This window comes from Lampropedia aestuarii (assembly GCF_004803635.1).
In the GTDB taxonomy this organism is placed as follows: domain Bacteria; phylum Pseudomonadota; class Gammaproteobacteria; order Burkholderiales; family Burkholderiaceae_C; genus Lampropedia; species Lampropedia aestuarii.
Genome location: NZ_SSWX01000005.1, coordinates 57672 through 173014, shown reverse-complemented (window position 1 = coordinate 173014; position 115343 = coordinate 57672). Strand labels below are relative to the sequence as shown.

Annotated in this window: 99 protein-coding genes, 4 tRNA genes, 1 other RNA gene, 1 pseudogene and 1 riboswitch (2 of these 106 cut by a window edge); of the genes and pseudogenes, 49 read left to right on the top strand and 56 right to left on the bottom strand. The window is 58.2% G+C overall.

What is annotated here, in order from left to right:
* Nucleotides 1-880, top strand: the 3' portion of a protein-coding gene (locus tag E8K88_RS05630; RefSeq protein ID WP_136405673.1) for a thiamine pyrophosphate-dependent enzyme. Its footprint begins 836 nt before the window's first position; the window shows 880 of its 1716 coding nt (coding positions 837-1716); its start codon lies off the left edge, out of view; the stop codon is at nucleotides 878-880.
* Between the two features lie 60 nt (nucleotides 881-940).
* Here E8K88_RS05630 and E8K88_RS05625 read toward each other — a convergent pair whose 3' ends face one another.
* The 3 genes from E8K88_RS05625 to E8K88_RS05615 form a co-directional block, all read right to left on the bottom strand.
* Nucleotides 941-1846: a LysR family transcriptional regulator gene (locus E8K88_RS05625; protein WP_136405672.1), complete on the bottom strand. Its 906-nt coding sequence runs from the start codon at nucleotides 1844-1846 to the stop codon at nucleotides 941-943.
* A gap of 69 nt (nucleotides 1847-1915) precedes the next feature.
* Nucleotides 1916-3643: a vWA domain-containing protein gene (locus E8K88_RS05620; RefSeq protein WP_136405671.1), complete on the bottom strand. Its 1728-nt coding sequence runs from the start codon at nucleotides 3641-3643 to the stop codon at nucleotides 1916-1918.
* Between the two features lie 159 nt (nucleotides 3644-3802).
* A complete protein-coding gene (locus E8K88_RS05615) occupies nucleotides 3803-4780 on the bottom strand; it encodes a LysR family transcriptional regulator (protein ID WP_136405670.1) in 978 nt (325 codons plus the stop codon).
* A gap of 320 nt (nucleotides 4781-5100) precedes the next feature.
* Between E8K88_RS05615 and E8K88_RS05610 the strand changes: the two genes are divergently transcribed.
* Nucleotides 5101-7302: a malate synthase G gene (locus E8K88_RS05610; protein ID WP_136405669.1), complete on the top strand. Its 2202-nt coding sequence runs from the start codon at nucleotides 5101-5103 to the stop codon at nucleotides 7300-7302.
* Nucleotides 7303-7434: 132 nt separating this feature from the next.
* Here the strand turns inward: E8K88_RS05610 and rnpB are convergent.
* An RNA gene (rnpB, locus tag E8K88_RS05605) (RNase P RNA component class A) lies at nucleotides 7435-7774 on the bottom strand.
* Between the two features lie 201 nt (nucleotides 7775-7975).
* Here rnpB and E8K88_RS05600 point away from each other — a divergent pair.
* From E8K88_RS05600 to E8K88_RS05585, 4 genes are all read left to right on the top strand, one after another.
* Nucleotides 7976-8494 (top strand): Dps family protein, encoded by a 519-nt coding sequence (locus tag E8K88_RS05600; RefSeq protein WP_136405668.1) that lies wholly within the window; start codon nucleotides 7976-7978, stop codon nucleotides 8492-8494.
* Between the two features lie 34 nt (nucleotides 8495-8528).
* On the top strand, nucleotides 8529-9449 hold the full coding sequence (cysK, locus tag E8K88_RS05595; protein WP_136405667.1) for a cysteine synthase A: 921 nt from the start codon (nucleotides 8529-8531) through the stop codon (nucleotides 9447-9449).
* A gap of 222 nt (nucleotides 9450-9671) precedes the next feature.
* A complete protein-coding gene (locus E8K88_RS05590) occupies nucleotides 9672-11012 on the top strand; it encodes a hypothetical protein (protein ID WP_136405666.1) in 1341 nt (446 codons plus the stop codon).
* Between the two features lie 156 nt (nucleotides 11013-11168).
* Nucleotides 11169-13364: a TonB-dependent receptor domain-containing protein gene (locus E8K88_RS05585; RefSeq protein ID WP_240754343.1), complete on the top strand. Its 2196-nt coding sequence runs from the start codon at nucleotides 11169-11171 to the stop codon at nucleotides 13362-13364.
* Nucleotides 13365-13430: 66 nt separating this feature from the next.
* Here E8K88_RS05585 and metW read toward each other — a convergent pair whose 3' ends face one another.
* The gene (metW, locus tag E8K88_RS05580; protein ID WP_136405665.1) at nucleotides 13431-14024 is read right to left on the bottom strand and encodes a methionine biosynthesis protein MetW; all 594 of its coding nucleotides are present in this window, start codon (nucleotides 14022-14024) and stop codon (nucleotides 13431-13433) included.
* Between the two features lie 5 nt (nucleotides 14025-14029).
* Entirely contained in the window at nucleotides 14030-15151 is a 1122-nt protein-coding gene (gene metX / locus E8K88_RS05575; protein ID WP_136405664.1) for a homoserine O-succinyltransferase MetX, read from the bottom strand.
* A gap of 508 nt (nucleotides 15152-15659) precedes the next feature.
* Between metX and E8K88_RS05570 the strand changes: the two genes are divergently transcribed.
* Entirely contained in the window at nucleotides 15660-16031 is a 372-nt protein-coding gene (locus tag E8K88_RS05570; protein ID WP_136405663.1) for an RNA recognition motif domain-containing protein, read from the top strand.
* 188 nt (nucleotides 16032-16219) lie between these two features.
* Here the strand turns inward: E8K88_RS05570 and E8K88_RS05565 are convergent, their stop codons facing one another.
* Entirely contained in the window at nucleotides 16220-17353 is a 1134-nt protein-coding gene (locus tag E8K88_RS05565; protein WP_136405662.1) for a class I SAM-dependent methyltransferase, read from the bottom strand.
* A gap of 75 nt (nucleotides 17354-17428) precedes the next feature.
* Between E8K88_RS05565 and E8K88_RS05560 the strand changes: the two genes are divergently transcribed.
* The gene (locus E8K88_RS05560) at nucleotides 17429-18256 is read left to right on the top strand and encodes an SDR family oxidoreductase (RefSeq protein WP_240754342.1); all 828 of its coding nucleotides are present in this window, start codon (nucleotides 17429-17431) and stop codon (nucleotides 18254-18256) included.
* A 29-nt stretch (nucleotides 18257-18285) separates the two neighbouring features.
* Complete coding sequence (locus tag E8K88_RS05555; protein WP_136405660.1) at nucleotides 18286-18660, top strand: dihydroneopterin aldolase; 375 nt, start codon at nucleotides 18286-18288, stop codon at nucleotides 18658-18660.
* 71 nt (nucleotides 18661-18731) lie between these two features.
* Here the strand turns inward: E8K88_RS05555 and ubiM are convergent, their stop codons facing one another.
* From ubiM to argJ, 5 genes and pseudogenes are all read right to left on the bottom strand, one after another.
* Nucleotides 18732-19910 carry a 5-demethoxyubiquinol-8 5-hydroxylase UbiM gene (ubiM, locus tag E8K88_RS05550; RefSeq protein WP_136405659.1) on the bottom strand — a complete coding sequence of 393 codons (1179 nt, stop codon included), beginning with the start codon at nucleotides 19908-19910 and terminating at the stop codon, nucleotides 18732-18734.
* Nucleotides 19911-20071: 161 nt separating this feature from the next.
* Nucleotides 20072-20662, bottom strand: coding sequence for a retropepsin-like aspartic protease family protein (locus tag E8K88_RS05545; protein ID WP_136405658.1), 591 nt, complete (start codon nucleotides 20660-20662; stop codon nucleotides 20072-20074).
* Between the two features lie 103 nt (nucleotides 20663-20765).
* A complete protein-coding gene (locus E8K88_RS05540; protein WP_136405657.1) occupies nucleotides 20766-21206 on the bottom strand; it encodes an NUDIX domain-containing protein in 441 nt (146 codons plus the stop codon).
* A gap of 341 nt (nucleotides 21207-21547) precedes the next feature.
* Nucleotides 21548-22417: pseudogene (locus E8K88_RS05535) on the bottom strand (ATP-binding protein); the annotation flags it as partial.
* Between the two features lie 59 nt (nucleotides 22418-22476).
* The gene (gene argJ, locus E8K88_RS05530; RefSeq protein ID WP_136405656.1) at nucleotides 22477-23739 is read right to left on the bottom strand and encodes a bifunctional glutamate N-acetyltransferase/amino-acid acetyltransferase ArgJ; all 1263 of its coding nucleotides are present in this window, start codon (nucleotides 23737-23739) and stop codon (nucleotides 22477-22479) included.
* Between the two features lie 351 nt (nucleotides 23740-24090).
* On the opposite strand from argJ, the gene E8K88_RS05525 reads away from it, so the two are divergent.
* The 6 genes from E8K88_RS05525 to E8K88_RS05500 all read left to right on the top strand — a co-directional run bounded on the left by E8K88_RS05525 (nucleotide 24091) and on the right by E8K88_RS05500 (nucleotide 28368).
* The gene (locus E8K88_RS05525; protein ID WP_136405655.1) at nucleotides 24091-24750 is read left to right on the top strand and encodes an FHA domain-containing protein; all 660 of its coding nucleotides are present in this window, start codon (nucleotides 24091-24093) and stop codon (nucleotides 24748-24750) included.
* 261 nt (nucleotides 24751-25011) lie between these two features.
* A complete protein-coding gene (locus E8K88_RS18160) occupies nucleotides 25012-25194 on the top strand; it encodes a type IV pilin protein (protein WP_136405654.1) in 183 nt (60 codons plus the stop codon).
* 32 nt (nucleotides 25195-25226) lie between these two features.
* Nucleotides 25227-25676: a hypothetical protein gene (locus tag E8K88_RS05515; protein WP_136405653.1), complete on the top strand. Its 450-nt coding sequence runs from the start codon at nucleotides 25227-25229 to the stop codon at nucleotides 25674-25676.
* A gap of 166 nt (nucleotides 25677-25842) precedes the next feature.
* Nucleotides 25843-26589, top strand: coding sequence for a hypothetical protein (locus tag E8K88_RS05510; RefSeq protein WP_205880029.1), 747 nt, complete (start codon nucleotides 25843-25845; stop codon nucleotides 26587-26589).
* A gap of 21 nt (nucleotides 26590-26610) precedes the next feature.
* Entirely contained in the window at nucleotides 26611-27441 is an 831-nt protein-coding gene (locus E8K88_RS05505; RefSeq protein ID WP_136405652.1) for a hypothetical protein, read from the top strand.
* Between the two features lie 21 nt (nucleotides 27442-27462).
* Entirely contained in the window at nucleotides 27463-28368 is a 906-nt protein-coding gene (locus tag E8K88_RS05500) for an ABC transporter ATP-binding protein (RefSeq protein ID WP_136405651.1), read from the top strand.
* Between the two features lie 92 nt (nucleotides 28369-28460).
* On the opposite strand, the gene E8K88_RS05495 is transcribed toward E8K88_RS05500, so the two are convergent.
* On the bottom strand, nucleotides 28461-29060 hold the full coding sequence (locus E8K88_RS05495) for a hypothetical protein (RefSeq protein WP_136405650.1): 600 nt from the start codon (nucleotides 29058-29060) through the stop codon (nucleotides 28461-28463).
* 342 nt (nucleotides 29061-29402) lie between these two features.
* Between E8K88_RS05495 and E8K88_RS05490 the strand changes: the two genes are divergently transcribed.
* Genes E8K88_RS05490 through E8K88_RS05475 form a run of 4 tightly spaced genes read left to right on the top strand, consistent with a single transcriptional unit; the run spans nucleotide 29403 to nucleotide 33979 of the window.
* The gene (locus tag E8K88_RS05490) at nucleotides 29403-31163 is read left to right on the top strand and encodes a phosphoethanolamine transferase (protein ID WP_168797252.1); all 1761 of its coding nucleotides are present in this window, start codon (nucleotides 29403-29405) and stop codon (nucleotides 31161-31163) included.
* Nucleotides 31160-31864 carry a phosphatase PAP2 family protein gene (locus E8K88_RS05485; RefSeq protein ID WP_136405648.1) on the top strand — a complete coding sequence of 235 codons (705 nt, stop codon included), beginning with the start codon at nucleotides 31160-31162 and terminating at the stop codon, nucleotides 31862-31864. The genes E8K88_RS05490 and E8K88_RS05485 overlap by 4 nt, the downstream gene beginning before the upstream one ends.
* A gap of 20 nt (nucleotides 31865-31884) precedes the next feature.
* Nucleotides 31885-32577, top strand: coding sequence for a response regulator (locus E8K88_RS05480; RefSeq protein ID WP_136405647.1), 693 nt, complete (start codon nucleotides 31885-31887; stop codon nucleotides 32575-32577).
* The gene (locus E8K88_RS05475) at nucleotides 32567-33979 is read left to right on the top strand and encodes an ATP-binding protein (protein WP_136405646.1); all 1413 of its coding nucleotides are present in this window, start codon (nucleotides 32567-32569) and stop codon (nucleotides 33977-33979) included. The genes E8K88_RS05480 and E8K88_RS05475 overlap by 11 nt, the downstream gene beginning before the upstream one ends.
* A 250-nt stretch (nucleotides 33980-34229) precedes the next feature.
* Here the strand turns inward: E8K88_RS05475 and tkt are convergent, their stop codons facing one another.
* Nucleotides 34230-36266 (bottom strand): transketolase, encoded by a 2037-nt coding sequence (gene tkt / locus E8K88_RS05470; RefSeq protein WP_136405645.1) that lies wholly within the window; start codon nucleotides 36264-36266, stop codon nucleotides 34230-34232.
* Nucleotides 36267-36685: 419 nt separating this feature from the next.
* Between tkt and E8K88_RS05465 the strand changes: the two genes are divergently transcribed.
* Nucleotides 36686-37120 (top strand): CopD family protein, encoded by a 435-nt coding sequence (locus tag E8K88_RS05465; RefSeq protein ID WP_136405644.1) that lies wholly within the window; start codon nucleotides 36686-36688, stop codon nucleotides 37118-37120.
* Between the two features lie 199 nt (nucleotides 37121-37319).
* Here the strand turns inward: E8K88_RS05465 and E8K88_RS05460 are convergent, their stop codons facing one another.
* The 5 genes from E8K88_RS05460 to E8K88_RS05440 all read right to left on the bottom strand — a co-directional run bounded on the left by E8K88_RS05460 (nucleotide 37320) and on the right by E8K88_RS05440 (nucleotide 40279).
* A complete protein-coding gene (locus E8K88_RS05460; protein ID WP_136405643.1) occupies nucleotides 37320-38369 on the bottom strand; it encodes an NUDIX hydrolase in 1050 nt (349 codons plus the stop codon).
* 121 nt (nucleotides 38370-38490) lie between these two features.
* Nucleotides 38491-38811 carry a quaternary ammonium compound efflux SMR transporter SugE gene (gene sugE, locus E8K88_RS05455; RefSeq protein ID WP_136405642.1) on the bottom strand — a complete coding sequence of 107 codons (321 nt, stop codon included), beginning with the start codon at nucleotides 38809-38811 and terminating at the stop codon, nucleotides 38491-38493.
* A 250-nt stretch (nucleotides 38812-39061) separates the two neighbouring features.
* Nucleotides 39062-39235, bottom strand: coding sequence for a hypothetical protein (locus E8K88_RS18570; protein ID WP_205880028.1), 174 nt, complete (start codon nucleotides 39233-39235; stop codon nucleotides 39062-39064).
* A gap of 41 nt (nucleotides 39236-39276) precedes the next feature.
* Nucleotides 39277-39540, bottom strand: a complete 264-nt coding sequence (gene grxC / locus E8K88_RS05445) for a glutaredoxin 3 (protein WP_136405641.1) — start codon at nucleotides 39538-39540, stop codon at nucleotides 39277-39279.
* Between the two features lie 322 nt (nucleotides 39541-39862).
* Nucleotides 39863-40279, bottom strand: coding sequence for a rhodanese-like domain-containing protein (locus E8K88_RS05440; protein WP_136405640.1), 417 nt, complete (start codon nucleotides 40277-40279; stop codon nucleotides 39863-39865).
* Between the two features lie 468 nt (nucleotides 40280-40747).
* Between E8K88_RS05440 and gpmA the strand changes: the two genes are divergently transcribed.
* Nucleotides 40748-41440, top strand: coding sequence for a 2,3-diphosphoglycerate-dependent phosphoglycerate mutase (gene gpmA, locus E8K88_RS05435; protein ID WP_136405639.1), 693 nt, complete (start codon nucleotides 40748-40750; stop codon nucleotides 41438-41440).
* An 82-nt stretch (nucleotides 41441-41522) separates the two neighbouring features.
* Entirely contained in the window at nucleotides 41523-43022 is a 1500-nt protein-coding gene (locus tag E8K88_RS05430; protein WP_136405638.1) for a S41 family peptidase, read from the top strand.
* A gap of 301 nt (nucleotides 43023-43323) precedes the next feature.
* On the opposite strand, the gene E8K88_RS05425 is transcribed toward E8K88_RS05430, so the two are convergent.
* On the bottom strand, nucleotides 43324-44316 hold the full coding sequence (locus tag E8K88_RS05425; protein ID WP_136405637.1) for a M48 family metalloprotease: 993 nt from the start codon (nucleotides 44314-44316) through the stop codon (nucleotides 43324-43326).
* Between the two features lie 18 nt (nucleotides 44317-44334).
* The gene (locus E8K88_RS05420; protein WP_136405706.1) at nucleotides 44335-44928 is read right to left on the bottom strand and encodes a LemA family protein; all 594 of its coding nucleotides are present in this window, start codon (nucleotides 44926-44928) and stop codon (nucleotides 44335-44337) included.
* Nucleotides 44929-45187: 259 nt separating this feature from the next.
* Here E8K88_RS05420 and E8K88_RS05415 point away from each other — a divergent pair.
* Nucleotides 45188-45262 (top strand) — tRNA-Val (locus tag E8K88_RS05415).
* A 257-nt stretch (nucleotides 45263-45519) separates the two neighbouring features.
* Nucleotides 45520-45945 (top strand): hypothetical protein, encoded by a 426-nt coding sequence (locus E8K88_RS05410; protein WP_136405636.1) that lies wholly within the window; start codon nucleotides 45520-45522, stop codon nucleotides 45943-45945.
* Between the two features lie 273 nt (nucleotides 45946-46218).
* Here the strand turns inward: E8K88_RS05410 and E8K88_RS05405 are convergent, their stop codons facing one another.
* Nucleotides 46219-47172 carry a ribonuclease Z gene (locus E8K88_RS05405; protein WP_136405635.1) on the bottom strand — a complete coding sequence of 318 codons (954 nt, stop codon included), beginning with the start codon at nucleotides 47170-47172 and terminating at the stop codon, nucleotides 46219-46221.
* Nucleotides 47173-47283: 111 nt separating this feature from the next.
* Between E8K88_RS05405 and E8K88_RS05400 the strand changes: the two genes are divergently transcribed.
* On the top strand, nucleotides 47284-47910 hold the full coding sequence (locus tag E8K88_RS05400; protein WP_136405634.1) for a LysE family translocator: 627 nt from the start codon (nucleotides 47284-47286) through the stop codon (nucleotides 47908-47910).
* A gap of 100 nt (nucleotides 47911-48010) precedes the next feature.
* Here the strand turns inward: E8K88_RS05400 and E8K88_RS05395 are convergent, their stop codons facing one another.
* From E8K88_RS05395 to E8K88_RS05385, 3 genes are all read right to left on the bottom strand, one after another.
* Entirely contained in the window at nucleotides 48011-49354 is a 1344-nt protein-coding gene (locus E8K88_RS05395; RefSeq protein WP_136405633.1) for an MFS transporter, read from the bottom strand.
* Between the two features lie 261 nt (nucleotides 49355-49615).
* The gene (locus E8K88_RS05390; RefSeq protein WP_136405632.1) at nucleotides 49616-50368 is read right to left on the bottom strand and encodes an SDR family NAD(P)-dependent oxidoreductase; all 753 of its coding nucleotides are present in this window, start codon (nucleotides 50366-50368) and stop codon (nucleotides 49616-49618) included.
* Nucleotides 50369-50379: 11 nt separating this feature from the next.
* Nucleotides 50380-51225, bottom strand: a complete 846-nt coding sequence (locus E8K88_RS05385) for an ureidoglycolate lyase (RefSeq protein WP_136405631.1) — start codon at nucleotides 51223-51225, stop codon at nucleotides 50380-50382.
* A gap of 90 nt (nucleotides 51226-51315) precedes the next feature.
* On the opposite strand from E8K88_RS05385, the gene E8K88_RS05380 reads away from it, so the two are divergent.
* From E8K88_RS05380 to E8K88_RS05360, 5 genes are all read left to right on the top strand, one after another.
* On the top strand, nucleotides 51316-52296 hold the full coding sequence (locus E8K88_RS05380) for a LysR substrate-binding domain-containing protein (protein ID WP_136405630.1): 981 nt from the start codon (nucleotides 51316-51318) through the stop codon (nucleotides 52294-52296).
* Between the two features lie 62 nt (nucleotides 52297-52358).
* Complete coding sequence (locus tag E8K88_RS05375; protein WP_136405629.1) at nucleotides 52359-53000, top strand: Vat family streptogramin A O-acetyltransferase; 642 nt, start codon at nucleotides 52359-52361, stop codon at nucleotides 52998-53000.
* A gap of 314 nt (nucleotides 53001-53314) precedes the next feature.
* Nucleotides 53315-53899 carry a shikimate kinase gene (locus E8K88_RS05370; protein ID WP_338092867.1) on the top strand — a complete coding sequence of 195 codons (585 nt, stop codon included), beginning with the start codon at nucleotides 53315-53317 and terminating at the stop codon, nucleotides 53897-53899.
* Complete coding sequence (locus E8K88_RS05365) at nucleotides 53896-54282, top strand: DUF1090 domain-containing protein (protein WP_136405628.1); 387 nt, start codon at nucleotides 53896-53898, stop codon at nucleotides 54280-54282. Before E8K88_RS05370 ends, E8K88_RS05365 begins: the two co-directional genes overlap by 4 nt.
* A gap of 126 nt (nucleotides 54283-54408) precedes the next feature.
* Nucleotides 54409-55197 (top strand): class I SAM-dependent methyltransferase, encoded by a 789-nt coding sequence (locus E8K88_RS05360; RefSeq protein ID WP_136405627.1) that lies wholly within the window; start codon nucleotides 54409-54411, stop codon nucleotides 55195-55197.
* A 138-nt stretch (nucleotides 55198-55335) separates the two neighbouring features.
* On the opposite strand, the gene aspS is transcribed toward E8K88_RS05360, so the two are convergent.
* Nucleotides 55336-57135 carry an aspartate--tRNA ligase gene (gene aspS, locus E8K88_RS05355; protein ID WP_136405626.1) on the bottom strand — a complete coding sequence of 600 codons (1800 nt, stop codon included), beginning with the start codon at nucleotides 57133-57135 and terminating at the stop codon, nucleotides 55336-55338.
* A 79-nt stretch (nucleotides 57136-57214) separates the two neighbouring features.
* The gene (locus tag E8K88_RS05350; RefSeq protein WP_136405625.1) at nucleotides 57215-57565 is read right to left on the bottom strand and encodes an FmdB family zinc ribbon protein; all 351 of its coding nucleotides are present in this window, start codon (nucleotides 57563-57565) and stop codon (nucleotides 57215-57217) included.
* Nucleotides 57566-58030: 465 nt separating this feature from the next.
* On the opposite strand from E8K88_RS05350, the gene pncB reads away from it, so the two are divergent.
* The 3 genes from pncB to E8K88_RS05335 are packed head-to-tail and all read left to right on the top strand — an operon-like array spanning nucleotide 58031 to nucleotide 60869.
* A complete protein-coding gene (pncB, locus tag E8K88_RS05345) occupies nucleotides 58031-59251 on the top strand; it encodes a nicotinate phosphoribosyltransferase (RefSeq protein WP_136405624.1) in 1221 nt (406 codons plus the stop codon).
* The gene (locus E8K88_RS05340) at nucleotides 59248-59742 is read left to right on the top strand and encodes a GNAT family N-acetyltransferase (protein ID WP_136405623.1); all 495 of its coding nucleotides are present in this window, start codon (nucleotides 59248-59250) and stop codon (nucleotides 59740-59742) included. The genes pncB and E8K88_RS05340 overlap by 4 nt, the downstream gene beginning before the upstream one ends.
* A gap of 35 nt (nucleotides 59743-59777) precedes the next feature.
* The gene (locus E8K88_RS05335; protein WP_136405622.1) at nucleotides 59778-60869 is read left to right on the top strand and encodes a bifunctional nicotinamide-nucleotide adenylyltransferase/Nudix hydroxylase; all 1092 of its coding nucleotides are present in this window, start codon (nucleotides 59778-59780) and stop codon (nucleotides 60867-60869) included.
* Between the two features lie 52 nt (nucleotides 60870-60921).
* On the opposite strand, the gene E8K88_RS05330 is transcribed toward E8K88_RS05335, so the two are convergent.
* From E8K88_RS05330 to gatC, 7 genes are all read right to left on the bottom strand, one after another.
* Entirely contained in the window at nucleotides 60922-62421 is a 1500-nt protein-coding gene (locus E8K88_RS05330) for a DASS family sodium-coupled anion symporter (protein WP_136405621.1), read from the bottom strand.
* 183 nt (nucleotides 62422-62604) lie between these two features.
* The gene (locus E8K88_RS05325; RefSeq protein WP_136405620.1) at nucleotides 62605-63420 is read right to left on the bottom strand and encodes a MetQ/NlpA family ABC transporter substrate-binding protein; all 816 of its coding nucleotides are present in this window, start codon (nucleotides 63418-63420) and stop codon (nucleotides 62605-62607) included.
* A 146-nt stretch (nucleotides 63421-63566) separates the two neighbouring features.
* Nucleotides 63567-64229 (bottom strand): methionine ABC transporter permease, encoded by a 663-nt coding sequence (locus E8K88_RS05320; protein ID WP_136405619.1) that lies wholly within the window; start codon nucleotides 64227-64229, stop codon nucleotides 63567-63569.
* A gap of 105 nt (nucleotides 64230-64334) precedes the next feature.
* Nucleotides 64335-65162, bottom strand: a complete 828-nt coding sequence (locus E8K88_RS05315; RefSeq protein ID WP_136405618.1) for a methionine ABC transporter ATP-binding protein — start codon at nucleotides 65160-65162, stop codon at nucleotides 64335-64337.
* Between the two features lie 223 nt (nucleotides 65163-65385).
* The gene (gene gatB, locus E8K88_RS05310; protein ID WP_136405617.1) at nucleotides 65386-66879 is read right to left on the bottom strand and encodes an Asp-tRNA(Asn)/Glu-tRNA(Gln) amidotransferase subunit GatB; all 1494 of its coding nucleotides are present in this window, start codon (nucleotides 66877-66879) and stop codon (nucleotides 65386-65388) included.
* A 23-nt stretch (nucleotides 66880-66902) separates the two neighbouring features.
* The gene (gene gatA, locus E8K88_RS05305) at nucleotides 66903-68396 is read right to left on the bottom strand and encodes an Asp-tRNA(Asn)/Glu-tRNA(Gln) amidotransferase subunit GatA (protein WP_136405616.1); all 1494 of its coding nucleotides are present in this window, start codon (nucleotides 68394-68396) and stop codon (nucleotides 66903-66905) included.
* A gap of 134 nt (nucleotides 68397-68530) precedes the next feature.
* Nucleotides 68531-68830 (bottom strand): Asp-tRNA(Asn)/Glu-tRNA(Gln) amidotransferase subunit GatC, encoded by a 300-nt coding sequence (gene gatC / locus E8K88_RS05300; protein ID WP_136405615.1) that lies wholly within the window; start codon nucleotides 68828-68830, stop codon nucleotides 68531-68533.
* Nucleotides 68831-69093: 263 nt separating this feature from the next.
* Between gatC and E8K88_RS05295 the strand changes: the two genes are divergently transcribed.
* From E8K88_RS05295 to mrdA, 4 genes are all read left to right on the top strand, one after another.
* On the top strand, nucleotides 69094-70140 hold the full coding sequence (locus E8K88_RS05295) for a rod shape-determining protein (RefSeq protein ID WP_136405614.1): 1047 nt from the start codon (nucleotides 69094-69096) through the stop codon (nucleotides 70138-70140).
* Nucleotides 70141-70256: 116 nt separating this feature from the next.
* Complete coding sequence (gene mreC / locus E8K88_RS05290; protein WP_136405613.1) at nucleotides 70257-71213, top strand: rod shape-determining protein MreC; 957 nt, start codon at nucleotides 70257-70259, stop codon at nucleotides 71211-71213.
* Between the two features lie 8 nt (nucleotides 71214-71221).
* Nucleotides 71222-71746: a rod shape-determining protein MreD gene (gene mreD / locus E8K88_RS05285; protein ID WP_136405612.1), complete on the top strand. Its 525-nt coding sequence runs from the start codon at nucleotides 71222-71224 to the stop codon at nucleotides 71744-71746.
* Nucleotides 71733-73769, top strand: coding sequence for a penicillin-binding protein 2 (gene mrdA / locus E8K88_RS05280; RefSeq protein ID WP_136405611.1), 2037 nt, complete (start codon nucleotides 71733-71735; stop codon nucleotides 73767-73769). Before mreD ends, mrdA begins: the two co-directional genes overlap by 14 nt.
* Here the strand turns inward: mrdA and can are convergent.
* Both can and E8K88_RS05270 read right to left on the bottom strand, forming a co-directional pair.
* The gene (gene can / locus E8K88_RS05275; RefSeq protein WP_136405610.1) at nucleotides 73760-74413 is read right to left on the bottom strand and encodes a carbonate dehydratase; all 654 of its coding nucleotides are present in this window, start codon (nucleotides 74411-74413) and stop codon (nucleotides 73760-73762) included. The genes mrdA and can overlap by 10 nt on opposite strands.
* Nucleotides 74414-74586: 173 nt before the next feature.
* The gene (locus E8K88_RS05270; RefSeq protein WP_136405609.1) at nucleotides 74587-75768 is read right to left on the bottom strand and encodes an isovaleryl-CoA dehydrogenase; all 1182 of its coding nucleotides are present in this window, start codon (nucleotides 75766-75768) and stop codon (nucleotides 74587-74589) included.
* 649 nt (nucleotides 75769-76417) lie between these two features.
* On the opposite strand from E8K88_RS05270, the gene hpf reads away from it, so the two are divergent.
* Nucleotides 76418-76753, top strand: a complete 336-nt coding sequence (gene hpf, locus E8K88_RS05265) for a ribosome hibernation-promoting factor, HPF/YfiA family (protein WP_136405608.1) — start codon at nucleotides 76418-76420, stop codon at nucleotides 76751-76753.
* Between the two features lie 212 nt (nucleotides 76754-76965).
* Nucleotides 76966-77445: a PTS sugar transporter subunit IIA gene (locus E8K88_RS05260; RefSeq protein WP_136405607.1), complete on the top strand. Its 480-nt coding sequence runs from the start codon at nucleotides 76966-76968 to the stop codon at nucleotides 77443-77445.
* 362 nt (nucleotides 77446-77807) lie between these two features.
* On the opposite strand, the gene moeB is transcribed toward E8K88_RS05260, so the two are convergent.
* The 3 genes from moeB to thiS all read right to left on the bottom strand — a co-directional run bounded on the left by moeB (nucleotide 77808) and on the right by thiS (nucleotide 80203).
* Complete coding sequence (gene moeB, locus E8K88_RS05255) at nucleotides 77808-78980, bottom strand: molybdopterin-synthase adenylyltransferase MoeB (RefSeq protein ID WP_205880027.1); 1173 nt, start codon at nucleotides 78978-78980, stop codon at nucleotides 77808-77810.
* A gap of 65 nt (nucleotides 78981-79045) precedes the next feature.
* A complete protein-coding gene (gene thiG / locus E8K88_RS05250; RefSeq protein WP_136405605.1) occupies nucleotides 79046-79849 on the bottom strand; it encodes a thiazole synthase in 804 nt (267 codons plus the stop codon).
* 120 nt (nucleotides 79850-79969) lie between these two features.
* Nucleotides 79970-80203 (bottom strand): sulfur carrier protein ThiS, encoded by a 234-nt coding sequence (thiS, locus tag E8K88_RS05245; protein WP_240754341.1) that lies wholly within the window; start codon nucleotides 80201-80203, stop codon nucleotides 79970-79972.
* Between the two features lie 221 nt (nucleotides 80204-80424).
* A riboswitch (TPP riboswitch) is annotated at nucleotides 80425-80551 on the bottom strand.
* A gap of 96 nt (nucleotides 80552-80647) precedes the next feature.
* Between thiS and thiE the strand changes: the two genes are divergently transcribed.
* Both thiE and E8K88_RS05235 read left to right on the top strand, forming a co-directional pair.
* On the top strand, nucleotides 80648-81331 hold the full coding sequence (gene thiE / locus E8K88_RS05240; protein WP_240754340.1) for a thiamine phosphate synthase: 684 nt from the start codon (nucleotides 80648-80650) through the stop codon (nucleotides 81329-81331).
* Nucleotides 81332-81859: 528 nt separating this feature from the next.
* A complete protein-coding gene (locus tag E8K88_RS05235; protein WP_136405603.1) occupies nucleotides 81860-84283 on the top strand; it encodes a penicillin acylase family protein in 2424 nt (807 codons plus the stop codon).
* A 58-nt stretch (nucleotides 84284-84341) separates the two neighbouring features.
* On the opposite strand, the gene E8K88_RS05230 is transcribed toward E8K88_RS05235, so the two are convergent.
* The 4 genes from E8K88_RS05230 to E8K88_RS05215 form a co-directional block, all read right to left on the bottom strand.
* Entirely contained in the window at nucleotides 84342-85094 is a 753-nt protein-coding gene (locus tag E8K88_RS05230; protein ID WP_136405703.1) for an amino acid ABC transporter ATP-binding protein, read from the bottom strand.
* A gap of 28 nt (nucleotides 85095-85122) precedes the next feature.
* Nucleotides 85123-85767, bottom strand: a complete 645-nt coding sequence (locus E8K88_RS05225) for an amino acid ABC transporter permease (protein ID WP_136405602.1) — start codon at nucleotides 85765-85767, stop codon at nucleotides 85123-85125.
* Between the two features lie 134 nt (nucleotides 85768-85901).
* Nucleotides 85902-86687, bottom strand: coding sequence for an amino acid ABC transporter substrate-binding protein (locus E8K88_RS05220; protein ID WP_136405601.1), 786 nt, complete (start codon nucleotides 86685-86687; stop codon nucleotides 85902-85904).
* Nucleotides 86688-86971: 284 nt separating this feature from the next.
* Nucleotides 86972-87424: a DUF441 domain-containing protein gene (locus E8K88_RS05215; protein WP_136405702.1), complete on the bottom strand. Its 453-nt coding sequence runs from the start codon at nucleotides 87422-87424 to the stop codon at nucleotides 86972-86974.
* 281 nt (nucleotides 87425-87705) lie between these two features.
* On the opposite strand from E8K88_RS05215, the gene E8K88_RS05210 reads away from it, so the two are divergent.
* Nucleotides 87706-91254, top strand: a complete 3549-nt coding sequence (locus E8K88_RS05210; protein ID WP_136405600.1) for a PAS domain-containing hybrid sensor histidine kinase/response regulator — start codon at nucleotides 87706-87708, stop codon at nucleotides 91252-91254.
* 31 nt (nucleotides 91255-91285) lie between these two features.
* On the opposite strand, the gene E8K88_RS05205 is transcribed toward E8K88_RS05210, so the two are convergent.
* The 9 genes from E8K88_RS05205 to rnr all read right to left on the bottom strand — a co-directional run bounded on the left by E8K88_RS05205 (nucleotide 91286) and on the right by rnr (nucleotide 106372).
* Complete coding sequence (locus tag E8K88_RS05205; RefSeq protein WP_136405599.1) at nucleotides 91286-91924, bottom strand: response regulator transcription factor; 639 nt, start codon at nucleotides 91922-91924, stop codon at nucleotides 91286-91288.
* A 709-nt stretch (nucleotides 91925-92633) separates the two neighbouring features.
* Nucleotides 92634-94580, bottom strand: coding sequence for an acetate--CoA ligase (gene acs / locus E8K88_RS05200; RefSeq protein WP_136405598.1), 1947 nt, complete (start codon nucleotides 94578-94580; stop codon nucleotides 92634-92636).
* Between the two features lie 134 nt (nucleotides 94581-94714).
* Nucleotides 94715-96397, bottom strand: coding sequence for a cation acetate symporter (locus E8K88_RS05195; RefSeq protein ID WP_136405597.1), 1683 nt, complete (start codon nucleotides 96395-96397; stop codon nucleotides 94715-94717).
* The gene (locus tag E8K88_RS05190; RefSeq protein WP_136405596.1) at nucleotides 96394-96717 is read right to left on the bottom strand and encodes a DUF485 domain-containing protein; all 324 of its coding nucleotides are present in this window, start codon (nucleotides 96715-96717) and stop codon (nucleotides 96394-96396) included. The genes E8K88_RS05195 and E8K88_RS05190 overlap by 4 nt, the downstream gene beginning before the upstream one ends.
* Before the next feature lie 382 nt (nucleotides 96718-97099).
* Entirely contained in the window at nucleotides 97100-98263 is a 1164-nt protein-coding gene (locus E8K88_RS05185) for a Wadjet anti-phage system protein JetD domain-containing protein (RefSeq protein ID WP_136405595.1), read from the bottom strand.
* On the bottom strand, nucleotides 98260-101640 hold the full coding sequence (locus E8K88_RS05180; RefSeq protein WP_136405594.1) for an ATP-binding protein: 3381 nt from the start codon (nucleotides 101638-101640) through the stop codon (nucleotides 98260-98262). The genes E8K88_RS05185 and E8K88_RS05180 overlap by 4 nt, the downstream gene beginning before the upstream one ends.
* 4 nt (nucleotides 101641-101644) lie before the next feature.
* Nucleotides 101645-102424 (bottom strand): DUF4194 domain-containing protein, encoded by a 780-nt coding sequence (locus tag E8K88_RS05175; protein WP_205880025.1) that lies wholly within the window; start codon nucleotides 102422-102424, stop codon nucleotides 101645-101647.
* Nucleotides 102424-103923: a DUF3375 family protein gene (locus E8K88_RS05170; RefSeq protein WP_136405593.1), complete on the bottom strand. Its 1500-nt coding sequence runs from the start codon at nucleotides 103921-103923 to the stop codon at nucleotides 102424-102426. Before E8K88_RS05170 ends, E8K88_RS05175 begins: the two co-directional genes overlap by 1 nt.
* A gap of 151 nt (nucleotides 103924-104074) precedes the next feature.
* The gene (rnr, locus tag E8K88_RS05165; protein WP_136405700.1) at nucleotides 104075-106372 is read right to left on the bottom strand and encodes a ribonuclease R; all 2298 of its coding nucleotides are present in this window, start codon (nucleotides 106370-106372) and stop codon (nucleotides 104075-104077) included.
* A 62-nt stretch (nucleotides 106373-106434) separates the two neighbouring features.
* Between rnr and E8K88_RS05160 the strand changes: the two genes are divergently transcribed.
* The 7 genes from E8K88_RS05160 to galE all read left to right on the top strand — a co-directional run bounded on the left by E8K88_RS05160 (nucleotide 106435) and on the right by galE (nucleotide 111437).
* A tRNA-Leu gene (locus tag E8K88_RS05160) sits at nucleotides 106435-106521 on the top strand.
* 143 nt (nucleotides 106522-106664) lie between these two features.
* Nucleotides 106665-106751, top strand: a tRNA-Leu gene (locus tag E8K88_RS05155).
* Nucleotides 106752-106894: 143 nt separating this feature from the next.
* Nucleotides 106895-106981 (top strand) — tRNA-Leu (locus E8K88_RS05150).
* A 185-nt stretch (nucleotides 106982-107166) separates the two neighbouring features.
* The gene (locus tag E8K88_RS05145) at nucleotides 107167-107838 is read left to right on the top strand and encodes a LysE family translocator (RefSeq protein ID WP_136405592.1); all 672 of its coding nucleotides are present in this window, start codon (nucleotides 107167-107169) and stop codon (nucleotides 107836-107838) included.
* Nucleotides 107839-108199: 361 nt separating this feature from the next.
* The gene (locus tag E8K88_RS05140; protein WP_136405591.1) at nucleotides 108200-108928 is read left to right on the top strand and encodes a response regulator; all 729 of its coding nucleotides are present in this window, start codon (nucleotides 108200-108202) and stop codon (nucleotides 108926-108928) included.
* A 41-nt stretch (nucleotides 108929-108969) separates the two neighbouring features.
* The gene (locus E8K88_RS05135; RefSeq protein WP_136405590.1) at nucleotides 108970-110235 is read left to right on the top strand and encodes a HAMP domain-containing sensor histidine kinase; all 1266 of its coding nucleotides are present in this window, start codon (nucleotides 108970-108972) and stop codon (nucleotides 110233-110235) included.
* A gap of 161 nt (nucleotides 110236-110396) precedes the next feature.
* Nucleotides 110397-111437, top strand: coding sequence for a UDP-glucose 4-epimerase GalE (galE, locus tag E8K88_RS05130; protein WP_136405589.1), 1041 nt, complete (start codon nucleotides 110397-110399; stop codon nucleotides 111435-111437).
* A gap of 67 nt (nucleotides 111438-111504) precedes the next feature.
* Here the strand turns inward: galE and E8K88_RS05125 are convergent, their stop codons facing one another.
* From E8K88_RS05125 to E8K88_RS05110, 4 genes are all read right to left on the bottom strand, one after another.
* Complete coding sequence (locus tag E8K88_RS05125; RefSeq protein ID WP_136405588.1) at nucleotides 111505-112515, bottom strand: glycosyltransferase family 32 protein; 1011 nt, start codon at nucleotides 112513-112515, stop codon at nucleotides 111505-111507.
* Nucleotides 112512-113516, bottom strand: coding sequence for a glycosyltransferase family 32 protein (locus E8K88_RS05120; protein ID WP_136405587.1), 1005 nt, complete (start codon nucleotides 113514-113516; stop codon nucleotides 112512-112514). The genes E8K88_RS05125 and E8K88_RS05120 overlap by 4 nt, the downstream gene beginning before the upstream one ends.
* Entirely contained in the window at nucleotides 113509-114603 is a 1095-nt protein-coding gene (locus E8K88_RS05115) for a glycosyltransferase family 2 protein (RefSeq protein WP_136405699.1), read from the bottom strand. Before E8K88_RS05115 ends, E8K88_RS05120 begins: the two co-directional genes overlap by 8 nt.
* Before the next feature lie 73 nt (nucleotides 114604-114676).
* Nucleotides 114677-115343, bottom strand: partial view of a glycosyltransferase family 4 protein gene (locus E8K88_RS05110; RefSeq protein WP_136405586.1) — the 3' portion only. The gene runs 512 nt beyond the window's last position; the window shows 667 of its 1179 coding nt (coding positions 513-1179); its start codon lies off the right edge, out of view; its stop codon occupies nucleotides 114677-114679.

Genomic DNA, 115343 nt, shown 5'->3' with positions numbered 1-115343 from the left:
CCTGGGTGCACGGCTGACCGACACCGCCACAGCCGACTACCAAATCATCCATGCACCACAGCCGCAGCAAACGCTGGTGCATTGCCATGTCGATGCCAGCGAATTAGGGCGCGTGTTCCAAGCCGATATCGCCGTAGCCGCCACACCGGCGGCATTGCTCAGCGCGCTGACTGCGGCAGCACCCAGTGCAGGCACGGTGCAAGCGGCTGCACAGCGTTGGCGCGACTGGCTGCAGCACGGACGCAAGCACTTCATCGAATGGAGCAGCCGCCCCACCGACACGAACCCCAGCACGGCAAGCGCAGCGCCACAAGGCGTGGACTTGCGCGAAGCGATACTGCATTTGAACGAGGCACTTGCCGCCGATGCCATCGTCACCAATGGCGCCGGCAACTACGCCGCATGGCTGCACCGTTTCTACCGCTATCGCCAAGCCAAAACCGAACTGGCACCGATTTGCGGCGCAATGGGTTATGGCTTGCCTGCCGCGATTGCCGCCTCGCTGCGCTACCCAGAGCGCAGCGTAGTCTGTGCCGCAGGTGACGGCTGCTTCATGATGTACCCGCAAGAGCTGGCCACTGCAGCAGAGTTTGGTGCCAAGCTGATTGTGCTGCTGGTCAACAACGGCATGTATGGCACGATCCGCATGCACCAGGCCAAACGCTATCCGGGCCGCGTCAGCGCCACACGTTTGCAAGGGCCGGACTACTGCGCGCTGGCACGCTCCTTTGGTGCTTATGCCGAACTGGTCACACAGACGCAGGATTTTGCCGCCGCCTTTGCCAGAGCCCAGCAACACCAGGGCCTGGCGGTGCTGGAGCTGCGCACCGACCCGCAGCAAATCACACCCGAGCTGCGCTTGAGCGCGCAGGATTTGTAAAAACGTGTTTACGATCTTTTTACAGGCCGCATTGGAGCCCAACGGGCAAGGCTGCGCGGACTAGACCTCGGTGAATTGCTGGGCCTGCTGCTGCAGCCAATTCCTGAAGGTCTGCAAGGGTGGAAAATGCGCGCGCCGCTCTGGCCAGACCAGGTAATACGCGCCCACGCTTTGCAGTGCCGGTAAATTGGGCACAGCGCAAACCAGCTCCCCCTGTTGCAGCTCGCGCTCAATCAAAAAGCGCGGCAGCAAGGCCACCCCAATCCCAGCGACCGCAGCCTGCGCCAGCGTCGCAAATTGGTCGAAATGCACGCCCAAAGGTACCTGGACGGCATGGCCCTCGTCGGTAAACCAGCGCTGCCAGGCATCGGCCCGTGAGCTCAAATGCAATAGCGGCACATGCGCCAGATCGCTCACTTGCGCCATCCGATGCGCAGCAAAAAACTGCGGGCTGCAAGCGGGCACGATGGTCTCGGGCATGAGGAATGCCGATTGCGCACCAGACCAGTCGGCCTGGCCAAAATGGATGGCCGCATCCTGCCGGTCCAGCTGAAAGTCAAACTTGGCCAAGCGGGTGCTCAGATTCAGCGTGATGCCTGGGTGCTTCTGAAAAAAATCAGGCAGGCGCGGCGCCAACCAACGCGTACCAAAGGTCGGCAAAATCGCCAAATTCAGCACCCCGCCCTGCGGGTTGGTCTTGCAGGCCAGCGTCGCACTGCCCAGCCGCGTCAAGGCCTCGCGCACTTCCTGCGCGTAGGCCTGGCCCACGCCGCTGAGCTTGACGCCTTGGCGCTCCCGAATGAACAGCTCGGTGCCAACAAACTCTTCAAGAGCACGCACTTGGCGGCTGACAGCACTTTGCGTCAGGTGCAGCTCGGCCGCAGCAGCGGTAAAACTCAACAGCCGTGCCACGGCCTCAAAAGCGACCAGCAAGGGGGTGGGAGGAACATCTCTGCGCGTAAACATAGCTGCGCATTGTCGGTGAACTGGGCCGTGTCGCAAAGACTCGGCAGGATTTATCCCCTCCATGCGAGCTCACTGCTGTGCAGAGCCAGCACTCAACGGTGTCTGCAAGGCTTGCGCCAGCTCCACCAACTGCACAAAGCTGCGGCGGTAGCCCTGCGCATCGCTGCCCAGTGCAGACCTGGCCAGTTCGGCGGTATCGGCATAGCGCCATTCACCCAGATAGCTGGTGCCACGCAATTGCTGGCCAAATGCCGCGACCGCTGCGGCAAAGCGCCAATCGCTGCTCGCTTGCGCGCTGGTCTGTGCTGTGGTTTTGGCCGCAATGACCTCGGTCAACTCCACCGCACTGGTGTGGCCGGGGCGCTTGTAGCGGATGCGCAGCTCGCCCAACTCGCCCTCATGCTGGCGCTGCACATCCGCCGCTACAGCTGCCTGGGGCTGGTTTGCGGCGTAACGCCGCCCAGGCAAACTGCCTGGCTGGCCGACCAGCGTGATTTCATACAGTGCAGTCACGCTTTTGCCTGCGCCGATTTCAACGGCATCGACCTGGTCATTGCGAAAATCTGCTTCATTGAGCAGGCGGTTTTCATAGCCAATCAAGCGCCACTCGGCCACAGTGTCGGGGTTGAACTCCAGCTGCAGCTTCACATCGGCAGCCACGGTATTGAAGGTCGCGGACAACTCCTCGACCAAAACCTTGCGGCCTTCTTGCAGCGAATCGATGTAGCTGTAATTGCCGTTGCCGACTTGGGCCACTTGCTTCATCAGCGCTTCGTTGTAATTGCCCTGGCCAAAGCCCAAAGTCGTCAAGGAAATGCCCGAAGCGCGTTGGCGCTCGACCATTTTTTTGATCTGCTCGGTGCTGGTCACGCCGACATTGAAGTCACCATCGGTGGCCAACAACACGCGGTTGATACCGCCTGGAATATAGCCTGCGCGCGCTTGCTGGTAAGCCAGCTCCAAGGCCGAGGCGCCAGCAGTGGCGCCGCCTGCCGTCAAGCGGCTAATGGCCGCCAGGATCTTGTGCTTGTCGCTGCCGCTGGTGGGCTCCAATTCAACCGCTGTGCGCCCGGCATACACCACCAGAGACACCTTGTCTTGCGGGCGCAGTTGCTCCACCAGCAGCTTCAAGGTGGCCTGCACCAGCGGCAATTTGTCACGCGCCTCCATCGAACCCGACACATCGACCAAGAACACCAGGTTCGCTGGCGGCATGTCGATGCTGTTGCGCTCAACGGCCTTGACGCCCACTCGCAGCAACAACTTGTCCGCATTCCAAGGCGCGGGCGCAACCTCGGTGCTCAAGGCAAACGGATGTTCAGCCTGGGCCTGGCCGTAGTCATAGGAGAAATAATTGATCAGCTCCTCAACCCGCACCGCATCGGTAGGCGGCAGCTGGCCTTGCTGGATGAAACGCCGCACATTGCTGTACGCGCCAGTGTCCACATCCAGACTCAGCGTGGACACGGGCTCTTGCGTGCTGCGCTTGATGGGGTTGCCTGAGAACTGCGCGTACTGCTCGCGCATCTGTTGCTGGGGCGCAATGGCCACATCCGCAAAGCCATACAAAGTCACGCTGTTGCCAGTTTGGCTAAAGCGCGCCATAGGCTCAGAAGCGGGTGAGCGCATGGTCGGCGCAGGCTTGGTCAACGGCGCCGGCGCTGGCGCCACCGCAGGCGCGCTGCTTGAATTGCTTGGCTGTTGGCTGACGGTCTCGCCATGGCGCTGGCCACAGGCGGCAACAGACAGTGCCAGACACACGGCCGCGCCCCAGCACACGATGTTTTTTGCTTGCATGTTTTCTCCTTGAACCTCAGTGAGATCGGTGATGACATGCAGTGATACGCTGGTGTGCAAAAAAACGGGTTAAAACGGATTAATACAACGTTGGCGATTTCTTCACAAAGGCGCAAAGCCCCAAAGTACCTACACCGCCACGAAGGCACTTGGCCAGGTTCAAGTCTCGCGCTGCCAAAAGCCCGGCACCTCGTATTGCTCGCGCAAAAAATCAATCCACAAACGCACCCGCAGCGGCATGTGTTTACGCTCTGGCACGACGGCGTAGATGCCGTTTGGCGCGGCCGCAAAGTCCTCCAGGATCTGCACCAGCCGGCCGCTGGCAATATCGGCCTCAACCTCCCAGGTACTGCGCCAGGCAATGCCATAACCGGCCAGGCACCAGTCGTGCAAGACCTGGCCATCGGTGCAATCCAAACTGCCACGCGGCTTGACATGCATGTTTTGGCGGTGCAGATGCACATTGGACGGTGATGCGTCTCTACCAGCCAGTGCCTCGGCCTCCAACTCGGATTGCTGCACAGAAAACGCCCAGCCCTTGCTTTGCGAGGCTTCGCTAGAAAGCCCTAAGCAGTTGTGCTGCGCCAAATCGGCTGGTTTGAGCGGCACACCAAAACGCGCTATATACGCTGGCGAAGCCACGCAGAGGCGGCGGTTATCGGCCAGGCGGATGCTGACCAGACTCGAATCAGGCAAATCACCAACCCGCACCGCGCAGTCATAGCCCTCACCGGCCAAATCCACCAGGCGGTCACTGAGATTGAGTGAAATGCGCACCTCGGGGTGGCGATCACGAAACAAGGGCACCAAAGGCGCAACATGCCGGCGACCAAAACCGGCTGGAGCCGTCAGCCGCAAATGCCCACTGGCCTTGACGCTGCCAGCAGAGACGCTGGCCTCGGCATCGGACCAGTCGGCCAACAAGCGCTGGCAGCTCTCTAAAAAAGCCGCGCCTTCGTGGGTCAGCGAGACGCGCCGTGTGGTGCGCACCAATAGCTTCACGCCTAGCAGCGACTCCAGGGCATCCAGGCGGCGGCTGACAATGGCGGGCACCACATCTTCTATTTTTGCCGCTGCGGTCAAGCTGCCTTGCGCAGCCACACGCACAAAGGTTTCAATGGCTTTGAATTTGTCCATAGCTCCAGGAATTGCACTAAAGGGCCACAACCCATAGCAGATGGCCTCACAATAAGAGGGCTGTCTGGGTGGTTTATTTTTTACTAAAACGCAATAGTAATTGTATTTTTGTATTATTTACCATCTTTAAAATATTTAATATAGTCTAGACATGGCTACTTCCCTCTGGATGCTGGTCAAGCGCAATCGAGCCGCTTGTGCCATCGAAAAGAGCAACAGCCACTTACAGAAAAAACCTGACCTATCGGTTTGGTTTGATTCATTGTTTAGACTCAAGCGCCACATGGCGCGGGCCCACTTCCTTTGCATCGGAGCGTTTTATGAGCACACAGCGGACCAAAGTCCACAACCTGCAGGTTGCCACTTCACTCAAATCGTTCGTAGACGAACAAGTTCTGCCTGGTACAGGTGTTGCCAGCGACGCGTTCTGGAGCGGCTTTGATGCCTTGGTGAGCGAGTACGCCCCCAAAAATGCCGCCTTGCTGGCCGAGCGCGACCGCCTGCAAACGGAGCTCGATACCTGGCACAAAGCCCACCCTGGCCCAGTCACTGACCTGGCCGCTTACCGCAGCTTCTTGGAAGGCATTGGCTACATCGTGCCAAGCCCGGCTGACGCACAAGCCACAACCACCAACGTCGATGACGAATTGGCCGTGCTGGCTGGCCCACAGCTGGTCGTGCCGATTCTGAATGCCCGTTACGCACTGAACGCCGCCAACGCACGCTGGGGCTCGCTGTACGACGCGCTGTATGGCACCGATGCCATTGCTAGCGACGACGGCGCAGAAGCCGGCAAAGGCTACAACCCAGTGCGTGGCGCCAAGGTCATTGCGTTTGCACGCCAATTCCTGGACGACTCCGCCCCACTGGCCAATGGCTCGTACAAGGACGCCACTGGCTTGGCCATCGAAGGCGGCAAACTCGTCGTGAGCCTGGGCAATGGCCTGAGCACCGGCCTCAAGGACGCCGCCCAATTCGTCGGCTACCGCGGAGATGCGGCCAATCCAAGCTCAGTTTTGCTGAGCAACAACGGCCTGCACATCGACATCCAGATCGACCGCAGCACTGCGATTGGCAAGGACGATGCCGCAGGCATCAGCGACGTGGTGCTGGAGGCGGCTTTGTCGACCATTTTGGACTTGGAAGACTCGGTCGCCGCAGTCGATGCCGAAGACAAGATTGCTGGCTACGCGAACTGGCTGGGCATTCTCAAAGGCACGCTGAGCGAAGAAGTCGCCAAAGGCGGCAAAACCTTCACGCGTACACTCAACGCCGACCGCATCTACACCGGTGCCAATGGCCAAGAAGTCAAGTTGCATGGCCGCTCTTTGATGTTCCTGCGCAATGTCGGCCACTTGATGACCAACCCTGCTATTTTGTGGGGCGCTGAAGGCAAAGAGATTCCTGAAGGCATCATGGATGCGGTGATCACCACGGCGATTGCGATTCACGACCTCAAAGGCCTGGGTGCCAACGGCATCCGCAACTCGCGCAAAGGCTCGGTCTACATCGTCAAGCCCAAAATGCACGGCCCGAGCGAAGTCGCCTTTGCCAATGCCTTGTTCGGCGCGGTCGAGAACCTGCTGGGCCTGCCAGCGAACACCGTCAAACTCGGCATCATGGACGAAGAGCGCCGCACCTCGGTCAACCTCAAAGCCGCGATTGCCCAAGCGCCTGCACGCGTGGCCTTCATCAACACCGGCTTCCTGGACCGCACTGGCGATGAAATCCACTCCATCATGCAAGCCGGCCCGGTGTTCCGCAAAGGCGATATGAAATCCAGCGCCTGGATTGCCGCTTACGAGAAAAACAACGTGTTGGTTGGCCTGTCCTGCGGCCTGCGTGGTCGCGCTCAAATCGGCAAAGGCATGTGGGCCATGCCTGATTTGATGGCTGAGATGCTCAAGCAAAAAATTGGCCACCCGAAAGCCGGTGCCAATACTGCCTGGGTGCCTTCGCCAACGGCAGCCACCCTGCACGCACTGCACTACCACCAAGTCAACGTAGGCGAAGTGCAGCAAGAGCTGGCTAAAACCAACTACGAAAGCGTGCGCGACAGCCTGCTGGCCGATTTGCTGACCATCCCTGTGGTGCAAGAAGCCAAATGGAGCGACGCCGAGAAACAGCAAGAGCTGGACAACAACATCCAAGGCATCCTGGGCTATGTGGTGCGCTGGATTGACCAAGGCGTGGGCTGCTCCAAAGTGCCAGACATCAACAACGTCGGCCTGATGGAAGACCGCGCAACGCTACGTATCTCCAGCCAGCACATCGCCAACTGGCTGGTGCATGGCGTGGTGACCGAGCAGCAAGTGCGCGAAACCTTTGAGCGCATGGCCGCAGTGGTCGACCAGCAAAACGCTGGCGACGCGCTGTACCAGAAAATGGCGGGCAACTTCGAGACCTCGTTTGCCTACCGCGCCGCCACTGACCTGGTGTTCAAAGGCGTTGAGCAGCCAAGCGGCTACACCGAGCCTTTGCTGCACGCCTGGCGCCTGAAGTTCAAAGCGGCACAAGCTTAAAACGACTTGCCAGCACACATGCGGTCCAATGGCCGCAGGTGTGCAAAGGTCAGAGCAACAAAAAAAGCGCACGTTCTCGCGAATGTGCGCTTTTTTGCATGGCCCAAGAAAAAACCAAGCCATTAAATAAAAGTGTGAAGTGCGCCGATACGCCGGATTTTGTGCATGGCTGCAAGCAACCATGTGACCGCCATTAATCTGGGCTGAGGGTCGCCCACTCAGCTCGGTGCTACCTACCCGCATGCTCGCCGGAACCAGTTCATCGCATGCCTATTTGGTATTGCTGCGCGTAGAGATTGCCCGTTTCACCCCGGCTGGTCTATCTTTCGACACTCCCGCCAGACTCGTCTCTGTTGCTCTAATCCTCACCTCACGGTGGGCAGGTGTTACCTGCTACGCTGTCCTATGCAGTCCGGACGTTCCTCCAGTGCGGTGTTTCCACGCTTGCACCAGCGACGGCCTAGCCCACTTCACAGTGCGCGATTGTAATCCAGCGCCACGCAACCGAACTTCATCCGCTGAGAAAACCTGCACCCAGGCTTGGAGCCTGGCTCCATTGTCATGCCCTATCAGCCCGATAAAAACACTCAACTAGCCATTTGGCCACTACCGCTACACAATAGACCCATCGCAACTTGGAATGCAGCAATGCATTGCTGAACAGGAGAACCAGATGGCCAAAACCACCAAAAATACAACTGCTCACAGCCACTCCGTTGCCATCAATATTGGCATCAAAGACAGCGACCGGGCTGCCATTGCGCAAGGCTTGTCACGCCTGCTGGCTGACACGACTACACTGTATTTAACCACCCACAACTTCCACTGGAACGTCACAGGTCCCATGTTTAATACATTGCACACGATGTTTGAAGGCCAGTACACCGAGTTGTGGAATGCGATTGACCCGATTGCCGAGCGCATCCGCTCACTAGGGCATTTTGCGCCTGGCTCCTATGCCGAGTTTGCCGCCCTGACTTCGCTGGACGATGCCCCTCAGCAGCCACCAGCGGCGCTGGAAATGGTGCGCATCTTGGTCGAAGGCCATGAGGCCGTGGCCCGCACCGCGCGCGAGTTGTTTCCGCTGGCCGACAAAGCCAGTGATGAGCCCACCGCCGACCTGCTGACCCAACGCTTGGCCGTGCACGAGCAGACCGCTTGGATGCTCAGGTCTCTGCTAGTAGAGCAATAATGGCATTTTCAACCGTTCATTGAGGAGCGCATAGATGCCAGTTCAACATGTCTTGGAAACCATCGGCAAAACCCCGCACATTCGCATCAACCGTTTGTTCGGCCCTGAGGCAACGGTGTGGGTGAAGTCCGAGCGCAGCAACCCCGGTGGCTCGATCAAGGACCGCATTGCCCTGGCGATGGTCGAAGATGCCGAGAAAAGCGGCGCGCTCAAGCCCGGCGGCACCATCATTGAGCCCACGTCCGGCAACACCGGCGTGGGTCTGGCCATGGTGGCAGCGGTCAAAGGCTACAAGCTCATTTTGGTGATGCCGGAAAGCATGTCGATTGAGCGCCGCCGCCTGTTCCTGGCCTACGGCGCCAGCTTCGATCTGACCCCCAAGGAAAAGGGCATGAAAGGCGCGATTGCGCGTGCCGAAGAACTCAAGGCCCAAACCCCAGGCGCCTGGATTGCCCAGCAGTTTGAGAACCCGGCCAATATCGATGTGCATGTGCGCACCACAGCCGAAGAAATTGCCGCCGACTTTCCAGACGGTCTGGATGCGATCGTCACCGGCGTAGGCACGGGTGGACATTTGACAGGCGTGGCTCGCACGCTCAAAGCCCGCTGGCCGAACTTGAAAGTGTTTGCCGTCGAGCCTGCTGCTTCACCAGTAATTTCAGGTGGCCAACCATCGCCCCACCCCATCCAAGGCATTGGCGCAGGTTTTGTGCCTAAGAACCTGGACACCAGCGTGCTGGACGGCGTGATCCAGGTCGAAGCCGAAGCCGCTAAAGACTTTGCCCGCCGCAGCGCGACGCAAGAAGGCCTGCTGGTTGGTATTTCTTCTGGCGCGACCTTGGCCGCGATTGCCCAAAAGTTGCCAGAACTGCCGCAAGGCGCGCGTGTGCTGGGCTTTAACTACGACACGGGCGAGCGCTACCTGTCGGTCGACGGTTTCCTGCCTACTGCGTGATCTTGCATGATCTGATTTGATCCAAGCGTGCGAAGCAGCGTGACTCACACCACCTGATCCCGCACCGCCCTCAAACCGCTGCCAGCACTGCGCTGCTGACAGCGGTTTTTTTGCGTCTTTCGCCCCTCTAATGAAAATGAATTATTATTTATTCAATTGATACTGATTTATCACTATAATTTTTGACATTCATACCAATGCATTTGAAAAAGGGGAAATCGCATGGACATGGTGTCAACACTGAACTGGCGCAATGGCGCGCTGGCCTTGGCTTGTGCAGCCGCTTTAACCGCTTGTGGCGGTGGTAGCAACAATGTGGTGGAAATCACGCCCGAGCCCACACAACCAGGTGATGGCGAAGATCCGCATGACCACGACCCAGTTGCCGCGGCCGGCCGCTTGATTGCACTGGAAGCCAACAGCGCCCAAATACACGCGATTGATCTTGAGCACGGCAGCGTCCTGCAGACCTTCACCAGCGACCATGCGTCTTCGGCGCTGTACGCCAGCCCAGGCCAGCGTTATGCCGTGCTACTGCAAAGAAACCAGAACCAGGCGCAGTTCATCGACGGCGGGGTTTGGCAAGAAGACCATGGCGACCACCTGCATGACTACACACAGGCACCGGCGCTTCTCAATCTGCGCCTCACAGGCGTGCGGCCAACCCATTACGAAACCCATGGCGCGCACGCAGCGCTGTTCTTTGATGGCGATGCGAGCAGCGGCGACAAAGCCTCGATTGCGCTGTTCAGTGATGCCAGCATTGCTGCTGGGCAGGCGGGCCTGGTCGAAGCTTCGCACACCTTGGGCTCTGCAATGCACGGCACGGCCGAGCCGCGTGGCGACTGGTTGTTAACCACCTGGAAGCCAGTCGATTCCACCTCCACCACACCTACGCATGTCGAGCTGCACCACCGCCATGGCGACCATTTCCATATGGAAAAACGCTTTGAGCAAGAGTGTCCTGGCCTGCACGGCAGCTATTCCAACGTGCGCTACAGCGTATTTGGCTGCACAGATGGTGTGTTGGTGGTTGAGCAAAATGGCGACAACTTCACTGCACGCAAAGTCGCCAACCCGGCGTCCATGCCAGCCGGCGTGCGCATTGGCACGATCACGGGCAATCCCCATTACGACAAGTTCGTCGGCATTGCCAGCCCAGGCTGGTTGTATGAAATCGACCCGGAGGCCGGCACCATCACTACGATCAACTGGGCCGAGGGGCGCACCCGCCGCGCCCACGCTATTGATGCAGAAGGCGACAACCTGCTGGTCCTGGACGACTTGGGCAGCCTGCATATTCTGGATATGCACAGCTGGGGCAAACGTGCCGAAATCACTTCTGCTATAGCCCACATGCCCAGTGCAGCACCGTTCCCAAGCATTGCGGTAAGCCAAGCCGCTGAGACCGCCTGGCTCAGCGACCCCAATGGCCAGCGCCTGACCAGCATCGATTTGCATGCAGCCAAGCTAGGCGAGCACATTGCGCTGAACTTCAGTCCGACCTCGATTGTGTGGCTGGGTATTAGCGAGCCCAGCGCTGACCACGCACACGACCACTAAGCCCTCTGCACTACAAAACCGTAATGGATCTCAGCAGTAGCAATAGCCTGCCGCAAAGCCCACGGCGGATTGTGAATTGCTTTAATGCGCCCGTACCCGACCGCACGCAGCCCACACTGCGCAGCTTTGTACGGTGCGCCTTTTCTTGATTGCCTCATGAAACCCACCGCCCCCTCGCAGCGCCGCGCCCGCGCGCGCTTGATCTCCGCTAGCCGCTTGCGCCCACATGCGCTGGCGCTTGCCTGCATCGGTTTGAGCTGTGTCTGCTCAATGGCCTTGCATGCACAAACACCGCCCGCAGCAAACCAGTCAGTCCAACAAACAGCCAGTAGCAGCGCTACGGATGCGCCACTGCCCGAAGTGCGCATCAGCGCCAGCGCCCTGGATTTGCCGCTCGATGAGTCGGCCACACCCGTCGAAGTGCTGGATGGCCAGGCGCTGCAATTGCGCAGCGCCGCGACCTTGGGCGAAACGCTAGAAGGCTTACCGGGCGTGCGCAACAACAACTACGGTGCAGGCGCGGGCCGGCCGGTGATTCGCGGCGCCGATGCCGCACGTGTGCGCATTCTGTCCGATGGCAGCGAGGTTCAGGATGCCTCGACCTCCAGCCCAGACCACGCGGTTGCTTTTGAGCCGTTGCTGGCCAGCGAAATCGAAGTGCTGCGTGGCCCATCGAGCCTGCTGTACGGCGGCGGCATCACTGGCGGCGTCGTGAACGTGCGTGACAACCGCATTCCTACCGAAGTGCCCGAAAAAGGCTATGAAGGCCGTATTGAGCTGCGCAAATCCAGCAATGCGCGCGAAGGCATTGGCCTGTTCTCAGTCACCGGTGGCCAAGGCCCGTTTGCGCTGCATGTCGAAGGGCTTAAACGCTCGGCCGGAGAGTACGAAGCCGGTAAAAACTGGAGTGAGAAATACGTCAACGGCTCCAACAACAACACGTGGTACGGCAGTGTTGGTGGCTCGTTCATCCATGAGCGCGGCTATCTCGGCCTGGCATACAGCAGCTTGCGCAGCCGCTACGGCCTGCCCGGCCACAGCCATGAATACGAAGACTGCCATTTGCACGGCGACGCCTTGCATTGCGCCAGCCATGGCGGCGGTGAAGATGCGCCCGAGGGCTGCCACTGGCACGGCACGGAGCTGCATTGCACGGATGAGGGTGAGCACGACGACGACATCGCGCTGGTCAGCATGACCAGCCACCGCTGGGACCTGCGCGGCGAATTGCATGACCCGCTACCGGGCTTCACACGCGCCAAACTGCGGGCCTCGCACACCGACTATGCGCACGATGAAATCGAACATGGCGCAATTGGCACCAGCTTTAAGAACAAGGCCCACGATGCACGCTTGGAGCTTGAGCACCAACGCATCGAGCTGGGCCTGGGCGAGCTGCGCGGTTTGGTGGGTGTACAACACAGCCGCCGCGACTTCAGCGCACAAGGCTCGGAAGCCTATGTGGAGCCCACGCTGACAACCAGCCGCGCGGTATTTGCGCTGCAAGAGTACCGCCAGGGCGACTGGCGTTTTGAACTCAGCGAGCGCTACGAATGGCAAACCGCCCATCTCGATGGCAGCACACGGCGCGGCAGCGTCAAGCACGATATGGGCTCGCTCTCCGGCGGTGTGAGCTGGAATTTCCAACCCGGCTATGTGCTGGCGGCCAGTGTCTCGCGCTCCAAGCGTGCGCCAACAGCAGAAGAGCTGTTTGCTGGCGGCATCCATTTGGCCTCGAACACCTGGGAGCGCGGCAATGCCAATCTGAGCGCGGAGCAGTCGAGCAACCTCGACATCAGCCTGCGCAAAACCAGTGGGGCCACGCGCTACACACTCTCGGCGTTTTACAACCGCATTGATGACTACATTTATGCGAGCACCACCGACCGCTATGAGAACTTCCGCCTGATCGACTACAAGCAACGCGATGCCACATTCAAAGGTCTGGAAGCCAGCGCCAGCCACCAGCTGAGCACGCAGTGGCGCGTTGGTGTGTTTGGCGACATGGTGCACGCCAGCTTCAAAGGCGGCGATGCCGTGCCACGGATTCCAGCGCGCCGCTTGGGTGTCAATGCCCGCTGGGAATACGGCCCCTGGTATGCAGGCGGTGAACTCTACCGCAATGCTGCGCAAAACCGCATTGCCGCGTATGAAACACGCACCGCTGGCTACAACATGCTGAACCTGCACATGGGCTGGAGCGGCAAGCTGGGCCAGACGCAAAGCTATGAGCTGTTTGCCAAGCTCGACAACGTGTTCGACAAACTGGCCTTTAACAACACGTCCTTCGTCAAAGACGCATCACCGCTGCGCGGACGCAATCTGGTCGTGGGCATGAAGGTCAATTTCTAAGCGCCTGTTCACTGCCAGCCCGACGACATTGGGCTGGCGCGCATGGCAAGCGCCATGCGCAGCAGCTTATAGCGGCGCCTTGCGCTCCAAGTGGAACACGGCGGTATTGGCGCGTAAATTGGGCAGCAAGCGCACTGGCTTTTGCCCCAGCAAGCCGAATGAGTCACGAATACGCAAATCATTTTTCAGCGCCAAAGCCTCAAAATCCTTGAATGTGCCAACCCGGATGTTGGGCGTGTCATACCACTGGTAAGGCATGCGGCGCGTGACCGGCATGCGACCGCGCATCACCGACAGGCGATTGCCCCAATGCGCAAAATTGGGAAAGGCAATGATGCCACTGCGGCCCACACGCAGGGTTTCCCTGAGCATGGTTTCGGCATTGCGCAAATGCTGGAAGGTGTCTATTTGCAGCACGACATCAAAGCTGTGATCACCAAAAATGGACAAGCCCCGGTCCAGGTTCATCTGCAGCACATTCACGCCGCGTTTGGCACAGGCAAGCAGCTTGGCATCGTCAAGCTCCACGCCGTAGCCACTACAGCCGCGCTCTTTTTGCAGATACTCCAACAAAGCACCGTCACCGCAGCCCAAATCAAGTACACGCGCGCCTGTAGGCACCAGCTGTGCGATCGCCTTCATGGTGTGGTTGTCGCTCATGTTTGTCATTCCTTGGCAATGCGGTCAAAGTACGCGGCCACCAGTTGGTGGTAGCGTGGGTCATCCAACAAAAATGCATCATGCCCGTGTGGCGCGTTGATCCTGGCATAGGTCACATCGCGCTGGTTGTCCAGCAAGGCATGCACAATCTCTTGGCTGCGCCCCGGCGAGAAACGCCAGTCGGTCGTAAAGCTGATGATCAAAAATTTGGCCACGGCTTTTGCCAGCGCCTGGTTGAGCTGGCCGCCGTATTCCCGCGCAGGATCAAAATAGTCCAGTGCACGGGTAATCAGCAAATAGGTATTGGCATCAAAGTAGTCGCTGAACTTGTCGGCCTGGTAGCGCAGATAGCTCTCGATCTGGAATTCAATGTCTTGCGTGCTATAGCGCAAGTCCAGTCCATCCCTGAGCTGGCGGCCAAACTTCTGGTTCATCACATCGTCAGACAGGTAAGTGATGTGCCCAATCATGCGGGCAATGCGCAAGCCCCGTTTGGGAACCACGCCCTGCTCGTAAAAATGGCCGCCATGGAAGTCCGGGTCAGTGACAATCGCCCGCCTGGCCACTTCGTTGAACGCGATGTTCTCGGCATTCAGGTTAGGCGCACTGGCAATGACCACTGCATGGCGCATGCGCTCGGGAAATTGCAGCGTCCATGACAGCGCCTGCATGCCGCCCAGGCTGCCGCCCATCACCGCCGCCAGCTGCTCAATCCCCAAAGCATCGAGCAAACGCGCCTGCGCAGCTACCCAGTCCTCTACCGTCACCACGGGAAAATCTGCGCCCCAGGCCTTGCCGGTTTCTGGGCTCTCGTGCATCGGGCCGGTAGAGCCAAAGCAGGAACCCAGATTATTCACGCCAATCACAAAAAAGCGGTTGGTATCTACAGGCTTGCCGGGACCAATCATGTTGTCCCACCAACCTTGGCTTTTGTCTTGGCCCTCATAGACACCTGCGACGTGGTGTGAGGCATTCAGCGCATGGCAGACCAGTACCGCATTGCTGCGATCGGCATTGAGCTGGCCGTAAGTTTCGTAAGCCAATGTGTAATTGGCAATGTGCCCGCCGCCTTTAAGCGGCAAGGCCTCGGCAAATGGCATGAACTGCGGGTGGGCAATAAGTGGCATGGCAACAAAAACGAAAAAAACCGACTGCGCTGTCAAAGAGCGAGCCGGTTCGTGTGTTTTTTGTCCACGTAATTCAAGCGCGTCTTTAGCAGCATTTATAAAGCGCCCGCAAGCGATTGCAAATCGGCGCATTGGGGCCAAATATACCACCAAGCCTGCAAGAAAGCACGCACCAGGGCTGATTTAAGCATCAACCATAAGCCCATCCAGTGGCCATGACCTGGTGTTTGGGTGATGATTAATAAGGCAAAAACGTCACCGCACTGTCTTTTTCATGAAATTTCACGAAAAACGAGTGTTTTTGCTAACACTCGCGCTCAAAATATCATAGGAATTGGCAATTTTGTCAGTGATAATGGCATCGGGTGCGGTTGTGGTATAGAGCTACAAACGTTGATCCCGACTCACAGTACGCGGTGTTTGATGGTTTCGTGCGCAGTTCAGGGAATTTGCTCATTCGGCTCCGGGGCCCCATCGCTTGGGAAAATTGTTTTGAAGGAGTCCTGTTATGGGCAATAAGTTATACGTTGGCAATCTGCCATATTCTGTTCGTGACAACGATCTGGAGCAACATTTCAGCCAATTCGGTTTGGTTACCAGCGCAAAGGTCATGATGGAACGCGATACTGGTCGCTCCAAAGGCTTTGGCTTTGTCGAAATGGGCTCCGATGCAGAAGCTCAAGCTGCGATCAACGGCGTGAACGGCCAGCCTCTGGGCGGCCGCAATGTCGTGGTCAACGAAGCACGTCCGCTGGAGCCACGTCCTCCACGCACTGGCGGCTTCGGCGGCGGTCGTCGTGAAGGCGGCGGCGGCGGCGGTTTCCGCAGCCCATACGGCAATGGCCCACGCGGTGGTGGCCAAGGCCATGACGGCTATTAATTCATCTTTGGCGCTTTGATGGCGGCGGTTCAATCTTTCTGATTGACCATTACCAATCTCAGTGGCGAAGTCAAAAAGCTGGTTTTTATAGCCAGCTTTTTTTATGGCCTGTGCGATGCTTATTTATAAAGCAAAGGCATTAATCCATCCATTGATTCATAAACACCGCCTTTAATTACAGAGAAATTTTACAAGGTGTGCGTTCTGTCACCATTGATAAATCCTAATGGTTCCCAAAATGGTCCTGCGCCCAGCATGATGACCTTGAACAACTCACCCATTTCATGCTCGTGCAGCAGCTTGGCGCCCATGATGCGCTGAGCCAATGGAGCCTGCTCCAACAGCGCCGCAATGCCGCAATTGGCTAAAAACCGCGCTTGCGAGGTATAACCGAGCACCTCCAGCCCCGCTTGCTGCGCGGTTACAGCGACGGCTGTGAAGTTCACGTGCGCTGTGATGTCTTTGAGTCCCACTTGCTGCAGTGGCAAGTCGTCCATCTGGTGCTGAAAATGGCACACCAGAGTGCCCATATGGCGCTGCGGATGGTAGAACTCGTGCTCACTGAAACCATAGTCGATCCAAATCGCTGCGCCCTTTTTGAGCCGCTCTGAGGTGGTGCGCACAAAGGCATCGGCCCAAGGGTGAATCTCGGTGACATAGTCTTGCTCGCAATGCACCTCAATGGGCGCCGCATGCACAGTGGGCCGGTCCGCCCAAACAAAGTTCTGCGACGCATCCAGTGCCACGCCACGTTCAAACCACTGGCCTTGCTTTTGCACAATCAGTTTGACTGGCATCGCATCCAACACCTCGTTGCCCAGCAACACCCCTTCCAGCGCCTCTGGCAACTCGGCCAACCACTGCACCTGGTCGCCAAACTCAGCCAAGGTCTGCGCTTGCCGTTCACGCAAAGCCAAAGACACATCGACAATGTAATAGTGCCGCACCCGCGGCCCTAAAGTTTGCAGAATGTCGCGGGCCAAAGTGCCGTTGCCAGCGCCAAACTCATACACGCAATCGGTGCCGGTGTGCTCAAGCACCTCTAAGATCTGCGCGGCAATGCTGCGACCAAACAGCGCAGACATTTCCGGTGCCGTGGCAAAATCGCTGCCTTCGGTGCTTTGCTTGTCCCCGTTGGGGCCAGCTTCTGCGAGCTCACGCGCAGGCATCAGGCCGATTTTGCGGCGGTCATTGCTGTAGTAACCCAAGCCGGGCTCGTAGAGGGCCATCTGCATAAACGCATCAAAAGCCAGCCAACCTTGCTGGGCTTGGAGCTGCGCGGCAATGGCGGCATGCAAAGGGCGCGTTACACTTTCAGTCATATTGTCCATTTGTTGATCCATCGCGCCATTGTCGCGCTAATGCTGTTTTCATGTAGTGAGAGCCACGCCGTTTCTATGACGAATTCATCCCACCTTGGCCCTGGCGAGCGACCTGTGGCCTTAGTCACAGGCGCGGGTTTGCGCCTGGGCTCTGCGATTGCCCAGCACCTGGCGCAGCACGGCTGGGACATTGCCGTGCATTATCGCCACTCCAGCGATGCGGCTGACGCTACCGTGCAAGCCTGCCTGCAACTGGGCGCGCGCAGTGCCCGCTTCGCAGCTGACTTGTCCATTGAAGCACAAGCCCGTGCGCTGGTGGGCCAGGTCAGCGGGCATTTTGGCCGTATTGATGCGGTCATCAACAGCGCCTCACGCTTTGAATTTGATGATGTCAGCAGCTTCAGCTACACACAATTGGACCAGCACATCCACAGCAATGTGGCTGCCCCCATTCTGCTCGCGCAAGCACTGCATGCAGACCTCGTTGCACGCCAGCAGAATGCGCGGCAGGCTGGTGCTGTGGCAGCCTCAGAGCAGCAAGGGGTGGTGGTCAATTTGCTCGATCAAAAGTTGTGGAACCAAAACCCCGACTTTTTAAGCTACACCCTGTCCAAAGCCGCTCTGGAAGCAGCGGGCACGATGTTGGCGATGGCCTTGGCGCCACACGTGCGCGTGGTGGGCGTAGCCCCAGGTCTGACCTTGACCAGCGAATTTTTAGACCAGGCCCAGTTCGAGCGCCTGCACCAACTCAGCCCACTGGGCCGCTCCTCCACGGCGTTGGATGTGGCCTCGGCCGTGCTGTTTGCCTTGAGCAACCGCGCCATCACCGGCACCACCTTGCTGGTCGATGGCGGACAGCACCTGATGCGATTTGAACGTGATTTCTCCAAGATGCAGGACTGAGCGCCTGCTGATTTTTCCGACTCTTTTCTATGCCAAACACTACCAAAGGCTCTCAAACCCTGAATTTGAACGGCCTGCGCTTCGATGCCAATCTGGGCATTCTGGACCACGAGCGATGCGGCCCTCAACCCATCCAGGTCGATGCCGAGCTGCACCAGGGCACGCAACCCCTGCTGCCAGCCGATGACGACATCCACAGCGTGCTCGATTACCGCAAAGTACGCCAAATCATCATCGACGAATGCACGGCCGAGCACATCAATTTGCTGGAAACATTGATTGGCAAAGTCGCCCACCGCCTGATGCAATTGCCAGGCGTCATTGGTGTGCGCGTTCGGATTGCCAAGCTGGAGATTTTTGACGACTGTGAAGTCGCCATTCGCATGGAAACAGGCCAGTGGTAGGGCCAGCCGTTGCCCCAGCCTGAATGGCTGTTTTTAGAACGTATTTACGTTCTTAGAACCTGTTTACGATCTTACATGCCGTGGCTTTGGGTCAAGTGGCCTGCCAGCATCTTGCGAAACGGCTGCACGGTTTGTGCCACACGCAATAGGCCGCTGCGCAGCGCACGCACGGGTGCACGGTCATCGGTGTAGAGTTGCGCAATCGCATTGGTCGCCTGGTACAACGGCCAGGTCGCAGCACGGTGCTGGCGCTCATACGCTTGCAGGAAAGCCACAGCTGCGACATCGGCATTGCGGCGTTTGCCTAACCAGAGCTGGTCAGCCAAACGTTTTTGGCTTTGCAGCCCAAAATTAAAACCATGCGCGGTAATCGGGTGCATGCCAACGGCCGCATCGCCCACCAAGGCATAACGCGGCGCGACGAATTGGCGTGCATAGGTGGCCACCAGCGGATAGGTGTGCGGGCGGCCTTCTTGTTGCATTGCGCCCAGGCGGTAGGCAAAGCGCGCCGAGATATTGGCAGACAACGCGGCTTCGTCAAGCGCGAGCAAAGACTGCATGGCATGCTGCGGCAGTGTCAGCACAACGTTTGAAGCGCGGCCATTGAGCGGCAACAACGCCAGTGTTTGGCCATAATCAAACCATTGCCAGCTGATGTGTTCATGCTCGGCTTCATGCGCAAAACGGCAGACCAACATGGTGCGGGCAAAATCATGCATGTCTGCTGCAATGCCCATCATGCGGCGGGTTTCCGAATAACGGCTGTCTGCGGCCACGACCAAGCGCGCTTGCACCGTCGCGCCGTTAGAGAGCGCCAGTGTATTGGCATGGGCAGCGGTCTGTATGCCGGTGACGCTGACACCGCCAAGCAATTGCACATCTGTACGCGCCTTGACGGCAGCAAACAAGGCTTTGCGGATCAAATGGTTAGGCACAAAATAGCCGAGCTCATCGACCCCAGCCAAAGCCGCATCCACTTTCAGCGCATGCAAGGATGGCCCGTTGAAAATCTGTGCGTCGCGCAGCACCGAAATATCCTGCTGCGCAATATGCTCCCAAGCACCAAGATCTTGCAGAATCTGGCGGGACGCGTGGGTCAAAGCAATTTCACGGCCATCGAATGCGGGCGTGGCCAAATCGTCCAGCGCTTGCCGATCGACCAGGGCGATCGAATAGCCACTGCCTTGCAGAGATTGTGCAAATGCCAGTCCTACGGGCCCGGCGCCCACAATGGCGATATCTACTTGCATACGTACTCCTTGCGACAAGCCAGCTAAGGCTTTGCCGATTGCTTGTCTTGCGAGCCCCCATCATACCGACTTGCACTGCCGCAGTGCGCGTTAAAGGGCTGTGTGCTGGCCCACTAGAGCTTACGCCGCGCCATAGACCATGAGAGCGTTTTAGAACCTGTTCAGCGCGGCCGCAGCACCATGCGGTCGCGCTCAATCTGGATATCAAAATGCCGCAAGACGTTTTGTCCCAGCAAAGCCTGTTCATCACGCCCGACATTGAGGCCGGTGCCGACCTCTATGCCTTGCAATTGAAAACCTGACAGGCTCAGCGTCTTGGCCGTGACAATGCGGCCGCTGCGCGTGCCACCTGCGGTAGAGAACTGCGCCTGGCGCCCGCCTTCCAAGCCAGCCGCTTGTGCCACGGCATTGCTGACCGACACCAAACTGGCGCCGGTATCGACCATGAATTGCACCGGCACGCCATTGATGCTGCCATCGACGTAAAAATGCCCGTCGCGGTGGCGCGGCAATTGCAACGCGCCCTGCCCGGCCTCGCTATACACGGCTTTGGGCGGTGCCAGCAACTGCGTCATGACCGCGTAGAGCACGGCAATCACGGCCAACCAACTGAGCCAAATCATCCACGGCCGCAGACGCGATGCGGGCTTTGGCTGCCCATTCGCAGCCATTCCTGGCATGGCTGCCTGGGGCTGCCAGTGCGGTGATTCAGTTGGACTGGAGGGTGATTGGGGAGGGGTGAAACGTGCCATAAGCCACCATACTACCCAATCACACGCCAGGACTGCAATTGGCAGGTTAAACCGACTGGTTTTGCAATGCCCGCAATGGCGATTGCGCACCACCACACCTGCGTCAGGCCTGCTCCTGCGCCAAGGCCTCCAACACCGGATAAGCACCAGGCAGTATCGGCGTGACCGTGGTCTGCAGGCTTTGCCAGGCCACTTGCTGGCCTTCGCGCATTTCAAACTCACCCTGCCAGTCACGTACCTTGCACCAGTGCAAACGCACCAGCGCGTGCTCGTAGTCGTGCTCGGTCACACGCCAGATCTCGGCTGCGCCAATGGTGATGCCCAGCTCTTCTTCGAATTCGCGGCGCAGCGCCTCTTCCACGCTTTCGCCCGCTTCGATCTTGCCGCCAGGAAACTCCCAGTAGCCCGCATAGGGCTTGCCCTGTGGGCGTGAGCCCAGCAGGAACTGCTCTTGCCCTTCGTGCTGGCGCAGCACAATGCCCACCGCCACTTCTACCCGCTTGGGCTGGTCTGGTGTTGGCACAGATGGATTGGATGGACTCATACGGGCTTCTTTGTCTTGCGAGGGCTCGCTTTGACCGCAGGCTTGGCAGCCGCCTTCACGGCGGCAGGGGCGGCCTTGGGAGCAGGTGTTTTTGACGCCGTTGTTGCAACCGTTTTTGCAGCCGCTTTGGCCACCGTTTTAGCCGCTGTTGTGGCAGCTGTTCTGGTCGCCACGGGCTTGGCCGCAGCTGCCGTTTTGGCACCGCGTTTGACCGCTGCTGGCGTGCCTGACGCAGCTTGGGCTGCCACGCGTGCTTTGGCCTTGGCTTGAGGTTGAACCGGCTGCAATTGCAATGGCGCAGCCGCCGCAGGGGTGGGCTTGGCTTTGGCAAGCTTGGTCGCGCCTAGCTTGCCGACGTAGTCGCGCGCAAACTGGTGGGCCACCCGCCCGCTGCGCGAGCCCCGCTCCAGCGCCCAGACCAGAGCCTCTTTGCGGGCTTCGGCCAGGTGTTTGGCCGGGCAGCCCAAAGTACGCAGCCATTGCTCAGCAATCGCCAGGTACTCTTCCTGGCTGAACGGGTAAAAACTGATCCACAGGCCAAAGCGCTCAGACAAGGAGATTTTCTCTTCAACCACTTCGCCCGGATGCACCTCGCCATCGGGTGTGTGCTTGTAGGTCAGGTTTTCTGACATGTACTCGGGCAGCAAATGGCGGCGGTTGCTGGTGGCATAAATCAACACATTGGGCGTGGCAGCAGCAACCGAGCCATCGAGAATCGATTTCAGCGCCTTGTAGCCCTTCTCGCCTTCGTCAAAGCTCAAGTCATCGCTGTAAATGATGAAGTGCCAAGGCGCATTGCCGATCACCGAGACGATGTCGGGCAAATCCACCAAATCGTCTTTATCAACCTCGATCAAGCGCAAGCCTTGCGGCGCAAAATGCTGCAAGCAGGCACGAATCAGCGACGACTTGCCAGTGCCACGTGCGCCGGTCAACAGCACATTATTGGCTGGTTGGCCCGCGACAAACTGCGCTGTGTTGTAGAACAGCTTGTCTTTTTGACCGCCGACCTCAATCAAATCGTCAAAACCAATCTTGGCAATGTGCTGCACCGGCTCCAGCACACCGCTGCCAGTTGATTGTTTGCGGTAGCGCCAAGCAATCGCACTGCTCCAGTCGTGCGGTGCGACCAGGGGCTTGGGCAGGATCGCATCCAGCCGGTCCATCAGGCGTTCGGCTTTGCGCAGAAACTCAATCAAAACATCATTCATAACAAGCTAAGCGGGAAATAAAGCGGTGCAGGATCTGCATAGCTATCCTGCACACTTGATCAGGAACGGTAATCGGCGTTGATGGTCACGTAGTCGTGGCTGAAGTCGCAAGTCCACACCGTGTCCTGTGCATCGCCGCGGCCCAAATCGACCCAAATGGTGATGTCGCTGTGCGCCATCACGCGCTGACCGTCTTCTTCACGGTACTCGGCGCGGCGCCCGCCGTTTTGCACCACGTGCACATCGCCCAAATGCAGGGCGATCTTGTTTTGGTCCAGATCGGTAATACCGGCATACCCCACCGCCGCCAAAATACGGCCCAGGTTCGGGTCGCTGGCGAAGAACGCCGTTTTCACCAGTGGCGAATGGGCGATCGAATACGCAACCTGCGCACACTCGGCCTTGTCTTTGCCACCGGTAATGCGCACGGTGATGAACTTGGTCGCCCCCTCACCGTCGCGCACAATCGCATGGGCCAGTTGCTGGGCCACGCTGCGCAATGCCACATACAAGGCCTGTCCATCGGCGCTGTCCAGTGCTGTCACCGGCGTATTGTGCGCTTGGTGGGTCGCAACCAGCAGGAAGGAATCATTGGTAGAGGTATCACCATCGACAGTGACACGGTTGAACGACTCGTCGGCCAATTGCTTGACCAGACTGTTCAGCAACTCAGGGGCAATCGCGGCATCAGTGGCAATAAAGCCCAGCATCGTCGCCATATTCGGGCGAATCATGCCTGCGCCTTTGCTGATGCCAGTGATGTGCACGGTCTTGCCACCCACCACCGCTTTGGCGCTGGCGGCTTTGGCAATCGTGTCGGTGGTCATGATGCCGTGCGCGGCGTCCAACCACGCATCGGGCGTGGCCGCTGCGGGCTGAGTGGCTTTTTCCAACAAGCCGGGCAAAGCCGCCTCAATCCGGGCCACAGGCAGTGGCTCCATGATCACACCGGTAGAGAACGGCAAGACCTGCTCGGTACTCACGCCCAACAACTTGGCCGTCGCCGCTGCAGTTGCCTGGGCAGCCGCCAGACCTGGAGCACCAGTACCCGCATTCGCATTGCCGGTATTGATGATGAACGCGCGGATACCGCCGCTGCGAGCCAATGCCTCAGGCGCCAGAAACTGCTGGCACAACTGCACCGGCGCTGCGCAGTAACGGTTTTGCGTGAACACGCCCGCTACGCTGCTGCCTTCCTGCAAAACAAAAGCGGTCAAATCCTTGCGGTTGGCCTTGCGCACACCAGCCTCTACAGTGGCAATGCGTACGCCGGCTACCGCCAACAGGTCAGAAGCTTGGGGAGCAATCAGGTTTACTGGCACAAGTCACCTCGCAAAAACTAAAACAAAAAAATGAAGACGGGCCATTATCTGGCAAACCGTGGCAGCCATGCCCGTCTGTCGCCTCAAGACGACCAAACAACGACAACAACCGCACACCCACCAACCCATGTCAGCGAAAAATTCTAGAATAGGTTCGAGCTAGCACACTGAGCGCCTGCTCATGGCCCATTCCTTGCTGTAGTAATCGGTGTGAGTAGGCCGCCGCCCACCACTGCCAATGATTAGGCCCTTATCAACTAGATCACTAGGCTATGGCACGATCAAGGCAATCCCAAACACTTTCTTAGCAACCGTCGCCCGCTGCGCACAACGGGCCCAACAGAACTGACCATGGCGTACAAACTCCTCATCACCAAAAACGAACAAGTGCTGCGCGAGTTGCCTTTGACTGCTGCCACCACCTTGATTGGCAGGCGCCAGCACAACGACCTGATTCTGGACGAGCCCACAGTCAGCGGCAAACATGCCGCCCTGTACTTAAGCGACGGCCAAGTCACCATTGAAGATTTGGAGAGCACCAACGGCACCTATATCAATGGCGTCCTGATCTCCGCCAAAAAACGCCATGAACTGGGCTCTGGTGACCGTGTCAGCGTGGGCTCCTACCGCATCAGCTTGCACATGCACGAGGCCGAGACCTGGAGCGCCGAAAGCCATGCATCCACAATTGCCGTAGACCGCTTTAGCAATCCCATGAGCCAACCGCCCGAGCAAAGCGCCGTTGGCAGCATTGAAATTCTCAACGGCATCAACAAAGGCCGCCGCCTGACGCTGACCAAGGTGGTGACCACCATCGGCCCACCTGGCCAGGGTGTGATTTCCTTAACACACCGCCTGGATGCCTACTACATCAAGCACTTGGAAGGTGAACAGCCCGTCACGATCAATGGCCAGGCCTTGCAAAGTGGCAGTACCAAGCTGAATTCAGGGGATCAGATTTATTTGGCGGGTATTGAGATGGTGTTCAAGCTCAGCCCTGTGGCGGGCTAATCGACGCCCTGGTATGGGCGCGCAAGAAATGGCAGCGTGCGACAAGACTGACATTTTTTGTCATACGCGATAACGCATTTTTTTGTCAACCAGCCAAAAAATGGCTTTTAAAAAAGCCAAAATAGACACTTTTTGTAGCATTTTGACACTTTTCAGCCTGGTATAAGTCTTGCATACAGTAAAGGCATTGAACGACAGGTTCAATCTTTGAAGATCACCTGAGTCTCACACTCAACATCCATTCACTATTGGAGTTAAGACATGAAAGCTTCCCTGCAAAAAGGTTTCACACTGATCGAATTGATGATCGTTGTGGCAATTATCGGTATTTTGGCTGCTGTTGCTCTGCCACAGTTCAATGATTACCGTGCCAAGGCCAATGATGCCGCCGCTCAGTCAGATGCCAAAAACATCCTGACAGTAATGAACGCAGCCGCCAAATGAACCAACTGATTGACATGACTAGGGGTAATTCCATGAAAAAAGTTTCCGCTGTATTTTTAGCTCTTGCCTGCACATTTGGTTTTTCTTCTGTACATGCAGCGCCCGCAGCCATTACAGGCGCAAAAATTGAAACTACGGCTTGCGACGTGCTCGACGAAAGCGTAGCGCCTAGCAAGTCTAAAGATGTGCATGCAGCATTTGATTGCAGTGCTGATGCCAATATGATTCGCGTTGCCGCCTGCCATGTTGCCGGTCGTAAAAAAGCTGAAAAAATTACTTGCACATCAATCGGCACCGGCGCTGATGGCGAACCAATCTTCTTGGGAACATGTAACGCTACGACTGCGGAAATTGACAGTGGTACTAACGGAAAAGCATTTGCAGGCACGAGCAGTGGTGGTGGTATTGCCGCTGTGGGACTTGCTGCAGCCTGTGATGCAACCTCAATTAACACACCAGCCACAATTCCAACCGGCGGTTAAAGTTACACTGGTTTAATTTTCAAACCTGTTTAGCCCCTGCTCACAGTTTTCTCTGTCAGCAGGGGTTACTTTTTTATTTCATCACGAATATCGGTGAAAGCCATTGTCTATTCTGCCTGATCTTAAAATTGGTTTGCGTCTGGCCATTCGGCATCAATTTCTTGTGATGGCGGGGTGGTTATTGGTCTGTATGCTGGGTGCTGCCTGGCTTTCTGCAGAGTTCAGTGGGCGCCAACCTGCCACTGTGGCTTTGGATGTGGGACTGTCCATCATCAGGCTGGGTTTGCCGCTGATTGGTTTGTTGCTACTACAGGACTTGCTGGCTAAAGAGTTTGATAGGCGGTTTTTCCTGCTGTCTTTGACGTACCCACGCACCCGCACCATGTTTTTGCTGGGACGTGCCTTGGCTGTGGCCTTGCTGCTGCTGCTGTTGCTTTGTCTAGCTGCTTTGCTGCTGGCAGCGTTTGTCGGATGGCAAGCACATGCTTATGAACAGGCCACCCCTGTCGCATTGGGTGGGCCCTACTGGTTGACACTGGCATTCACGCTGGTGGATTTGTTTGTAGTCATGGCCGTCGGCACATTATTGGCCGTGGTTGTGGCAACGCCGAGTTTTGTCTTGGTGGGCACATTGGGCTTCATGTTGCTGGCGCGCTCATTTTCTTCCATCATGGCTTTGCTGCAGCAGGAGTCATGGCTGGTGGCAGATGCCCAGTCTTACCATGCATCGTTAGGGGTATTGGGGTATTTAATTCCTGATCTTGCAGTACTGGATATTCGCCAAATCGCACTGTATGGCCATTGGGAGCTGCTTGCGGCTGAGTGGCCTCGGCAGGTCTTGACAGCGCTAGTTTATGGTTCGGCTGTGCTGGCACTGGCAGTGTGGCTGCTAATGCGGCGTCGTTTTGCCTGAACCAGCAGAATGGATTCCGGTATGTCCAAACGCTCGAATATCTTGCCGTTGCTAACCGCCTTGGTGCTAGTGGCAGCCTTTATCGCTTTGGTTTGGTGGTCTCCACCAGGCAAACCAAGACTGGAGGTGCTTGGCGAAGACAGGGTGGTTTTGCCTGCGCCAGTACAGGTTTTCCTGGCCGCTGGTGACCGTTATCTGGCTGCCAACATCGAAAACTTCCGGGCCATGTCTTCCGGAACCGAGGCCAATCTACCAGCAGAGCGTGAGTTCAGATTACGCTCGTTCGATACTGCCTCTCAGCTTAATCCGTGTCATGAAGACAACTACTATGTGGCCAATGCTATTCTGACTTGGGGTGGTGCACCCGAGCATGGCATAGACATTCTGCGCAGAGCGACACATTGCCGCTCATGGGACTATTCGCCGCCATTTTTTCTCGGTCTTGCACAAAACTCTTTTTTGCATGATCCAGCCAAGGCGCGCGCATCCTTGGAGTTGGCTGCTACAAGGGCGAGCAGCGAGGATCAGGCATCCTCATTGCACCGGATTGGCGTGATGATGGAAGCGGGAAGTTACCAAAGCACGGCCGCTTCGCTGGCATTTTTGCGCCATGAGATGGAGTCCACCCATGATCAACGCTTGAAGGCGATGCTGGAAAAGCGGGTGCAACGCATGGAAGGATTGCAGTTGCTGGAGCAGGCCCAGGCCGAGTTTGAGCAGAAAACTGGGCGCCCTTTACAGGCCCCAGATGAATTATTGTCTTCAGGCGTTTTGCAAGCATTTCCATCCGACCCAATGCGTTTGGGCTATGAATTTGAAGATGGCCACTTCCGATTGCGCTCTACGGATTAAGACTGCCAGATTGGGGAAAATATGAAAAAACAATATGCACTGGCATTTGACAATGTCAGCAAGCAATTCAAGTCCCGCCACAAAACCGTAGAGGCGATGCGCAATGTGAGCCTGACCGTGGAAGACGGTGAGGTGTTTGGTTTTGTCGGCCCCAACGGCGCAGGCAAGTCCACCACCATCAAGGTGATGCTGGACATCATCAATGACTATGACGGTCAAGTGCGTATTTACGGGGTGGATGCCCACCATGCACATGCCCGCAAGGGCGTGGCCTATGTGCCAGAGTCGCCTGCTTTGTACGAGCAGTTCACGCCGCTGGAGATCTTGCGCATGGCGCTGGATATGTATGGCATTCGACGCACCGATGCCAATGCCTGGTGCATGCAATGGCTGGAGCGTTTTTCTGTCGCGGGCAATGCCAAGCGCCGTATCCGTGAACTCTCCAAAGGCAATGTGCAGCGCGTGGCCCTTGCCCACGCACTGGTGGTGCAGCCCCGGCTCTTGATTCTGGATGAGCCTTTGTCAGGCTTGGACCCGGTAGGCCGCAAAGACGTGGTCGATATTCTGGCCGAATACAAACGCGCTGGCGGAGCGATTTTCTTTACCTCCCATGTGCTGCACGATGTGGAACGCATTGCCGACCGGTTTGGCTTTATCCACCAGGGCCAGTTGCTGACCGTGCGATCTCCCCAAGAGCTGGCCAAGGAACGTGCTGGGCGCTATCTGGTGCGTTACCAGGGCAATGCCACCGACCAGCGGGCTGTTGGCACCATTCGCAACGGGGAGTTCGAAATCGAGTTGCCCGAGGCAGAGCTGCCCGCCTTCATCAGCCAGTTGCATGCCAATGGCAGCCATTTGCTGTCAGTCAAACCCGCAGTTTCTTTGGAGAGTGTGTTTTTTCAGATTCTGCAAAGCACGCCGGTCTAAGCCTTTTGTTGGGTTGGGTTGGGCTGGCTACCGCCTACTTGCTGCACATAAGCCCGGGCCTGCGCTTTACGGCCTGGCCGCGGGCAAGCCCATTACGCTTGGCCTTGGCGCACTGGCGCCTCTTGCTGCACATGAATCTGAATCGGCATCCGACTCAGCTTCCGATACCGCATTCTGTCCCCCTGTATCGGCCACCAGTCGTAGAGAAACATCTCCATCGGCCGCCACAGCGCAACCCAGCCGCCGATGTCCAGGCTTTCACGCAGCGTAGATGCGATCGTGCCCTCGCCCAGCAATTTGGAGCCGATCAGGGCGCAGGCCAGCACTGTCAGACCAATCATCAAGCTGATCAGGCCTCGGCGCAGGTGCAGCCGCAAACGGTGGCGCGCCTGCATGGACAGTTGTGCAAAATTCGTGCGCAGCGCGTCACACACGCTGTGTGTATCTTGCAGCTGTTCGTCCATCTGGTCGGCATAAATGACCAAGGCCAGTGGCGCATTCAGCGGATAGTCTCTGGCGCCCTCCACAATGCGCTCCAGGATGCGTGGCTGCAAGTCTTTGCTGAGCCAGGGAGAAGGATCCATCGGATCAAACAGCATCTCAAGGCGGTGCAAATGCAATTGGATGACGTTGCAGTCCGGGGGAATCGGCTGGCTGTGGGGGTGTTGTGGGCTCACGGGGTCTTCACTCAAGAAAGCTGTTTTGGTGGGCCGCCAGCATAGCGTTTTTTGTGACATGCAACATGCAGCTGGTTGGGTGGCGCAGCTGTGCTGCCCACGCCAGCGGACATGGCCACCAGCAGCGTTGCCAAGGGATCGTGAAAGCCGGTCATGTGATGAGTCAGTTGTCGCAACGCTGTATTTTTCAACTGCAGCTGGCGTGGGCAGCACAGCTGCGCCACCCTAGGGCACAACGCCTGTGCATGCGCAGCACTGCCGCTTAAACCGGCGTTAAGCCAGCGTTCAGTCAGCCCTGTCTATCGTGTGAAGCCTTGTCACCACCTTTGCATGGCCTTTGATGGCGCGCTGAACACCATGGCTTCTACCCTCACATCTCCCGCTTTTTCGCCCAGCGGCTTTGCGCTGAAACAGCGCCTGCATGCGCTGTTGTCCCAGCCTTCGGCAGTGACCATGATGCTGGCCGTGTCCATCTGGTTCAGCTTGCTGTGCAATAGCAGTTTCTGGAGCGCTTTGTGGCCACAAATTGCTGGCGATGCAGCCGATAAGCTGGCTGTTGTATTGCTGGCCGGTGCCGCTGTGACTGGTTTGCAATGGGCCCTGCTGTCTTTGTTTGCCTGGCGCGGATTGCTCAAGCCCGTGGCCACGGCAGTGGTTGTGATTGCGGCTGTCGCGGCCAGCATGATGCAGCAGTATGGCGTGGTGATTGACACCGGCATGCTGGTCAATGTGTGGCAAACCGATGCGATGGAAGTCAAAGGCCTGATCAGCTTCAAGCTGGTGTTGCAGGTATTGGCTCTGAGCGTGCTGCCGATGGTGTGGATTTGGCGTGCGCAAGTGCGCTATCTGCGCTGGTCCAAACAAGCGCTGCACAATGTGCTGACGGTGGCTATGGCCACGGTGTTGGCCGTGCTGTGCCTGCTGCCGCTCTACAAGGAAGCAGCGGCCATCATGCGCAATGACAAGAGCTTGCGCTACCGCATCACACCCAGCAATGCCGTGTATGGCGCCATAGCCAGCCTGCGTCCTGCCAAAGCCGCAGGCCCGTTGGTCCCACAAGGTTTGGATGCCCATGTGGCCTTGGCTACGCCAGCGGCCACCACCAAACCACGGCTGCTGGTGCTGGTCGTCGGTGAAACGGCCCGCGCCGACCACTTCAGCACCAATGGCTATGCACGCAACACCACGCCTGAGTTGCTAGCTGCCGATGTCATCAATTTCCCGCACGTGACATCCTGCGGCACCAGCACCGCCGTGTCGCTGCCATGCATGTTTTCTGTACTTGGTAAAGATGGGCATACCGCCAGCAAGCAGCACAATGAAAACGTGCTCGATGTGGTGCAGCGCGCAGGCTACCGCGTGCTGTGGCTGGACAACCAAGCCGGCTGCAAAGGCGTGTGCGACCGCGTGGTGAGCGAGACGACCAGCGCCGCCTTGACGCCTGCACTGTGCGCAGACCAAGAATGCTTGGATGAGGCCATGCTCAGTGGCCTGGATGCCCGCGTCGCCCGCCTGCTGAGCAGCGGTGCCAGCCAGCCTGGCAAATCCCCTGGCGTAGTGGTGGTGATGCACCAAATGGGCAGCCACGGCCCGGAATACTACCGCCGCAGTCCAGCGGCGATGAAAGGGTTTACGCCTGAATGCCGCACCGCCAATTTTGGCGACTGCACGCAAGAGGCAATCATCAATGCCTACGACAACTCGATCCGCTACACCAGCCATTTCCTGGGCCTGACGATGCAATGGCTGCAAGCGCAGTCTGCGCAATACGACACCGCCATGTTGTATCTGTCTGACCACGGCGAATCGCTGGGCGAAGCCGGCCTGTATTTGCATGGCATGCCTTATGCGCTGGCCCCCAGCGCCCAAACCCATGTGCCCATGGTCGCCTGGCTCTCACCCGCGTGGCTGGCACGCCAGCCGCTCAACACCCACTGTTTGCGCGAACAGGCCCAGTTGCCGCGCAGCCACGACAACCTCAGCCCCACACTGCTCGGACTTTTATCCATTCAAACCAAGGTGTATAAACAGGACCTGGATGTGTTCAGCAGTTGCGTCAGCCAAGCGCAGGCCCAAACACACACTCAACCACCTGCCACCAGCAAGGACCTTGCATGACACATCGCCTACGCCTACCGCTCGTGCTATTGCTGGGCTTAGGGGCTATCTTGGCCTGGGATGCCAGCGGCTGGGATCTGCGCCTGGCGCAAGCGATGGGCGGCCCCGAGGGCTTTGCACTCAAGGACAGTTTCTGGCTCAGCGTAGTACTGCATGACTGGGCCAAGAAGGCCTGCGTGGCGCTGGCCTTGGCTTTTGTGCTGGGCATTGTCTGGCCATGGGGACCGCTGCGCGCCATGAACCGCGCAGAGCGTGTTTGGCTGGTGTTGACGATGTTGGCGTGCACGCTGACGATTAGTACCATCAAACAGTTCAGCCAAACCAGTTGCCCGTGGGACTTGAGCCTGTTTGGCGGGGTCGCCAATTATGTCTCGCACTGGCAATGGGGCATTGCCGATGGGGGCTCTGGGCGTTGCTTTCCCGCCGGTCATGCCTCTTCCGCCCTGGCATTTTTGCCGTTGGTGTGGGTCATGCATGCACGCAGCCCAAACCCACGTAGCGCGGCCTGGGTGGGTGCATGCATCGTAGTGGCTGGCCTTGTACTCGGGCTGGTGCAACAATGGCGCGGCGCCCACTTCATGAGTCACACTGTGTGGACTCTGTGGCTTTGCTCCTTGGTCAGCGCATTGAGCTGGCATTGCATAGGCCAGCGTTTGCGGCCTCATCGCCAGCCGTCTGGCCAAGCCGTTAATGCCAATTAAGCCTCTTACGAAAGCATGCGATGCGGATTTTGTTGGTAGAAGACGATGCAATGATTGGCCGGGCCGTGCGTCTAGCGCTGGGCGATGAGGGCCATGCGACTGACTGGGTGCGCGATACGCCCAGCGCCAGCATTGCCCTCACTGAGCCGATTTACGACCTGGTGTTATTGGACTTGGGCCTGCCTTCGGGCGATGGACTGGATATTTTGCGCAGCATGCGCCGCCGTGGCGAGCAAACACCCGTGCTGATTGTGACAGCGCGCGACAGCGTCACCCAGCGCATAACCGGGCTCGATGCCGGGGCCGATGACTACATTCTCAAACCCTTTGATTTGGACGAGCTACTCGCCCGCATTCGCGCCGTACAGCGCCGCCAAGCCCAGCAGCCCAACCCCAGCTGGAGTTGTGGCGACCTGGTGCTGACCCCCAGCAGCAAAACTGCCAGCCTGGCTGGGCAGCCGCTGAATTTGTCGGCCAAGGAATATGCGTTATTGGAAGTGCTGATGCAGCACCAGCACCAGAGCATGACCAAGCAGCAACTGCAAGATGCGCTCTACGACTGGGACAGCGATGTGGACAGCAATGTGGTCGAGGTATTTCTCTACCGGCTGCGGCGCAAAATCGGCAATGAGCGCATCAGCAACCAGCGCGGTTTGGGCTATCGGCTAGAGCCTGTGCAGCAACCCCCTGTAGGCGAGCATCTTGGACACTGAACCACCACCACAAGCGGGCCCCCTTTCGGTCTACCGACAGCTGCTGCGCTGGATCGGCGGCGCCGCCAGCATTGGCGGTATCTGCCTGCTGGTCGCTGCGTATTTTTTTCAGCTCGAAGAAATCAATGAAATCTCCAACGAGAACCTCAAGCAGATCGCGCTGGCAGCCACGTTGAGCATGCCGGTGACAGGCTGCGCCACTGTGCATATTCCGCACAACCTGCCGCGTTTTATTGAAGAAGACGATGGCAATAACTTCGTCACGCAAATTTTCGATACCCAGCACAATTTGCGGGCCAGCTCAACCCCCGACGTGCTGCTGCCGCCTGGCGAGGACAGCGGCTTGCGCCATATTCAACTGGGCAAGCAGCGCTGGTGGGTCTATACCGTCATCACCCCCGATGGCATTGCCGTAGCGGGCCAAAACAGCCACCTGCGCCAGCTGACTGTGCAAGCGTTGGCACTCAAACTGATTGTGGTGCTGGCCATCATGCTGGCGCTGCTAGGCGGCTTATTGCACTGGGCGCTGCGCCGCGGTTTGAAACCCTTGCAGCATGTGGCCGATGCGATTGGCACGCGCAGTGCCGACTCACTCGCGCCCTTGACAGTGGCCAACTACCCGCAAGAAATTCGCACCATCATTGAAGCCCTGAACCAACTCATGGACCGCTTGCAACAAGCGCTGCACGCGCAGCAGCGCTTTATTGCCGATGCCGCGCACGAATTGAGAACACCGGTGACCGCACTGCGCCTGCAGCTGCAATTGCTGCAGCGCGCGCAAGGCGCAGAGCGGCGCCACCAGGCCGAGCAAGAACTGGCCCAGGGCATTGCACGCATTGAACGTTTGGTACTGCAATTGCTGGACTTGTCGCGCATTGAGCCGCACAGCGTGCCACAGCTCAACGTCGACTTGCAGACCTTGTGCGAAGACGTGCTGGAGCGCTACCGCGCAGTTGCACAACACAAATCAATTGCCTTGGACTTGCAGGTGATTGCAGCCAGCGGAGTTTCCGATGCCTTGCGACCGGTGCTGCAGGGCGATGCCACAGCCCTTGGCATGGTGGTCTCCAATCTGACGGACAACGCCCTTCGCTATACGCCTGCGCATGGCCAGGTGGGCTTGCAAATCTGCTTGCACGCAGACCATGTTGAGCTGACAGTGCAAGACAGTGGTCCTGGTATTGCAAAGGCCGAATACACGCGGGTGTTTGACCGTTTTTACCGTATCAACCAAGTGCACGGCGCAGCCGATGCTGGGGCCGAGGTGGGCAGTGGCATTGGGCTGGCCATTGTGAAGCAGACTGTGGAGCGCCACGGTGGCCAGATTCGACTGGGCCAAAGTGATTGGGGGGGCTTGCTGGTGACGGTACATTTGCCGCTGCCAAAGGCTGCAGTTTCGTAGGGTGGCGCAGCTTGGCTGCCCACGCCAGCGGACATGGCGACAAGCTGCGTTGCCAAGGAATCATAAATACCGGGCATGTAATTAGGACGTTGTCGCAACCCTGTATGTCTCGACGACAGCTGGCGTGGGCAGCCAAACTGCGCCACCCTACCCCCTTTGAAATCGGCGCAAAAAAAGCCTCCAAATGGAGGCTTTTGAGGATGCATATTGCCTTAGCTTTCCATCCAACGGCAAGCCAAGAACCCAAGCATCAAGCGCGTTTTTGCAGCGCCAATTGCACCGTATTGGCGATATTCTCTGGCGTGAAGCCAAAGAATTTGAACAAGTCGCCAGCCGGAGCAGATTCGCCAAAACGGTCGATACCAACCACGGCGGCGCAGCCGTATTTCCACCAGAAGTCGGTCACGCCGGCTTCAACGGCAATGCGTGGCAGGTTTTCTGGCAGCACCTTGGTTTTGTACTTGGTGTCTTGGCGATCAAAGGCATTGGTGCTTGGCACGGACACCACGCGCACGGCCACGCCGCGCTCGGCCAGCAATTGCTGGGCTTGCATGGCCAAGGCGACTTCGGTACCAGTGGCCAAAATCACCGCTTGGGCGGCTTGCTTCAAGCCAATATCGGCTGGCTCAGACAGCACATAAGCACCGCGCTTGATGTCGGCCACGTCTTTTTTGGCCGCATAAGGCACGGCTTGGCGCGACAGCAGCAAGGCCGTTGGACGGTCTTTTTGCAACAGCGCTTCGGCCCAAGCCACTGCGGTCTCGGCCGTGTCGGCAGGACGCCACACATCCAGGTTCGGGATCAGGCGCAGGCTGGCTGCGTGCTCGATCGATTGGTGGGTTGGGCCGTCTTCACCCAAACCGATGGAGTCGTGTGTGAACACATGCACAACGCGGCGCTTCATCAAGGCGGCCATGCGAATGGCGTTGCGGCTGTAGTCGCTGAATGTCAGGAAGGTGCCACCGTAAGGGATGTAGCCACCGTGCAAAGCCACGCCGTTCATCACCGCAGCCATACCAAACTCGCGCACGCCGTAGTTGATGTGGCGGCCAATTTGACCGGCCTCGGTTTTCACCACATTGCCAGCGGCATCAAAGCGCAGAGCCGGTGTGCTGGAAGTGTTTGTGAGGTTGGAGCCTGTCAAATCGGCTGAGCCGCCCAGCAGTTCTGGCAGCGCTTTGGTGAAGGCTTCCAGCGCAATTTGGCTGGCCTTGCGGGTCGCGACTTTTTCTTGCTTGGTGTGGGCATCGATGATGCTGTCCACCACAACCTGGTGGAAGTTAGCTGGCAGTTCACCAGCCATGCGGCGCGTGAATTCTGCAGCCAGCTCAGGATGGGCTTTGGCGTAGGCATTGAAGCGGGTTTGCCAGCTGCGTTCGGTTTTGGCACCAACGGTTTTGGCATCCCAGTCTTTGTAGACGTCTTGTGGGATTTCAAACGGGGCATGGCTCCATTGCAGGCCTTCGCGCACCAGTGCAATTTCGTCGGCGCCCAGCGGCTCGCCGTGGGCTTTGGAAGTATCTTGGCGGTTCGGGCTGCCTTTGCCGATATGGGTTTTGCAGATCACCAGAGTTGGCTTGTCGCTGCTTTTCTTAGCAGCAGCGATCGCGGCATCAATCGCATCCACGTCGTGGCCATCGACTGGGCCAATCACATTCCATTGGTAGGCTTTGAAACGCTCAGCCGTGTTGTCGACAAACCATGGGGTGATCTGGCCGTCAATCGAGATGCCGTTGTCGTCGTACAAAGCGATCAGCTTGTTGAGCTTCCATGCGCCAGCCAAAGCGGCTGCTTCATGGCTGATGCCTTCCATCAAGCAACCATCACCCAGAAACACGTAGGTGTGGTGGTCAACAATCTTGTGCTTGGGGCGGTTGAATTCAGCAGCCAGCAGTTTTTCAGCCAGCGCAAAGCCCACTGCATTGGTGATGCCCTGGCCCAATGGGCCTGTGGTGGTCTCTACGCCAGGCGTCAGGTCCACTTCAGGGTGGCCCGCAGTTTTGCTGTGCAGTGTGCGGAATTTCTTCAGGTCGTCCATCGACAAGTCATAACCGCTGAGGTGCAAGACTGCGTAGTTCAGCATGGAGGCGTGGCCGTTGGAGAGGATAAAACGGTCACGGTCGGCCCACTGTGGGTTGACCGGGTTGTGGCGCAGATGGCGGCTCCACAAAGCCACGGCCATTTCGGCCATGCCCATAGGGGCACCAGGATGGCCTGAATTGGCTTGTTGAACGGCATCCATGGCCAATGCACGGATTGCATTGGCCATTGCGGTGGTGTTAGCCATGGGGGATCACTCCAGCTGAGAAAAAAGAGACAATAAAAAAACGCAAAAAGCGGCTTACAGACGCCGTGGCGTTCAGCTGCAAAGACCGCAAAACGCGGTATTTTACGCGTTTGCCTTTGCAATGCCGAATTGAAGGTGTTCACAGGTCTCTCTGGCGCCACAATGTGTTTACAAATTCAGGCGATTGCATACTGCTCACAGGCCGCAGCCAATGGCCAGTCACCCGTGCGGTATGCACCCAATACTGGGCATTGAGACCACACAGCCGTAGAACGTGTTCATAGTCAAGCTCAGCAAAGCGCGCTGTTGCATTCTGAGCGTCTGTATCAAACGATCTGCTTGGCAAATATGGCCTAGACTGCCTGCAATGGCCCACTGCATTGCTTCACAATAACCACTCCCCACGATTGCCCCCTGCCATGCTCTACCTTTGGATCAAAGCCTTTCACATCGTCTTTATTGCAGCCTGGTTTGCAGGCCTGTTTTACCTGCCGCGCATTCTGGTCAATTTGGCCGAGGTGCCGCCTGATTCAGTGGCTGAGCGTGCACGCTTGATCGGCATGGCGCAGCGCTTGCTGCGCTTTGCCACGGTGCTGGCCATTCCCGCGCTCGGACTGGGTGCGTGGCTGTGGCTCGGCATTGGGATTGGCAAAGGTCCAGGCAATGGCTGGTTGCATGCCAAGCTGGCCTTGGTGCTGCTGGTGATTGGCTACCACCATGGCTGCGGCGTGTTGCTGCGCAAATTCGTGCAGGGCTTGCCCACGCACAGCCCGCGTTGGTACCGCTGCTTCAATGAAGTGTCGGTATTGCTGTTTGCGGCGATTGTGGTGCTGGTGGTTGTCAAACCGTTTTAATCTGTTTGTATCGCAGCAGTGTCGACATTACAAAGTGGCGTAAGGCGGGTCAAGACCCGCCGGTTCTGATAAGGCGCGGTGTTCGCTGACACACCTTGAGCCGTCGCTTATCCACCCATGGCGGCTTATGCTGCGCGCCAACGCGGTCTACGAAAAGATCGCAAACAGGTTCTTACAGCGCTTTATGAGGCGATTGCGCCTACAAAGCCACGGAGCTGGCCGCCACCGGCAGCTTGGTGCCAGAAATGGCCCGCTCATGCGTGACACCACTGCGAAACCGGAACAGCTTGGCAGGTCTGCCCGCCTGCCCTGCCGACATGTCGCCGGTGTCTTCAATCAAATCCTGCTGCTCAATCAAACGCCTGAAGTTTTGTTTGTGCAACCAGCGCCCCGTGATCGCCTCCGCCGTCTGCTGCAACTGCAGCAGCGTGAAGGACTCGGGCATCAGCTCAAACACCACGGGCCGGTATTTGAGCTTGGCACGCAAGCGCGCCATGCCGGTGGCAACAATACGGCGGTGGTCAAACCACATTGACAAACCCGGCAGCACAGGGGTTTGTGCCGTTTGCACGGCCGCCTGCCCCGCAGGCGCAGGCGGTGCTTGTAACGCACGGGATTCGGCAATCAGGCCGGCCTCAAACAGCAGTTCATAGCGTTGCAATACCGCGTCCTCACTCCACTCATGGCCGTGCAAAGCCCAATGCCGCGCCACGCGGTCATGCCGCTCTTGCACCAGCGCATGCGATGGTGCGGACTCTGCCCAGCTGCACAGCGCAGGCGCAATGCGCTCTTTGACCAGCTGCGTGGCCCAGTCGCTGCGTTGGTCTTCCCATGGAAAAAAATCGTACCAACTGCGCCAGGCCGCCTGGTCGGCTGCGGCGTTGAGCGAGGCTTCCAGGTCCTGCTGCTCGCGCGTCAAGCCCAGGTAGCTGATCGAGATATGCCGCGCCATTGGCGGCTGGTCTGGCGCGCCGGCATCAAATAAGCGCCCCGGATCGGCAAAGGTGTAGAGCTGCTCGATATAGCCAATCGGGTGGCGTGTTTCTGACTCAACCCATGCGCGCATGCCCGTTTGCAGCGAGCGGTGCGTGGTCGTAAATGGCCCAGCCGGCAAGGACTGGCCATGGCGGGTAGTCAAAATGCGCGGCTGTGCGGCGGTAACGGCAGCCAGCACAGCCACCAGTTCGACCTGAACGGCGTGCGAGGCGGCTGGAGCCGAGCTGAATGGGCGCTGGGAAGATGTGCTCATAAGGTGAGCCGCATTGTAGAGTGCGCGCCAGCATGCTGTCCGCCAGCAGGCCCAAAACATGGCCTGCGATAGTGCACGGCAGCAGCCAATCAATCAATCAATCAATCAGACAAGCAATCACTCAGTGCGAAGACGACAGCTTCATCAGCACAATGCCGCTGACAATCAGCACCGCTGCGCCAATGCGCATGGGCGTGACCGCCTCGCCCAAGGCCACAATGCCAACAATGAATGCGCCAACGGCACCGATACCCGTCCAGATCGTATACGCCGTGCCCAACGGCAGGCTGCGCATGGCCAGTGCCAGCAATGCGAAGCTGGCCACCATTGCCGTGAGCGTGATCACCGATGGCGTCAGCCGCGTAAAACCATGGGAGTATTTCATGGCTGTCGCCCAGACAATCTCAAGCAAACCAGCCAACAACAACGCAATCCATGCCATGACAAATCCCTTCATCCCCAAAATGGTGGTGCAATGGGCCGTCCCATGGAGGTGATTGGCTGCACAACACTCGCTGCGCGGCAACCCGAGGTCGTCCTCGGTCGAGAGCCTACGGATGGTCTCTTCGCTGCAGATTGTATGCAACCGGTGGCGTCTGAGCACGCGTTGTAGCGCATGGCCTCGCATCGTTTGGGTGGTAACAAAGCTACAGCTTGCATTGCAGTCATTTGCAGGCGCCAGCCAGAAGCCATTACGGGCAGCGCTGCAAGCACATCCAGCCCAAACCAGCCAGTACATGCGGGGCGAGCACAGAAGCACCGATGTATTCAACGCCTTGAAAGTCGCCTTGTGCAGCAGCTTCAAATCGCGCCTCAAAGGGCAGCTCGCCATACAAAAAACCCAAGTTGGCAGCCAACTTGGGCATCACCGGCTGTCGAGAAGAGGTAGTCAGAACAGGCTGAGCACTCAGTTGGCAGACTGCAACAGCGGCAGCAAGCCGCCCTGGGCATCCAGGGCCGCCAGATCGTCGTAGCCGCCCACATGGGTTTGGCCAATGTAGATTTGCGGCACTGTGCGGCGGCCCGTTTTTTGCATCATGGTATCGCGCTCAGCCGGCTCCAAATCGATGCGAATTTCGTCAATCGCCTCAACACCGCGTGCCTTGAGCAATTGCTTGGCGCGGATGCAATATGGGCACACGGCAGTGGTGTACATGGTGACGGTTTGCATGGGGGGAAAACTCCTCAAAAACAATGCATCCAGGCGAGACCTTCTGCGCCTGGTCAGATCTGCAGCGCAATCATGCAAAGACAAAGCCACCAGTGTGGCCCGTCTCCGGCCAAGCTGCTGCACTGCAGCTGTGCGTGCTTGTAGAGCCTGTTCACAATCTCCGCGCAGGCGCGCAAGGCTCAAGGCACAAAAAAAGTGGCAATGCAAGGCGCACTGCTTTGTTAAAAATCCATGCCGGGCAGCGAGCCCGGCTGCGGTTTTTACCGCGCATTGCATCCTTTTGGACTTGAACGCGGCCGCGTGCAGAGGGTGAATCTGGCTTTTAAGCTTTGGCGCCAGTAACGATTGGCAGGCCCGCTTCTCTCCAGGCCTTCATTCCACCGGCGATGGTTTGCACCTGCTCGTAGCCGAGCTTCTTGGCAACGGCCACGGCTTTGACTGCACGCGTGCCTGTGGCACACACGAAAATCACTGGATTGGCCTTGTTCTTGGCCGCTGCGGCCAATTGCTGCTCCAGCTGCTCCAGGCTGACATGCTTGGCGCCTTTGATATGGCCAGCAGAAAAGTCATCGGCGGCACGCACATCCACCACAGTGGCTTTCTCGGTGTTCATTTTCTGCACCGCTTGCGCAGGCGTGACCGTGGTTGAACCACTTTTGCGCAAAGCGGGAACAAACAGCATGGCACCTGAAACAATGGCCACCAAAAACAGATACCAATTCTCAATAAGAAAGTTCACAACATCGCTCGCATAGTGAGGAAACTCTGCAAAACCCTCGCGGCAGGAATAGGTGCAGCATCAGACTGAACCGCAAGCGGTCTTTGACAGGCCACGGCCGCAGCCATGGACGACAAAGACATGCGCTGCAGATCGCCTGAAACCACGCTCAGACCACCACAAGGAGTTTTGTAGCGTTTCCTTAGGTCAAAGAAAAAACCGCCAACCGGTTTTGGGCACAAAGGGCACGGCAGGCTGGGCACTGCCGTAAAAAACAGACTTCGAATCCGCCCGCAGAACGGGCAAAGCCCTGCATTTTAAGGGGCGGCGGCGCAAAGAAGACAATCTCAAGCAGAAAGCCCACGCCTGGCCGACTAAAATAGGCAGTTGCATGCCCGTCATCTGGCCTGTGCCTGCTTGCCGCGCTATGCTGATCGCACACTTTTTCTCTAATCTCTGCGCTAAGGGGCCCTTTGGGGCTGCACACCCATGTACACACTCGTTTTGATCCGCCATGGTGAATCGACCTGGAATTTGGAAAACCGCTTTACCGGCTGGACCGATGTGGAGTTGACTGCCACCGGCATTGCCCAAGCGCAGCAAGCTGGCCAGCGCCTCAAGGCAGCCGGATTCGAGTTTGATATGGCCTACACCAGCGTGCTCAAACGGGCGATTCACACCCTCTGGCATTGCCTGGACAACATGGACAGCACCTGGCTGCCTGTACAAAAATCATGGCGCCTGAACGAGCGCCATTACGGCGGCCTGCAAGGTCTGAACAAAGCCGAAACAGCCAAGGAATACGGTGACGACCAAGTACTGGTGTGGCGCCGCAGCTATGACACACCGCCACCTGCACTGGAGGTTGGCGATCCACGCAGTGAGCGAGGCGATCGCCGCTACCGTGATCTGGCTGCGGAACAAATTCCACTGACCGAATGTCTGAAGGACACTGTGGCACGCGTTTTGCCTTATTGGGAAAGCGATATTGCGCCCAACATCCGCGCTGGCAAGCGCGTGGTGATTGCAGCGCACGGCAATTCTTTGCGTGCTTTGGTCAAATACCTCGATGGCATCGCGGACGACGCAATCGTCTCGCTCAATATCCCCAATGGCACGCCTTTGGTTTATGAGCTCGATGAAGCGCTCAAACCAATTCGCAGTTACTATCTGGAGTCTTGATCGAGTGATGCGGCAGAGCCTCTCTGCCGCATTGGCGCGCCCACACACTGATTACTGGAACACTTTTAGATTGGCTAGGTTTATGGGAAACAAAATGCAAACCGTCGGTTGGGTCGGCGCTGGGGTGCTGGCCGGGGTTCTGGCCACCTTTTCCGTGCAAACCATCGCGCGCAATGCGGTTGCACCACTGCCTTTGGAAGAGCTGCAACAACTCGCCGCTGTCTATGGCTTGATCAAGACAGACTATGTGGAGCCGGTGGATGACAAGAAACTCATTACCGATGCCATTACCGGCATGGTCGCCAGCTTGGATCCGCATTCGCAATATTTCGATAAAGCCAGCTTTGCCGAGTTTCGCGAAGGCACGACCGGCCGCTTTGTCGGTGTAGGCATTGAAATTTCCCAAGAAGACGGCCTGATTCGTGTGGTCTCGCCGATTGAAGGCTCACCTGCGGACCGCGCAGGCCTGATCACCAACGACTTGATCACCAAAATCGACGACACCGCAGTCAAAGGCCTGAGCCTGACCGATGCGGTCAAACGCATGCGTGGCGAGCCCAACACCCAGGTGGTGTTGACCGTGTTCCGCAAAGACGAAGGCCGCACTTTCACCGTTACCATCACCCGTGAAGAAATCAAAACCCGCTCGGTCAAGGGCGAAGTGATTGAGCCCGGTTATGCATGGCTGCGCCTGTCGCAATTCCAGGACCGCACCGTCGACGACTTCGTCAACAAGGCGATTGAGTTGTACGCCAAAGACCCGAACATGAAAGGGCTGGTACTGGACTTGCGCAATGACCCAGGTGGTTTGCTCGATGCCGCAGTCGCGATTTCAGCCGCCTTCCTGCCCAAAGACACGGTCGTGGTGACCACCGACGGCCAACTGCCTGAAAGCAAGGCCTCGTACTCGACCAATCCGAGCGACTATTTGCCACGCCGCTTCCCGATCAACGCCAATGACCCGCTCAAGCGCCTGCCTGCAGGCCTGAAAAACGTGCCGCTGGTCGTGCTGGTCAATGAAGGCTCGGCCTCGGCCAGCGAAATCGTTGCAGGCGCCTTGCAAGACCACAAACGTGCCACCATCATGGGCAGCCAAACATTTGGCAAAGGTTCGGTGCAAACCGTGCGTCCGCTGGGGCCAGATACTGGCATCAAACTGACTACGGCGCTCTACTACACACCAAGCGGTCGCTCCATCCAGGCCAAAGGCATCGTGCCTGACATCGCCTTGGATGAGTCGGCTGAAGGCAGCCCTTACGCTTCGCTGCGTGTGCGTGAAGCCGATCTGGCCAAGCACTTGGGCACCGACGAGTCTGCAGAAGAGATCGCCCGCAAGGAAAAAGAGCGCGAAGAGGCCCTCAAGCGCCTGGAAGCCGAAGCCAAAGCCAATGAAGGCAAGCAACCGCGCCGCCTGCCACAGTTCGGCTCGGCAGACGACTTCCAGCTGCAACAAGCCTTGAACCACCTCAAAGGCCTGCCAGTGGTGGTGGCCAAGCAGCCTGAAATCAAAGACAGAAACCCTGAAAGCGATGCCGGCACCAGCACTCCATCGCCTGCAGCACCAGCTGAAGAGCAGAAATAAGCATCAGCGCAGGCACTGCACAACAGGCTTGCCACGCGCTGGCAGCATATAGGCAAAGAGGCTGTTCACACAGCCTCTTTGCCATTTGGCAGCATGGACTGGTGCGACAGCGCTGCTACTGAGGCCACCCAAGCAGCATTTGCACTCGCACCTGTTGAGTACTCCACCTGCGCCCTCTTGCACAGCTGCCCCATTGGTTTGCACCGAATAGATCCGTCCAGGTACGGCATCTTTCTTGGCCTGCCACGCGAGCACTGCAAGCGCATGCAGCGCGCCACCGCCTTTGCGTGCCAATGGCAGATCAAAATGCCACTGCACGCCGCAAACGCTGCAGCCGCTGCTGCACCGTGGGGTGGCTGTCCAACCACTGGCCAAACAGATTCAGCGTATCCAGCGGAGGCGCCATCCACAAATGCGATACCGCGCTGGACTCGGTGCGATTGCCCATCAGCTCCAGGTCGTCCATCACGACCCGAGCGCGCCAAGAGGGCTGCCACTGGTCTTGCATTTTTTCCAAAGCGCCAGCGATACCATCGATTTGGCGCGTCCACTCAACCGCGCGTGCATCAGCCAGGTACTCACGCTGGCGTGAAATCGCCGCTTGCAGCAAGCTGCCGGCAAACCAGCCCGCCAGGCCTGCATACATCATCAGGCCGCCAAAAACGCGCAGAAAAATCAGGTCCGTGCCAATCAGGCTGCGGCCGTAGCCGAAAATCATGTGCAGGCCATAGACCTTGCTGGCCAACTGCATGCTCAAGGCCGTATCGCCTTCACGAATGTGGCTGAGCTCGTGCGCGACCACGCCTTGCAGTTCATCGCGGCTGAGCTGCTCCAGCGTTTGCGAGGTCACCGCCACGGCCATATCACCTCGGGCCCAACCGGCTGCTAACGCATTGATTTGCTCACTGCGCTCAATCACCATCACCATAGGCACCGGCATGCGCGCTGAAATACACAACTCCTGCACCACGTTGAGGTACACCTTCTCACGCGCATCGCTCTCTTTGGCCATACGCCCGCCCAGGCGCTTGACCAGGGCCACGCCACCGCCTTGGTGCAAGTGGCTGGATTCGAGCCACCAGCCACCCAAGATCAAAAACAAGGCCGTGCCGACATTCGCCCAAAAGAAACCAGTTGGCGCAATCTCAATGCCAAACAGCCACCACACCAGCCACAGCGGAATACTGAGCATCAGGTGCACACTCAAGGCCACCAAAGGCACCATCAGCCAAAAGCCCAGGCGCAGCCAGCCGGTGGCCGCGCGTGCCTCGCGTTGTTGTTGGCGAAAACCCATCGCTATTGGTTGCGTGCTTTAGGAGCCAAAGCGCACTTGCGGCGCTTGGCGCTCAGCCTCGCTGCGGGTGGACTCGAGCATGGGCAAGGAAGGGAAGTTGTTCAACCGCGCCACAATATTGGATGGAAACACCTCCGTGGCCGTATTAAACGCCAGCACAGTGTCGTTGTATGCCTGGCGTGCAAAACCAATGCGGTTTTCGGTGCTGGCAATCTCTTCAGACAAACGCTGCATTTGCTGGTCGGCCTTTAAATCAGGGTAGGCCTCAGACAAGGCCATCAAGCGCCCAAGCCCTGCCTCCAACACCCCTTCGGCCCCGGCCAATGCCAGCATGGCCGCGCCATCGCTGGGTTTGGAGCGCACTTGCTGCACCGCAGACACTGCTTGGCTGCGCGCCGCAATCACAGCCTCCAGCGTCTGCTGCTCATGCTGCATATACCCCTTAGCCACTTCCACCAAGTTGGGAATCAAGTCGTAGCGGCGCTTGAGTTGCACATCAATTTGCGCAAACGCATTCTTGACCTCATTGCGCAGGGCCACAAAACGGTTGAAGATCAACACATAACACAACACCAAAATGACAACAATGGCCAGCAAAATAATGGCGGTCATCGACATGAGCGGCTCCCTTGGTTTTCATCAGCCTTGAAGAATATCACATGTAAATGCACATGTGCTTGCTCTGGCACATCAAAAATCCCATCTATGCGGCCAACAGTGCGCCAGTAAGCCGCCTAAAGCGCTTCAAGACAGTATTTTTGGAAAATAATCAGAAAAAACACCTGTTTTCCTTTTCTCCACCCAAAACAATGTTAAAGTCTAGCCCTTCGCAAAACACTTCACTTGAAGCTGTTGTAAACAATAGAATTTTGGGCGGTTAGCTCAGTGGTAGAGCACTGCCTTCACACGGCAGGGGTCACAAGTTCGAACCTTGTACCGCCCACCAAAATAGAACAAGCACTTACGCGTTTACGCCTAAGTGCTTTTTTCTTGCCGGTGTCATTATCAACGCCGTGCCTTGCTCGATTGCGCTGAGTCGATCTTCACGTTCGCTGCACTGGTAATGGCCATGCCAAGCAAGCCAAAACGTGGCTCAGCGGGTGCTTGCCACCTGATGCCATGCCCCCACTCTTCCAAACAAGCCTGCCCCATGCCTGCGGCACCCAGCCTACAGCATTGACTGCGCAACTCCCAGCACACACCATGCCGACATCCGTTATCCAAGAAGAAGAAACAGGCTGCGGCATCGCCGCCGCTGCCAATATCGCTGGCACCAGCTATGCAGCGATGCGCGCCCAGGCCAACGCCATGGGTATTTTTGCCAGCGATCCGCTGCTGTGGTCAGACACCCAGTATGTGCGGCGTTTGCTGGCCCAGGCTGGCATCCACACGGCCGCGACCGAAACGCCGTTTGAATCGTGGGAAAGCCTGCCGGATCTGGCATTGCTGGCGATCAAGCACCACCAGAAAAATGGCCGCGACTTCTGGCACTGGGTGGTGTTTGAACGCTTGGACGGACAGGCCTGTGTGCTGGATTCGGCCAGCTACCTGCCTGCCAATGTGCGCACCGATTTTGCGGCTATGCAGCCCAAATGGTCCATCGCAGTAACGCGCGATTGGAAACAGTAAACCAAACGCCTTGGCACGGCGCAGCTTGAAGCGGCCAATGCTTCGCGGCAGGACATTGCCAGATCGTCTGGTCATGGCGAGCACCATGCAAAAAGGCCAAAGCCAAGACATTGGCACGGCAAGGACACGGGCTTTGACACACCTGGGCCAGTGGCAGGTCAGGCAAGGGCGGGGTGGGCTGCATACGGGCGATAAGCTGGGGCGCTGGAGTGACGACGCGCTGCCCTCAGAACCTGTTCAAAATTTTTTAGCAAGAGCGCCAGCGCACTTGGCTCAATGACGGCGGGTGAGCGCGCCATCAAAGGCCAGCTCAAACCGGTCAAAATCCTGCGCTAAAAACACCTGGCCTTGGTAATGCGTTTGCGCTTCTGTGCGCAGCACTTGTTGCTCATCGGCCGTGTGGTGGCGCGGGCTGAAATGCGTCAAGATCAGGTTCGGCACGCCCTGCTGCTGGGCAAATGTGGCCACCAGCTGCACGCTGCTGTGCATCGGGCCGGGGCCAACCTTGTCCAGCACCGCCTGGGCGTAGGTGGCTTCGTGCACCAGCAATTGCGCGCCTTCGCAGGCTGCTTGCAAGCAGGCAGGCTCGGCGTTGTCGCCGCCCAGTACGGCGGCGATGTGCTGCACCTCTTCATGCACCCAGTCGGCGCTGTGCAATAGCCGGCCTTCAAACGGCACATCCTGGCCATGGCTCAGGGCCTTCCAGGCCGGGCCGGGCGGCAAGCCCAGCGCTTGCAAGGCATCGGTTTTTAAACGGCGTATCGCGCGTGTGCAGTCGATGCGAAACGCATAGCTGGGCACGCGGTGCTTTTGCGCATGGCGGCTGAGGGTGATGCTGGGCTGCCATTGCCATGGGGTCGGGTCAGCTACATCGATCCATTCCAACGGGTACGGCAAATGGGTGTCGGTGCACTCCAACGTGGTTTGCAGCCAGCGCCACACGGGCTCTGGCGCAATCAACTGCAGCGGCTCTTTGCGCGCATTCATGCCTGCGCTGGCCAATAAGCCCGGCAAGCCAAAACAGTGGTCGCCATGCACATGGCTGATGCAGACGGCCTGCAAATCATGCAGCGACAAACCGGCGCGCTGGACCTGGTGTTGCGTGCCTTCACCGCAATCGACCAACATCCAGGCACGCCCCAAATGGGTTTGCACGGCCAGGCCAGAGACATTGCGCGTCAAGCTCGGCACGCCGGACGAGGTTCCTAAAAAAGTCAAACGTAGCACAGTGGGTTCCTTCTGCAGCTGGGCGCTGCGTTCAGTGCAGCGCCCATCATCGCAGTTTGCAATGGCCAGATTATGATGGACGGCTTGATTGGCCTTGCCTGAAAGCTCCGCATGTTCCCACTCCACACCTGGCTTGCCTACACCGCCGCCTGTTTATTGCTGGCGCTTGCGCCCGGCCCCGACAATCTGCTGGCGATTGGCCGGGGCCTGAGCCAAGGCCGCTTGGCCGCCTGCTTGTCCGGCCTGTCTTCGGGCATGGGCATTTTGTTCCACTCGGTGGCCGCAGCGCTGGGCTTGGGGGTGTTGATGCAAACCTCGGCGCTGGCCTTTTGGGCGATCAAGATCGTCGGTGCGGTCTATCTGGTGTGGCTGGGCATTCAGGTGCTGCGCACGCGCAGCCTGGTCAGCTTTGTGCCCGCCAAGCGCCAGTCCAAGCGCAGTATTTTTCTCACCGGCTTTTTGTCGGCGGCACTGAACCCCAAACCAGGCCTGTTTGTATTGGCGTTTATTCCGCAGTTCATCCACCCCGAATATGGCAGCGTGACCACGCAAATGCTGGTGTATGGCGCCTGGTTTGCGTGCATTACCGCGCTGGTGTTTGCGCTGATGGGCGTGTTTGCGTCGCGCTTGTCGAGCTGGCTGCAATCACGCCCACGGGTGATTGCCGGTTTGAATTGGGGCGCGGGCTTGAGCTTTGTTGTCTCGGGCTTGTCGGTGGCGGCGATGAAGCAAAAATAAGCCGCGCCAACGCCATTAAAAAAGGGCATGCACCTGCAACGGTCCATGCCCTTTTCTTTTGCGATCAAACCGGATCAAACGGCCATCGCACTTTTAGCCTTCACACCTTTTGGTAAAAACGTTTTGGCAAGCCCCAGGCAACCAGCACAAAGGCCACCAAGCAGGCTGCAGCCAGCGCGTACAAGCCCAGGGTTGCGCTGCCAGTCAAATCACGCACTTTGCCCACCATGTACGGGCTGATGATGCCGCCGAGTTGGCCAATCGAGTTGATCAAGGCAATGCCAGCAGCAGCGGCCATGCCGGTCAAGAAGCGCTGTGGAAACACCCAGAACAGGCCAATCGCCGAGATGATGCCAGTGGCAGCCACGGTCAAACCAAACAGCAAGACCACGGTGTTGGTGCTGAACGCGCCGCACAAGAAGTAGCCGATGCCGCCAGCCAGCACGGTCAAGGCCAGGTGCCAGCGGCGCTCACCGGTGCGGTCGGAGTTTTTGCCCAGCAAGATCATCGAGATGCCAGCGACCAGATAAGGCAGGGCAGAAATCAAACCGATGACGAAGGTGTCTTCCGTGCCTGCCGAGCGGATCAGCTGCGGCATCCAGAACACCAGGCCGTAAATACCGCCTGCCAGGCACATGTAGATGAAGGACAAGGTGTAGGTGGCAGGCTCTTTGAGCGCAGCGATGAAGTTGTGCGCTTGTGCTTCTTTGGCGTCCTTGTTGACCTCGGCATGCCAAAACGCTTTGTCGTCTTTGCTGAGCCAGCGGGCATCGGCGATTTCATCGTCCAAAAACTTCCACACCACCAGCCCCAGAATCACAGAGGGAAGGCCTTCGAGCAAGAACAGCCATTGCCAGCCTGACAGATTGAGCCAGCCATCGCTGAACTTCATGATGGCGCCCGAGATCGGGCCGCCAATGATCCCGCAAAACGCAATACCGGACATGAAGATGGTGTTGATGCGCGCCCTGCGGGTGGCTGGAAACCACTTGGTGAAGAAGTACAGGGCACCGGGCACAAAACCAGCCTCTAACGCGCCGACCAGAAAACGGATGATGTAGAAACCCATCTCACTGGTCACAAACATCGTGCAGGCAGACGCAATACCCCAGGTGACCATGATGCGCATGATCCACACCCGTGCACCGACGCGGTGCAAGATCATATTGCTGGGCACTTCAAACAGGAAGTAGCCAATGAAGAACACGCTGGCGCCCAGGCCGTAGACCGCATCGGAAAAGCCCAGTTCGCTTTGCATTTGCAGCTTGGCAAAACTGATGTTGACGCGGTCTAAATAGGCAATAACCCAGCACACCACCAGCAGGGGGATAAAGCGCCAGAAAACTTTGCTGTAGACCTCTTGCTCACGCGAAGCGGACGCGGTGGCATTGGCTGCACTAGCGGCATTTGTGGCGGGTGCGCCGATGCTTGTATTGACACTCATGAACTGTCTCCGTTGATTGATTTGCGCCTGCGCCCAGCACGCTATCGCAGCCGCCTCTTGGGGCGGTTGGTGCGGGCGCGCCGGGCGTTGAATACCTGCGCCGTCTATGGGCGCATGGGCCAGTTTTTGGGCTGATTTAGAGCGGCTAACACAACCGAGCAAACCAAAGATTTGCGGTTGAGACTAGGCGCAAAACCCCATGCGGTACAAGTCGTACGACAAGGTTTTGCAGCGGCGTATCAAGGGTTGTGTCAGTCGCTCTTAGTAAGTGGCCCGGCCACCCGAGAGATCGAACACTGCGCCGGTGGTAAAGGAGTTTTCCTCGCTCACTAGCCAGGCGACCATCGCCGCGATTTCATTGACCAGCACAAAACGCCCGCGCGGGATTTTAGAGAGCATGTAATCAATGTGCTGCTGGGCCATTTGCTCAAAAATCTTGGTTTTGGCCGCTGCTGGCGTGATCGCGTTGACGGCGATGTTCAGGCCCGCAGTTTCCTTGCCCAGGCTCTTGGTCAAGGCAATCACTGCTGCCTTGGAGGCGCTGTAGGCCGAGGCATTCGGGTTGCCTTCCTTGCCTGCAATCGAGGCCACATTCACCACCCGGCCATAGCCGCTGGCGATCATGCCTTTGACCACTTCCTGGTTGACGTGGAAGGTGCCGTTCAGGTTCACATCCATCACGCGGTTCCACTCGGCAGCGGGGTAATCGACCACCGGCGCATTGGCACCGGCAATGCCTGCGCTATTGACCAGAATGGCAATCGGGCCCCACTCGCTCACAGTCTGCTGATGCGCTTGCTGCACCGAGGCCAGATCGGCAATATTGGTTTGGTAAACCGCGACCTGGCCTTTGCCAGCCAAGTGCTGCTGCGCGGCGGCCAAGGCTTGCGCATCCAAGTCCCAAATCGCCACAGTCGCGCCGCCTTCGAGCAAGCGCTCAACCACGGCCAAACCAATGCCCTGTGCACCACCGGTCACGACGGCCACTTGTCCCTTGTAATCGTATGTATTCATGCGGGTGCTCCTTACGCGGCCACGACTTTTTGTTGTTGTTCGCCCAAACCATCAATGCCCAAACGCATGGTTTGGCCAGCGCGCAGGAATACGGGTTCTGGCTTGATGCCCATGCCCACGCCCGGTGGGGTGCCGGTGGAGATCACATCGCCTGGATTCAGGGTCATGAACTGGCTCAGGTAGGCAATGATTTCTGGCACTTTGAAAATCATCGTCGCGGTATTGCCGTCTTGGTAGCGCTTGCCATCCACTTCCAGCCACAGATTGAGTTGGTGTGGATCGGCCACTTCATCGGCCGTCACCAGCCATGGACCAGTCGGGCCAAAGGTGTCGCAGCCCTTGCCCTTGTCCCAAGTGCCACCGCGCTCGATTTGGTAAGCGCGCTCAGACACGTCGTTGACCACGCAGTAGCCGGCAACATAATCCATGGCGTCGCTTTCTTCCACATACGAGGCTTGCTTGCCAATCACCACGCCCAACTCGACCTCCCAGTCGGTCTTGAGTGAGCCGCGCGGGATTTTCACATCGTCGTTTGGGCCCACCACGGCCGAGGTCCATTTGGAGAACACCACCGGTTCAGACGGGATCGGCATATTCGATTCAGCCGCATGGTCAGCGTAATTGAGGCCAATGCAGATAAACTTGCCAATGCGGCCCACGCAAGCGCCCAGACGCGGCTGGCCTTCGACCAGAGGCAGTGTGCTCACATCATGGTTTTTCAAAGCGGCCAACAAAGGACCTGCCAGAAATGCGCCGTCAATATCCTGGGTCCAGGCACTGAGGTCACGCAACTGGCCTTGTGCATCCAACACACCGGGTTTTTCCTGGCCTGCGGGCCCGTATCTCAAGAACTTCATATCGACCTTTGCAATCGTTAAAACAATCTGTCCAGTTTAGAAACTTTCACGTCTTGCACCTATGCGACTTGTTCGCAGGCAATTACCAAAATGGAATCTCCGGAAAAACCCGCTCAGGAAAACCCTCAGTTAGCCACCTTGCACGCCGTCAATTCGCGCCTGAAATTCCGCCATTTCAAACTGCTGATTGCGGTGCAGGACATGGGCTCGGCACACCAGGCGGCGACGCTGCTGCACATGTCCCAGCCCGGTGTCAGCAAGGCCCTGAAAGAAATTGAAGAAACGCTGGGCACAGTGCTGTTTGCCCGCACGCCCCAGGGCTTGGTGGCCACCGATATGGGCCAGTGCGTGATTCGCCATGCGCGGCTGATGCTGTCGAGCCTGGCGCACATGCACAACGAAATGGCGGCGCTCTCACGCGCAGCTGGCGTGCGTATTTCGATCGGCACGATTGCTGGCGCTTTAGCCGCCGTGGTGGCCGATGCGCTGCTGAGGTTTCAAAAACAGCACCCCGATGTCGTGGTCGACCTGCGCGAAGGCACGAGCGCGGATTTGCTCGAAGGCCTGCAAAGCGGCACGTTGGACATCGCCTTGTGCCGCACCTCGGTCGCAACCCAGTCGGAGTTGTTCCATTTTGAATGGCTCAGCGATGAAGAGGCCAGCGTCGTGGTCTCGCCCGTTCACCCTCTGGCATTTCGCGAGCAGGTCACGCTGCAAGAAGCGGCGCAATACCCGTGGATTTTGTTTCCCGGCCATATGCCACTGCGCACCTTGCTGGAGCGCGAGGCCGCCAGCCTGAATGTGAGCTTTCACCGCAAACCGATTGAAACCTCGTCAACCTTCGCTACCGCCTTGCTGCTCAATAAAAGCCCCGACCTGGTCGCCCTGATGTCACGCGAGACTCAGGAGTTCTTTGAAAAAACCGGCAGCTTACGCCGCCTGAACCTGGCGATTCGCTCCAGCGCCGAGCCTTATGGGATGGTGGTGCGTCAAGGCGTGCAGACGCCGGCGATTGTGGGCAGCTTCAAAGAATGCATCAAAGCCCAGGCGCGGCAGATACGGGCGTACTGAAACACCTCAAAGCGACAGCCGGCCCCTGCTGCGCTGCTCTCTCATTGATCAAGGAGTTGTTTATGCATGGTCCAGACCCTGCCAATCCGCACCCAATGGTGGGTTTTCCACAGGTGTGTTTTATCAAAAACACCATCACCAATCCGAACATCGTCGTGGGCGACTACAGCTACTACGACGACCCAGAGAACTCCGAAAACTTTGAGCGCAATGTGCTCTACCACTTTCCATTCATTGGCGACAAGCTCATCATTGGCAAGTTCTGCGCGATTGCGCGCGGGGTGCAATTCATCATGAATGGCGCCAACCACAAGCTCTCGGGCATCTCCACCTACCCATTCCAGATCTTTGGCAATGGCTGGGAAAAGGCCATGCCCGCACCCGGCGATTTGCCCTACAAAGGCGATACCGTGATTGGCCATGATGTCTGGATTGGCTACCAGGCACTGATCATGCCGGGGGTGCAGATTGGCAATGGCGCGATTATTGCCTCGCGTTCGGTGGTCACCTCCGATGTCGCGCCCTACACCATTGTTGGCGGCAACCCGGCCAAACCGCTCAAACAACGCTTTGCGCCCGAGGTGATCGAGACGCTCAACGCCATCGCCTGGTGGGATTGGCCGGTTGAGGCCATCACAGCGCACCTGCACCTGATTACCGCAGGCGATGTGGCAGCACTGCAAGCCTGTGCCGATCGGCTTTAAAACCAGCCATGCGCACAGTACTCAGAACGCGTTCAATGCAGGCACAAACAAGGCTGCAACCAAGCCATTGAACATGCCTGAGTCGGCGGTTAAGCTGGCCTTCAACAGCAGAAAAACGCCTGGCCACGCGCCTGTTTACCCGCATGCAGCCAGCAAGAGCTGCGCACTGTAAGAGTGGCTCGGCCCGTATCTGCGCTGAACAAATCGGCTGCTGCAGCACTTCAGCAGGCGGCCCAAGCTCTCTCGCACGTAGCGCCTAGGCCAGATTGCACACCCTCTGCGACAGCAAGCACCTCAACCTAGGAGTAGTTCACATGTCTCACACACTGCCCATGCGCATCATGGTCATTGGCACCAGCGGCTCAGGCAAAACCAGCATGGGCAAGCAACTGGCCCAGGCGCTTGGCTACCAGCACATTGAAATGGACAGCTTGTACTGGGGCCCGAACTGGCAGGCCGTGCCGCCCGAGGTTTTTAAGAGCGCGGTGGACAAGGCCACGACTGGCCCTTGCTGGGTCGCCGATGGCAATTACAGTGCTGTGCGAGACGTGCTATGGCCCAGGGCCACCCATGTAGTGTGGCTGAACTTTGGCCGCATGACGGTACTGCGCCGAATTGTGTGGCGCACACTCAGCCGCGCCATCACGCGCGAGCGGCTCTTCAGTGGCAATCGCGAATCCTTGCGCATGTCCTTGCTGTCCAAAGAGTCGGTCATTCTGTGGTCGATGCAGACTTGGCACAAAAACCGGCTGCGCTACTCTTTACTGCGCAATGACCCTGCCTATGCGCATCTGCATTGGACAGAGCTGTGCAATCCGAAGCATACTCAAGCCATTGTGGCGGCGCTGACCTCTGCAGCCGTGGCCTCAACACCCCCAGACGACAAGGAGCATTTATGAAAGCCGTGCTTTATTCCAGCCTGATGGCGATTGCATTGATGGCTGCCAGCACTATCGCCCAGGCCGCGCCTTCTGCTGCCTGCGCATACAAGCAACAAGAAATTGAGACACAGCTGGGCTTTGCCAAACAAGCGGGCAACCAGTACCAAATCGCCGGCCTTGAACGCGCTTTGGCCGCCCACAAGGCGAACTGCAGCGATGCCTCGCTGGAGCAAGAGCGCCAGGAGCGCATCACCAAGGCCGAGCACAAAGTCGCCGAGCGCGAACAAGAACTGGCCGAGGCCCGGGCCAAGGGCGATCCCAAGAAAATAGCGCGCAGGCAAAGCAAACTGCAAGAAGCGCAGCAAGACTTGCAACAAGCCCAGCGGCCACTGCCGCAATAAGGCGCTACCCTGGCATGAGCGCACAGGCCACAGCCTGCCATCACCAATGGCAGCGCCAGTGCGGCTGCGCTGGCAGTCCCTGTCTGCAGGCCTGCCACTTTTCTTGTCTGAAACGATTTTGATCTGATGAACAACCCAACGATTCGCTTTCAAAATGGCGCTGCTTATGAGCGCTACATGGGCCAATGGAGCCAGCTGGTCGGCCAGGTATTTCTAGACTGGTTGGCCGCGCCCACGGGCCAGCGCTGGCTGGATGTGGGCTGCGGCAACGGGGCTTTCACAGAAATGCTGATTGAGCATGCCCAGCCCAGTGAGGTGCACGGCATTGACCCATCCGAGCCACAACTGGGCTATGCGCGCACGCGCGCTGCGCTAGCACAGGCGCAGTTGCTCATCGCTGACGCGATGGCCCTGCCCTACCCTGCACAGCGCTTTGATGTGGCCGTGATGCCACTGGTGATTTTTTTCGTGCCTGATCCTGCCCGTGGCGTGGCTGAAATGCGCCGCGTAGTGCGCCCCGGCGGCTGGGTTGGCGCCTATGCGTGGGACATGGAGGGCGGCGGCTTTCCTTACGCCGCCTTGCAAGCTGCCATCAGCGCCGAAGGCTTTCCCGTGCCTGCCGCGCCCAGCGCCGATGCCTCGCGGCTGGATGTGATGCTGGCCTTATGGCAAGAAGCCGGTTTGGAGCAGGTCGAATCGCGCACCATCACCGTAGAGCGCAGCTTTGCGGATTTTGAGGATTTCTGGAGCACCGCATTGGGGGCGCCCAGCGTGGGCGGCACTCTGGCCAACATGAGCGAGACGCAGCGCAATGCCATTCGTGCGCGCCTGCAAAAGCGCTTGAGCGCCGACGCCGAGGGCCGCATCCGCTACAGCGCCCGTGCCAATGCGATCAAGGGCACGGTGCCTGCATAACAAACGCCCAAACAAGCGCAGCGCCAACGGCTTGCGGCATTAAAAAAGCCACCTGTGACAGGTGGCTTTTCAGCTTGTATTGGCGCTCCTTAGGCAAGTCCTGCGTGGTAATCCACACCACGCGGACTTGCATGCCGCTTACTGCGCAGCCGCTTGCGTGTTGCGCAGGCGAATATGCAATTCGCGCAATTGTTTCTCGTCCACCGGCGATGGGGCTTGTGTGAGCAAATCCTGCGCGCGCTGTGTTTTCGGGAACGCAATCACGTCGCGGATCGATTCTGCACCGGTCATCAAGGTGATCAAACGGTCCAGACCGAAGGCCAGGCCACCGTGCGGCGGCGCGCCGTATTGCAGCGCGTCCAGCAGGTAGCCGAATTTGGCGCGGGCTTCTTCAGGACCGATCTTCAGCGCATCAAACACCTTGCTTTGCACGTCAGCGCGGTGGATACGCACCGAGCCACCGCCCAGTTCCCAGCCGTTAAGCACCATGTCGTAGGCCTTGGCCAAGCACTTGCCCGGATCGCTGACCATCAGTTCTTCATGGCCGTCTTTTGGCGATGTGAACGGATGGTGCACAGCCGCCCAGCGGTCGTTTTCCTCGTCGTATTCGAACATCGGGAAGTCCACCACCCACAGCGGCGCCCAGCGGTCTTCAAACAAGCCATTGGCCTTGCCAAATTCGCTGTGGCCGATTTTCAGGCGCAAGGCACCAATGGCGTCGTTGACGATTTTTGCTTTGTCGGCACCGAAGAACAACAGGTCGCCATCCTGGGCACCTGTGCGCTTGAGAATTTCGGTCAAAGCCGCGTCATGCAAGTTCTTGACGATTGGCGACTGCAGGCCATCGCGGCCTTTGGCCACTTCGTTGACCTTGATCCAGGCCAGGCCTTTGGCGCCGTAGATTTTGACGAATTCGGTGTACTGGTCGATCTCACCACGGCTGATGGCCGCACCGCCTGGCACGCGCAAAGCCACGACACGGCCGCCTTTGGTGGTGGCAGGTGTGGAGAACACCTTGAAGTCCACATCGGCCATCACATCGGTCAGCTCGGTGAATTCGAGTTTGACGCGCAAGTCCGGCTTGTCCGAGCCAAAGCGGAAGGCCGCGTCCTGGTAGGTCATCAGCGGGAACTCGCCCAGCTCCACGTCCAACTGTTTCTTGAACACTTCGACGACCATTTGCTGGAAGATCGCGCGGATTTCTTCCTCGTTCAGGAACGAGGTTTCGCAGTCGATCTGGGTGAATTCAGGCTGGCGGTCAGCGCGCAAGTCTTCGTCGCGGAAGCACTTGGTGATCTGGTAGTAACGGTCGTAGCCAGCCACCATCAGCATTTGCTTGTACAGCTGGGGCGACTGGGGCAGCGCGTAGAAATGGCCGTCATGCACACGTGATGGCACGAGGTAGTCGCGCGCGCCTTCTGGCGTGCTCTTGCCCAGCATCGGCGTTTCGATGTCGACAAAACCCAGCGCATCCAGGTAGTTACGCACCTGAATCGAGGTTTTGTAGCGCAGCATCAGGTTTTTCTGCATGTACGGGCGACGCAGATCCAGCACGCGGTGCGTCAGGCGCACGTTCTCGCTCAGGTTGTCATCGTCGAGCTGGAACGGTGGCGTGACCGACGCATTGAGCACGATCACTTCATGGGCCAGCACTTCAATCTTGCCGCTGGTCAGGCTGTCATTGGTCGTGCCTTCTGGACGGGCGCGCACCAAGCCTTTGATTTGCACGCAAAACTCATTGCGCACCGACTCGGCAACTGAGAACATCTCTGGGCGGTCTGGGTCGCACACCACTTGCACATAGCCTTCGCGGTCGCGCAGGTCAATAAAAATCACACCACCGTGGTCGCGGCGGCGGTTAACCCAACCGCACAGGGACACTGTTTGGCCAATCAATTCTTCTGTGACCAGGCCACAGTACTGGGTGCGCATTGCCATGATGAAATCCGTTTCTGGCTGGGATGCAGCCGGTAAAAAATCTGCTGTGTGTGAACTAAAGGACAGGGCTTGAGCGGCCTCAGGCGGCAGCGCTGCTGCTTGCAACAGGCGCGGCAGCAGGCGCCGCTGGTGCGCTGCTCGCACTGCCGCTGCCCGCCGCCGCACTGCTGGCAGGTGCAGCCGCATCGGCCTTGCCGTTGGCACTGTCTTGACCAGTGGCTTTGCCCGCCGCGCTGGCAGCCTGACCGCTGTTTTTAAAATCTGTGGCGTACCAGCCTGTGCCTTTGAGCTGAAAGCTCGGCGCAGACAACTGCTTCTCAAATGCAGCTGCGCCGCACTCTGGACAAACGGTCAATGGGGCGTCAGAGAGTTTTTGCAGCACATCCTTGCGAAAGTGGCATTGGCTGCATTGGTAAGCATAGATCGGCATGCGAGTTCAATCACACAGAAAGAGGGTAACGCAAATAAACCACCAATTATAGGCGCACCTGATTATGCGGGCCTGTTCGCCATCCCATCATTGGCTGGTTGATACAGCAAAAAAAGCCGCAACAAGGTCAGGCCGCAGTGGATTGGCGCCTGCTTTGGCCTCCAGCAGGCATGTGGCTGACGCAGGTGCGCTGTGGGTACGCGCACGCCAGTGAGCGCCCAAGCCATACGACACCACAGCGGCTGCAATCGCGTGCATTGTTCGCGCGCAAGCAACAAGGATGCCACACGCCGCAGTGCAAAGCACTGCCAATCAAGGCACAATGGCACCTGTTGTCTTGCCGCCTAAGCGTAGCGGGCTACACTAGCCCCCCGTGATTGGCGCAGTTGCCATTCGCGTTTAAAGAGGTGCTGCATGACAGTGGGAGCTTGTCGGCACTGGCTTTGAGACCGATTCGGAGACCCCATGCATTCAGCCAGCGCCCAGTTCAGCACTGAGCCCATCATCACCAGCCTGCTAGACACGGACTTGTACAAGTTCACGATGTGGCAAGCGATGCTGCATCGCCACCCCCAAACGCAGGCGGAGTACCGGTTTGTCTGTCGCAAAAAACCGCAGTTCCCACTCAGCCTGCTGCTTGATGCGGTCAACCACGAGCTGGACCAGCTGTGCCAATTGCGCTTTAGCGAAAAAGAACTGGCGTACCTGGGCGCTTTGCGCTTTATCAAGTCCGATTTCATTGATTTTCTGCGCATCTTTCAATTCCAACGCCCATTCATTCGCGCATACGCAGAAGGCGATGACTTGCACATCGAGGCCAAAGGCCCGCAAGTGCATGTGATGGGCTTTGAGATCTTTGTGCTGGCCATCGTCAATGAGCTGTACTTTCGCCAGTACGATGCCCAGGCCGCGCTGACTGAAGGTAAAAAACGCCTGGCCATCAAAGTCGAAGAGCTCAAGACCCTGGGCCGCGAAGCGGCCTTGCGCCACCCGTTCGAGCTGTTTGACTTTGGCGTGCGCAGGCGCTATTCGCGCCAGTGGCAGCACCATGTCGTGCAAACCTTCGCGCAAGAAACACCGCAGTGGTTCAAAGGCACCTCCAACGTGCAATTGGCGATGGACCTGGACATTGTGCCCATTGGCACGATGGCGCACGAATACTTCCAGACCTACCAGGCACTGGGCGTCGTGCAGCTGCGCAACTTCCAAAAAGCCGCGCTGGAGAGCTGGGTGCAAGAGTACCGCGGGGATTTGGGCATCGCCCTCACCGACACGGTCGGCATGGACGCATTCATCGCCGACTTTGATTTGTATTTTGCCAAGCTGTTCGATGGCCTGCGCCATGACTCGGGCGATCCGGTAGTCTGGGGTGAGAAAGCCTTGGCGCATTACGCCAGGCTGCGCATTGACGCCCACACCAAACGCCTGGTGTTTTCGGACGGTCTGGATGTGCCAGAAGCGCTGCGCATCTACCACCACTTTGCCGACCGCACGCAATGCGGCTTTGGCATTGGCACGCAGCTGACCAATGACATGGGCCTGAAGCCGCTGTCCATTGTGATGAAGCTCACCAGTGCCAATGGCCAGCCGGTGGCGAAAATCTCCGACTCGCCTGGCAAGCTGCTGTGTGATGACCAAACCTTCCTCAACTACTTGATGCAGGTGTTCCAGGTCAAACAGCCATGACAGTGCCCGCCCAGCCAAACGTCCAGTTCCGCTGTGCGCCCCTGTCCGAGCTCAGCACCAGCGAATTGCTGGAGATTGTGCAGGCACGGGTGGCAATTTTTGTCGTCGAACAACACTGCCCCTACCAGGAGGTGGACGACTACGACGCCGCGGCCCATCACCTGCAAGGCCGCAGCAACGGCCAATTGAGCGCCTATGCGCGCATTGTTGGCCCTGGCTTGAAATTCGCCGAACCCTCGATTGGGCGCGTGATCGTCTTGCCGGAGTTTCGCGCCCTCCAACTCGGCCGCGCCTTGATGCAGGAGGCGATTGCCGCGACCGAACGCCTCTACCCTGGCAGAGCGATTCGCCTCAGCGCACAAAGCCATTTGCAGGCCTTTTATGGCTCAGTCGGCTTTGTAGCTGACAGCGCGCCCTATTTAGAAGACGGCATACCCCATGTGGATATGCTGCGCCCAAGCCCTGCCGCTGCACCATCAAAGGCAGACTGACAAGCGCTGACAGACACATTCACGGAGTGTTTTGCATGGCCCACCGATTCGATGCTGCAATTTTCATTGGCCGATTCCAACCCCCACATTCAGGCCATCTGGCCATGCTGCGCCATGCACTGAATGCCGCAGAGCGTGTCGTGGTTGTGCTGGGCTCGGCCTTCCAGTCGCGCACGCCGAAAAACCCGTTTACCTGGCAAGAACGCCGGGACATGCTGCTGGCCGCACTGCCCGAAGTCGACCGTCAGCGTGTGCAGTTTCTGGCGATGCGCGACTTTTACGATGAAGCGCGCTGGGTGCAAGCGGTGCACAGTGGCGTCAAAGACCTGTTGGCGCAATCGCTGCCTGGTGCCACGCCAACCGTGGCCCTGGTTGGCCACTTCAAAGATGCCAGCAGCGCTTATCTGGCCCAGTTCCCCACCTGGGAGCTGCTGAACTTCCCGCGCCAGGGCCAAACCGATGCCACCGTAGTGCGCCAAGCCTGCTTTGCAACCGCCCTGGATGCGGCACCAACAGAGCTGGACGCCTTGCACAACCTGCTCCTGGCCCATGTGCCAGAGGCAGTGGCACAGTGGCTGCTGCAGTGGCGCACAAGTGCTGATTTCGCGCTGCTGCAGCAAGAGTGGCAAATGCTCAAAAGCTACCACCAGTCGTGGGCCAGCGCGCCCTACCCGCCGATGTTCATCACCGTCGATGCGCTGGTGCAATGCCAGGGCCATGTGCTGCTGGTCGAGCGCGGGCAAATGCCTGGACAGGGCCTGTACGCCTTGCCCGGTGGTTATCTGGAGCCACGCGATACGCTGTGGCAGTCGTGCCTGCGCGAATTGCGTGAAGAGACCATGCTGGACATCAGCGAAGACAGCTGGCGCCAAGCGCTGCGCACCAGCCGGGTGTTTGACCACCCGGACCGCAGCCTGCGCGGGCGCACGGTCACGCATGTATTCCATTTTGATTTGGGCTATGGCACGCCGCCTGCGGTGCAAGGCGCAGACGACGCCAAAGCCGCGTTGTGGGTGCCCATTGCCGAGCTGGGCCACATGCCAGAGCGCTTTTTTGACGACCACTTTTTTATTCTCGACGGCTTGCTGCAGCTGACACACGAAGTGCCTTCAAAAGTGCTGCGTTAAACGCAGGGTTTGGCAGTGTGGCGCTGCCAAACCATGCCATTGCTGCTGTGGCTTACCAGTACCCCAGCGCCTTCCACCACAGGCCGCCAACGACAGCAAAAATCAGCAGCTCGACCAGGCACATCACCAGGCCCACGCCCCACCAGTGGCCCATGGTCACATAGCCACTGCCAAAAATGATGGGCGAGGTGCCGGTGGCGTAATGCGTCAAGGTCATCATGATCGCCGAGGCAGCCACCATCATCAGCACAAACAGGCCTTGGTAAGGCGCTGGCACCAAGGCCAGGCCAACGGTCAAGAACGCCAGCATCATCGCGCTGATGTGCGCAGTGGTCGAGGCAAACGCATAGTGGCTCAGCGTAAAGACCAACACCAGCACCAAAGCCGCAGCCTCCCAAGGCATGCCAGACGACACAATGCCGTTTTCCATCAGCTTGGAGAACCAGCTGATCACGCCCAGTTTATTGAGCTGCTCGGCCATCATCACCAGGGCGCCAAACCAGATCAACGTGTCCCAGGCGCTTTTCTCACCCAGCACATCATTCCAGCTGATCGTGCCGGTAATCACCAAAATAAACAGACCCAGCAAAGCCACCGCCGTTGGGTCCAGGTTAAAACTGGGGCCAAAAACCATCGCAGGCACATTCGCCCAGAGCAGCAGCAGCAATACAAAGGTGCCCAGCATGATGATTTCTTTGGTCGACAGACTGCCCATCTCATGCAGCTCGCGCTTGGCCATCAGTACCGCGTCTGGCGTGTGTTTGAGCTCGGGCGGCGCCAGCAGATAAATCACCAAAGGCATCAAGAACAGCGCCGCCAAACCCGGCACCAACATGGCCAGCGCCCAAGTCGTCCAGGTCAGGGTGATCGCGCCGTCCGTGGCTTTGCTGACAAAGCTTTGCACCAGCGGATTGGGCGCGGTGGCGGTCAAGAACATGGCCGAGGTGATCGGGTTGGCGTGGTAGTTGACCAAGGCCAAATAAGTACCGACCTTGCGCTCACTGCCCTTGGCCGGGTCAGAGTCAAAGCCGGTCGCAATCGACTTCATGATCGGGTGCATGATGCCGCCGCCGCGCGCCGTATTGGACGGTGTGACTGGTGCCAGCAGCAGTTCGCACAGGGTCAGGCCGTAGCCAATGCCAATCGTGCGTTTGCCCAAAATCGCAATGAAAAACATGCCCAAGCGCCTGCCCAGGCCGGTATTTTTTAAACCCAATGAAATCAAAATGGCGATGACAATCAGCCAGATCAACGGGTTGGACATGCTGCTGAGCACATCGGTCACCGCAGCCTTGGAGCTGTCGGAGGTGACTTTGGAGAGTGCCACAATCACCAGCGCCATCAAAGCCATCACGCCAATCGGCATGACCTTGGAGATGATGGCCACAATCGTGGTCAGAAAAATGGCCAGCATGCGCCAACCATCGTCGCTCAAGCCCTCTGGCGTCGGCACACACAGCAAACCGACCAACACCGCCGTGGTGATCAAGGCCGGCACGACTCTGAATGGCGCCATGCGCCAAGCCTCAATAAAAAAGGACCGAATCCGCATTGTTCCCCTCCCTCAAAGCGCAGCATGCACTGCAATGGCGCAACAATAGAGTAAAACGCGGCAGCCTAGGACATTTTGTGCGGAGTTGATACAAAAAAACACCAGCCATTGGGCTGGTGTTGTGGGGATTGGCTCTCACCGTGCTGCAGCGCATGGCCACAGCACAATCAGCCCATCAGGTGCTTATTGCAAAGCCGCTGGGCGTGTGTAGCCAGGGAACTCTTTGTCCAGCACTTCCTTGAAGTACGGCGTGCCAAACGCTTGCTTGATGTCCTTGGCCCATGGGGTGTCGACATCGGCTGCGCGCACGGCCACCACTTGTTGGTAGTTGACCGGTGGCACTTCCAGCGCCAATGCGCTGGTGAATTTCAGGCCAGCCGAAGTGGCAAAGTTGCCAGGCACGATGGCAATCGCGGCATCGCCCAGAGTGCGCGGCAATTGCGCGGCTTCAATCGGCACAAACTTCAGGTTTTTGCTGTTTTGCTCTACATCACGCTCGCTCACGCGCAGCGGATCGGCATCGGCCTTGACGGTGATCAGCTTTTGCTGCACCAGCAATTGCAAGGCACGGGCCAGGTTGCTTGGGTCGTTAGGCAGGGTCACGCGTGCGCCGTCCGGCAAATCGGCCAAAGACGTGATGCTTTCCGAGTACACGCCCATTGGCGCGGTCGTGCTTTGCACCAGATCAGTCAAATCCAACTTTTGGTCTTCTTTGAAACGGTTCAGGTAGGCAATGTGCTGGAACAAATTGGCGTCCAGCGCACCTTGCGCCAAAGCCATATTAGGCTGCACGTAGTCGTTGAACTCGACCAGGCGCACTTTGTAGCCCTCTTTTTCCAACTGCGGGGCAATCGCGAGTTTGAGCACATCGTAGTTGTAGCCAGCGGTGGCGCCCAAGGTCAAATTGGTTTTAGCCGGGTCGGCCGCATACACATTGGTAGCCAGACCAAACGCGGTAGCAGCAGCAGCCAGCAACAAGTGGCGACGAAGAAAAGACATATTCACTCCTCATGAGGCAGCTCAGTACCTCGAACCATTCAAACAGACATCGCAGTGCATCGCAGCACTGGCAGTTGCGTCATATAAGGGCATTTCCAACAATTCCAATGTCCGCCATACCCCATTGGTTGACATGTGCTGCCGCTTCAACGCTTATCGAGCTTGGCAGCCAACGCATTGCCGCCAAACTGGATGATTTGCACCAGCACAATCAGGATGCCCACGGTCAGCAGCATCACATCGGTTTGAAAGCGGTAGTAGCCATAGCGAATCGCCAAGTCGCCAATACCGCCGCCGCCGACCACACCGGCAATGGCCGAGTACGACAAGAAGCTCACAGCCAACACTGTCAGCGCCAATATCAGGCCCGAGCGGGCTTCGCGCACCAGCACGCGCCAGACAATTTGCAGCTCGGAGGCGCCCATCGCGTGGGCCGCTTCGATCACGCCACGCGGCACTTCACGAATGCTTTGCTCCACCAGCCTGGCAAAGTACGGAATCGCAGCGACTGACAGCGGCACCGCAGCGGCCAACGGCCCAATGGACGTGCCCGCAACAATGCGCGTGAACGGCACCAAGGCCACCAGCAAAATGATGAACGGGAATGAGCGCACGGTGTTGACGACCCAGCTCAGGATCAAATACGCACCACGGTGCGCCATCGACTGGCCGGGGCTGAGCAAGAACAGCAGCACCCCCAATGGACCGCCCAGCACAATCGCAGCGACCAGGCCAATGCCCAGCATCAAGCCAGTCTGGCCTAGTGCGATCCACAATTCAGGAAGAAGGGCGACAAGATTCTCAGACATACACACCACTCAATCAAACAATTGGCCTGCCACCGCAGCAGCGGCCAAGCAAAAAATACCGCCAATACGCCAGCGCATCCCAGCGCAGGCGTTCGCTTGCCTGCATCAATGGCTGGCCTGTGGCGCCGCAGCCTGCTGCGCCTCCCACTCTTGCAAAATGTGCTGGCGCTGCTGCTCAACGGCCAGCTCTTTGCCCAGCACACTGCGGCGCGGTGTAGATGCATCAGCCACAGCAAATTCCTCCACCACTTCACCGGCTTCAACCACGGCCACGCGGTCACACAAGGCTTGCACCACCGACAACTCGTGTGTGACGATCACGATCGTCACACCCAGTTTCTGGTTGATCTCGCGCAGGGTTTGCAAGACCGTGCGGGTCGTGCCGGTATCCAGCGCCGAGGTCGGCTCATCGCACAGCATCACATGCGGGCGCGGCGCCAAGGCGCGTGCAATCGCCACGCGCTGCTTTTGCCCGCCCGACAATTGCGCCGGGTAACTGCCCGATTTTTCAGACAGGCCCACCAAGGCCAAACACTCGGCCACGCGCTGTGCAATCTCTTTCTTGCTGCGCTTGCCATGCAGGCTCAGCGGGAAGGCGACGTTCTCAAACACCGTGGCGTTTTGCATCAGATTGAACTGCTGAAAAATCATGCCAATGTTTTGCCGCGCCTGGCGCAGCTGGGATTTGGGCAAAGCCGTCAAGTCCTGGCCATCCACCACCACACTGCCGCTGTCGGGGCGCTCGAGCAAATTGATCAGGCGCAGCAGCGTCGATTTGCCTGCTCCGCTTTGGCCAATCAGGCCAAAAATAGAGCCAGCCGGGATGTGCAACGAGACGGATTTGACCGCATCAAAAGTGCGGCCATCGGGGAGGTCAAAGCGTTTGCTGACGGCGTCTAAAACAATCAAAGACGCGCTCTCAAGAGAATTCATGGCCAAGCCATTCCATAACAAAAAAATCCATGGCTTTGATTGAACCAGGAGCTTCAATCAAAGCGCCGACAAGCGGCTAATCCGAGAATTGCTGTTGCGTGCGCAGATGCAGCGCTAAGCCAATCACACGGCCATCAATGGGCAACCTCAACGAATCACCATCAAGCACATCAGGCAATTCATCCAGGCTGCAGACACCCATTCACTGACTAAGCGCGCACGCTTAACCCAACTTAGCCTTCAACAACGCATTGACCTGCGCCGGATTGGCCTTGCCTTTGCTGGCCTTCATCACCTGACCCACCAGCGCATTAAAGGCCTTGTCTTTACCCGCGCGGTATTGCTCGACGTTGGCGGCGTTGTTGGCCATCACCTCGTCGATGATGGCTTCCAGCGCGCCCGTGTCGTTCATTTGCTTGAGGCCTTTGGACTCGATGATCGCATCGACAGAAAGCTGACCAGCCACAGTAATTTCACCCAACGCGCTCTGGCCTGAAGCTGTTGGTGCATTCCACAAGGCTTCAAACACCTGCTTGGCGGCGTTGTTGCTGATGGTGTTGTCCACGATGCGGCCAATCAATGCAGCCAACGCAGCGGGTTGTACGGGCGCCGCTTCAATGCCTATTTCTTCGTTGTTCAAACGGCGCGAGACCTCGCCCATGATCCAGTTACTCACCAGCTTGGCCTGGCCAGAGGTTTTGGCCGCGTCTTCAAAGTACGCGCCCATTGCACGGCTTTGCGTGACGATGGTGGCGTCGTATTCTGGCAGGCTGTAGTCACGCACAAAACGCTCGGCCATTTGGCGTGGCAATTCAGGCATCTCGGCTTTGACTTGCTCAACCCATTCTGGCGCGATCACTAGTGGCGGCAGGTCCGGGTCGGGGAAGTAGCGGTAATCGGCGCTGTCTTCTTTTGTGCGCATGGCGCGGGTCTCGCCCGTATCGGGGTTGAACAGCACAGTGGCTTGCTGGATGTCGTAGCCGTCTTCGATTTGCTCGATCTGCCAACGGATCTCATAGTCGATCGCAATTTGCATATTGCGAAAGCTGTTGAGGTTTTTGATCTCGCGGCGGGTGCCCAGCGGCGCGCCAGGTTTGCGCACCGAGACGTTGGCGTCACAGCGGAAGTTGCCCTCTTGCATATTGCCGTCGCAAATGCCAATCCAGGTGACGATTTTGTGCAGTTCTTTGGCGTAAGCCACGGCCTCTTCGCTGGAGCGAATATCAGGCTCGGTGACAATCTCCAAGAGCGGCGTGCCAGCGCGGTTGAGGTCAATGCCGGACTCGCCGGGAAATTGGTCGTGCACGGACTTGCCCGCATCTTCTTCCAGGTGCGCGCGCACCAGGCGCACGGTTTTTTTCTCGTCGCCCAAGAAGAAGCTGACTTCACCGCCTTGCACGACCGGAATCTCAAACTGGCTGATCTGGTAGCCCTTGGGCAGGTCGGGGTAGAAGTAGTTTTTGCGCGCAAAAATGCTCACGGGCGCGACGTGGCTGCCCAATGCCAGACCCAGACGAATGGCGTGGGCCACTGCATGCTTGTTCATGACTGGCAAGGTGCCGGGCAAGGCGCAGTCCAGCGCGCTGGTGTGGGTGTTGGGCTCAGCGCCAAAACCGATGGCGGCGCGGCTGAAAATTTTGCTGTTGGTCGCCAATTGGGCGTGGGTTTCAAAGCCGATGACGACTTCGTAGCCGTTGATGAGTTTGGGTGCTGTCATATCAATCGAGAAAATCGGGGGCTTCAAAAACCAGCTGGGCGTTGCAGATGGAAGTCCGTGGCCTGCTGGAAGCGGTGTGCGACGTTCAGCAGCTTGGACTCTTGCAGGTAATTGCCAATGAGCTGCAGGCCCACCGGCATGCCGCCCGCGCCCAAGCCAACAGGCAGGCTCATGCCGGGCAAACCGGCCAATGAAGCAGGCAGCGTGAAGATGTCGGCCAGGTAGTTGGCGACCGGGTCATTGGCTTTCTCGCCAATGGCCCAAGCCACGCTAGGCGCCACTGGGCCGGCAATCACGTCACAGTCTTTGAACGCGTTTTGGAAGTCGTTGGCAATGATGCGGCGGATCTTCAGGGCTTTGAGGTAGTAGGCGTCGTAGTAGCCGTGCGAGAGCACGTAGGCGCCGACCATGATGCGGCGCTTGACCTCGTCACCAAAACCTTCGGTGCGGGTGTTGACGTACATTTCTTGCAGGTCGGCGTAGTCTTTGGCGCGATGGCCGAATTTCACGCCATCAAAACGGCTCAGGTTCGACGAGGCTTCGGCCGGCGCGATGATGTAGTAGACCGGGATCGACAACTCGGTGCGCGGCAAAGCCACAGGCACCAGCTTGGCGCCGAGTTTTTCGTATTCTTTCAAGGCCGCATCGATGGCCGTACGCACATCGGCGTCAATGCCCTCGCCAAAGAATTCGGCTGGCACGCCAATGCGCAAACCGTCGATGGACTCGTTCAATTGCAGGCTGAAGTCTTCTGCAGGCGTATTCAAACTGGTCGAGTCGCGCTCCGGATCAGGACCTGCCATGGCCGACAGCAACAGCGCGCAGTCTTCGGCGCTGCGGGCCATCGGGCCGGCCTGGTCCAGGCTGGAGGCAAACGCGATCATGCCGTAGCGGCTGACGCGGCCATAGGTCGGCTTGATGCCGGTGATACCGCAAAACGCCGCAGGCTGGCGGATCGAGCCGCCAGTGTCGGTGCCGGTCGCAGCAGGCGCCAAACCAGCAGCCACAGCGGCGGCGCTGCCTCCAGAAGAACCACCAGGCACGCGGCTGGCATCCCAAGGGTTGCGTACCGGTGCGGCCGCAGCGGCGCCCACAGGAGCAACGGCCGTGTTTTCATTGCCCGAACCCATCGCGAATTCGTCGCAGCTGACTTTACCCAGCGTGACCACGCCGGCATCGGCCAGTTTGCGCACCACGGTTGCATCAAACGGCGAGCGGTAGCCTTGCAGCATTTTCGACGCGGCAGTCGATGCAAAGTCCTTGGTGACAAAAATGTCTTTGTGCGCCAAAGGCAGACCTTCGAGCGCACCTGCCGTACCGGCGGCCAAACGCTGGTCTGCCGCTTGGGCTTGTGCCAAGGTGGCCGCCTCATCCAGTGCAAGGTAGGCCGCCAGCTCTGGGTGGGCCTTGCTGCGGTCTAAAAAGTGCTGCGCCACCTCAGTGGCCGAGACATCGCGCTGGCGCAGTGCAGTGGTCAACTCACGCACGCTTTGTTGGTGTAGGGGAGCTTGGCTCATAGTCAATTCGTGCCATCCGCCTGCGGGCACTGCCGTGCAGTGCCGGCCACAGGGGGCATGGCTTTAAAAACAAGTAAAAAGAGGTTTGGCCACAGGCTGTGGCAAAACAACGCATGACCAGCAGCAAGCGGGGCTTACTCGATCACCTTTGGTACTAAAAAATAACCATTTTCTGCCGCCGGGGCATTTTGCATATTGCCTGCGCGGTGGTTGCCGGTATCGGCCACATCGTCCTGCAGGCGCAGCGCAATCTCTTGCACCACCGAAACAGGGTGAAAAAGAGGCTCAACACCCGCCGTATCAACCGCATCCATTTGCTCAACAAGCTCAAAGAAGCTGTTGATTTTGCTTTGCATTGCAAGGCTTTGCGACTCGTCGAATGCCAACTTCGAGAGGTTGGCAATGCGCTGAATTTCTTCGAGAGATAAAGGCATGGTAAATTTTAATAATTCTGTGACAAATCAACAGGATGTAAATTTGTTTGGCAAGGCGCTGGAAATGCCCAGCGAAGGGCCAAAAGATTCGAGGGATGGAGTATTATCTGCCCTTTAATGCATTTTCAGAACATTTGAGGGCTTGTTCGGTCGCAGTCTAACCACTTTGCTGTTAGCCACCCATGCGCACCCACAGCCCTCTCTACGTATTTGCGCTCGCCAAGCCAGCCGCCCAGAGGTGCTGGTTGGCAAAGGATTTTTAAATGATCGGACCATTGCGTCGCTATTTTTCAACCGATCTGGCCATTGATTTGGGCACTGCCAATACCTTGATTTTTGCCCGTGGCAAAGGGGTTGTGCTGGATGAGCCATCGGTTGTTGCCATTCGCCACGGCGCAGGCGCCAACGGCAAAAAAATGATTCTGGCCGTTGGCGGTGAAGCCAAAGCCATGCTGGGCAAGGTGCCTGGTAATATCGAGGCAATTCGCCCCATGAAGGATGGCGTGATTGCCGACTTCGTCATCACCGAGCAGATGATCAAGCAGTTTATCCGCATGGTGCATCCGCGCTCGATGCTCGCTCCCCAGCCGCGCATTATCATTTGTGTTCCTTGCGGCTCGACGCCGGTTGAGCGCCGCGCCATCAAAGACGCCGCGCTCAAAGCGGGCGCCTCCAAAGTTTACTTGATTGAAGAGCCAATGGCTGCTGGCATCGGTGCAGGCTTACCTGTCTCTGAGGCGCGCGGCTCGATGGTGGTTGACATTGGCGGCGGCACCACTGAAGTCGGCGTCATTTCGCTTGGCGGCATGGTCTACAAAGGCAGCGTCCGTGTGGGCGGTGACAAATTTGACGAAGGCATTGTCAACTACATTCGCCGCAACTACGGCATGTTGATTGGTGAGCAAACCGCTGAAGCCATTAAAAAGAACATTGGCTCGGCCTTCCCAGGCGGCGAAGTGCTGGAGATGGAAGTCAAAGGCCGCAATCTGAGCGAAGGCGTGCCGCGCAGCTTCACGATCTCAAGCAACGAGGTGCTGGAAGCGCTGACCGAACCACTGAACCAAATTGTCTCGGCCGTGAAAACTGCGCTGGAGCAAACCCCGCCAGAGCTGGGGGCAGACATTGCCGAGCGCGGCATGATGCTGACCGGCGGCGGCGCACTGCTGCGCGATCTGGACCGCTTACTGGCCGAGGAAACTGGCCTGCCTGTGCTGGTCGCAGAAACACCACTGGCCTGTGTGGTGCGCGGCTGTGGCATGGCGCTCGATCGTTTGGACGACATGGCCAGCATCTTCACCCACGAGGGCTAAGCAGTGCGCGGGTGCGAAGCAACAAGACTCAAGGCTTGTTGCCAGCACGCCCCCAAAACACGCCCAGCCTGCCATACTGCCGTTTCTAGCACCCCATTTGCAGCCAAGGGCTACTGATGTTTGAGCGCAGCACGCCCCGCATCTTCTCCCAAGGACCTTCACAAGCGGCCAAGCTACTGGTGCTGAGCGCATTGGCCGTGCTGCTGATGGTGGTCGATGTGCGCTTTCAGGTCACTAGCCCCATACGCCAGACCGTTGCCACCGCGATATATCCGCTGCAATGGCTGATGTGGAAACCTGTACAAGCCTGGCAGACCGCGAGAGACTACACGCGCAATATGCAAGAGGCACAAAGTGCCGCCCATGATGCCGAGCGCCGTGCTGTCGAGATGGCCGAACGCATCAACCATGTGGGAGCGCTGGAGCGTGAGAACGACAATCTGCGCGCCATGCTGGGCTTGCGTGAGCGGCTGCCCACCAAGGCCTTGACCGCTGAGATTGCCTACGAAGCACCTGATCCTTATACCAACCGCCTGATCATCGACAAAGGCTTGACCGCAGGCGTGAGGCAAGGCGCGCCGGTACTCGACTCATTTGGTGTGCTGGGCCAAGTCACCCAGGCCTACCCGCTGTCGAGCGAGGTGCGGGTAGTCACCGACCGCGACCAAACTGTGCCTGTCATGAATTTGCGCACCGGGCTGCGCATGGTGGCATTTGGCGAGGCATCGAATCGCCCCGGCAATGGCATCGAGCTGCGCTTTGTGCCAGCCGGCTCGGATGTGCAAGAAGGCGATATGCTGATCACCAGTGGCATTGATGGCTACTACGCCCAAGGCGTGCCGGTCGCAGAAGTCACGTTTGTAGAAACCCACAACGATGCGCCCTTTATGCGCATTCTTGCCAAGCCCGTGGCCCAGGTGCACAGTGCCCGCTACGTGATGGTGCTAGATCCAGTTGGCATGCATGGCGAGTATGGCCCCGAACTCCCCGATGAACAGGCCGGTGCACAGCAGCGCTACGCCCCACCTTCGAGCACACCTGCCACTGAGGCGGCTTTGTCCAGAAGTCGATAATGGCCCGCATGCGACACCCCCAACATATTCTGCGCCCAGCCAAAGGCAGCTTTATTGCGATGAGCCTGCTGCTGGCCCTGTGCCTTGAGCTCTTGCCGCTTGGCCCCCTGTTTTGGCGCCCGGACGTCTTATTGGTCGTGCTGACATTCTGGGCCTTATACCAGCCCTCCCGCGTGGGCATCGTGATTGCGTTTATCCTAGGTCTGGCCATGGATGTGCATTCGGCCAGCTTGCTGGGCCAGCATGCGCTCGCTTATATTGTGGTGGTCAGCTGGGTGCAGGCCTCACGCAACCGGATTCTTTGGTACCAGACCGGCATCCAGCAAGGCGTTTTGCTGCTGGTGCCGTTTGCCATAGCCGCGGCGCTGCAAGCGATGACCGGCTGGATCTCCAGCCGTGAACTGCCGCATTTGTCCATTGTGGTGGCCGTACTGCTAGAGGCAGCCTTGTGGCCTTTTATTCGGCGCTTGCTGCTCGCGCCGCAAATGGGCATAGCCATAGACAACGAACGCGCAGGCAATGACAGATTTTGAAGAAGTCAAACACGACTCCAGCCGCTTTATGTTGCGTGTCTGGGTGGTGGCGCTGGCAGTTGCCTTGTGCCTGGCGCTGCTGGGCATTCGCGCTTATTACTTGCAGGTCATTCGCCATGACGATTTCATGCGGCGGGCCGAGAGCAACCGCACGGCGGTTGTGCCTATCGTGCCCTACCGCGGCAACATCGTCGATCGCAATGGCGTGCTGCTGGCCAGCAACTACTCGGCCTACACCTTGGAGATCTGGCCATCACGGGTGCGTGATCTGGAAGGCACGCTCAACGAGCTGGCTCAAATCATCGACATCCAACCCATTCACCGCAGGCGCTTTGCGCGCTTGCGCAGCGAAGCCGGTCCCTATGACTCGCTGCCTATTCGCACCCAGCTGACCGAGGAAGAAGTTGCGCGGTTTACCGCCCAAAGCTACCGTTTTCCTGGTGTGCAAATCGCAGCCCGCCTGTTTCGCTCTTATCCGATGGGCACAACCGCCAGCCACGTCGTCGGCTATATCGGGCGCATCAACCAGCGCGATGTGGAGCGCATCGAAGAGCGCGAGGAAGAGGCCAATTACCGCGGCTCGACCCATATCGGCAAAACCGGCATTGAAGACCGCTATGAGAGTGAGCTGCATGGCATCACCGGCGTTGAGGAGCTGGAGAAGTCATCGGCCGGGCGGCCGATTCGGGTCATGGACACCTCACCAGCGCGCTCAGGCAGCACCGTGGTGCTCTCGCTGGATGTGAAGCTGCAGCAATTGATAGAGCGCTTGTATGGCAATCGGCGCGGCGCGCTGGTCGCGATTGACCCGCAAAATGGCGAAATTCTGGCCATGGTCAGCATGCCGACTTACGATCCCAATCTGTTTGTCGAAGGCATCGACCAGGAAAACTGGCAGGCCCTGAACGAATCATTGGACCGCCCCTTGTTCAACCGCGCCTTGCGCGGCACCTACCCGCCTGGCTCGACGTACAAACCGTTCATGGCCTTGGCGGCACTAGAGACCGGCTCGCGCGGCGCCAACACCATTATTCAAGACAACGGCACCTGGACGCTGGCAGGTCACAATTACCGCAGCGGCCATGCGGTGGGCCCGACCGATATGCGCCGCAGCATTGAACGCTCCAGCAATGTTTACTATTACTCACTGGCTTATGAGATGGGCGTGGACAAAATCCACGACTTCATGAAGCCCTTGGGGTTTGGCCAAATCACTGGCATTGACCTCAATGGCGAAGGGCGCGGTATTTTGCCCAGCCGCGACTGGAAGCGCGAAGCCTTTAGCGATGCCCGCCGCAAAAACTGGATTCCTGGCGATACGGTCTCGCTGGGAATTGGCCAAGGCTACAACAGCTTCACGATGCTGCAACTGGCCAGTGCAGTCGCCACGCTGGCCAATGGCGGCACACGCTATACGCCCCACCTGGCCAAAGGCCGCTTGGATGCCATGCGCAATGAATTGCTGGGCATTCCGCAGCCAGCACCCGAGCCGCTAGGTTATAGCAAGGAAAACATCCAGGTCATCTTCGATGGCATGGAACGGGTCGCACAAACGGGCAGCTCCAGACGCATTTTTGGTAGCGCACCTTACCGCTCGGCGGGCAAAACCGGCACAGCTCAAGCGGCCACGGTGGGCCAGCGCGAGCGCTACAACGCCGCCAAACTGGCCGAATCGCAGCGTGACCATTCTTTGTATATTGCCTTCGCACCGGTAGAGAATCCACAAATCGCTATCGCTTTGATTGTGGAGAACGCCGGCTTTGGCGCCGCCGCCGCTGCCCCTATCGCCAGGCGCGTGATGGACTACTGGCTGACGGGCCAATACCCTAGCGAAGAAGATATTTTGGCCGTGCAAACCGGCAATGCGACAGGCGCGCCGATTGGTGTGCCACGGCGCGTCGAAGACATCAGCTTGCCAGCGGCGAGTCTGCCATTGTTTGGCCAGCAAGCCCATGCCGAAACCACCAACACGCCAAGTGAAGCACTTGGCGATTCAGATCGGCAGCCAGTGGCTCAGCGGTAACGCTCGCTGACCAGCGCCAGGGCCTTTTGGTAGGCCGGGCGCAAATTCTCCTGGTCCAGTACCGTCATCTCCAAATTGGTGATCAAGCCATTGGTCAGGTGGTAGCACCAACCGTGCAGAACCAGCTTCTCGCCAGCAGCCCACGCGTCTTTGACCACGGTGGTGTGGGCTACATTGAGCACCTGCTCAATCGCATTCAATTCACACAACGCGTCGTGGCGGCGGTTTTCATCTATCGCCTCCAAAATCGACCAGTGCTTGTCACGCACGTCCTTGACGTGGCGAATCCAGTTGTCGGCCAGGCCCACGCGGTGGTCTGTCAGGCCTGCGTACACTCCACCACAGCCGTAGTGGCCCACCACCATCAAATGCTCGACATGCAGCTGATCGACCGCATACTGAATGGTCGAGAGGCAGTTCAAATCAGTGGGCACCACCACGTTGGCGACGTTGCGGTGCACAAACACCTCCCCTGGATCCAATCCGGTGATCTGGTTGGCTGGGACACGGCTGTCAGAGCAGCCAATCCACATGTACTTGGGATGCTGCTGTTCTTGCAAACGAGTGAAAAAACCAGGGCGCTCACGCTCCATGCTGGCCGCCCACTGGCGGTTATTTTCAAACAGTTGTTTCAATGATGGCATGCTTGCTTTCGTAACTGTCAACGGAGCGTATTGTCGCACTGCAACACGGCATTTGCAGCGAGCCTGCACGCGCGCACCACACAAACCATCTGCTACAGAGCGCTAAAAAGCGTCTGCAGCAGTCAGTCGCTGGCAACTTTGCTGCGCGACAAATACTGGTATTCCCTACATCGTCACATGGTTTCTGCAAACAATTCTCGGCCAATCAGCATGCGACGGATTTCACTGGTACCGGCGCCAATCTCGTACAACTTGGCGTCGCGCCACAGGCGACCCAGCGGATATTCGTTAATATAGCCATTGCCGCCAAAAATTTGTACGCCGTCGCCAGCCATTTTGGTCGCTTGCTCGGCACACCACAGAATCACGGACGCACAGTCCTTGCGCACCTGGCGCACATGGTCCGCGCCCAGCACATCCAAGTTCTTGCCAATCGTATACAGAAAGGCGCGGCCCGCTTGCAGGACCGTGTACATATCGGCCACCTTGCCTTGGATCAGCTGGAATTCACCAATGCTTTGGCCAAACTGCTTGCGGTCGTGGATGTAGGGCACGACATTGTCCATCACAGCCTGCATGATGCCGATCGGGCCAGCAGCCAGCACTGCACGCTCATAATCCAAGCCGCTCATCAGCACCTTGGCGCCCTGATTCAAGCCACCCAGAATATGGCTCTCTGGGACCTCGACGTTTTGGAACACCATCTCGCCGGTGTGGCTGCCGCGCATGCCCAGCTTGTCTAGTTTTTGCGCAGTCGAAAAGCCTTTCATGCCTTTTTCAACGATGAAGGCGGTCACGCCGCGTGCGCCCAGCTCAGGCTCGGTTTTGGCATACACCACCATGGTGTCCGCATCTGGCCCATTGGTGATCCACATCTTATTGCCGTTGAGCAGGTAGTAACCACCCTTGTCTTCGGCCTTGAGTTTCATGCTGATGACATCAGAGCCTGCGCCTGGCTCACTCATGGCCAATGCGCCGACATGCTCGCCAGAAATCAGTTTGGGCAGGTATTTTTGCTTTTGCGCTTCAGTGCCATTGCGCTTGATCTGATTGACGCACAAATTGCTGTGCGCGCCATAGGACAGGCCTACCGAGGCCGAGGCACGGGAGATTTCCTCCATCGCAATCATGTGTGCCAAATAGCCCATATTGGCGCCACCATAGGCCTCCGGCACAGTAATACCGAGCACCCCCAATGCCCCCATTTTCTGCCACAGGTGCATAGGAAACTGGTCGCTGCGGTCAATCTCAGCGGCCAAGGGCGCAATTTCTGCCTGGGCAAAGTCACGCACTGCATCACGCAGAGCATCAATATCCTCACCCAATTGGTAGTTCAGGCCTGGCAAATTCGTCATGGTGGTCTCCTCTAATAAGGCTCAGATCGCAACGCGACAGGGATGGCAGCCAAAGCAGCATTGGCTTTGGCACAAATCGTTGTACAGCCATGCAAACCGCATCAGGCTGGAGCCAATACGCGCCGTTGCATGCGCCAAAGTATTGTGCATGGGCTTTGGCAAAGAGAGGTAGTCAGCAGCAGCAATTGGCAGAATCTGCAACCTTGTTAGCGCAGTCAGCCTCGGGGGCTTGAGGAGCTGGTTCATCAGCTCCGCGCAATCGTGCAAGGCACAAGAAAGAGCGCAGCGATTGGCCAAGCCCAACAGGCCCGCACCGAAACAGGTGCAGCACCAGAGCCTCCCACTAGCACAGTAAAAAGGCAGCACCATGACCATTTGACATTCTGACGCACTTTACTGCGCCAGCCAATACAAGCGCATAAAACCCGACTTAAACTGGGCTTGCTTGCGCAAACAGCGCCAAACGCGCATAGTGTGCGAACGGACTTTGGTATTGACAAGCGCATTCACTCCACAAGCATTTGTCGGTTATCGCTTGCAATAGCGGGTCTGTGGGTAAGGCGCAGTGCCACTGACTGTTTGAGGACCGCTAGGCCATTGGGCTGGCAGACACTGCGTCAGATTTGGTAAATGAGAAGGAGCATGCTTTATGAATCTGACCATTAGCGGACATCACCTGGAAGTCACCCCTGCACTCAGGGAATTTGTGACCAACAAACTAGCCCGTGCTATCAAGCGCTTTGACCAAGTCATTGATGTCCGTGTCCTGCTATCGCTGGAGAATGCCAAAGAGAAAGAAGGCCGTCAAAGTGCCGAGACGACCGTCCTGCTCAAAGGAGGCGACCTGCATGTAAAATCGACCCACGAAGACTTGTATGCAGCCATCGATGATATGGTCGACAAGCTGGACCGTCAGGTCGTGCGCTTTAAAGACAAATTGAAAGAGCACGACCATCAAGCGCACAAAAAAACCCTCTCTGTATGATCTATGGTGCGAACTGCGCGCAGGTGCAGCCACTGGCCTAAAGGCTAGCTGACTCCTTTAAGCGGTTCGCCCCCTGAGCGGCATGCCATTTGGCTTCACGCCCAAATGGCATTTTTTCTGCCTAACCGATAGCGGTTGGGTCATACCTCCGAGGGGAATATTTACAATTTTTTATTGTCCTGCGCTCATGCATGCATAATATGAGCCCACTTATGAACCGTTTAGCATCCATTCTTCCCCCCGAGCGCGTATTGGTGAACGTAGAGGTCACCAGTAAGAAGCGTGCATTTGAAGAAGCAGGTCTGCTGTTTGAGAACCTGCATGGTCTCTCTCGCGCCGTCGTAACAGATAGTTTGTTTGCGCGGGAGCGATTGGGCTCTACCGGATTGGGGCACCGTGTCTCTATCCCACATGGCCGCATCAAAGGTTTGCGTGCGCCAATGGCGGCTATTTTTCAATTGGCCACCCCCATTGGCTTCGATGCCCCCGATGATCTGCCTGTCAGCTTGATGATTTTTTTGCTGGTGCCTGAGGCGGCCACAGAAAAGCATTTGGAAATACTGTCTGAAATTGCCGAATTGCTCAGCAACGTCGACCTGCGTGATGCGATGATTGCCTCAGACAATGCACTGCAATTGCACGAGTTGGTCACCAAGTGGCACTCCTCGCAAGCCCAATTGCAAGAGCACTGAGAATCCTCACGCCTGTGGCCTGTGTATACGCAGCCGCTATGCGTTACGCGCCAGACAAACGGGGGCACTAAACGCCCCTGTTAATTCACACCAGCCCTAAGAGCCTTTCAAAGGCTCCACGCAGACCGCGTTGGAGCCCAAAAGGATTCGATGCGCGGCAAAAACCGCAGTCGGGCTATCTGCCCAGCGAGGATTTTTAACAAAGCAGCGTGCCTTTTGGGCTCCAACCCGAAGGGCAAGGCACAAAAAAGCGCATTACTGCGTTGCCCGTTTTGCTCATACAGACGTATGAGCTGCAACTGGCGTCTTGTACTGCCTCTTTTTTGTGCCTTGGGCGACTGCGTCGAGACTTTGAACAGGCTCTAAGTCCCTTCAGCATGCGCGGCTTTATAGGCCTGCCAAGCCGCGACATTACCCTCTAGCACCTGCACTTGCTTGAAGCCCAGCTTGTGCAAATGCGCAGCCGCGGCCATCGCACGCTGCCCAGACTGGCAATACAGCACAACCGGATCGTGCTCACGCAGACCTGGCAGACGCTCTAAGATCTGCTCCGCACGGCTCAGTTGCAATAGTTCGGGCAAAGGCAGCAACTCAGCACCATCTATCATGCCCATTTGTGCCTCTTGCGCTTGGCGCACATCGACCAGCCGCCTGTGGGCTGGCTCGGTGCGCACAAGGCTTGCGGCAAAATCCTCTAAGGTCAGACGAGCAACTTGGCTTGAGGCTTGTGGCAAACCACAAAAAGCCGGGTAATCGGCCATCAATGCCTGCACGGCTGGGCGATCGGGATCGGCCATCACGCGCATTTCGCGCCAACGCGTGTGCAATGCATCAAACAGCATCAAACGCCCTAGCAAAGGCGTGCCAATGCCGGTGATCAATTTGATGGCCTCAGCCGCCATCAGAGAGCCAATTTGCCCAGGCAATACACCCAACACACCCGCTTGCGCACAAGAAGGCACCTCACCCGGCTCAGGCGGCTCGGGGAACACATCGCGGTAAGTCGGGCCATGGCCGCGCCAGAACACGCTCAATTGCCCTTCAAACTGCAAGATACTGCCCCATACGCAAGGGATGCCCAGTATTTCTGCGGCGTCGCTGACCAGATAGCGGGTCGCGAAATTGTCCGCGCCGTCCAGCACCAGGTCGTAACCACGCAAAATCTCCAATGCATTGCCAGCCGTCAAACGCAGGCGGTGTGTGACCACCTCCACATGGGGATTGAGGCCTTGCACATGCTGCTTGGCCGACTCGGTTTTGGCCATGCCGATGGTGGCCACACTGTGCATCACCTGGCGCTGCAGGTTCGACAGGTCCACCACATCGTCATCGACAATGCCCAATACACCGACACCAGCTGCGGCCAGGTAAGGCACGATGGCCGAGCCCAGACCACCAGCGCCAATCACCAGCACACGGGCGTTTTTCATACGCAGCTGGGCAGTCAGGCCAAAACCTTGCAACTCCGTGTGGCGCGCATAACGCGCCTGTTCTGCAGGGCTGAGCGCCGCTGCAGGTTCAACCAAAGGCTCCATCACTTGTTCATCCCGCTTTGTTGAGTGCGCTAAGAGCCTGTTCATACGCTCCGCGCAGCCGCGTTTTACAAATAAGCGCGGCCTTCCAGCGACGACGAGGCAACCGCATTGTGGCGGCGTGGCACACGCCCCCCCAAAGAGGCCAGTCGACCGCCAGCGACGGCGTGGCGGAAAGCCTCGGCCATCACCACCGGGTGCTGCGCACGGTTCACCGCAGTGGCCAGCAATACCGCAGAGCAGCCCAACTCCATCGCAAATGCCGCATCCGAGGCAGTGCCCAAGCCGGCATCCAGCACAATTGGCACACTCGCACGCGCGACGATGGTGGCGATATTGTGCGGATTGAGAATACCCAGGCCGGTGCCAATCGGTGCCCCCAGCGGCATCACGGCGGCCACTCCCAAGTCTTCGAGCTGTTTGGCCACAATTGGATCGTCATTGGTGTAGGCCATCACGATAAAGCCTTTGGCCACCAGTTGCTTGGCCGCCTCCAGCGTCTGCACCACATCAGGCAGCAGGGTTTTCTCATCGGCAATGACCTCCAACTTGATCCAGTCGGTCTCCAGCGCTTCGCGCGCCAGCTCGGCGGTGGTCACGGCTTCGCGTGCAGAGAAACAAGCGGCGGTATTGGGCAGCACTTGCAATTTCAGGCGTTCAATCAATTGGTAGACAGCCGCGCCATCGCCGCGCGGATCCAGACGACGCAAGGCCACGGTGGTCATCTCAGTGCCCGAAGCAAGCAGCGCTTGCTCAAGCACAGCCAAATCGGTCGCGCCACCAGTGCCGGTGATCAGGCGTGAGCCAAAAGTGCGCCCGGCAATTTGCAGGGGCGTGTCGATGCTGGTTGCATTTTCAATCGCAGTAGTCATTGAACGAGTTCCTAGTTGTGCTGCAAACGGCCACAGAGCCCGATCTGGGCCAGCCCATTGCAAAGCGCGCTGGCAAGCGCATTGAAATATAACGGAGAAAAATCAAATGGCAGCGCTGGCTCAGCCGCCTTGCTTGGCCGTTACCACTTCCACCTGCGCGCCTGCCTGCAAAGCATGCAGATGCCATTGGCCGCGTGGCACGACGGCGGCATCAACGGCCACAGCGATACCCAAACGCTTGCCATCGGCGGCCAGCCCTTGTTCATTGACGGCTACGCCGGTCATCTCGGCAACCAGGTCACGCACGGTGCGCGCCTGCGTGGTGTGCGCCGCACCGTTCAAAGAAATGCTCAAAACAGCAGCATCAGAAGAAGCGTTGGAGGTCATGGTGTGGGAGGAAATTTAGAGATTGACGACAGCGCAAAGGCTCGCGAGAGGTGCGATACACAAGCAGATGCATGCAAGCCATCACGGACGCCAGCCTGGTCCTGAGCCTGCGTTTGGCAACAGCTGCGCCCAGCCACTGCGCGGGCTGCGCAGCCGCAATGGGCCTGGCTAAAGCGAGTGAAAAACAGTCAGATGCAGTCATGGCTTCCTACGCCGGGATCAACCGGATCAGGTTCAACGGTCGGCAATGGGCGGCGACGAACTCCGCATTGATTGCCCTCTCAACCAGTCTCACTGGCTCCCGTGCTAGGTGGTGCTGGGTCATGCTTGGCTCATAGAGGCGTTGTTTTTCAAACCCCTCTACAATACATTGGTCTGCAAGTCTACACCAAGACCGATGACCACTTCTTCATGCTTACCTACCCGACTGATGTGATGGCCACTACTGCAGCGCTCCTCTCCCAAGCCCAACTCTATGTGTGCACCGACTCCCAAGGCCTGACGCTGACTGCGTTTGAAGATTGGGCCAGCTTGGTGTATGAGGCGGGTGTCGACATCATCCAGCTGCGCGACAAAGGCATGGAAGCGGCCCGCGAACTCGAGTATTTTGCCGCTTTGCGCGCGGCTGCAACACGCCACGGCAAGCTGTTTGCAGCCAATGACCGCGCCGACTTGGCCCAGTTGGCACAAACCTCAGTGCTGCATTTGGGCCAGGGTGACATTCCACTGCCTGCTGCGCGGCAATTGGTACAGCCTGGCGTCTTGCTCGGCCAGTCAACCAACAGCGTCGAGCAAGCCGAGCGTGCGATGCACAGCCTGGCCGATTACTACTGCATTGGCCCCGTCTGGCCAACCCCCACCAAACCCGGCCGAGCCGCAACCGGCTTGGATGTGGTCAGCCAGGTCGCACAGCGCGCCGCCAGCATTGCGCCCAACAAGCCGTGGTTTGCCATTGGCGGGATCGATGTCAGCAATGTCGCGCAAGTGGTGGAGGCGGGCGCAACGCGTGTGGTGGTCGTACGTGCAGTCACACATGCAGCCGACCCGGCCGAAGCGGCACGACAACTGAAAGCGCAGCTGCCGCGCCTAGGCTAAAACGCTTTTAGAACCTGTTTACGATCTTTTCGCCGTCGCGCAAGGCAACAAAAAAGAAGCAGTGCAAGGCGCCTGTTGCAACTCAGACATGAGTCTGCGCAAAACGGACATCGCCGCAATGCGCTTTTAAGCGCCGTGCGTCGTGCGCCGTGCGCGACTGCGCGGAGCTTTTGAACAGGCGCTTAGCGCTGTCTCCATCCAAGACAGAAGACAGCTTCACGGCTCTTGTACCCAATGCCTATAGAGACCGCCAGCAGCCACGTGGCAGTGGCGCCGATCATCACCAAGATTGCGTGCTAGCGCATGCGCATGCGTGTGCTTGCGGGCGCAATCTGCGCGCCTATCGATGCGCACACCCAGGAAAGTGCCGGCTACAACAAAAGCTGTCCCCATGTGCAGCGGGTTTTCGCCCATGCACAGCTTGTTACACCCCCCTAAACTTTGCAGGGCATGACTAAAGAACGGTCGTGCACTTCCGTGGGCCTGCCCCTTGGAAAAAGATATAAAAACACCCATTAGGAGACAAACATGGCTTTTCCTGGACATCGATCGCTGCGCTGGGGCTTATCCATCAGCACCGTGCTGGCTTTGGTCGCATGCGGCGGCTCGGGCAATGACGACAATGGCGGCTCGCCGCCTGAAAGCAAGAACTACAGCGCCGAGATTCGCCGCACAGAAATGGGCATTGCGCACATCAAAGCCAGCAACTGGGCAAGTTTGGGCTATGGCGCAGGCTATGCCCAAGCCAGCGACGATTTGTGCACATTGGCCGACGGTTTTGTCACGTTCCGAGGCGAGCGCTCCAAATACTTTGGTGCCGATGCGCTGGCGGTCTACTCGTCCACGATTGGCCGCCCTGGCAACCTGGACTCGGACATGTTCTTCAAGCACGTGGTCAATGACGACGCAGTCAAAGCCATGATGGCGGCGCAAACCGAGGACGCCATCCAGGTCATGGAAGGCTTTGCCGCTGGCTACAACCGCTATGTGGCAGAAGCCAAGTCAGCCCAAGCCACGGCAAATGCCGCCTGCCGCACAGCCGAGTGGGTGCAGCCCATCACCGCCTTGGACATGTGGCGCCGCGTGATGAGCGCCAACGTGGCTGGCGGCTACAGCAATTTTGTCGCCATGATTGCCAATGCCCAGCCACCTACTGGCAAATCAGCCGCAGCAGCCAGCACGACGGAGCTTGCCCCTGGCAGCATGAAAGCGCCGGCACTGCAGGTCGGTGGCGAGGCCGGCATTGGCAGCAATATGTATGGCTTTGGCCCACAGTCCACCGGCAGCAGTGCCGTGTTGTTTGGCAACCCGCACTGGTACTGGAAAGGCATGGACCGCTTCTACCAAATGCAGCTGACCATTGATGGCCAGGTCAACGTCAGTGGTGCAGGCTTTCTGGGCTTTCCCATCCCGCAAATTGCGTTCAACGACGATGTCGCTTGGAGCCACACGGTCTCGACCGCCCGCCGTTTTGGCTTTTTTGGCATGACGCTGGACCCCAGCGACCCCACGCGCTATGTGATGGATGGCCAGAGCAAGCCGTTTATTGCGCGCGACATCGAAGTCAGTGTCAAAGGCTCCGATGGCGCACAAAGCACTGTCAAACGCACCTTGTACGCAAGCGAGCAAGGCCCGGTGGTCAACCTCAGCGCACTGAACCCCGCGTTAGGCTGGAACACCCAAAGCGCGGTGGTGATTCGCGATGTGAATGCGCTGAACTACCGTACTGTGCGCAACTGGATGCGCTGGAGCCAGGCTCGCTCGCTTGATGAATTTGCCAACATCCAACGCGAAGAATCAGCCATTCCATGGGTCAATACGATCGCCGCAGGCCGTGGCTCTGAGCAAGTGTGGTATGCCGACATTGGCGCCGTGCCGAACGCACCTCCGGCCTTGCTGGCCAGCTGCAGCACGCCCTTCTCGGCCGCTGCCGCCGTGGCCATGCCGGGTGTGCCCGTACTGGACGGCTCTCGCAGCGCCTGCAACTGGCAAAGCGATGCCGACTCGGTGCAAGCCGGTGCAATTGGCCCAGCCCGCATGCCCAGCCTGCAGCGCCGCGACTACGTGGCCAATATGAACGACAGCTACTGGCTCACCAATGTGTATCAGCCATTGACCGGTTTCCCAAGTATCTTTGGTCCTGCCGGGACACAAGCCCAGACCCTGCGCACCCGCCTGGGCCACCGCATGGCCCTGGAGCGCTTGGCCGGCACGGACGGCTATGGTGGCAAGCTCGCCAGCAGCGCCATCGTGCGCCAAATGGTGTTGGACAGCCGGATTGAATCGGCGCGCTTCAAAGACGAAATCCTGGACCTGGTCTGCCAGGGCGATGGCGCAGCGGAACGCGCCAATGCCTGTGCGGTCCTGGCTGCCTGGGACAGCCGCGGCATGGCGACCTCACGCGGCTCACACATCTGGGATGAATTCTGGATGAACCTGGGCAGCTTGGCCAGCAGCACGTTATACCTGACACCGTTCGATGCCCAGGACCCGCTGAATACGCCGCGCGATATCAACCCCGCAGCGCGCGCGCAATTGGCCCAGGCCTTCGATACCGCCGTGGCCACGGTACAAGCCTCTGGCTTTGCCTTGGATGCGCCGCGTGGTGAGGTGGTGTATCTGACCCGCAGCGGCAAGCGCCTGCCCTTGTTTGGAGGCTGCGGCGGCGTTGGTTACTTCACCATCAGCTGCTCGGAATTCAGGTTGACCTCGCGTGGCTACACCATGGACGACCAGCCGCATGGCAACACCTACATGCAAGTGGTGAGCTTCCCGGCAGGCAAGGTTGAGGCATATTCGTTCCTGACCTTCTCGCTCTCGGATGATCCGGCTTCGCCGCATTACGGCGATTACAGCCAGGCCTACAGTGAGCAGCAATGGGTCAAACTGCCGTTTAGCGAAGCGGAAATCAGCGCTGCACCGGGGATGCAGACAATGACCATCAGCGAGTAATCGCAACTTGTGCGCATTGCGGCATCTTTGCCGCAATGCTCAGAACGTGTTTACGTTCTCACAGCATTTGTCGCAAAAATGCTTGGGTGCGTTCGTGCTGCGGATTGGCAAAAAAATCGGCCGAAGGCGCAATTTCAATCAGCTGGCCTTGGTCCATGAAGGCCACGCGATTGGCCACCTCACGCGCAAAGCCCATTTCGTGGGTCACAACCAGCATGGTCATATGCTCTCTGGCCAGCTCACGCATGGTGTGCAAGACCTCGACTGTCAGCTCGGGATCCAGTGCCGAGGTCGGTTCGTCAAACAGCATGATCTCTGGCTCCATCGCCAGCGCCCGCGCAATCGCCACGCGCTGCTTTTGCCCACCTGAGAGCCGGCCAGGGTAGTTATCGCGCTTGGTCAGCAGCCCCACCTTGTCGAGCAAGCGCTCGGCTTTAGGAATGATCTCCTCGCGGCTGAGGCCTTTGACTGTCATCGGCGCTTCAATGATGTTTTGCAGCACCGTCATGTGAGGAAACAGATTGAAGGACTGGAACACCATGCCCATTTTTCGGCAAATGCGGCGCACTTCCCGCTCGGGCACATAGACACTGCGACCACTCGCATCAGGCGCAGCCAAGGACTCGCCCTCGACCTGCACACTGCCCTCGTCAATTGTCTCCAAATGGTTCAAGCAGCGCAAAAACGTGCTTTTGCCCGAACCCGAAGGACCAATCACCGCGACCACTTCGCCCTGGGCCAAATCCAGGGACACTTGATTCAAGACGCGATGCGCGCCAAACGACTTGCCCACGCCCTGGGCTTGAATCATCCAGCGCCCAGCAGGTGCAGCGGCGCGGTTATTGGTCATATCGGGCATAGTGTCGCTCCAAACGCTGGAAAATCCAGGTCAGCACCAAAGTCATCAACAGGTAGAAAGCCGCCGCCACCACAAACGCGGTGACCTCAAAATCGCGCTGCACAATCTGCCGGGCTGCGCGCAACAAGTCGTTGAGTGCCAGCACATAAATCAGCGACGTATCCTTGACCAGGGTGATGGTCTCGTTGCTCATTGGCGGCAGAATTTGCCGCACCATTTGCGGCATCACAATGCGGCGCATGGTTTGTGGGTAGGTCAGGCCCAGCACTTTCGCGCCTTCGTATTGACCACGGTCGACCGATTGGATGCCCGAGCGAAAAATCTCGGCAAAATAGGCCGCGTAATTGAGCGTAAAGGCCACGACTGCGGTTGGAAAGTCGGGCAAGGTAATGCCAATGCCAGGCAGCGCGAAATAGATAAAAAAGATTTGCAACAGCAGCGGCGTGCCACGCATCAGCCAGATATAGCCGTTGACCAAGCCGCTGAGCCACCTTATGGGCGAAATACGCGCCAGCGCCAGCAGCAGCCCCAAGGGAATGGCCAGCGACAAAGTGATAGCGAACAATGTCAGCGTCACCTGCATACCCTGCCAGAGCGCGGGCAGCATGGAGAGGACGTAGTTCATGAAAACAACTTCAAAAGTGCGGCTGCCAAAAGGCGCGCTGCACACAACAAAAATAAAACAAACCGACAAAAACCAAATACCGAGGCAAAGAGCGCTTTACCTCGGTATTGAATGGTATCCAGGATACCTACAAATTACTTGATCACGTTGGCACCGAACCACTGCTCAGAAATCTTCTGGGCCGTGCCGTCCTTTTTCATCTCAGCCAAAGCGTCGTCAACGCGCTTGAGCAAAGCCGCATCGTCTTTGCGTGTACCCACACCATATTCTTCCGTGCCGAAGTGGTCTTGCAGCACCTTGAATTCATTGCCGCGCTTGGCCACGTAGTAACGGCCGACCACTTCATCGAGCACCACGGCATCCAGGCGGCCTGTGCCCAAATCCATCATCGCAGTGATGTTGTCGCCAAAGGTCTTGAGTTGTTTGAAGCTTTTGGACGACTCGTCTTTGCCAATCGCATCAACGGCGCTGCTGCCTTCCTGTGCACCAACCACCTTGCCTGCCAAATCGGCTTTGTTGGCAATGTCAGACTTGGCCAACACCACGATGATTTGGTGGTTTTCCATGTACGGAGCGGTAAAACCAATGTGTTTTTTGCGCTCGTCGGTGATCGTCAGGCCATTCCACAGCACGTCGACACGTTTGCTGTTGAGTTCAGCCTCTTTGGCGCTCCAGTCAATTGGGCGGAACTGGGCATCGACATTCAAACGCTTGGCCACTTCACGCGCCATGTCGATGTCAAAACCCACGATTTGGTTTTTCTCATCGCGAAAACCCATTGGCGGGAAATTGTCATCGAGGCCCACCACAATCGTCTCAGTGGCCTGGGCACCGGCAGTTTGCGCCATCACCTGGGTATGCGCAGAAACGAACAAGGCCACAACAGCAGGGGCGAGCAACAGATTTTTCAGTTTGAACATGGCAGTTCCTAGTTCTTCAAGTGAGTCGGTGACAGGGCACTAGGCCCCAAAGTGATTCCCACAGTCAGCGCAGCAAGCGCCTCATGCACCCATACAAAACAATATCCACAGCTGCCGAACACCACAACATGGCGCCCAAAAAGCACGCTTGTGCAGACGGCAACCCAGTATTGTTACCTCAGTTAGCTTAGATTTCAATGAATCTTGAGCGAGAACGTGTCGATCTGGCCCTCACAGACCGAGTCAGATCATGGTTTACCCGCAGCCACATAGACCCATTGGCTCTACCACTTGCCCATCAGTACCGCCAAAATGCCAGCAGCAATCAAGGGGCCAACCGGCACGCCTTTGAACAACGCAACCCCTATCACAGTGCCAATCATCAAACCGGGCACCAAGCCAGGCTGGCCCATCATCAAAGGCACACCGCGCCCTCCCAGCCAGGCCACGCCAATGCCGACCACAATCGCCAGCAAGGACGGCCATTGGGTAAAAGAGCGCAGCAAATCGTCAAGACCAATCTTGCCACTGGCAATGGGTGCCATGACACCTACCAGCAGCACGATAATGCCAATCGTGAGGCCGTTTTTTTCAATCCAGGGAAAAAACTGGCTCAAGGGCGTCAAACGCACCACGAGCAAAATCAGCATGGCCACGGTCACAGCCGTGTTGTGGCTGATGATGCCCAGCGCAGCAATCGCCAGCAATACCCAAACCATCGGATCGAACAGGAACATCACACAAAAACCAGTCAATAAAGCGAGCCAAAGCCGCGCAGGCTTGCACCTGGCCGCTCCAATTCAAGCACGCAGATGGCTTGTCACCCGCATGCGCGGCCCGCAGGATACCACCAGCGCGCTTGACCATGTCGGCAACGGAGTTTGACAATACGCCTCCAAGACCCTCGTGCAAGCATGCGCCGCTGGTACGATGCATGGGCGCATGTGGCAGTGCGGCCCCGACCGGTATTGCCGCCCCAACCTGCCCTGACCTTAAGCCAATTTAGCCAAACCACGCCATGCTGCCCATTGGGGTCATCCTTGTTTCTCTGCTGTATGCAGGCACGTTGTTCACGGTCGCCTGGCTGGGCGACCGCCACGCCGATATACTGCAGCGCCCTAAAGTGCGCCCCATCATCTACAGCCTGGCACTGGCCGTGTATTGCTCGTCCTGGACTTTTTATGGCGCAGTCGGCACAGCGGCTCGCTACGGTCTGGGTTACTTGCCGATTTATTTAGGCCCGCTGCTGATGTACCTGTTTGGCTGGCGCATGATCGAGCGCCTGGCACTGATTGCGCGCAACCACAACACCGTCTCGCTGGCCGATTTTGTCGCCTCACGCTTTGGCCGCTCGCAGCGGCTGGCCGCGCTGATTACCTTGATTGCCCTGGTCGCTGCGGTGCCTTACCTGGCATTGCAGTACAAAGCCGTAGTCTCCAGCTTGGCCATTTTGGCCGACATCGACATCAGCCCCAGCACCTGGGGCGATCCGGCGTTCTACGTCGCAGCCATCATGGCCTTGTTTGCGATTTTGTTTGGCACACGCCAGGTCAACGCCACCGAACACCGCCCCGGTCTGATGCTGGCCGTGGCGCTGGAATCGATTGTCAAGCTGGTGGCCTTGGTGGCCGTTGGTATTTTTGCGCTGCTCTGGCTCTCAGAGCGGCCAGAGCCAGCGTCTGCCACGCAAGCAATCAGCCACCTGATTCACAACACCGCCCCGATTGGCTTTGTCGCGCAAACCATTCTGGCGTTTGCCGCCATCATCTGCCTGCCCAGGCAGTTCCATGTGGCCGTGGTCGAATGCGGTGATTTACGCGATATTCAAAAAGCACGTTGGTGGTTTGGCGCGTATCTGGTCATCATCAGCGCCATGGTCTTGCCAATTGCCGCTGCAGGTCTGACCCAATTTGGCCCGCAAGGCAGTATGGCACCTGATAACTACGTGCTGGCCTTGCCACTGGCGCTGAACCACAACAGCCTGGCGCTGCTGGCCTACATCGGCGGTTTTTCTGCAGCGACTGGCATGGTGATTGTGGTCAGCGTGGCCTTGTCAAACATGGTCAGCAATGACTTGGTGATGCCTGTGCTGCTGCGCTGGCGCTGGTCACAACAAGCGGCCAGCCGTGGCAGCACGGCTGCCACCGTGCTGTGGGTGCGACGCGCAGCCATTGTCTTACTAGGCCTGATGGCTTACGGCTATTCACGCGGCGTCGGCAGCCAAGTGCAACTGGCCAGCTTTGGCTTGATGTCGTTTGCCGCGGTGGCGCAGTTTGCACCGGCCTTGATCTCGGGCCTGTATTGGCAGTCTGCCAGCCGCAAAGGCGTCGAAGCCGGTTTGCTCGCTGGCTTTGCGCTATGGGCCTACACCTTGTTTCTGCCCAATTTGGCCGAGATTGGCTGGATTGGCGCTGACTGGATTGCCACAGGGCCATGGGGCATCAGCTGGCTGCGGCCCTACCACCTGTTTGGCAGTGTGGGCTGGGATTCACTCTCGCATGGCACATTCTGGTCGTTGCTGGCCAATATCGCCACCATGGTGGTGGTGTCGTTGCGCCACCAGCCCAGTTTGAGCGAGCAAATGCAGGCCCAGCCATTCCTGGCCCCGAAAACGCCTCACCTGCAGCTCGACGAGCTCTCGCCCGGCCTCAATCGCCTGCATGTGCATGATTTGCAGATGGTCGCCAGCCACATCGTCGGCGCTGATGCGGCTGCGCGGGCCTTTGCCCAGCATGCCGAAAAACTCGGCCAGTCATTGCAAGGCCAAGTGCCGGCCGACCGGACCTGGCTGCATTTCACCGAGCTGCTCCTGGTGGGCGCGGTAGGCGCCTCTTCAGCGCGTCTGGTGATGACACGCACCTTGCAAGGCTCGGGCCTGGAGCTGGCCGCGATTGTCTCGGTCCTCGATGAAGCAGGCCAAGAACTGCGCTTTAACCGAGAGCTGCTACTGGCCACGCTGGAGAACATTGATCCAGGTGTGAGCGTGATCGATGCACACATGCGCCTGGTCGCCTGGAACCAGCGCTACCAGCAGTTGTTCAACTACCCGGCAGGCATGCTGTATATCGGCCAGGAAGTGGCGCGCCTGATTGCCCACAACCTCAAGCACAACCCGCTCGGCCTGACTGCACCTGTACCGATTGCCAGCAATATCGATGCCGAAGTGCACAAACGCATTGAGCTGATGCGCGCGGGTCGCAGCTACACCTACGAGCGAGCGCTACAGGATGGCCGGGTCATTGAAATGCGCGGCCATCCGCTGCCGCATGGCGGCTATGTCACCAGCTACAGCAATATCAGCAGCCTCAAACAGGCCGAGCGCGAATTGCGCGAGATCAATGAAACCTTGGAGCAACGCGTGGCCGAACGCTCACGCGAGGTCGCCGTTATCCAGGAGTCGCGCTCGCGCTACCTGACAGCCATCAGCCACGACGTATTGCAGCCCATCCATGCGGCGCGGTTGTTTGCGTCTGCGCTGCACGACGAAACCAAACCCCAACAAATGCGTTACCTGGCCGAGCGGGTCGATACCGCGCTGCATGCAGCCGAAGATTTGCTGGACGGTATCCTGGATATTTCCCGTTTGGATGCGGGCGCATTGCAAGCCAAGATCGAGACGTTCGACCTGTTGCCGATTTTGCAGGAATTGCATGCCCAGTATGCGCCCCTAGCAGCCAAGCGCCAGTTGCGATGGCGCCTGGCTGTGCCGCGTTCTGCAGAGCCCCTTTGGGTGCGCAGCGATGCGCGCCTGCTGCGCCGCGTGCTGCAAAACTTCGTCGCCAATGCCTTGCGTTTCACCCAAAGCGGCGGTGTTTTGATGGGTGCACGCCAGCGCCACGGCAAAAATGGGGCCCCCAGCGAGCTATTGCTGCAAGTATGGGACACTGGCCCCGGCATTCCCGAGGTGCATCTGGCGCGCATTTATGAGGAGTTCCACCGCTACCAACAGGTGTTCGACTGGGACGGTCGGGGCCTGGGCCTGGGCCTGTCGATTTGCCAGCGCATTGCGCGCTTGCTAGACCACCGCCTGCAAGCGCAGTCGCGCCCCGGCAAAGGCAGCGTGTTTGCCATTGCTGTACAAGCCAGCACAGCGCCCCCAAAAGCCAGCCTCGCGCGCACCACGTCACAGGTGGTCGCGGCCAATAGCACTGTGGGCAATGCCCCCACCTCCAGCCCCAGCGCACTTGGTTTGACTGGCCTCGTCGTGCTGTGTCTGGACAATGACCCCGACATACTGCAAGGCATGCACATGCTGCTCTCGCGCTGGCAAGTGGGCTGTTTACTGGCCAGCGATATTGACCAAGCTGTGCAGTTCGCACAGCAAGCGCCACAGCTGCATTGCTTTCTGGTTGACTTCCACCTCTACGACCGCGTTGACGGACTGGGCGCGATTGCCCAATTGCAACAGCTGCGGCCCGAGGTCCCTGCGGCGCTCATCACCGCCGATGGCAGCGACGCGCTCAAACAACGGGCGGGCGAGCAGCAGGTCACGGTGCTGACCAAACCGGTCAAACCGGCGGCACTGCGCGCCTTTTTAATGGCAATGGCTGCGCGCAAGGCGCTTTGATCGCCCGCTCAACAGGTATTCAAAGCACGGCTTAATGCAGATCCAAACGGTGCGCCATCGACACCGCTTCCGTTCGATTGGTCGCCCCCAATTTGCGCAGCACCGCTGACATATGTGCTTTGACAGTGGCCTCGGAAGTGCCCAGATCATGGGCAATTTGCTTATTCAACAAGCCAGCGGCCACCATCTGCAACACCTTGGCTTGCTGCGGCGTCAGCTCGGCCATGCGGGCAGCGACTTGGCGCTCTTGCTCGCTGATGCTGGGCGTGTGCTGGTCCAAAGCCTGCGGTAGAAACCAGGGTTCCCCATCGAGCACCGTACTGAGCGCTTGGCCAAGCGTGGCCAGATCGGAGGACTTCGGAATATAGCCAAACGCGCCATGCTCCATCGCGCGGCGCATCAATTGCGCATCTTCATGGCCCGAGACCATCACCACCGGCAATTGCGGGTGGCGCGCGCGGATATGTACCAGCGGATCAAAGCCGGAGCTGCCCGGCATGCTCAAATCCAATAACAGCAAGTCGGCATCGTGGTGAAGCTCAACCAGTTGGTAAAGCGCCTGGACATGGTCGGCCTCATGGATGACTGCCTCTGGCCAGGCCTTGAGCACAGCCGTGCGCAGCGCATCCCGAAACAGCGGATGGTCGTCGGCAATCAAAAACGTGGGCATAGATTCTCTTGTCTGTTATTGTCATGAAGCCATGCAAAAAGAGGCTTCGCAGCACACTTGACACCTGCGCAAAGTCTCAAAGCAGACCAGGCTGGCGGCCTTCACCAGTTGCGCATAGTCCATACGCTGGTGGCGCAGCAACCAGCGCCATGCTGTTGCCTATTGGCCGGCATGGCAAAGCGGCAAGCATGCCGCCAACATGCCCCAAGAAGGTGCGCTCGCGCGCAGGCCCAAGCATCATAACGGCTAGGCAGTTGGCCGCGCAATCGATTCTAATGACGACCACCCGCTGGATCGCCCTTAGCCGGTGTCTTGCAGTGCAGCCAATTCTGGGCGCCGCCTAGCCCCATTGCGCCCCCGACAGCGCAGAAAGCCAGGGCGGTCTTGGTGTGTCACATGGTGCTGCCAGCCCTCTACAGTGGCAGCTCAAACTGCGCGGCGCGAGCAAGAAAAAAAACCCACAAGACCTAAGCCTTGTGGGCTGTCAAAATGGCCATCGACGGCAATCTCCCCCTCAATGTGAGACTACCCATGCCGATTGGCCCACCAATGTTCTAAGAACGTGCTTACGATCTAAGCGCCTGTGCCCCATCTCCACGCAGTCGCGCAAGGCACAAAAAGAGGCAGCGCCAGGCGTCTGTTGCCGCGCATTGCATCCTTTTGGGCTTCAGCGCGGCTGCGTGGAGGTTGGGAACAGGCTCTAAGTGGTTCAGGTATTCAAACGCTCAACCACCAACGTATCAACGACAGCTGGATCGGCCAAAGTGCTGGTATCGCCCAGCTGGTCAGGCGCGTTTTCGGCAATCTTGCGCAAAATGCGGCGCATGATCTTGCCCGAGCGGGTTTTGGGCAAGGCGGGCGCCCATTGCAAATGGTCTGGTGTGGCGATCGGCCCAATGACCTTACGGACATGGGCGATCAGCTCTTTCTTGAGCTCGTCTGAGCCCTCCAAACCTGCCACCAAAGTGACGTATACGTAAATGCCCTGGCCTTTGAGGTCGTGCGGGTAGCCCACGGCTGCGGCTTCTGCCACTTTGTCGTGCGATACCAGCGCGCTCTCAAGCTCAGCCGTGCCAATGCGGTGGCCACTGACGTTGATGACATCGTCAACACGGCCAGTAATCCAGTAGTAGCCATCGGCGTCGCGGCGGCAGCCGTCACCGGTGAAGTACATGCCTGGATAGGCCTTGAAGTAGGTGTCAATAAAACGCTGGTGGTCACCAAACACGGTACGGGCCTGACCTGGCCAGGAATCTACGATGACGAGGTTGCCCTCTCCCTCTCCCTCTATGAATTTGCCCTCGGCATCCACCAAAGCGGGCTGGACACCAAAAAACGGTTTGCTGGCCGAGCCTGGCTTGAGATCGGTTGCGCCTGGCAGCGGCGTGATCATGAAGCCGCCTGTTTCGGTTTGCCACCAAGTGTCAACAATGGGCAGTTTACCGCCGCCGACCACGTCGTGGTACCAGCGCCATGCCTCGGGGTTGATCGGCTCGCCGACCGAGCCCAGCACGCGCAAGGAAGCGCGCGAGGTCTTTTTCACCCACTCATCGCCATCGCGCATCAACGCACGGATCGCGGTTGGCGCGGTGTAGAAAATCGTCACCTGGTGCTTGTCTACGACTTGCCAGAAGCGCGAGGCGTCGGGGTAGCTTGGCACGCCTTCAAACATCAGGGATGTCGCGCCATTGGCCAGCGGGCCGTATACGATGTAGCTGTGGCCGGTGACCCAGCCCACATCGGCCGTGCACCAGTAAATGTCTTCTTCGCGCAAGTCAAACACCGTCTCGTGGCTGAAACTGGCATGCACCAAATAACCTGCCGTGGAATGCACCACGCCTTTGGGTTTGCCGGTCGAGCCGGAGGTGTAGAGGATAAACAGCGGGTCTTCGGCCTGCATGCGCTCGGGCGCGCACTCGGCTGGCTCATTGGCTGTGACCTCGTGCAACCAGATATCGCGGCCGTCTTGCATGGCCACTGCACCCCCGGTGTGCTTGAGCACAATCACATTGGTCACAGTGTCCGTGCCTTCGGCTTGCAGCGCGGCATCGACGTTGGCCTTGAGCGGCACTTTGCGACCGGCACGCAGGCCTTCATCGGCGGTGATGATGACCTTGGCGTTGCTATCGCGCACCCGATCGGCCACTGAGCCTGGCGAGAAACCACCAAACACGACATTGTGGATCGCGCCAATACGCGCGCAGGCCAGCAAGGCCACTGCTGCATCCGGCACCATCGGCATATACACCGTCACACGGTCGCCTTTGCCAACGCCAAGTTTGCGCAAGGCGTTGCCTAATTTGCACACGCGCTCGTACAGCTGGCGGTAGGTGATTTTTTGCGCGGCTGCCTGCGGGTCATCGGGCTCCCACAGAATCGCGACTTTGTCGCCGCGCTTGTCCAGATGGCGGTCCAAGCAGTTGACGCTGACGTTGATTTCACCGTCAGCAAACCAACGTGTGTGGAAATTGTCGACATCAAAGCTGGTGTCTTTGATGATGGTGGGCTCTTTAAACCATTGCAAACGCTTGGCAATTTTCCCCCAGAATGCATTCGGGTCTTTGACAGACTCCTCGTACATCGCTTGGTACTGCTCGGGCGTAATGGTCGTGGGACCGGCCAGCGCTGGATTGACTGGGTACACATCTTTGCTCATGGTTGAGTCTCTCCCTAACATGATAAAAACAAACTAAAGCGCCAACGGGTGGTGCTGACACCACCCGCTGTTGAACCACTATGCATCAAATTGCACAGATCCAAGCCGTGGCTTGGACCTGCAACCCGCATGGATCAATGCGATGAGGCTTTGGCTGCTCCCAAACCAGTCTCGGAACGCACCAACTGCGCAGGGAATGCAGCACGGTCTTGAGCAGCACGGGCACTCTTGTCAGTGATCGAGAAGAACCAGATACCGACAAAGGCCAGTGTCATCGAGAACACCGTAGGTGAAGCATACGGGAATGGCGCAGAGCCAGCTGGATGATGAAATACCGCCTCCCACACCGAGGGCGACAGAATCGTCAGCACCACCGAGGAAATCAGGCCCAGGAAACCACCCACTACCGCCCCACGGGTGGTCATATCTTTCCACAAAATCGACAAGAACAACACCGGAAAGTTGGCAGAAGCGGCCACCGCAAAGGCCAGTGAGACCATGAATGCGATGTTTTGCTTTTCAAACACAATGCCCAGCAGCACAGCGACAATGCCCAGCACCACGGTGGTAATACGCGAGACTTTCAGCTCAGAGGCGCTATCGGCCTTGCCCTGTTTGAACACGGTCGCATACAGGTCATGCGAGACCGCTGATGCACCAGACAGTGTCAGGCCAGCGACCACCGCCAAAATCGTGGCAAACGCCACTGCCGAGATGAAGCCCAGGAACACGTTGCCGCCGACTGCCGAAGCCAAATGCACCGCAGCCATATTGCTGCCGCCCACCAAGGTGCCGGAGACCGCATCTAGGAACAGCGGGTTGGTGCTGACGAACACAATCGCGCCAAAACCAATGATGAAGGTCAGGATGTAGAAGTAACCAATCCAGGTCGTGGCCCAGAACACGGATTTACGCGCTTCCTTGGCGTTTGGCACGGTGAAGAAACGCATCAGCACGTGTGGCAAGCCAGCGGTACCAAACATCAAGGCCATACCAAAGCTGATCGCAGAAATCGGGTCTTTGATGAAGTTGCCAGGGCCCATGATGGAGTTCGATTGCTTCACTTCCACCGAAGCCTGGAACAAACGCTCGAAGCTAAAGCCGTAGCTTTTCATGACCATGAACGCCATGAAGCTGGCACCCGAGAGCAGCAAACAGGCCTTGATGATTTGCACCCAAGTCGTGGCGGTCATGCCGCCAAACAACACGTAGACCATCATCAAGATGCCCACAATCACCACTGCGTAAACGTAGTCCAGGCCAAACAGCAGTTTGATCAACTGCCCGGCACCAACCATTTGAGCGATCAGATAAAACGCCACCACGACCAGGGTACCCGAGGCTGCAAACGCACGGATTGGACCGGGGCGGAAGCGGTAACCGGCCACGTCGGCAAAAGTGAACTTGCCCAAGTTGCGCAGTTTTTCAGCCATCAGGAAAGTGATGATGGGCCAGCCCACTAAAAAGCCAATCGAGTAGATCAAGCCATCGTAGCCGTTGGCCATCACAGCCGCCGAAATCCCCAGAAATGACGCCGCGGACATATAGTCGCCCGCAATCGCCAAGCCGTTCTGGAAACCGGTAATGCCGCCGCCGGCCGTATAAAAGTCCGAGGCCGACTTGGTGCGGCCTGCGGCCCATTTGGTGATCCACAGCGTGCCAATCACAAAAGCGGCGAACATCGTGATCGCCGTCCAATTGGTGGCTTGTTTTTTCAACTCACCCAAGTCACCGCCAGCGGCAAACGCGCTGCCTGCGATCGCAGCAGTTGCCAGTGCCAAAATGGCCCCATAGGGAATAGTGCTGCGTGTTCTCATTGCTGTGCCTCCTTGAGGATTTGTTCTGTAATGGCATCGAACTCGGTATTGGCGCGGTAGACATAAATGCCAGTCACCACCACAGTGAACAGAATGACGCCCAAGCCAATGGGCATCCCCCAAGTAGTCACACCTGCCCCTATGGGCTTGGCCAGCAGCTCTTTGTCAAAAGCAATGAGGCCCACATAGCCGTAATACACAATCAACATCAAAATCGTAAGAACCCAAGCAAAGCGGTTGCGCACGCTGCGCAAGCGCTGGTACTTCGGGTTGCTTTGTATCCGCTGGATCACTTGATCCTGTGTAGCCGTCTGACTCATGTGTTGTCTCCTTAGTAGGACTCTGAACCACCTTGGCCACTGCGCAAAATACTCACTCACTCACGCAAGCAGCAGGCTATATTTTTCGATGCCTACAATTTAACGACAGCCCAGCAAAGCCACCAGACGACTTTAGTTGTAAGGGATGGTCCCTAAGGGGAAGTGCTAGGCAGCTGCGGCCTGAACTTTGCTCGTGCATCCATGGCAAGCAGGCATAGCGGCTTTCAATGGCCCGTGCCCAAGGTGCACAGCCTGCCCGGCCAACGCCCCTCAGCCCAGCGGCGGGCGTGGCGCGAGCACATGGAAAATGGTGCTCTTTCAATCCGGCAGGCAAGCGGTCGATTGCGCTGCACTCTAAGCCGCCCTAAAGCGCACCATCCAATCAACAGGAATGCAGGCCTCGCCAACGCATCAGCGCTTGACCAACGAGCCCAGGGTCCAGAAACTCTTGCTCCAAACGTCCTTTGGACCGTTGCTTGAGCCATTGGTACAAAGCTTGCTCGTCTGGCAGCAAATGGTTTGGCACATCTGGTGACTGCATTGGCTCGACCACGGCGCAATGCGCATGCGCATCAAAAACGGCTTGCTCCATTAACAAGCTTTGCAACTCTGGCAGGTGCTGCCTGGCTCGGCCCAACATGACCAGCCCCCAGGTGTCCATATCGCCCCAATAGGCCACGCGCCGACTCTTGAGCCAATGTGCTGAAAGCCAACTTACATTCAGGCCCGCACCAAGTATGGCAATGGTGTCCGACAACGGACGCGGCAGTTGGTGCAGCGCTTGTTCGTTTTCAACAACCAAGATATGCCCTGCAGGCAGTGCCCAGTCCTGCAGATCAGTGGATGCCAAACGCAGCCTTTTAAAGGGCAGCAAGCCCTCATCCAATGGCACAACCAGCAGCCAATGCTCGCGCTCCTCCAGCGCGCCTAAAAATGCCGCCAGCCCTTGGCGGGTGGCTTCGCCATCAAAACGCTGGTCGAGCAAGATTTTCAGCAGCGTTTCATGGCGTTCAAAGAACTTGGTATCGTTGCCGACCACCTGCAGCATGCGCAACGGCTTGCCAGCAGCGCAGCCGGGTGACAGCCGCATCGCCAGCTCGGCCGCCAGCATGACTTGCGCAGGCGCAAGGTCGCGCCACAAAGCCATGCGACGCAGCAGCAGCGTTCTGAATGCTGTATCCACCGCTGGCAGCACTTGTTGCAGCAGCGCGTATTCGCTGGCAACCACACTGTTCTGCGTGGCCGCAATCCAATCCGAGGGCTTGTCCAAAATCCATTGCTCGGGCAGATCCACTGGCGCGGCACCCGCGCGGTATTTCTTGCTGGCCCACTGCACGCGCCCCGGCCCCTGGCGGTCAATGCGCCGCCAGCGCTCCAAATGCTCTCTGAGCGCCGGGCTGGCCGCCGCAAAACTGGCGCTGTCAGGCGCGCCAATAGCTAGGCACACCGGCCAAGCATCAGGCCCGCCGAGCAAGCGGCTTTCACGCCAGTGCGGCTTGTGCCATTGGCGCGTCAGCTCAAGCGCCCATTGCTCGGGAGATTTCATGCTGAGCCAGACGCCTCACTGGTGGCTGCGACTGCTTGGGTATAGCGTTGCTGCAGTTTCTGACTGTAGTGGGCATCGAGCTGCTGCCAAGCAATCGAGGTCAACGTGGCCTGGCTGCCGAGGCGATGCACCAGCACGGCCGAGCGTGTGTGGTTGCGAAGCAGCCGCAGTTCTTTATTGGGCGTGACAAACAGCGCATGCAGGCCGAACTCACGCAAGGCCTGGATGATGCGGCCGGCCACGGCCTGCGAGCTTTTGGAGAAAGCCTCGTCAAGCACAATGGTGCCAAACAAAGGTCGTGCGCGGCCTTGCGGGCACAGCGCATAGCTCAGCGACGCGGTCAGCACATAGCTGGCAATGATTTCTTTCTCGCCGCCGCTGCCGCCTTGCGAGCCGGTGCGGCGCTCCAAAATTTCGTCGCTCTCCCGGTCATGCACATGTACCGAGAACTGCAGACGGTAACGCGCATCGAGCAATGCCTGCGCAGCCTTGGTGTTGCGACTGGTCGCATGCTCACGCAGCAACTCAACAATACCGCGCACCACTTGGTACAGGCTTTGCCCGCCATCGTCTCGCAGGCGCGCCGAACGCAGCTCAGCCAGTTGCGCATTGATGTCTTTCAAAACCGGTAAATTCACTTCCTGCGCATGCAGTTGCAGGTAGCGCCCGGCCTGAAAATCCACCTTTGCCATAGTCTGGTTGAGGTCATGCAGCCGGTCGCGTATTTCAGTGACCTGGCTTTGGATCGCGCTGAGCAGACGATTGACGCCCTGCTCTGACGACTGGTTCAAATAGTCTTGAAAACGCTGCTTTTTGTCTGGCAAGGCCTCCTCTTCCAATACGCGCAGCCGCTCCAGATACGCAGGGATCGCGCTGACCTCGCTGGTCTCTTCTTGCAAGGCTCCGCGGTCTTCTTTTCTGGCCTTGCCCATTTGGCTGACGATGCTGTTGTCCAAGCGGTGCAGCTTGCCTTGCTCGTCATGCAAGGCGCTGCGCTGGGTTTGAATGGCTTGGCGCTCAGACTCATCCAGTGTGTCGCAAGACAGCGGCAGGTATTGGCTAAAAAACACCTCGTCGAGCGCTTCTGCGCCTAGCGTATCCATGCTTTGCGTCTCACGTGCGCAGTAGCTGCTGCGGCGTTTTTCGGCTTGCGCAAGCCGCTCTTCCATTTTGCTTTTTTCAGCCAGGCTGGCTTTGAGCGCACCATCGATGGCACGCACCTGCTGCTCTGCCACAACCCACTGCTGCTTGGTTTTCCCGGCATGCGACTGCGGGTCTTGCAGCACCGCCAACTGGGTTTGCAAGCTGTCCAACTGCGCTTGCAATATGCTGGTATCCAGGTCGTCGAACTGCAATTGTTGCAAGCGTTGCCATAGTGTGCTGGCTGCCGCCAAGCTGGCTTGCTGACGCTCTGCTGCGAGCTTGTCCTCACGCTGCGCTTGCCACTGCGCCTGGGCTGCTTCAATGCGTTGCGCCAGGCTGTGCAAGCGATCGCGGTTGTCAAAGCCGGTCATCCAGTCGTCGCTCAGGCGCTTCTGGTCTTGCTTGTCGAAATGGCGTGCCCGGCCCGACATCAAGCCTTGCTGGGTCATCGCATGGGGCGTGTATTGCAGGGCTTCGGCACTGTCGACACAGTGCCGGTCCAGCTCGGCAAGCAAGCGCTGCACCGCAGGCGCACAAGCGTGTGCCTTGAAGTTGAGTTTGCGGCAAAATCCATCAGCCCAAAACTCCACCGCTGCTTCATTCGGCCTGGGTTCTGGCACTTCCAACAAGCGCACATGCACGCGGTTGTGGCGCTGGTTGACCCATTGCAGTGCAGCGCGCATGGCTTGCGCAGGCACCATGATGCGCAGCCGCTGGCTGCCTAGTGCCCGCTCAATCGCACCGCGCCAGTGCTGCTGCACTTTCTGCACCTCGACCAGCTCGGCCACAAATGGCAAATCCTCTGGCGCCAGCGCCAGGTGCGCGGCCAAATCGGCGCGGAACTGCTGGTCGTGCGGCGGGATATTAGAGCCTGGCCGCAGGCGAATCGCCTCCTGCTCGGCTTGCAATTGCGCCAGCGCCTGTTGGGCATTGCCAGCCAGCTGAATCGCTTGCTCCATCACTGCACGGTGGGCCTGTTGTTGTGCATCCAGCGTGGCCGATGCCTGTTGGGCCTGTTGCTGGTGCTGCTGCAAAGCCTGCGCGGTCATGGCCGCTGGCATGGACAAGGCCAAATTACTCGCCAGTTGCTGGTAGTCAGCCAATTGGCGCTTGCGTCCGGCCAGTAACAGTTGTTTATCGCGCATGCTTTCTTGCAATTGCTCGATGCTGCCGCCACCGGCCTGCAAATACAGTTGCAGCAGCACCTGCGCCTGCTTGCGGGCAGTATCCAAGGCATGTTGCTGGGCCTCAACACGCTCGTGCTGCACCTGCCACTGCGTATCCAACTCGGCTATGCGCTCGGCCCACAGCGTTTGGCCCTGGATGGCAAACCACAAAGGCAATTGCTTGACGCGTAGCAGCTGGGCGCTGATGCGCTCAGACTGCGTCTGGTAGCGCCGCGCCAGCTCACGCAAGGGCAACAGTGCCAGGTATTGGCTTTGCGCTAACTCCAGCTCGGCATGGATGAGCGCCAAGTCGTCAAAGCCGTTGGCCACTTCCAGAGCATCGCTGAAAGCAGCATGGTCATCAAGCACCAGCTCACGAAAGATGCCATCGATGCTATTGAGCTGCTTGAGGCCGGCGGCACGGTTGAGCAAGGTAAATGCATTGGGGCCGACTTCAAAATGGTTTTGCAGCTTCGCCAGATAGGCCGTTTTACTCGTCCATAGCTGCAGCCCCTCCGTTTCACGCGCGAGTTTGCTGAGCGCGCGCGCACCACCGCTGCGCCATTCCTCCAACCACAGCTCCAATGATTGCGATGGCCCCTGTGAAAAAAACCAACGCCGCTGCATGTCACTGGCCGACGAGCTGCTGCCATCAAACCAGAACAAGGCACCAATCACAACCTGCTCCGCCTCGCTTTTGACGATGCGCGCTGTGATACCCGTCACGGTCTTGCTCTGCCGGGCAATATGGGCACTGCTGCCATCCGTGCCCTGGCCGCTGACGCCACGCACATAAGAGACCAAGTCACGGTCGCTTTCATGCCCGCCGGTGGAGGCGAGGTTATAGCCTGGGCGCTCACACAGCAGCGTCATCAAGGCATCGACCACAGTGGTTTTACCACTGCCGGTCGCGCCAATGATCGCCGTATTGCCCACATCGATGCTGGCCATGTGCAGGCCCTCAAAACCGCCCCAGTTGTAGAGCGTTAACGCGTCCAGGGTATAGCTGTCGTGTGCCGGACTGGGCCCGCTCAATGGCGACGCTTGCTGCGTTGCGTGGCTTGGCATGTTGTTAGGCCTCCTGTGCCGTATCATCGCCATCGTCAGTGGACTGCCCAGCGCTAGAGGCTTGGGCGCTTAGATTTTTCAGATGCTGCAGCAAGGCCTGCAAATTCTCGGGATTGGCCAAGTGCACGATCATGGGCCGAATCCCAATATAGTCCTGCGCATCTAGCTCTGAGACCACGCCGTGCTTGCGCAGGGCTTCGAGCGCGGTCAACACGCGCTTGCGGTCTTGCATATCGCTGCCACTGCGGTCGATAAAGGTATCGAGTTGCAGCAGCAAATCGTCCACAGCCATACGCACGGCCACACCCACACCGCCTTGCTGCTCTTGCTGGATGAATTCACGCCGCAAAATGGCCAGCACCAGCGAATGTTCCAATGTCAAACGCTGGCGAAACATCAGCGGGTGCGCCCATTCGTCCTGTTCGGCATCGTCATTGAGAAAGTCCGGCAGCACGCTGGCAAACGCCAGGCCACGCAATTCATCGACCTTGGCCTCCAGGTCCAGCGGCTCCAGCAATTGGTTGATGCGCACTGTCTCGGTCGCAATGGTTTTGAACAAGCGCGGTTTAGTGCCGTGCTCCAGCCAGCCGTGTTTGAGCAATTCCTGCACCGCACGACGCAACGTCAGTGGTGTGCGCAGTAGCGGCTTTTCTAGGCTGTCCTGAGCCAATGCACCTGGCATTTCATCAAACTGCACCGATGCACCTCGCGGCTGCACCTTGTCCGCCGCTTGCGTGGCCAGTTGATCAAAAAAATCCAATCCAGTTTCAGAATCAGACGGCATTACAACTCCTCATTCATACCCACCACATCCTGCGCTGCCAAACGGGTCTTTGGCACTTGAAAGATCCAGGCCTGATCTCCATCGCTGGAGGTAATGGCTTCTCGCTCCTGCTCAGACACTTGCACGCCAGCCTGCCTGGCCATGGCCAACCACAGCGACAGGGTCTCCAGATCGTGTTCGTCCAGCGGCATTTGTTCGGCCAGTTGCGCCAGCGTCAACGGCGTATTTTGTTGCTGTAGCGTCTGCAGGGTTTGCTGCATCAGTGCCAACCGATCGAGTCCTTCAAAGGCAAGCCAAAACTCATCGGCAACCTGGTTCAAATCGGTATGCTGCGCGCCAAACAGCAACTCCAGCGGCGCGCCGTCATCGAGCGACTTGATGCGCAGCCGCTCAATCAGTGGCAGCGTGCCCAGCGCCACACCCGCAGGCGTCAGCGGTGCGGGCTGGCGGCGCAAGGCCAGGTGATTCCAGTCAAGCATGGCCGCTTGTTGCAGCACATCGTTGATGAGTTGACCCACACGGTGGTTCTCAACGGCCTGACCGCTTTTCATGAATTGGCTGACTTCGCGCTCACTGCGTGCACGTACCGCCTGCACGACCTTGGCTTCTTTGAGCAGCAGTTGCACCAGCAAGCGCAAGCCCGTGCGTTGTAAATCATCCAGTGCTTGTGTGGCTGCAGGATGCGCAAGAATCTGGATGATGCGCTGGCGCATCGCGTCGAGCTCGTTGTGGTTAGCAAGCTGCTCGTGGAAGTTTTCAAACACCCGCCCCTCTTGCGTATTCAGTAAGCTGGCATGGCCATCGAGCAGTTTGTCTACAACCTCGCCGCGATGCAGCTGCTCGCCAATGATGGCTTGGCGCAAAGTTTTATCCGCTTCACGCCATGAGTCCTCAACGCGGCGAAAATCCGCGCGCAAACCAATCGCCAAGCCATAAACCTCGCGAATGCTCTCAATGGCCTGCGCATCGCTGAGCACCGGTACATGGCCATCGCGCAGCTCCTGCATTTGCTGCTCCAATTCTTGGAGCTTGCGCTGGATGTACTGCTCGCGCTTGACTGGATCGGGGTCGAGCTGCGCGGCCAGGTTGTCAATCTCACGTTGCACAACAGCCAGGCGCGATGCCGTGGAGGTCATCATGCGTCCATCCAACTGGGCTAGAAAGCGCAAAGCAGTTTTTAGAGCATCAGTCTCAAACACACGCCCTTCGCGCTCAACAATCAGTGCACGTCGAACCCATTCGCGCAGCTCAAGGCGCGCCTGTCGGTCGATGTCTTGCGTCTCAATTTCGAAGTCGGGCTGATTGGCGTGCGCGGCCAGCACATCAGCCAACGCCTGCACAGCCTGGTCAAATGGCACACCATCGCGGCTGTACTCGAACAAAGATTCCAAGCAGCTGAGCATCAAAGGCGCCCGCCGAGATGCTAGCAGCAGCCACGCAGGGTGAGTGCGGCGAGCAGTCAGATAATTCTGCGTGCGTTGCAAAAGGATGGAGGACATGAGCACCCATTCTAGGCTTCAGTCGCCGTAGCTGTTGTGAGCTGTAGACCGCAATGCAAGCTTTAAGGTGCGCAGTGCGCACCTTAAAGCTTATTTACGATCTTAGAACCGAGCAGCGTAGCCCAGCCGCTTGTGGCACAACCAACCACGTTCAACGCTTGCGGCTTTTGCGTGCGCTGGCGTTGCGCGAGGTTTTGGCCGATGATTTCTTGGCCCCACCAGCGCGCCCGGAGCGCTCTGGCTGGAGCTCAGCACGGCGCTCTTGGCGGTTGCCTTGGCGCTCGCCAGAGCCGCTGGGGGCGGCCCCAGCGCGCTGGGCATCTGGCTTGCCATTTTTGCGCCCCGGCTTGGCTGCGCCGTTGGCAGCCCCGCCCTGTCTTGGCAGATCGTCCTGTGCAGGCACAAAGTCAATCTTGCGGGCATCCAGATCGACGCGGCTGACCTGAATGCGCATGCGTGTGCCCGCGCCATAACGCGTGCCAGTGCGCTCGCCGCGCAATTCCTGGCGTGCCTCGTCAAAACGGAAATATTCGCCGCCCAGCTCGGTGATGTGGATCAGCCCTTCCACATACATCGCATCCAGAGTGACGAACAAACCAAATGTGGTGACTGAGGTGACGGTGCCGGTAAACACTTCGCCCAAATGGCCGCGCATGTACTGGCATTTCAGCCAGGATTCGACATCGCGACTGGCTTCGTCGGCACGGCGCTCGTTGGCGCTGCAGTGCAGTCCCGCAGCTTCCCAAGCTTGCATTTCTTCAAAGTTCGACGGCGCTGCCGCTTTGCCGCGCTTCTTGCCTGTCTCTGCGGGTGCAGCGATCGCACGCTGCGGCGGTGCCACTTTGGCAGCGAGCTTTTTGCGAAAGGGGTCCGTCGACGCGTTGGCCAACGGAATATTGGGCAGTGTGTAATGGCCGCCCGTCAAAATGGCTTTGATGACGCGGTGCACCAGCAAATCCGGGTAGCGCCGAATCGGGCTGGTGAAGTGGGTGTAAGCCTCAAACGCCAGACCAAAGTGACCGCTGTTGTGCGGCGTATAGATCGCCTGCTGCATTGAGCGCAGCAGCATCGTGTGGATTTGCTGTGCATCGGAGCGGTCTTTGGTCGCCTCGGCAATCGCCTGGAAGTCTTCGGGCTTGGGGTCATCGCCAATCGTCATGCCAATGCCCAAGGCCTTCAAATACGCCCGCAAGACATTTTGCCGCTCAGGGGTTGGCCCTTCATGCACGCGGAAGATGCCAATGTGTTTGCTGTTCTGAATAAAGTCGGCTGCGCAAACGTTGGCCGCCAGCATGGCCTCCTCAATCAAGCGGTGGGCTTCGTTGCGGGTACGCGGCACGATTTGCGCAATGCGCCCGCTGTCGTCGCAAAGAATTTGCGTCTCGGTGGTCTCAAAGTCGACCGCGCCGCGCAATTTGCGTGCAGCCAGCAAGGCTTGGTAGACCGCGTTCAAGTGCATGAACTCGGGCAGCAGGCTGTCGTACTGCTGCGCCAGTGGGCCTCGGGTATTGGCCAGGATGTCCGCGACCTGGGTGTAGGTCATGCGGGCGTGGCTGTGCATCACCGCCGGATAAAACTGGTAGGCATGCACCTCGCCTTTGGCATTGACCAGCATGTCGCAGACCATACACAAACGGTCTACGCCCGGGTTGAGCGAGCACAAGCCGTTGGAGAGTTTCTCAGGCAGCATCGGGATGACACGGCGCGGGAAATAAATGCTGGTGGCGCGCTCAAACGCATCGACATCAATCGCCTCGCCCGATTTCACGTAGTGGCTGACATCGGCAATCGCCACCAATAAGCGCCAGCCTTTGCCTCGCCCTACTTTGGCGGGCTCGCAATAGACGGCATCGTCAAAATCGCGCGCGTCTTCGCCATCAATCGTCACCAGTGGCACATCGCGCAAATCAATGCGTCCTTTGCGCTCTGCGGGACGCACCTGCACGGGCAGTTTGGCTGCAGCTTTCTGACACGCCTCAGAGAAGGTGTGCGGCACATCGTATTTGCGCACCGCAATGTCAATCTCCATGCCGGCATCGTCAGCCTCGCCCAGGACTTCGATGATGCGGCCCACCGACTGGCCATGCAGGCTGGGGGGTTCGGTCAATTCGACCACCACGACCTGGCCCATTGTGGCATGTGCAACTGCCGCCTCAGGCACGATGATGTCTTGGCCGTAACGTCGGTCTTCAGGCGCGACCAGCCAAGTACCACTCTCTTGCAGCAGTCTGCCAATGATGGTTTTGGTGGGGCGCTCCAATATGTCCAGCACATGGCCTTCAGGGCGGCCTTTGCGATCCATGCGCACCACGCGCACGCTGACCCGATCGCGGTGCACCAGATGGCGCATTTCTTCTGGGGGGAGGTAGATGTCGTCGCCGCCCTCATCAGGGATGACAAATCCATGTCCTTCACGTCGGCCTTGTACAACGCCAACTATTTCTTGCATCAAATGTGATTTATTCAAAACAGATCCGTTTTTTGGATTACAATTGCTGTCTTTCCTGAAGTGCCCAGGTGGCGAAATTGGTAGACGCACTAGCTTCAGGTGCTAGCGGGGGCAACTCCGTGGAGGTTCGAGTCCTCTCCTGGGCACCAAGTTTAACGACAAAAGTCACTCTCTTGAGTGGCTTTTTTGTTTTTCGGCGGCGAAGAATATTTTTAAAAATATTTTGATGCCAAATGCAGTAAATGCTTTAAAAGCTGCAAATTCTCAGATAGAATTGCGTCTTTCCTGAAGTGCCCAGGTGGCGAAATTGGTAGACGCACTAGCTTCAGGTGCTAGCGGGGGCAACTCCGTGGAGGTTCGAGTCCTCTCCTGGGCACCAAGTTTAACGACAAAAGTCACTCTCTTGAGTGGCTTTTTTGTTTTTCGGCGGCGAAGAATATTTTTAAAAATATTTTGATGCCAAATGCAGTAAATGCTTTAAAAGCTGCAAATTCTCAGATAGAATTGCGTCTTTCCTGAAGTGCCCAGGTGGCGAAATTGGTAGACGCACTAGCTTCAGGTGCTAGCGGGGGCAACTCCGTGGAGGTTCGAGTCCTCTCCTGGGCACCACACATTCTCAAAAGCCGTTGCTATGCAACGGCTTTTTGTTTGCCTGGATTGTGATGTGTACCGCGCGCCTGCAGCCCCAGGCCATGCAATGCCTGCATACAGGTGATGCATCAAAGCCGCACTGCCTCGTGATATACAAGCAAGTGCTACAAGAGCAAGAGTCGGTTTTCCACTAGGAGTTGGCTATGCAATGGCATGTCTGGTTCACTTTTTTTATTGCGGCATGGGTGATTGCGATCTCGCCAGGCTCCGGCGCGGTGCTGTCAATGAGCCATGGCCTGAGCTACGGCTGGAAGCGCTCCAGTGCCACGGTGCTGGGCTTGCAGTTGGGCCTGGTGCTCGTGCTGGTAGTGGCTGGTGCCGGTGTTGGCTCGCTGCTGATCGCCTCGGAGATGGCTTTTTTGGCCGTCAAGGTCGTAGGCGCCTTGTATTTGATGTATTTGGGCATCAAGCAATGCCTGCAAAAGCCCTCTTCCGAGCAAGCAATTGAGACCTCTGAGGCGGCACTCACGGCGGACCCCAATGCCAGTAAACGCGGCGGCACGCTCAATTGGAAGCAGCGTGTGCTGACTGGTTTCTTCACCAACGCCACCAACCCCAAAGGCATTTTGTTCATGGTGGCGGTGCTGCCGCAGTTCATCGACCCGAACCGCTCCTTGCTGCTGCAATTGCTGATCCTGGGCGTGACCATGTGCGCCGTCGACACGGTGGTGATGAATGGCTATGCCGCCAGCGCCAGTCTGCTCAGCCGCTGGCTCAAAAGCTACAAGGCGCAACTGTGGCAAAACCGCATTTTTGGCGGCTTATTGGTCGCCATTGGCGCTGGATTGCTCACCGTCAAACGCGTGCAGGCCTGATACCCCCAACTGGCCTACACATCGCAGTCCTCACATGGGCTGCGCTCTAGAGCACCACACTGCTGCCTGACAGCAACCAAGGCCGTTGGCAAGCGCGGCACATTCCCGCGCTATTGATGAGCCGCTTCTGCAGCACGTTAGACCAAGCGAACGGCAGTGTTGCTTTTCGGACTACAGCGCAGATCCCGCCTACTTTACAAAGTGTTTACAAAGACGACAAACTAAAGCGCTGCTTATGCAGTGACATTGCATGGTTATTGCTCGCAAGCACATGGCAATCGCGCCCAGCTTGCCGAAAAAATTGGTCTTTCGTTTGTTTTCAGGCCCTGATTGGCAGGGCCGCATATGGGGCTTTTTGTTTATGAATACATCCATCTTGATGATTGAGGACGATGTGCGTCTGGCGCAGATGGTGTCTGAATATCTTGCGCAATCGGGCTTCGCTGTCACGCATGCGCCGGATGCGCGCGCAGGTCTTGAACGTCTCAGCCCTAACGCGGCCCAGCCTGCAGCCGAGTTGGTGGTGTTGGACTTGATGCTGCCTGACATGGATGGCCTGGATGTTTGCCGCCAAATTCGCACCATGCCAGCCCCCATCGCCTCACTGCCGATCCTTATGCTGACCGCCAAAGGCGATCCGATGGACCGCGTGATTGGCCTGGAGATTGGCGCAGACGACTACTTGCCCAAGCCGTTTGAGCCACGTGAGCTATTGGCTCGCATCCGTGCTTTATTGCGCCGTCAAAATACCGGTGCTGTGGCGGCTGATACCCAAGCGCATGATGTGATGCGCTTTGGCTCTTTGGAGATCGACCGCAGCGCCCGCGTTGTCACGGTCGCAGGGCAAGCCGCCGATTTGACATCCTACCAATTTGACTTGCTGGTGACACTGGCCGAGCGGGCTGGGCGGGTTCTGACACGCGACCAGATCATGGAAGCCGTGCGTGGCCGTGAGCTCGAAGCCTTTGACCGCTCAATCGATGTGCATATGGGCCGCATTCGCGCCGCCATTGAGAGCGATATCAAAAACCCACGCCGCATCCTTACCGTGCGCGGTGTGGGCTATGTGTTTGCCAAGCAGCAGGACTGAGGCTTTGGCCCCCTTGCCCATCCATTTTTTCAAATTCCAGCATGGCTTTTAGCAACCCCTTCTCCAAACGCATGTACCTGCGCATCTGGCTCGCAGTCGTAGTGTGTGTGGCCGTCTTGATGCTGGCTGTTGGCTGGGGTTGGAGTGTGGCCGAAGAGAGCAATGAGCGCGTACGTGTTGAAGTCCCCAGAGAGGTGGTGATTACACGCCTGGATCAGCCAGGAGCACCAGTAGTGCGGGGCATGTCCACCTTTGCCGCATCCAAAGAGCCCGGTTTTGCGATCAGAATTCGCACCGATGATGGCCAGGAGTTGCTCGCCAGATTTGCCCCCAGACCGAACAGGCCCTCGCCACGATCAAGGCATGATGAGGGCTGGATTTTTCTGCTGCTTCAGCCCCCATTTGGGTATTTATGGCTGTTGGGGCTGGTGTCGCTGGCCGTCATCATTGGCGTCTTTCCAATCATTCGCCACCTGATGAAGCGCCTAGAGAATCTGCGCCTTGGTGTGCAGCGCTTTGGCGAGGGCGATTTGTCAGTGCGTATCCCCGACAAAGGGCACGATGAAGTGGCCGAGTTGGCTGGCCAATTCAACGCGGCAGCTGAGCGCATCGAGACGTTGGTGCGCTCACACAAAGCCCTGCTGGCCAATGCCTCGCATGAGTTGCGCTCCCCATTGGCACGCATCCGCATGGGTTTGGAGTTGTCTGAAAATGGCCAACCATCGCCGGTTGCACGGCAAGAGATCCAGCGCAACATTGCCGAGTTAGACCAATTGATCGATGAGATTTTGCTGGCAAGCCGCCTGGACTTGGCCGAGGACACGCCCATTGTCTTGGAAATGATCGATCTGATTGGCTTGTGTGCCGAGGAGTCTGCGCGCATTGGCGCCGAACTCGATATCGCCATGCCAGGCGATGGCCAAGCGCAGCAAGTGCCTGATATGGAAGTCTACGGCGAAGCCAAACTGCTGCGCCGCGCCATTCGCAATTTGCTGGAGAATGCAGACCGCTACAGCCAAGGCCCCATTGACTTATTGCTGCAGCCCAACCAGCGCGCAATTGAGGTGCGCGTCAGTGACCGCGGCCCCGGCGTTCCGCATGCACTGCGTGAGCGGATTTTCGAGCCGTTTTACCGCGCCCCCGGCGCCAGCGAACGCTCTGGCGGCGTGGGCCTTGGCTTGTCGCTGGTCAAAACGATCGCGCTGCGCCATGGCGGCAGCGTCCATTGCGAGGCACGCGAAGGCGGTGGTGCGGTGTTCGTGCTCAGCTTGCCAAAAGCGGCGGAGACACTCAGCCAGCAGTCATAAGAACGTAGTTATGCATAGCCTTAGCGCAAGCCCATTGGGTGCTTGCGTGCATGCGGCAATTGCCAGGCAGGCGGCATGTGCGTGCGCCCATCAGGCACAATGCCACCAGCAGTGCACCAGGCCCAGCCTGTTGCAGCCCCTTTTTTCTTCTGGCTTTTTCTATGCATATTCTTGTGACTGGCGGCGCCGGCTATATTGGCGCGCACACCGTGGTGGAACTTCTGCAAGCGGGCCACCAGGTGCACGTCGTCGACAATCTGTGCAATAGCAGCGCACAGGCCCTGACCCGCATTGCCAGCATCTGCGGTACAACAGCAGGATTTACCCAAGCCGATATCCGCGATACCGCCACCATCACAGCCTTGCTGCAAACGCATGCCATCGATGCGGTCATCCATTTTGCGGGCCTCAAAGCCGTGGGAGAGAGCGTGCAGCAGGCGCTGCGTTACTATGACAACAATGTCGCAGGCAGTCTGAGTCTGCTCAAAGCCATGGATGCCGCGCAGGTGCGCAGTTTGGTCTTTAGCTCCTCGGCCACAGTGTACGGTCCATTGGCACCTGTCCCGTACCAAGAGCGCATGCCGCTGGGCATCGCCTCAAATCCGTATGGCTCCAGCAAAATCATGGTCGAACAGTGCCTGGCCGATCTGTGCGCGGCCGATGCGCGCTGGTCAGTCGCGGCCCTGCGCTATTTCAATCCAATTGGGGCCCACCCCAGTGGCTTGATTGGCGAAGACCCACAGGGGATTCCCAACAATTTGCTGCCCTTCATCACACAAGTGGCCGTGGGCCGCAGAAGCCATTTATCGATTTTTGGCGATGATTACGACACACCCGACGGCACTTGCTTGCGCGACTATTTGCATGTGGTCGATTTGGCCAAAGGCCACTTGGCTGCCTTGGCCAAACTGGCTGAATTGGCAGCAAGCGCCTCGACTGCGGGCAGTGGCCTCAAAGCCTGGAACTTGGGCACAGGGCGCGGTAGTTCGGTACTGGAGATCGTGCGGGCATTTGAGCAGGTCAACGGCATCACCATCCCCTACCAAATGGCACCGCGGCGCAGCGGCGACCTGCCGGCCTTTTGGGCCGATGCCAGCCTGGCTGCGCAGGAGCTGCAATGGCATGCCGAGCTGCCACTGGAGGCCATGGTCCGTGATGCCTGGCACTGGCAGTCCAACAATCCGCAAGGCTACGGCAGTTAAAAGCTGGGCTGCACACGCACCAGCACACGCCCAGCCCAGTGCCTAGGTGTTTAGTACCTGGTATGGCTTAGACGCGCCGGTCTGAAGGTTTTGGCTGCGCCAAAAAGCGCTCAACCAAACTGCCTTCGCGGTAATGTTTTTTCACCAGCCATGCATTGAGCTTGGTGCGCTCGCCGCCTCGCAGCTTGACCAGCGGTGGCCACACACTGGCATCGCCAGGCGTCCAGAGCAGTTTGGCAAACAAGGGCCTGCGCTTCCAGCCCGACTGCACGTGCAGCCAGTATGCCGTGTCCTCGGCACGCAGCAAGCACAAGCGCATGGCCGCATCGCCGCTGGACTGGCTTTGCAGCACATCTTGCGCAACCACATGGATGGTGTGGTAGCTGGGGTCGCCAATTTTCTGCGTCAAGGCCTCATAGCGCCCTTGCTGCTGCAATTGCGCCAGGTAATCTGCGGTCTCGCCAGTGATCGCTGCAGCTTCAAAGCGCTCAAGCCACTGGCGAATAAAAACGCTGCCTGGCAGCGCAGCCAGAAACCAGCTCTCCACCACTGGAAAAGCCGCCCGCGTGGTATAGCCTTCCAGGTAAAAGCCGACAAATTCGGCCTGCTCTTCGCGGCGCTCTCGCTCCACCCAGTCCAACGGCTGGGTCAAGATGATCGAGGCATCCAGCCACATGCCGCCATAGCGGTGCAGCAAGGCCAGTCGAATCCAGTCGGTCTGTTTGGCAATATTCAGGCGGCCCAATGATTCGGGCACGTTGGGCAAAAACTCAGCCACATTGCCCGGATGCAACACATGCACTTGGTAGCCGGGATTCAAACGCTGCCAACCGGCAATACAGCGCTGCACCACGTAAGGTGGCGTGGCTGCATGCCAATAGGTCCAGATCGTGCGCGGTATGGCGGGCTCGGCAGGCCATTGCGCATCGCCCAACACCACTTCCTGGGCTTTAGGCAGGGTTTGCAAACGGCTCTTGCGCATCAGCCACAACACCCCGGCCAGTGCGGCAAGCACCAAGACCAGCAGCAGCACCAGCACTACCCAGAAAACTCCACTCCACACTGTTTGCTCACTCATCGTGCCTCCTTGACCTGATCAGTCCCAGTCTGGGTCATCAAAAAGGTGCCAGCGATGCTGTCAGGCAAATACAAGCCACGCGCTATGTAGTCGTCCAGCCGCTTGCGATCAGGACCGCGCAACTTGATCAAAGGCACCACCGCGCCGCGCACAGGCATGAAAAACAGCTTGCGCTTGAGGGCGGCCCGATTCCATTTGGCTTGCACATGGTAGAGAAATGCACTTTGCTCGGCCTGCCACAAATCCAAACGGTAGGCGGCCTGGCCACTTTGCAAGACACGCTGCATCGTCACGTGAATAGCCAAATACAAAGGGCTGTCGATGCCTTGCACTGTGCGTTCGTAAATGCCTTGGGCCTTGAGCGCATCGACATAGATCTGTGCATCTTGCTCAATCACCTCACGCGTGAACTCTTGCTGTACATCCGCAATGAAAGCACTGCCGGCAGGCGCTGCCATGAACCAGCTCTCGACCACTGGAAACTGTGGCAAATGGGTAAAGCGCTGCAGATAAAAACCCACAAAATCACTGCCTGTGGCTGCTTGTTGCTGCACGACCCAATCGAGCGGCTGGGTCAAAATCGTGCTCGCATCCAACCAGAAGCCGCCATGCACACGCAGCAACTCCAGCCGCAACCAATCCGAGCGTTTTTGCACCGTCACACCTGCCAGCGCATCGGGCCACTGCGAGGCATGCTGGTGCACGCTATCGTCATTGAGAATTTCAATGCGCCAATCTGGGTGCAAGCGCCGCCAGCCATCAATACAGCGCTGCACCACCAGCGGCAAATCGCGACTATTCCAATACGCCCAGATGATACGCGGAATGGGCCCTGCCGTAGACGGTGTTGGCGGCTGGCCAAACACGTACTGCTGCGCAGCCGCCTGCTGGTAAGCGGGCAGTGCGGATGGAAACCATTGGCCCCAGGTCTTGACGGCGCCAGCCAGCACAAACTCTAAACGGGTGCGCAAGCCCAAACGGGATATAGGTGAATCAGCCATGGAGATGCTTGGTAGGCAGGCCCGACAGCGCTGAGCGGGCACGCCAATAGCGCGCCCACCAACCACGTTGCAGATACTGCTGCAGCAATTGCGCAGCAGTCAAAGGGCTGTTGTTTAGAAACGATTGCGCCAGCGCTACCTGAAGCGCTGCGGCACCTTCGGCGTGGCTGCGCATCAGAGCGCGCATGGCGCCCAAATAATTGCGGGCGACCAAATGGGCAATTGCAAAATGCACGGCAGGCGTGGCCAAAGATGGCTCGATCTGCGCTTGGCGCTGGTACAGCTGCGCAAAAGCATCCAATGCAGTACCTAAATCCAAGCCCTTCTGGCGGTTCATGCTGGCCAAAATACTGCCCGCACGCTGGCGATAGGCAACCCAAACCTCAGGCACATAGATAAAGCTGTGCACACGCAGCAGCAAGCAAGGCATGGTGGCCATGTCCTCAAAGGCCACGCCCACCGGAAAGCGCAAAGCCGGCTGGTCTGCGCTGGCCTGCCACAGCACCCGTTTGGAAATTTTCGACCATGCGTGCATTTGCCCGCTCAAAAACAGCCCCTCAAGTAAGGCGGCGCGGTCACTCACCAAGCCCATGCGGCCTGCAGCGGCGACAGGCGCGTGACGCAAGGCCTTGGGCACATCGAAACTAGCGCGGTGACGCTCACCGCGCAAACGGTGTTTGAGTTTTTCTTTGGCACGCCAGAGGCGAAAATCGCACAAAACCAGATCGGGCTGTTCATGCTGCACCACCCGCTGCAGCGCAGCGATTGCGCCAGGCTCCAGGCAGTCGTCCGAGTCTAAAAACCACAGGTATTGGCCGCGGGCATGCTCAATCAGCGTATTTCTGGCGGCACTCAGGCCTTGGTTGTGCGTGTGCGCAATCACTTGAATGGTGTCTGGCCACTGCTGGCACAACTGCTGGGCGAGCTGGGCAGAACCATCGGTGCTGGCATCATTGAGCAGCAACACTTCTATCTGAGCGGCTGCAGTTCCCTGTAGCTGCTGCACCTGCTGCATCACCGATTCCACACACTCGCGCAAATACGCCTCAACGTTGTAGACCGGCACCAGCACACTCAACCAAGGCACCGCGTGCCGCAAGGGCTGCTGGGCTGGTTGCGCGTCAGTGTCATGCAATGCGTAGAAGGATTCTGTCATCGATTCAGAATGGCTCGAATACTGCACCAGCCGGAGGCTCTGCACAAGGCATGCCCAGCAAGTTGGCAAACTCGCGCTCATAGGTCGCAGCCATTTGCTCAAAGCTGTAATGGTTCACTGCGTCGCTGCGCCCTTGCGTAGCCCATTGCTGTGCGGCGGGCGTGTCTTGCAAGGCACGCTGCAAAGCATCGGCCAAAGCCACTGCATTCTGCGGTGCCACCAACAAGCCATTGCGCCCATGCTCAATCACTTCCTGGATACCAGGCACCTGGCTGCCAACCACCACGCAACCGGCCGCCATGCCTTCAATCAAGGACAAGGGCATGCCTTCATAGCGGCTCGACAGCACACACACCTGGTTGCGCATCAACAAGCCTGGCACGCCGGGATGAAAGCCCATCAAGTGGACTTGCTCGCTCAGGCCCAAACTCTCGCTCAAACGCTCTGCGCGTTTGCGCAAATGGGCGCTGCCTCCACCTGGTAACCACAGCGGTGGTGTCAAACCACGGCTTTTCAAAATCGCCAGGGCTTCAATCAGTGTTTGGTGGTCTTTTTGATTGGCAAAACGCGCTGCCATCACAATGCCCGGCTCGCGCTCAGCCAAGGCAACGCCACCACCTAGCGCATAAGGTGCAAGCCGAATGCCATTGGAGATGGCGATGGTCTTTTCG

Coding starts and splice junctions, on each gene's coding strand:
- E8K88_RS05625 (WP_136405672.1), bottom strand. CDS start 1,846: ATGTTTACGCGCAGAGATGTTCCTCCCACCCCCTTGCTGGTCGCTTTT.
- E8K88_RS05620 (WP_136405671.1), bottom strand. CDS start 3,643: ATGCAAGCAAAAAACATCGTGTGCTGGGGCGCGGCCGTGTGTCTGGCA.
- E8K88_RS05615 (WP_136405670.1), bottom strand. CDS start 4,780: ATGGACAAATTCAAAGCCATTGAAACCTTTGTGCGTGTGGCTGCGCAA.
- E8K88_RS05610 (WP_136405669.1), top strand. CDS start 5,101: ATGAGCACACAGCGGACCAAAGTCCACAACCTGCAGGTTGCCACTTCA.
- E8K88_RS05600 (WP_136405668.1), top strand. CDS start 7,976: ATGGCCAAAACCACCAAAAATACAACTGCTCACAGCCACTCCGTTGCC.
- cysK (WP_136405667.1), top strand. CDS start 8,529: ATGCCAGTTCAACATGTCTTGGAAACCATCGGCAAAACCCCGCACATT.
- E8K88_RS05590 (WP_136405666.1), top strand. CDS start 9,672: ATGGACATGGTGTCAACACTGAACTGGCGCAATGGCGCGCTGGCCTTG.
- E8K88_RS05585 (WP_240754343.1), top strand. CDS start 11,169: ATGAAACCCACCGCCCCCTCGCAGCGCCGCGCCCGCGCGCGCTTGATC.
- metW (WP_136405665.1), bottom strand. CDS start 14,024: ATGAGCGACAACCACACCATGAAGGCGATCGCACAGCTGGTGCCTACA.
- metX (WP_136405664.1), bottom strand. CDS start 15,151: ATGCCACTTATTGCCCACCCGCAGTTCATGCCATTTGCCGAGGCCTTG.
- E8K88_RS05570 (WP_136405663.1), top strand. CDS start 15,660: ATGGGCAATAAGTTATACGTTGGCAATCTGCCATATTCTGTTCGTGAC.
- E8K88_RS05565 (WP_136405662.1), bottom strand. CDS start 17,353: ATGACTGAAAGTGTAACGCGCCCTTTGCATGCCGCCATTGCCGCGCAG.
- E8K88_RS05560 (WP_240754342.1), top strand. CDS start 17,429: ATGACGAATTCATCCCACCTTGGCCCTGGCGAGCGACCTGTGGCCTTA.
- E8K88_RS05555 (WP_136405660.1), top strand. CDS start 18,286: ATGCCAAACACTACCAAAGGCTCTCAAACCCTGAATTTGAACGGCCTG.
- ubiM (WP_136405659.1), bottom strand. CDS start 19,910: ATGCAAGTAGATATCGCCATTGTGGGCGCCGGGCCCGTAGGACTGGCA.
- E8K88_RS05545 (WP_136405658.1), bottom strand. CDS start 20,662: ATGGCACGTTTCACCCCTCCCCAATCACCCTCCAGTCCAACTGAATCA.
- E8K88_RS05540 (WP_136405657.1), bottom strand. CDS start 21,206: ATGAGTCCATCCAATCCATCTGTGCCAACACCAGACCAGCCCAAGCGG.
- E8K88_RS05525 (WP_136405655.1), top strand. CDS start 24,091: ATGGCGTACAAACTCCTCATCACCAAAAACGAACAAGTGCTGCGCGAG.
- E8K88_RS18160 (WP_136405654.1), top strand. CDS start 25,012: ATGAAAGCTTCCCTGCAAAAAGGTTTCACACTGATCGAATTGATGATC.
- E8K88_RS05515 (WP_136405653.1), top strand. CDS start 25,227: ATGAAAAAAGTTTCCGCTGTATTTTTAGCTCTTGCCTGCACATTTGGT.
- E8K88_RS05510 (WP_205880029.1), top strand. CDS start 25,843: ATGGCGGGGTGGTTATTGGTCTGTATGCTGGGTGCTGCCTGGCTTTCT.
- E8K88_RS05505 (WP_136405652.1), top strand. CDS start 26,611: ATGTCCAAACGCTCGAATATCTTGCCGTTGCTAACCGCCTTGGTGCTA.
- E8K88_RS05500 (WP_136405651.1), top strand. CDS start 27,463: ATGAAAAAACAATATGCACTGGCATTTGACAATGTCAGCAAGCAATTC.
- E8K88_RS05490 (WP_168797252.1), top strand. CDS start 29,403: ATGGCTTCTACCCTCACATCTCCCGCTTTTTCGCCCAGCGGCTTTGCG.
- E8K88_RS05485 (WP_136405648.1), top strand. CDS start 31,160: ATGACACATCGCCTACGCCTACCGCTCGTGCTATTGCTGGGCTTAGGG.
- E8K88_RS05480 (WP_136405647.1), top strand. CDS start 31,885: ATGCGGATTTTGTTGGTAGAAGACGATGCAATGATTGGCCGGGCCGTG.
- tkt (WP_136405645.1), bottom strand. CDS start 36,266: ATGGCTAACACCACCGCAATGGCCAATGCAATCCGTGCATTGGCCATG.
- E8K88_RS05465 (WP_136405644.1), top strand. CDS start 36,686: ATGCTCTACCTTTGGATCAAAGCCTTTCACATCGTCTTTATTGCAGCC.
- E8K88_RS05460 (WP_136405643.1), bottom strand. CDS start 38,369: ATGAGCACATCTTCCCAGCGCCCATTCAGCTCGGCTCCAGCCGCCTCG.
- sugE (WP_136405642.1), bottom strand. CDS start 38,811: ATGGCATGGATTGCGTTGTTGTTGGCTGGTTTGCTTGAGATTGTCTGG.
- E8K88_RS18570 (WP_205880028.1), bottom strand. CDS start 39,235: ATGCCCAAGTTGGCTGCCAACTTGGGTTTTTTGTATGGCGAGCTGCCC.
- grxC (WP_136405641.1), bottom strand. CDS start 39,540: ATGCAAACCGTCACCATGTACACCACTGCCGTGTGCCCATATTGCATC.
- gpmA (WP_136405639.1), top strand. CDS start 40,748: ATGTACACACTCGTTTTGATCCGCCATGGTGAATCGACCTGGAATTTG.
- E8K88_RS05430 (WP_136405638.1), top strand. CDS start 41,523: ATGGGAAACAAAATGCAAACCGTCGGTTGGGTCGGCGCTGGGGTGCTG.
- E8K88_RS05425 (WP_136405637.1), bottom strand. CDS start 44,316: ATGGGTTTTCGCCAACAACAACGCGAGGCACGCGCGGCCACCGGCTGG.
- E8K88_RS05420 (WP_136405706.1), bottom strand. CDS start 44,928: ATGACCGCCATTATTTTGCTGGCCATTGTTGTCATTTTGGTGTTGTGT.
- E8K88_RS05410 (WP_136405636.1), top strand. CDS start 45,520: ATGCCGACATCCGTTATCCAAGAAGAAGAAACAGGCTGCGGCATCGCC.
- E8K88_RS05400 (WP_136405634.1), top strand. CDS start 47,284: ATGTTCCCACTCCACACCTGGCTTGCCTACACCGCCGCCTGTTTATTG.
- E8K88_RS05395 (WP_136405633.1), bottom strand. CDS start 49,354: ATGAGTGTCAATACAAGCATCGGCGCACCCGCCACAAATGCCGCTAGT.
- E8K88_RS05390 (WP_136405632.1), bottom strand. CDS start 50,368: ATGAATACATACGATTACAAGGGACAAGTGGCCGTCGTGACCGGTGGT.
- E8K88_RS05385 (WP_136405631.1), bottom strand. CDS start 51,225: ATGAAGTTCTTGAGATACGGGCCCGCAGGCCAGGAAAAACCCGGTGTG.
- E8K88_RS05380 (WP_136405630.1), top strand. CDS start 51,316: ATGGAATCTCCGGAAAAACCCGCTCAGGAAAACCCTCAGTTAGCCACC.
- E8K88_RS05375 (WP_136405629.1), top strand. CDS start 52,359: ATGCATGGTCCAGACCCTGCCAATCCGCACCCAATGGTGGGTTTTCCA.
- E8K88_RS05370 (WP_338092867.1), top strand. CDS start 53,315: ATGTCTCACACACTGCCCATGCGCATCATGGTCATTGGCACCAGCGGC.
- E8K88_RS05365 (WP_136405628.1), top strand. CDS start 53,896: ATGAAAGCCGTGCTTTATTCCAGCCTGATGGCGATTGCATTGATGGCT.
- E8K88_RS05360 (WP_136405627.1), top strand. CDS start 54,409: ATGAACAACCCAACGATTCGCTTTCAAAATGGCGCTGCTTATGAGCGC.
- aspS (WP_136405626.1), bottom strand. CDS start 57,135: ATGGCAATGCGCACCCAGTACTGTGGCCTGGTCACAGAAGAATTGATT.
- E8K88_RS05350 (WP_136405625.1), bottom strand. CDS start 57,565: ATGCCGATCTATGCTTACCAATGCAGCCAATGCCACTTTCGCAAGGAT.
- pncB (WP_136405624.1), top strand. CDS start 58,031: ATGCATTCAGCCAGCGCCCAGTTCAGCACTGAGCCCATCATCACCAGC.
- E8K88_RS05340 (WP_136405623.1), top strand. CDS start 59,248: ATGACAGTGCCCGCCCAGCCAAACGTCCAGTTCCGCTGTGCGCCCCTG.
- E8K88_RS05335 (WP_136405622.1), top strand. CDS start 59,778: ATGGCCCACCGATTCGATGCTGCAATTTTCATTGGCCGATTCCAACCC.
- E8K88_RS05330 (WP_136405621.1), bottom strand. CDS start 62,421: ATGCGGATTCGGTCCTTTTTTATTGAGGCTTGGCGCATGGCGCCATTC.
- E8K88_RS05325 (WP_136405620.1), bottom strand. CDS start 63,420: ATGTCTTTTCTTCGTCGCCACTTGTTGCTGGCTGCTGCTGCTACCGCG.
- E8K88_RS05320 (WP_136405619.1), bottom strand. CDS start 64,229: ATGTCTGAGAATCTTGTCGCCCTTCTTCCTGAATTGTGGATCGCACTA.
- E8K88_RS05315 (WP_136405618.1), bottom strand. CDS start 65,162: ATGAATTCTCTTGAGAGCGCGTCTTTGATTGTTTTAGACGCCGTCAGC.
- gatB (WP_136405617.1), bottom strand. CDS start 66,879: ATGACAGCACCCAAACTCATCAACGGCTACGAAGTCGTCATCGGCTTT.
- gatA (WP_136405616.1), bottom strand. CDS start 68,396: ATGAGCCAAGCTCCCCTACACCAACAAAGCGTGCGTGAGTTGACCACT.
- gatC (WP_136405615.1), bottom strand. CDS start 68,830: ATGCCTTTATCTCTCGAAGAAATTCAGCGCATTGCCAACCTCTCGAAG.
- E8K88_RS05295 (WP_136405614.1), top strand. CDS start 69,094: ATGATCGGACCATTGCGTCGCTATTTTTCAACCGATCTGGCCATTGAT.
- mreC (WP_136405613.1), top strand. CDS start 70,257: ATGTTTGAGCGCAGCACGCCCCGCATCTTCTCCCAAGGACCTTCACAA.
- mreD (WP_136405612.1), top strand. CDS start 71,222: ATGCGACACCCCCAACATATTCTGCGCCCAGCCAAAGGCAGCTTTATT.
- mrdA (WP_136405611.1), top strand. CDS start 71,733: ATGACAGATTTTGAAGAAGTCAAACACGACTCCAGCCGCTTTATGTTG.
- can (WP_136405610.1), bottom strand. CDS start 74,413: ATGCCATCATTGAAACAACTGTTTGAAAATAACCGCCAGTGGGCGGCC.
- E8K88_RS05270 (WP_136405609.1), bottom strand. CDS start 75,768: ATGACGAATTTGCCAGGCCTGAACTACCAATTGGGTGAGGATATTGAT.
- hpf (WP_136405608.1), top strand. CDS start 76,418: ATGAATCTGACCATTAGCGGACATCACCTGGAAGTCACCCCTGCACTC.
- E8K88_RS05260 (WP_136405607.1), top strand. CDS start 76,966: ATGAACCGTTTAGCATCCATTCTTCCCCCCGAGCGCGTATTGGTGAAC.
- moeB (WP_205880027.1), bottom strand. CDS start 78,980: ATGGAGCCTTTGGTTGAACCTGCAGCGGCGCTCAGCCCTGCAGAACAG.
- thiG (WP_136405605.1), bottom strand. CDS start 79,849: ATGACTACTGCGATTGAAAATGCAACCAGCATCGACACGCCCCTGCAA.
- thiE (WP_240754340.1), top strand. CDS start 80,648: ATGCTTACCTACCCGACTGATGTGATGGCCACTACTGCAGCGCTCCTC.
- E8K88_RS05235 (WP_136405603.1), top strand. CDS start 81,860: ATGGCTTTTCCTGGACATCGATCGCTGCGCTGGGGCTTATCCATCAGC.
- E8K88_RS05230 (WP_136405703.1), bottom strand. CDS start 85,094: ATGATTCAAGCCCAGGGCGTGGGCAAGTCGTTTGGCGCGCATCGCGTC.
- E8K88_RS05225 (WP_136405602.1), bottom strand. CDS start 85,767: ATGAACTACGTCCTCTCCATGCTGCCCGCGCTCTGGCAGGGTATGCAG.
- E8K88_RS05220 (WP_136405601.1), bottom strand. CDS start 86,687: ATGTTCAAACTGAAAAATCTGTTGCTCGCCCCTGCTGTTGTGGCCTTG.
- E8K88_RS05215 (WP_136405702.1), bottom strand. CDS start 87,424: ATGTTCCTGTTCGATCCGATGGTTTGGGTATTGCTGGCGATTGCTGCG.
- E8K88_RS05210 (WP_136405600.1), top strand. CDS start 87,706: ATGCTGCCCATTGGGGTCATCCTTGTTTCTCTGCTGTATGCAGGCACG.
- E8K88_RS05205 (WP_136405599.1), bottom strand. CDS start 91,924: ATGCCCACGTTTTTGATTGCCGACGACCATCCGCTGTTTCGGGATGCG.
- acs (WP_136405598.1), bottom strand. CDS start 94,580: ATGAGCAAAGATGTGTACCCAGTCAATCCAGCGCTGGCCGGTCCCACG.
- E8K88_RS05195 (WP_136405597.1), bottom strand. CDS start 96,397: ATGAGAACACGCAGCACTATTCCCTATGGGGCCATTTTGGCACTGGCA.
- E8K88_RS05190 (WP_136405596.1), bottom strand. CDS start 96,717: ATGAGTCAGACGGCTACACAGGATCAAGTGATCCAGCGGATACAAAGC.
- E8K88_RS05185 (WP_136405595.1), bottom strand. CDS start 98,263: ATGAAATCTCCCGAGCAATGGGCGCTTGAGCTGACGCGCCAATGGCAC.
- E8K88_RS05180 (WP_136405594.1), bottom strand. CDS start 101,640: ATGCCAAGCCACGCAACGCAGCAAGCGTCGCCATTGAGCGGGCCCAGT.
- E8K88_RS05175 (WP_205880025.1), bottom strand. CDS start 102,424: ATGCCGTCTGATTCTGAAACTGGATTGGATTTTTTTGATCAACTGGCC.
- E8K88_RS05170 (WP_136405593.1), bottom strand. CDS start 103,923: ATGTCCTCCATCCTTTTGCAACGCACGCAGAATTATCTGACTGCTCGC.
- rnr (WP_136405700.1), bottom strand. CDS start 106,372: ATGCAAGAAATAGTTGGCGTTGTACAAGGCCGACGTGAAGGACATGGA.
- E8K88_RS05145 (WP_136405592.1), top strand. CDS start 107,167: ATGCAATGGCATGTCTGGTTCACTTTTTTTATTGCGGCATGGGTGATT.
- E8K88_RS05140 (WP_136405591.1), top strand. CDS start 108,200: ATGAATACATCCATCTTGATGATTGAGGACGATGTGCGTCTGGCGCAG.
- E8K88_RS05135 (WP_136405590.1), top strand. CDS start 108,970: ATGGCTTTTAGCAACCCCTTCTCCAAACGCATGTACCTGCGCATCTGG.
- galE (WP_136405589.1), top strand. CDS start 110,397: ATGCATATTCTTGTGACTGGCGGCGCCGGCTATATTGGCGCGCACACC.
- E8K88_RS05125 (WP_136405588.1), bottom strand. CDS start 112,515: ATGAGTGAGCAAACAGTGTGGAGTGGAGTTTTCTGGGTAGTGCTGGTG.
- E8K88_RS05120 (WP_136405587.1), bottom strand. CDS start 113,516: ATGGCTGATTCACCTATATCCCGTTTGGGCTTGCGCACCCGTTTAGAG.